At 70.9% G+C, this 112,211-nt stretch carries 110 protein-coding genes and 2 pseudogenes (2 of these 112 running past the window's edge); 79 read left to right on the plus strand and 33 right to left on the minus strand.

All coding sequences use genetic code 11. The features are described 5' to 3' along the window. On the minus strand, positions 1-768 hold the 5' end (the start) of the coding sequence (locus tag ACFY36_RS27960) for a stealth family protein (RefSeq protein WP_499748883.1). Its footprint begins 993 nt before the window's first position; 768 of the gene's 1,761 nt are visible here — the first part of the coding sequence; the start codon lies at positions 766-768; the stop codon falls past the left edge of the window. Between the two features lie 203 nt (positions 769-971). Between ACFY36_RS27960 and ACFY36_RS27965 the strand changes: the two genes are divergently transcribed. The 6 genes from ACFY36_RS27965 to ACFY36_RS27990 all read left to right on the plus strand — a co-directional run bounded on the left by ACFY36_RS27965 (position 972) and on the right by ACFY36_RS27990 (position 5,576). Next, a complete protein-coding gene (locus ACFY36_RS27965) occupies positions 972-1,202 on the plus strand; it encodes a hypothetical protein (protein WP_360242035.1) in 231 nt (76 codons plus the stop codon). Positions 1,203-1,267: 65 nt separating this feature from the next. After that, a complete protein-coding gene (ffh, locus tag ACFY36_RS27970; RefSeq protein WP_499748884.1) occupies positions 1,268-2,824 on the plus strand; it encodes a signal recognition particle protein in 1,557 nt (518 codons plus the stop codon). A gap of 29 nt (positions 2,825-2,853) precedes the next feature. Further along, entirely contained in the window at positions 2,854-3,201 is a 348-nt protein-coding gene (locus tag ACFY36_RS27975) for a Uma2 family endonuclease (RefSeq protein ID WP_499748885.1), read from the plus strand. Between the two features lie 45 nt (positions 3,202-3,246). Beyond that, complete coding sequence (locus ACFY36_RS27980; protein WP_499748886.1) at positions 3,247-3,414, plus strand: hypothetical protein; 168 nt, start codon at positions 3,247-3,249, stop codon at positions 3,412-3,414. Positions 3,415-3,864: 450 nt separating this feature from the next. Further along, entirely contained in the window at positions 3,865-4,467 is a 603-nt protein-coding gene (locus tag ACFY36_RS27985; protein ID WP_499748887.1) for a Uma2 family endonuclease, read from the plus strand. 32 nt (positions 4,468-4,499) lie between these two features. After that, a complete protein-coding gene (locus tag ACFY36_RS27990; RefSeq protein WP_499748888.1) occupies positions 4,500-5,576 on the plus strand; it encodes an amidohydrolase family protein in 1,077 nt (358 codons plus the stop codon). Here the strand turns inward: ACFY36_RS27990 and ACFY36_RS27995 are convergent. Both ACFY36_RS27995 and ACFY36_RS28000 read right to left on the minus strand, forming a co-directional pair. Continuing rightward, positions 5,566-6,903: an outer membrane protein assembly factor BamB family protein gene (locus ACFY36_RS27995; protein ID WP_499748889.1), complete on the minus strand. Its 1,338-nt coding sequence runs from the start codon at positions 6,901-6,903 to the stop codon at positions 5,566-5,568. The genes ACFY36_RS27990 and ACFY36_RS27995 overlap by 11 nt on opposite strands. Beyond that, complete coding sequence (locus ACFY36_RS28000; protein WP_499748890.1) at positions 6,893-7,399, minus strand: SigE family RNA polymerase sigma factor; 507 nt, start codon at positions 7,397-7,399, stop codon at positions 6,893-6,895. Before ACFY36_RS28000 ends, ACFY36_RS27995 begins: the two co-directional genes overlap by 11 nt. A gap of 75 nt (positions 7,400-7,474) precedes the next feature. Between ACFY36_RS28000 and proS the strand changes: the two genes are divergently transcribed. From proS to ACFY36_RS28065, 13 genes and pseudogenes are all read left to right on the plus strand, one after another. Beyond that, positions 7,475-8,881, plus strand: coding sequence for a proline--tRNA ligase (gene proS / locus ACFY36_RS28005; RefSeq protein WP_499748891.1), 1,407 nt, complete (start codon positions 7,475-7,477; stop codon positions 8,879-8,881). Further along, positions 8,881-9,537, plus strand: coding sequence for a ribonuclease FAU-1 family protein (locus tag ACFY36_RS28010; RefSeq protein WP_499748892.1), 657 nt, complete (start codon positions 8,881-8,883; stop codon positions 9,535-9,537). Before proS ends, ACFY36_RS28010 begins: the two co-directional genes overlap by 1 nt. A gap of 170 nt (positions 9,538-9,707) precedes the next feature. After that, the gene (gene rpsP, locus ACFY36_RS28015) at positions 9,708-10,223 is read left to right on the plus strand and encodes a 30S ribosomal protein S16 (RefSeq protein WP_499748893.1); all 516 of its coding nucleotides are present in this window, start codon (positions 9,708-9,710) and stop codon (positions 10,221-10,223) included. After that, the gene (locus tag ACFY36_RS28020; protein ID WP_014447131.1) at positions 10,201-10,458 is read left to right on the plus strand and encodes an RNA-binding protein; all 258 of its coding nucleotides are present in this window, start codon (positions 10,201-10,203) and stop codon (positions 10,456-10,458) included. Before rpsP ends, ACFY36_RS28020 begins: the two co-directional genes overlap by 23 nt. After that, complete coding sequence (rimM, locus tag ACFY36_RS28025) at positions 10,458-11,024, plus strand: ribosome maturation factor RimM (protein ID WP_499748894.1); 567 nt, start codon at positions 10,458-10,460, stop codon at positions 11,022-11,024. The genes ACFY36_RS28020 and rimM overlap by 1 nt, the downstream gene beginning before the upstream one ends. After that, positions 11,024-11,782 (plus strand): tRNA (guanosine(37)-N1)-methyltransferase TrmD, encoded by a 759-nt coding sequence (gene trmD, locus ACFY36_RS28030; protein WP_499748895.1) that lies wholly within the window; start codon positions 11,024-11,026, stop codon positions 11,780-11,782. The genes rimM and trmD overlap by 1 nt, the downstream gene beginning before the upstream one ends. A 123-nt stretch (positions 11,783-11,905) precedes the next feature. Continuing rightward, the gene (gene rplS / locus ACFY36_RS28035) at positions 11,906-12,262 is read left to right on the plus strand and encodes a 50S ribosomal protein L19 (protein WP_499748896.1); all 357 of its coding nucleotides are present in this window, start codon (positions 11,906-11,908) and stop codon (positions 12,260-12,262) included. A gap of 95 nt (positions 12,263-12,357) precedes the next feature. Continuing rightward, positions 12,358-13,245: a signal peptidase I gene (lepB, locus tag ACFY36_RS28040; protein WP_499748897.1), complete on the plus strand. Its 888-nt coding sequence runs from the start codon at positions 12,358-12,360 to the stop codon at positions 13,243-13,245. Further along, complete coding sequence (lepB, locus tag ACFY36_RS28045) at positions 13,242-13,883, plus strand: S26 family signal peptidase (RefSeq protein WP_498691794.1); 642 nt, start codon at positions 13,242-13,244, stop codon at positions 13,881-13,883. The genes lepB (ACFY36_RS28040) and lepB (ACFY36_RS28045) overlap by 4 nt, the downstream gene beginning before the upstream one ends. A gap of 44 nt (positions 13,884-13,927) precedes the next feature. Beyond that, on the plus strand, positions 13,928-14,371 hold the full coding sequence (locus ACFY36_RS28050) for an NUDIX hydrolase (RefSeq protein WP_499748898.1): 444 nt from the start codon (positions 13,928-13,930) through the stop codon (positions 14,369-14,371). After that, positions 14,371-15,186: a ribonuclease HII gene (locus ACFY36_RS28055; protein WP_499748899.1), complete on the plus strand. Its 816-nt coding sequence runs from the start codon at positions 14,371-14,373 to the stop codon at positions 15,184-15,186. The genes ACFY36_RS28050 and ACFY36_RS28055 overlap by 1 nt, the downstream gene beginning before the upstream one ends. Next, complete coding sequence (locus ACFY36_RS28060; RefSeq protein ID WP_097318465.1) at positions 15,183-15,506, plus strand: DUF2469 domain-containing protein; 324 nt, start codon at positions 15,183-15,185, stop codon at positions 15,504-15,506. Before ACFY36_RS28055 ends, ACFY36_RS28060 begins: the two co-directional genes overlap by 4 nt. A 65-nt stretch (positions 15,507-15,571) precedes the next feature. Beyond that, positions 15,572-15,985, plus strand: a pseudogene (locus tag ACFY36_RS28065) (murein hydrolase activator EnvC family protein); the annotation flags it as partial. Here ACFY36_RS28065 and ACFY36_RS28070 read toward each other — a convergent pair. Next, positions 15,962-17,149 carry an aminotransferase class V-fold PLP-dependent enzyme gene (locus ACFY36_RS28070; protein WP_499748900.1) on the minus strand — a complete coding sequence of 396 codons (1,188 nt, stop codon included), beginning with the start codon at positions 17,147-17,149 and terminating at the stop codon, positions 15,962-15,964. The pseudogene ACFY36_RS28065 and the gene ACFY36_RS28070 sit on opposite strands and share 24 nt — an antisense overlap. Before the next feature lie 17 nt (positions 17,150-17,166). After that, a complete protein-coding gene (locus ACFY36_RS28075; protein WP_499748901.1) occupies positions 17,167-18,096 on the minus strand; it encodes a tyrosine recombinase XerC in 930 nt (309 codons plus the stop codon). A 67-nt stretch (positions 18,097-18,163) separates the two neighbouring features. On the opposite strand from ACFY36_RS28075, the gene ACFY36_RS28080 reads away from it, so the two are divergent. Next, the gene (locus tag ACFY36_RS28080; protein ID WP_499748902.1) at positions 18,164-18,652 is read left to right on the plus strand and encodes a DUF6636 domain-containing protein; all 489 of its coding nucleotides are present in this window, start codon (positions 18,164-18,166) and stop codon (positions 18,650-18,652) included. A 38-nt stretch (positions 18,653-18,690) separates the two neighbouring features. Next, entirely contained in the window at positions 18,691-19,128 is a 438-nt protein-coding gene (locus ACFY36_RS28085; RefSeq protein ID WP_499748903.1) for a pyridoxamine 5'-phosphate oxidase family protein, read from the plus strand. A 255-nt stretch (positions 19,129-19,383) separates the two neighbouring features. Here ACFY36_RS28085 and ACFY36_RS28090 read toward each other — a convergent pair whose 3' ends face one another. Then, positions 19,384-19,788, minus strand: a complete 405-nt coding sequence (locus ACFY36_RS28090) for a winged helix-turn-helix domain-containing protein (RefSeq protein WP_499748904.1) — start codon at positions 19,786-19,788, stop codon at positions 19,384-19,386. A gap of 2,278 nt (positions 19,789-22,066) precedes the next feature. Here ACFY36_RS28090 and ACFY36_RS28095 point away from each other — a divergent pair. After that, positions 22,067-22,252, plus strand: a complete 186-nt coding sequence (locus ACFY36_RS28095) for a DNA-binding protein (RefSeq protein WP_097318473.1) — start codon at positions 22,067-22,069, stop codon at positions 22,250-22,252. 72 nt (positions 22,253-22,324) lie between these two features. Here the strand turns inward: ACFY36_RS28095 and dprA are convergent, their stop codons facing one another. Genes dprA through ACFY36_RS28110 form a run of 3 tightly spaced genes read right to left on the minus strand, consistent with a single transcriptional unit; the run spans position 22,325 to position 25,405 of the window. After that, positions 22,325-23,542: a DNA-processing protein DprA gene (dprA, locus tag ACFY36_RS28100; protein ID WP_499748905.1), complete on the minus strand. Its 1,218-nt coding sequence runs from the start codon at positions 23,540-23,542 to the stop codon at positions 22,325-22,327. Next, positions 23,535-25,046 carry a YifB family Mg chelatase-like AAA ATPase gene (locus ACFY36_RS28105; protein WP_499748906.1) on the minus strand — a complete coding sequence of 504 codons (1,512 nt, stop codon included), beginning with the start codon at positions 25,044-25,046 and terminating at the stop codon, positions 23,535-23,537. Before ACFY36_RS28105 ends, dprA begins: the two co-directional genes overlap by 8 nt. Beyond that, complete coding sequence (locus ACFY36_RS28110; RefSeq protein ID WP_499748907.1) at positions 25,046-25,405, minus strand: YraN family protein; 360 nt, start codon at positions 25,403-25,405, stop codon at positions 25,046-25,048. The genes ACFY36_RS28105 and ACFY36_RS28110 overlap by 1 nt, the downstream gene beginning before the upstream one ends. Positions 25,406-25,550: 145 nt before the next feature. Between ACFY36_RS28110 and ACFY36_RS28115 the strand changes: the two genes are divergently transcribed. The 8 genes from ACFY36_RS28115 to ACFY36_RS28150 all read left to right on the plus strand — a co-directional run bounded on the left by ACFY36_RS28115 (position 25,551) and on the right by ACFY36_RS28150 (position 32,984). Further along, complete coding sequence (locus ACFY36_RS28115; protein ID WP_499748908.1) at positions 25,551-26,165, plus strand: hypothetical protein; 615 nt, start codon at positions 25,551-25,553, stop codon at positions 26,163-26,165. Between the two features lie 209 nt (positions 26,166-26,374). After that, positions 26,375-27,292 carry a 30S ribosomal protein S2 gene (gene rpsB / locus ACFY36_RS28120; RefSeq protein ID WP_499748909.1) on the plus strand — a complete coding sequence of 306 codons (918 nt, stop codon included), beginning with the start codon at positions 26,375-26,377 and terminating at the stop codon, positions 27,290-27,292. 35 nt (positions 27,293-27,327) lie between these two features. Further along, positions 27,328-28,158, plus strand: a complete 831-nt coding sequence (tsf, locus tag ACFY36_RS28125; RefSeq protein WP_499748910.1) for a translation elongation factor Ts — start codon at positions 27,328-27,330, stop codon at positions 28,156-28,158. A gap of 104 nt (positions 28,159-28,262) precedes the next feature. Continuing rightward, positions 28,263-28,979 (plus strand): UMP kinase, encoded by a 717-nt coding sequence (gene pyrH, locus ACFY36_RS28130; RefSeq protein WP_097318489.1) that lies wholly within the window; start codon positions 28,263-28,265, stop codon positions 28,977-28,979. Positions 28,980-29,032: 53 nt separating this feature from the next. Next, positions 29,033-29,590: a ribosome recycling factor gene (frr, locus tag ACFY36_RS28135; RefSeq protein ID WP_499748911.1), complete on the plus strand. Its 558-nt coding sequence runs from the start codon at positions 29,033-29,035 to the stop codon at positions 29,588-29,590. After that, the gene (locus tag ACFY36_RS28140) at positions 29,590-30,561 is read left to right on the plus strand and encodes a phosphatidate cytidylyltransferase (protein WP_499748912.1); all 972 of its coding nucleotides are present in this window, start codon (positions 29,590-29,592) and stop codon (positions 30,559-30,561) included. Before frr ends, ACFY36_RS28140 begins: the two co-directional genes overlap by 1 nt. A 31-nt stretch (positions 30,562-30,592) precedes the next feature. Then, entirely contained in the window at positions 30,593-31,768 is a 1,176-nt protein-coding gene (gene rlmN, locus ACFY36_RS28145) for a dual-specificity RNA methyltransferase RlmN (RefSeq protein WP_499748913.1), read from the plus strand. Positions 31,769-31,805: 37 nt separating this feature from the next. Further along, the gene (locus tag ACFY36_RS28150; protein WP_499748914.1) at positions 31,806-32,984 is read left to right on the plus strand and encodes a DivIVA domain-containing protein; all 1,179 of its coding nucleotides are present in this window, start codon (positions 31,806-31,808) and stop codon (positions 32,982-32,984) included. 46 nt (positions 32,985-33,030) lie between these two features. Here ACFY36_RS28150 and ACFY36_RS28155 read toward each other — a convergent pair whose 3' ends face one another. Beyond that, positions 33,031-33,267 (minus strand): DUF2631 domain-containing protein, encoded by a 237-nt coding sequence (locus ACFY36_RS28155; protein ID WP_245922800.1) that lies wholly within the window; start codon positions 33,265-33,267, stop codon positions 33,031-33,033. 126 nt (positions 33,268-33,393) lie between these two features. Here ACFY36_RS28155 and ACFY36_RS28160 point away from each other — a divergent pair, with 126 nt between their 5' ends. Next, complete coding sequence (locus tag ACFY36_RS28160) at positions 33,394-34,947, plus strand: Rieske 2Fe-2S domain-containing protein (protein ID WP_499748915.1); 1,554 nt, start codon at positions 33,394-33,396, stop codon at positions 34,945-34,947. 162 nt (positions 34,948-35,109) lie between these two features. Here ACFY36_RS28160 and ACFY36_RS28165 read toward each other — a convergent pair whose 3' ends face one another. After that, positions 35,110-36,702: a phytoene desaturase family protein gene (locus tag ACFY36_RS28165; RefSeq protein WP_499748916.1), complete on the minus strand. Its 1,593-nt coding sequence runs from the start codon at positions 36,700-36,702 to the stop codon at positions 35,110-35,112. 41 nt (positions 36,703-36,743) lie between these two features. Then, the gene (locus ACFY36_RS28170) at positions 36,744-37,556 is read right to left on the minus strand and encodes a YhjD/YihY/BrkB family envelope integrity protein (RefSeq protein WP_499748917.1); all 813 of its coding nucleotides are present in this window, start codon (positions 37,554-37,556) and stop codon (positions 36,744-36,746) included. Positions 37,557-37,624: 68 nt separating this feature from the next. On the opposite strand from ACFY36_RS28170, the gene dxr reads away from it, so the two are divergent. The 3 genes from dxr to ispG are packed head-to-tail and all read left to right on the plus strand — an operon-like array spanning position 37,625 to position 41,293. Further along, entirely contained in the window at positions 37,625-38,833 is a 1,209-nt protein-coding gene (gene dxr / locus ACFY36_RS28175; RefSeq protein WP_499748918.1) for a 1-deoxy-D-xylulose-5-phosphate reductoisomerase, read from the plus strand. Further along, positions 38,833-40,113 carry a M50 family metallopeptidase gene (locus tag ACFY36_RS28180; protein WP_499748919.1) on the plus strand — a complete coding sequence of 427 codons (1,281 nt, stop codon included), beginning with the start codon at positions 38,833-38,835 and terminating at the stop codon, positions 40,111-40,113. Before dxr ends, ACFY36_RS28180 begins: the two co-directional genes overlap by 1 nt. Positions 40,114-40,120: 7 nt before the next feature. Beyond that, on the plus strand, positions 40,121-41,293 hold the full coding sequence (gene ispG / locus ACFY36_RS28185; protein WP_498654879.1) for a flavodoxin/ferredoxin-dependent (E)-4-hydroxy-3-methylbut-2-enyl-diphosphate synthase: 1,173 nt from the start codon (positions 40,121-40,123) through the stop codon (positions 41,291-41,293). A gap of 226 nt (positions 41,294-41,519) precedes the next feature. Here the strand turns inward: ispG and ACFY36_RS28190 are convergent, their stop codons facing one another. Then, positions 41,520-42,110 carry a PadR family transcriptional regulator gene (locus tag ACFY36_RS28190; RefSeq protein WP_498654878.1) on the minus strand — a complete coding sequence of 197 codons (591 nt, stop codon included), beginning with the start codon at positions 42,108-42,110 and terminating at the stop codon, positions 41,520-41,522. A 124-nt stretch (positions 42,111-42,234) separates the two neighbouring features. Here ACFY36_RS28190 and ACFY36_RS28195 point away from each other — a divergent pair, with 124 nt between their 5' ends. Beyond that, positions 42,235-43,074: a GNAT family N-acetyltransferase gene (locus ACFY36_RS28195; protein ID WP_499748920.1), complete on the plus strand. Its 840-nt coding sequence runs from the start codon at positions 42,235-42,237 to the stop codon at positions 43,072-43,074. Here ACFY36_RS28195 and ACFY36_RS28200 read toward each other — a convergent pair. Next, positions 43,071-44,039, minus strand: coding sequence for an LLM class F420-dependent oxidoreductase (locus ACFY36_RS28200; RefSeq protein ID WP_499749316.1), 969 nt, complete (start codon positions 44,037-44,039; stop codon positions 43,071-43,073). The genes ACFY36_RS28195 and ACFY36_RS28200 overlap by 4 nt on opposite strands. A gap of 128 nt (positions 44,040-44,167) precedes the next feature. Between ACFY36_RS28200 and ACFY36_RS28205 the strand changes: the two genes are divergently transcribed. Genes ACFY36_RS28205 through ACFY36_RS28215 form a run of 3 tightly spaced genes read left to right on the plus strand, consistent with a single transcriptional unit; the run spans position 44,168 to position 47,522 of the window. Further along, the gene (locus tag ACFY36_RS28205; RefSeq protein WP_499748921.1) at positions 44,168-44,755 is read left to right on the plus strand and encodes an ABC transporter ATP-binding protein; all 588 of its coding nucleotides are present in this window, start codon (positions 44,168-44,170) and stop codon (positions 44,753-44,755) included. Continuing rightward, on the plus strand, positions 44,752-46,896 hold the full coding sequence (locus tag ACFY36_RS28210; RefSeq protein ID WP_499748922.1) for a YhgE/Pip family protein: 2,145 nt from the start codon (positions 44,752-44,754) through the stop codon (positions 46,894-46,896). The genes ACFY36_RS28205 and ACFY36_RS28210 overlap by 4 nt, the downstream gene beginning before the upstream one ends. 38 nt (positions 46,897-46,934) lie before the next feature. Further along, a complete protein-coding gene (locus ACFY36_RS28215) occupies positions 46,935-47,522 on the plus strand; it encodes a TetR/AcrR family transcriptional regulator (protein ID WP_499748923.1) in 588 nt (195 codons plus the stop codon). Here ACFY36_RS28215 and ACFY36_RS28220 read toward each other — a convergent pair. The 3 genes from ACFY36_RS28220 to ACFY36_RS28230 form a co-directional block, all read right to left on the minus strand. Then, complete coding sequence (locus ACFY36_RS28220) at positions 47,519-48,580, minus strand: ABC transporter permease (protein WP_499748924.1); 1,062 nt, start codon at positions 48,578-48,580, stop codon at positions 47,519-47,521. The two genes, ACFY36_RS28215 and ACFY36_RS28220, sit on opposite strands and share 4 nt — an antisense overlap. After that, the gene (locus tag ACFY36_RS28225; RefSeq protein WP_499748925.1) at positions 48,577-49,470 is read right to left on the minus strand and encodes an ABC transporter ATP-binding protein; all 894 of its coding nucleotides are present in this window, start codon (positions 49,468-49,470) and stop codon (positions 48,577-48,579) included. Before ACFY36_RS28225 ends, ACFY36_RS28220 begins: the two co-directional genes overlap by 4 nt. Positions 49,471-49,747: 277 nt before the next feature. Continuing rightward, a complete protein-coding gene (locus tag ACFY36_RS28230; RefSeq protein WP_499748926.1) occupies positions 49,748-50,122 on the minus strand; it encodes a MerR family transcriptional regulator in 375 nt (124 codons plus the stop codon). A 670-nt stretch (positions 50,123-50,792) separates the two neighbouring features. Between ACFY36_RS28230 and ACFY36_RS28235 the strand changes: the two genes are divergently transcribed. From ACFY36_RS28235 to ACFY36_RS28265, 7 genes are all read left to right on the plus strand, one after another. Next, positions 50,793-52,316: an amino acid permease gene (locus ACFY36_RS28235; protein WP_499748927.1), complete on the plus strand. Its 1,524-nt coding sequence runs from the start codon at positions 50,793-50,795 to the stop codon at positions 52,314-52,316. Between the two features lie 49 nt (positions 52,317-52,365). Further along, positions 52,366-53,712: a glutamine synthetase family protein gene (locus ACFY36_RS28240; protein ID WP_499748928.1), complete on the plus strand. Its 1,347-nt coding sequence runs from the start codon at positions 52,366-52,368 to the stop codon at positions 53,710-53,712. Positions 53,713-53,855: 143 nt separating this feature from the next. Continuing rightward, positions 53,856-55,217, plus strand: a complete 1,362-nt coding sequence (locus ACFY36_RS28245; RefSeq protein ID WP_499748929.1) for an aldehyde dehydrogenase family protein — start codon at positions 53,856-53,858, stop codon at positions 55,215-55,217. Next, the gene (locus ACFY36_RS28250; protein WP_499748930.1) at positions 55,218-55,982 is read left to right on the plus strand and encodes a 3-oxoacyl-ACP reductase; all 765 of its coding nucleotides are present in this window, start codon (positions 55,218-55,220) and stop codon (positions 55,980-55,982) included. It abuts the gene before it with no gap. Between the two features lie 209 nt (positions 55,983-56,191). Continuing rightward, positions 56,192-56,875, plus strand: coding sequence for a gamma-glutamyl-gamma-aminobutyrate hydrolase family protein (locus ACFY36_RS28255; RefSeq protein ID WP_499748931.1), 684 nt, complete (start codon positions 56,192-56,194; stop codon positions 56,873-56,875). 21 nt (positions 56,876-56,896) lie between these two features. Further along, complete coding sequence (locus tag ACFY36_RS28260; RefSeq protein WP_499748932.1) at positions 56,897-57,643, plus strand: gamma-glutamyl-gamma-aminobutyrate hydrolase family protein; 747 nt, start codon at positions 56,897-56,899, stop codon at positions 57,641-57,643. Positions 57,644-57,772: 129 nt separating this feature from the next. Continuing rightward, positions 57,773-61,297: a SpoIIE family protein phosphatase gene (locus ACFY36_RS28265; RefSeq protein ID WP_499749317.1), complete on the plus strand. Its 3,525-nt coding sequence runs from the start codon at positions 57,773-57,775 to the stop codon at positions 61,295-61,297. Here the strand turns inward: ACFY36_RS28265 and ACFY36_RS28270 are convergent. Continuing rightward, entirely contained in the window at positions 61,284-61,598 is a 315-nt protein-coding gene (locus tag ACFY36_RS28270; RefSeq protein ID WP_499748933.1) for an STAS domain-containing protein, read from the minus strand. The two genes, ACFY36_RS28265 and ACFY36_RS28270, sit on opposite strands and share 14 nt — an antisense overlap. Before the next feature lie 121 nt (positions 61,599-61,719). Here ACFY36_RS28270 and map point away from each other — a divergent pair, with 121 nt between their 5' ends. Then, on the plus strand, positions 61,720-62,577 hold the full coding sequence (gene map, locus ACFY36_RS28275) for a type I methionyl aminopeptidase (protein WP_499748934.1): 858 nt from the start codon (positions 61,720-61,722) through the stop codon (positions 62,575-62,577). Here map and ACFY36_RS28280 read toward each other — a convergent pair. From ACFY36_RS28280 to ACFY36_RS28290, 3 genes are all read right to left on the minus strand, one after another. Then, entirely contained in the window at positions 62,574-63,281 is a 708-nt protein-coding gene (locus ACFY36_RS28280) for a nucleotidyltransferase domain-containing protein (RefSeq protein WP_499748935.1), read from the minus strand. The genes map and ACFY36_RS28280 overlap by 4 nt on opposite strands. 62 nt (positions 63,282-63,343) lie before the next feature. Further along, positions 63,344-63,778, minus strand: a complete 435-nt coding sequence (locus ACFY36_RS28285) for a ferritin-like domain-containing protein (protein ID WP_499748936.1) — start codon at positions 63,776-63,778, stop codon at positions 63,344-63,346. Beyond that, positions 63,775-64,269: a hypothetical protein gene (locus tag ACFY36_RS28290; protein WP_499748937.1), complete on the minus strand. Its 495-nt coding sequence runs from the start codon at positions 64,267-64,269 to the stop codon at positions 63,775-63,777. Before ACFY36_RS28290 ends, ACFY36_RS28285 begins: the two co-directional genes overlap by 4 nt. A gap of 152 nt (positions 64,270-64,421) precedes the next feature. On the opposite strand from ACFY36_RS28290, the gene rimP reads away from it, so the two are divergent. The 19 genes from rimP (at position 64,422) to ACFY36_RS28385 (ending at position 83,949) form a co-directional block, all read left to right on the plus strand. After that, positions 64,422-65,024 carry a ribosome maturation factor RimP gene (rimP, locus tag ACFY36_RS28295; RefSeq protein ID WP_499748938.1) on the plus strand — a complete coding sequence of 201 codons (603 nt, stop codon included), beginning with the start codon at positions 64,422-64,424 and terminating at the stop codon, positions 65,022-65,024. Continuing rightward, positions 65,021-66,037, plus strand: a complete 1,017-nt coding sequence (gene nusA / locus ACFY36_RS28300) for a transcription termination factor NusA (protein WP_499748939.1) — start codon at positions 65,021-65,023, stop codon at positions 66,035-66,037. The genes rimP and nusA overlap by 4 nt, the downstream gene beginning before the upstream one ends. A 40-nt stretch (positions 66,038-66,077) precedes the next feature. After that, entirely contained in the window at positions 66,078-66,386 is a 309-nt protein-coding gene (locus ACFY36_RS28305) for a YlxR family protein (protein WP_499748940.1), read from the plus strand. Positions 66,387-66,505: 119 nt separating this feature from the next. Further along, positions 66,506-69,601, plus strand: coding sequence for a translation initiation factor IF-2 (infB, locus tag ACFY36_RS28310; protein WP_499748941.1), 3,096 nt, complete (start codon positions 66,506-66,508; stop codon positions 69,599-69,601). Positions 69,602-69,752: 151 nt separating this feature from the next. Beyond that, a complete protein-coding gene (locus ACFY36_RS28315) occupies positions 69,753-70,775 on the plus strand; it encodes a TRM11 family SAM-dependent methyltransferase (protein WP_499748942.1) in 1,023 nt (340 codons plus the stop codon). Between the two features lie 34 nt (positions 70,776-70,809). After that, positions 70,810-71,103, plus strand: a complete 294-nt coding sequence (locus tag ACFY36_RS28320; RefSeq protein ID WP_499748943.1) for a DUF503 domain-containing protein — start codon at positions 70,810-70,812, stop codon at positions 71,101-71,103. An 83-nt stretch (positions 71,104-71,186) separates the two neighbouring features. Next, positions 71,187-71,648 (plus strand): 30S ribosome-binding factor RbfA, encoded by a 462-nt coding sequence (rbfA, locus tag ACFY36_RS28325; RefSeq protein ID WP_499748944.1) that lies wholly within the window; start codon positions 71,187-71,189, stop codon positions 71,646-71,648. Continuing rightward, positions 71,645-72,787, plus strand: coding sequence for a DHH family phosphoesterase (locus ACFY36_RS28330; RefSeq protein WP_499748945.1), 1,143 nt, complete (start codon positions 71,645-71,647; stop codon positions 72,785-72,787). Before rbfA ends, ACFY36_RS28330 begins: the two co-directional genes overlap by 4 nt. A 438-nt stretch (positions 72,788-73,225) precedes the next feature. Then, positions 73,226-74,572, plus strand: a complete 1,347-nt coding sequence (locus ACFY36_RS28335) for an MATE family efflux transporter (protein WP_499748946.1) — start codon at positions 73,226-73,228, stop codon at positions 74,570-74,572. 35 nt (positions 74,573-74,607) lie between these two features. Next, positions 74,608-74,730 carry a hypothetical protein gene (locus tag ACFY36_RS28340; RefSeq protein ID WP_499748947.1) on the plus strand — a complete coding sequence of 41 codons (123 nt, stop codon included), beginning with the start codon at positions 74,608-74,610 and terminating at the stop codon, positions 74,728-74,730. Between the two features lie 46 nt (positions 74,731-74,776). Continuing rightward, positions 74,777-75,661, plus strand: a complete 885-nt coding sequence (truB, locus tag ACFY36_RS28345) for a tRNA pseudouridine(55) synthase TruB (RefSeq protein ID WP_499748948.1) — start codon at positions 74,777-74,779, stop codon at positions 75,659-75,661. Between the two features lie 93 nt (positions 75,662-75,754). Then, on the plus strand, positions 75,755-76,681 hold the full coding sequence (locus tag ACFY36_RS28350) for a bifunctional riboflavin kinase/FAD synthetase (RefSeq protein WP_499748949.1): 927 nt from the start codon (positions 75,755-75,757) through the stop codon (positions 76,679-76,681). Positions 76,682-76,809: 128 nt separating this feature from the next. After that, positions 76,810-77,079, plus strand: a complete 270-nt coding sequence (rpsO, locus tag ACFY36_RS28355) for a 30S ribosomal protein S15 (protein ID WP_499748950.1) — start codon at positions 76,810-76,812, stop codon at positions 77,077-77,079. A gap of 213 nt (positions 77,080-77,292) precedes the next feature. Further along, a complete protein-coding gene (locus ACFY36_RS28360) occupies positions 77,293-79,617 on the plus strand; it encodes a polyribonucleotide nucleotidyltransferase (protein ID WP_499748951.1) in 2,325 nt (774 codons plus the stop codon). A 6-nt stretch (positions 79,618-79,623) separates the two neighbouring features. Beyond that, positions 79,624-80,958 carry a M16 family metallopeptidase gene (locus ACFY36_RS28365; protein WP_499748952.1) on the plus strand — a complete coding sequence of 445 codons (1,335 nt, stop codon included), beginning with the start codon at positions 79,624-79,626 and terminating at the stop codon, positions 80,956-80,958. Between the two features lie 83 nt (positions 80,959-81,041). Further along, positions 81,042-81,914: a phosphatase PAP2 family protein gene (locus ACFY36_RS28370; protein ID WP_499749318.1), complete on the plus strand. Its 873-nt coding sequence runs from the start codon at positions 81,042-81,044 to the stop codon at positions 81,912-81,914. Beyond that, the gene (dapB, locus tag ACFY36_RS28375; protein ID WP_499748953.1) at positions 81,911-82,654 is read left to right on the plus strand and encodes a 4-hydroxy-tetrahydrodipicolinate reductase; all 744 of its coding nucleotides are present in this window, start codon (positions 81,911-81,913) and stop codon (positions 82,652-82,654) included. The genes ACFY36_RS28370 and dapB overlap by 4 nt, the downstream gene beginning before the upstream one ends. 3 nt (positions 82,655-82,657) lie before the next feature. Further along, positions 82,658-83,098 carry a hypothetical protein gene (locus tag ACFY36_RS28380; protein WP_499748954.1) on the plus strand — a complete coding sequence of 147 codons (441 nt, stop codon included), beginning with the start codon at positions 82,658-82,660 and terminating at the stop codon, positions 83,096-83,098. Then, entirely contained in the window at positions 83,095-83,949 is an 855-nt protein-coding gene (locus ACFY36_RS28385; RefSeq protein ID WP_499748955.1) for an MFS transporter permease, read from the plus strand. The genes ACFY36_RS28380 and ACFY36_RS28385 overlap by 4 nt, the downstream gene beginning before the upstream one ends. On the opposite strand, the gene ACFY36_RS28390 is transcribed toward ACFY36_RS28385, so the two are convergent. The 3 genes from ACFY36_RS28390 to ACFY36_RS28400 all read right to left on the minus strand — a co-directional run bounded on the left by ACFY36_RS28390 (position 83,946) and on the right by ACFY36_RS28400 (position 85,808). Continuing rightward, on the minus strand, positions 83,946-84,704 hold the full coding sequence (locus tag ACFY36_RS28390) for an LPXTG cell wall anchor domain-containing protein (RefSeq protein WP_499748956.1): 759 nt from the start codon (positions 84,702-84,704) through the stop codon (positions 83,946-83,948). The two genes, ACFY36_RS28385 and ACFY36_RS28390, sit on opposite strands and share 4 nt — an antisense overlap. Before the next feature lie 146 nt (positions 84,705-84,850). After that, positions 84,851-85,240, minus strand: coding sequence for a thiol-disulfide oxidoreductase DCC family protein (locus ACFY36_RS28395; RefSeq protein WP_499748957.1), 390 nt, complete (start codon positions 85,238-85,240; stop codon positions 84,851-84,853). Between the two features lie 4 nt (positions 85,241-85,244). Further along, complete coding sequence (locus ACFY36_RS28400; protein WP_499748958.1) at positions 85,245-85,808, minus strand: GNAT family N-acetyltransferase; 564 nt, start codon at positions 85,806-85,808, stop codon at positions 85,245-85,247. Positions 85,809-85,864: 56 nt separating this feature from the next. Between ACFY36_RS28400 and ACFY36_RS28405 the strand changes: the two genes are divergently transcribed. From ACFY36_RS28405 to ACFY36_RS28425, 5 genes are all read left to right on the plus strand, one after another. Next, on the plus strand, positions 85,865-87,085 hold the full coding sequence (locus tag ACFY36_RS28405) for a winged helix-turn-helix domain-containing protein (protein WP_499748959.1): 1,221 nt from the start codon (positions 85,865-85,867) through the stop codon (positions 87,083-87,085). Positions 87,086-87,090: 5 nt separating this feature from the next. Further along, positions 87,091-87,615 (plus strand): DUF2752 domain-containing protein, encoded by a 525-nt coding sequence (locus ACFY36_RS28410; protein ID WP_499748960.1) that lies wholly within the window; start codon positions 87,091-87,093, stop codon positions 87,613-87,615. A 26-nt stretch (positions 87,616-87,641) separates the two neighbouring features. Continuing rightward, positions 87,642-88,535 (plus strand): 4-hydroxy-tetrahydrodipicolinate synthase, encoded by an 894-nt coding sequence (gene dapA, locus ACFY36_RS28415; RefSeq protein ID WP_499748961.1) that lies wholly within the window; start codon positions 87,642-87,644, stop codon positions 88,533-88,535. 33 nt (positions 88,536-88,568) lie between these two features. Continuing rightward, the gene (locus ACFY36_RS28420) at positions 88,569-90,257 is read left to right on the plus strand and encodes a ribonuclease J (RefSeq protein WP_499748962.1); all 1,689 of its coding nucleotides are present in this window, start codon (positions 88,569-88,571) and stop codon (positions 90,255-90,257) included. An 89-nt stretch (positions 90,258-90,346) separates the two neighbouring features. Next, a complete protein-coding gene (locus tag ACFY36_RS28425; protein WP_499748963.1) occupies positions 90,347-91,864 on the plus strand; it encodes a S1 family peptidase in 1,518 nt (505 codons plus the stop codon). Between the two features lie 84 nt (positions 91,865-91,948). Here ACFY36_RS28425 and ACFY36_RS28430 read toward each other — a convergent pair whose 3' ends face one another. After that, on the minus strand, positions 91,949-92,344 hold the full coding sequence (locus ACFY36_RS28430) for a YbjN domain-containing protein (protein WP_097318779.1): 396 nt from the start codon (positions 92,342-92,344) through the stop codon (positions 91,949-91,951). 88 nt (positions 92,345-92,432) lie between these two features. On the opposite strand from ACFY36_RS28430, the gene ACFY36_RS28435 reads away from it, so the two are divergent. Continuing rightward, the gene (locus ACFY36_RS28435; RefSeq protein ID WP_499748964.1) at positions 92,433-94,976 is read left to right on the plus strand and encodes an FtsK/SpoIIIE family DNA translocase; all 2,544 of its coding nucleotides are present in this window, start codon (positions 92,433-92,435) and stop codon (positions 94,974-94,976) included. A 272-nt stretch (positions 94,977-95,248) separates the two neighbouring features. On the opposite strand, the pseudogene ACFY36_RS28440 reads toward ACFY36_RS28435, so the two are convergent. Continuing rightward, a pseudogene (locus tag ACFY36_RS28440) lies at positions 95,249-96,130 on the minus strand (glycosyltransferase 87 family protein); the annotation flags it as partial. A 99-nt stretch (positions 96,131-96,229) separates the two neighbouring features. Here ACFY36_RS28440 and rimO point away from each other — a divergent pair. From rimO to pspM, 6 genes are all read left to right on the plus strand, one after another. Continuing rightward, the gene (gene rimO, locus ACFY36_RS28445) at positions 96,230-97,699 is read left to right on the plus strand and encodes a 30S ribosomal protein S12 methylthiotransferase RimO (RefSeq protein WP_499748965.1); all 1,470 of its coding nucleotides are present in this window, start codon (positions 96,230-96,232) and stop codon (positions 97,697-97,699) included. Then, positions 97,696-98,286: a CDP-diacylglycerol--glycerol-3-phosphate 3-phosphatidyltransferase gene (pgsA, locus tag ACFY36_RS28450; protein WP_499748966.1), complete on the plus strand. Its 591-nt coding sequence runs from the start codon at positions 97,696-97,698 to the stop codon at positions 98,284-98,286. The genes rimO and pgsA overlap by 4 nt, the downstream gene beginning before the upstream one ends. A gap of 9 nt (positions 98,287-98,295) precedes the next feature. After that, entirely contained in the window at positions 98,296-98,790 is a 495-nt protein-coding gene (locus ACFY36_RS28455) for a CinA family protein (RefSeq protein ID WP_499748967.1), read from the plus strand. Positions 98,791-98,948: 158 nt separating this feature from the next. Next, a complete protein-coding gene (locus ACFY36_RS28460) occupies positions 98,949-99,344 on the plus strand; it encodes a helix-turn-helix domain-containing protein (protein WP_499748968.1) in 396 nt (131 codons plus the stop codon). A 272-nt stretch (positions 99,345-99,616) separates the two neighbouring features. Further along, positions 99,617-100,477 (plus strand): PspA/IM30 family protein, encoded by an 861-nt coding sequence (locus tag ACFY36_RS28465; RefSeq protein WP_499748969.1) that lies wholly within the window; start codon positions 99,617-99,619, stop codon positions 100,475-100,477. 20 nt (positions 100,478-100,497) lie between these two features. Next, positions 100,498-101,277 carry a phage shock envelope stress response protein PspM gene (gene pspM / locus ACFY36_RS28470; protein ID WP_499748970.1) on the plus strand — a complete coding sequence of 260 codons (780 nt, stop codon included), beginning with the start codon at positions 100,498-100,500 and terminating at the stop codon, positions 101,275-101,277. Here the strand turns inward: pspM and ACFY36_RS28475 are convergent. Both ACFY36_RS28475 and ACFY36_RS28480 read right to left on the minus strand, forming a co-directional pair. Beyond that, on the minus strand, positions 101,234-102,028 hold the full coding sequence (locus ACFY36_RS28475) for a DNA-formamidopyrimidine glycosylase family protein (RefSeq protein WP_499748971.1): 795 nt from the start codon (positions 102,026-102,028) through the stop codon (positions 101,234-101,236). The two genes, pspM and ACFY36_RS28475, sit on opposite strands and share 44 nt — an antisense overlap. A 28-nt stretch (positions 102,029-102,056) precedes the next feature. After that, positions 102,057-105,197 carry an AfsR/SARP family transcriptional regulator gene (locus ACFY36_RS28480; RefSeq protein ID WP_499748972.1) on the minus strand — a complete coding sequence of 1,047 codons (3,141 nt, stop codon included), beginning with the start codon at positions 105,195-105,197 and terminating at the stop codon, positions 102,057-102,059. Positions 105,198-105,262: 65 nt separating this feature from the next. Between ACFY36_RS28480 and ACFY36_RS28485 the strand changes: the two genes are divergently transcribed. After that, on the plus strand, positions 105,263-105,916 hold the full coding sequence (locus ACFY36_RS28485) for a hemerythrin domain-containing protein (protein ID WP_499748973.1): 654 nt from the start codon (positions 105,263-105,265) through the stop codon (positions 105,914-105,916). Here the strand turns inward: ACFY36_RS28485 and ACFY36_RS28490 are convergent. Beyond that, the gene (locus ACFY36_RS28490; protein WP_499748974.1) at positions 105,907-106,701 is read right to left on the minus strand and encodes an SAM hydrolase/SAM-dependent halogenase family protein; all 795 of its coding nucleotides are present in this window, start codon (positions 106,699-106,701) and stop codon (positions 105,907-105,909) included. The genes ACFY36_RS28485 and ACFY36_RS28490 overlap by 10 nt on opposite strands. Positions 106,702-106,759: 58 nt before the next feature. Here ACFY36_RS28490 and ACFY36_RS28495 point away from each other — a divergent pair, with 58 nt between their 5' ends. Next, positions 106,760-107,686 carry an LLM class F420-dependent oxidoreductase gene (locus tag ACFY36_RS28495; RefSeq protein WP_499748975.1) on the plus strand — a complete coding sequence of 309 codons (927 nt, stop codon included), beginning with the start codon at positions 106,760-106,762 and terminating at the stop codon, positions 107,684-107,686. Between the two features lie 120 nt (positions 107,687-107,806). Here the strand turns inward: ACFY36_RS28495 and ACFY36_RS28500 are convergent, their stop codons facing one another. The 4 genes from ACFY36_RS28500 to ACFY36_RS28515 form a co-directional block, all read right to left on the minus strand. Continuing rightward, entirely contained in the window at positions 107,807-109,006 is a 1,200-nt protein-coding gene (locus ACFY36_RS28500) for a hypothetical protein (RefSeq protein WP_499748976.1), read from the minus strand. A gap of 88 nt (positions 109,007-109,094) precedes the next feature. Next, a complete protein-coding gene (locus ACFY36_RS28505; RefSeq protein WP_499748977.1) occupies positions 109,095-110,327 on the minus strand; it encodes a hypothetical protein in 1,233 nt (410 codons plus the stop codon). 208 nt (positions 110,328-110,535) lie between these two features. Further along, entirely contained in the window at positions 110,536-111,801 is a 1,266-nt protein-coding gene (locus ACFY36_RS28510; protein WP_499748978.1) for an LPXTG cell wall anchor domain-containing protein, read from the minus strand. Positions 111,802-111,911: 110 nt separating this feature from the next. Then, positions 111,912-112,211, minus strand: partial view of a hypothetical protein gene (locus tag ACFY36_RS28515; RefSeq protein ID WP_499748979.1) — the 3' end only. 744 nt of this gene lie beyond the right edge of the window; 300 of the gene's 1,044 nt are visible here — the last part of the coding sequence; its start codon lies beyond the right edge, outside the window — the gene reads right to left on this strand; its stop codon occupies positions 111,912-111,914.

Raw genomic sequence — 112,211 nt, forward strand, 5'->3', positions numbered from 1 at the left:
GAACCAGGCCGGGTCCTCGCCGTCGACCCAGGTGTAGACGGCGTCGATCGGGAAGGCCACCCGGTCCGGGTCGACCAGGGTGAAGACCTCGCGGGTGCGGTAGCGCGGCAGCGGGCCGGGCACGCCGAACGAGCCGAAGACCGGCTCGGGGGCGAGGGCGACCGGCTCGCCGGCCGGGATCGCGTCGGCCACCGGGTTGGGGCGGGGGCCGGTCAGGCGGTCGCCGGCGGCCCGCCACAGCTCGATCTCGCAGGCGTACTCGGTGCCGAAGACCAGATGGCCGCCGGGGTCGGTGACCGGCCAGCAGACCCGCAGCAGCCGGGTGGTGGCGCGGCGGCCGACGACCTCCAGGCGGCCCACCTCGGCCGAGGTGAGGGCCTCGAGCGCGGCCAGGACCCGGGACCGGTCGGTCTCGGGCACGGCCACGGCCGTACGGGTCAGCGAGTCGGTGGGGACGCGGAACCAGTCGATGCCGGCGGTGGACAGCGACGCGACGACGCGGTCGAGGTTCTCACGCCGTACGGAAGCCGGATCTGACCAGGGGGAACGACGAGCCTCCAGGCGCGCCGCGGCCGTGCGGACCCGCAGAGCCGGCGTATCGGCCGGAGTGGGCAGGAGCCGGCGCCGGGGTCCCAGCGGAACCACCCGCCGCGCCGCCCGGAGCCGGCGGTCGGCCGGCAGGCGGGGCAGCAGCCGGAGCTCCACCTGGCGCATCACGCGCCGCCGGACAGGCCAGGGCGCCAGCCCGAGGATCCGCCGCAGGGGCACGCCGTCGTCCTTCCGCCGGGGTCAGTCGCTTGCTGTGACCCTCAACTGGCGCCTGCGCCGTAAGTGACGCCCTATATCACCGGTATACGCGATTTGCCGGTGTGACGTGGCCGATCTTCAGGGGCCGACCCCTAAGGGATACGGCTGATGCGGTGGGTTGCCTGTCTGCGTCATGGTGGATTCACAACCTGGGGAGGCTGAAGATGGGCAAGGCCATCGCATTTCTCGTGGCATTGATCGCCGGCGTCGTCGTGGTCGGCTGGGTGGCGGCCAACCTGATCGGGCCGGTGCTGTTCTACCTGATCGTGGGCGCTCTGGTGATCGGCGGCGGCGCGCTGCTCTACGCCAAGGCCAAGAAGTCGATCTCTCAGGACGGGCGTACGCAGCGGCGGATCGAGGCCGCCGCGAAGACGTACCGGATGCGCAACAAGTGAGGCTCGGCGCGGGCGGTTAGGCTTGCGGTGCACCACCCACCTTCTGACCAACGGGAAGTCGCACCGTGTTTGACACTTTGAGTGACCGCCTTTCTGGGATCTTCACCAAGCTCCGCGGCAAGGGCAAGCTCACCGATGCCGACATCGACGCCACCGCGCGCGAGATCCGTCTCGCGCTGCTGGAGGCGGACGTCGCGCTGCCCGTGGTCAAGGCCTTCATCTTCAACGTGAAGGAGAGGGCGCGCGGGTCCGAGGTCTCGCAGGCCCTCAACCCGGCCCAGCAGATCATCAAGATCGTCCACGAGGAGCTCATCAACATCCTCGGCGGCGAGGGGCGGCGGCTCCAGTTCGCCAAGCAGCCGCCCACGGTGATCATGCTGGCCGGCCTTCAGGGCTCCGGTAAGACGACGCTGGCCGGCAAGCTGTCCCGCTGGCTGAAGAACCAGGGGCACCAGCCGCTGCTGGTCGCGGCCGACCTCCAGCGCCCCAACGCGGTCAACCAGCTCCAGGTGCTCGGCGGCCGGGCCGGCGTCGAGGTCTACGCCCCGCAGCCCGGCAACGGCGTCGGCGACCCGGTCCAGGTCGCGAAGGACTCGATCGAGCACGCCAAGCGGTCGGCCAAGGACATCGTCATCGTCGACACCGCCGGCCGTCTCGGCATCGACGCCGAGATGATGAAGCAGGCGGCCGACATCCGGGCCGCGGTCGACCCCGACGAGGTCATCTTCGTCATCGACGCCATGGTCGGCCAGGACGCGGTGCAGACCGCCGAGGCGTTCCGCGACGGCGTCGGCATCACCGGCGTGGTCCTCTCCAAGCTCGACGGCGACGCCCGCGGTGGCGCGGCGCTGTCGGTCCGGCACGTCACGGGCGAGCCGATCCTGTTCGCGTCGACCGGTGAGAAGCTCGAGGACTTCGACCTCTTCCACCCCGACCGGATGGCCAGCCGCATCCTCGGCATGGGCGACGTGCTCACCCTCATCGAGCAGGCCGAGCAGGCCTTCGACGAGGACCAGAAGGAGAAGATGACCGGCAAGCTCCTTGCCGGCGAGACCTTCACCCTCGAGGACTTCCTCGACCAGCTCATCGCGGTGCGCCGGATGGGCCCGATCGCCAACATCCTGGGCATGATGCCCGGCATGGGCCAGATGAAGGCCCAGCTCGACGAGCTCGACGACAGCCACTTCGACAAGGTCACGGCGATCATCCGCTCGATGACCCCCGGCGAGCGCCAGAACCCGAAGATCCTCAACGGCTCCCGCCGCGCCCGCATCGCGAACGGCTCGGGCGTGACGGTCATGGACGTCAACCAGCTGCTCAACCGCTTCACCGACGCCCAGAAGATGATGAAGCAGATGAGCGGCATGATGGGCCTGCCCGGCGGCCGTCGCAAGGCCACGAAGAGCCCCAAGAACAAGCGCAAGGGCACCAAGGGCGGCAACCGCCCGCGTGCCGGCGCCGGCGGCCTGCCCGCGGGTTTCCCGGGCGGCATGCCCCAGCTCCCGCCGGGCCTCGACCCGAACGCCCTGGGCGGCGCGGGCGGCCCCGGCGGCGGCTTCAAGCTGCCCAACCTCGACTTCAACAAGCTGATGAAGCAGCAGAAAGACGACGACAACCGCTGATCATGCCTAGTCGGGCATAAGGTAGTCGCATGACTGCCCCCGAGCTCGACTGGACCGTCGACGACCTGGCGAGCCTTCCGGACGATCTGCGCTGCGAGCTGATCGACGGGAGGCTCGTTCTGCCTTCGCCGACGACTCTCCATCAGATGGTGCTCACCGAAGTCCTGCTGGCCGTCCGGGTCGGCCGGCCCTGGACGCATCTGCCGGTGTACAGCGTCGATGTCGCCGTGGACCGCCGCAATCAACCCTGCCCGGACATCGTGGTCGTCCACGCCCGGGCGGCCTTGCGCTCGCCCGTGCCCGCCGGCGACGTCCCGCTCGTCGGCGAGATCCTCGCCGCCGACACCATTGACCTGGACCGCCGCGCCAAATTCTAGATCTATCAGCGGGCAGGCATCCCCACCTGCTGGATCATCGACCCGATGCTCGACCGCATCACCTTGACGCAGTTCCAGCTCGGCGACGACGGTGCCTACCGCGAGAACCTGCGATCCGACGGGCTGATCGCCCTGGACGGGCTGTGGGGCATCGCTCTGGATCTTCCGGCGTTGACTGCCGAGCGCGATCGCCTGGTCGCTGCGGCGTCCTGATCGGAAGCCGCGACCGGGGACGCTGGGCCCGTGTCAATGGCGATGGCGTGGGCAAGTTGCCCCGGCCTGCTTCGGCGAGGGGATCTGACCGTCGGCGACCTTGCCGTGAATCGTTGACCCGCTGGCCGAGCGGGTCACCTTCACTCAGTTCGTGCTGAGCGCTCCGGGGGCGTATGACCGGGTGCTCGAGACGAGTGCTCTGGTGACCGTTCATCAGCCTTGGGAGATCACGCTGGACCTGCCGGCTTGGGCGCGGCGCCGGGACCGCATCAGAAGTAACAACCGGCCCCGCAGGCGAAGGCCCGTTGGGGTGAAACTGAGCGCGCTGTGTTTGACGTGCCCGCGGCCGCAGTGTGCCTACGATGGCTGATGTGAGCAAGGCCAAGTTGGCATGGAGCAACTAGTCTGGGGCCTAGTATGGTGAGTGGCGATTCCATCGAGGAGGAATCGATGACCGCTTCCCTTCAGCTTGCCGACCCATACCTTCTTGAGCGGCGAGATCTGACCGTCGACGACCTGGTGGACCTTCCCGAGGATCTCCACTACGAGTTGATCGACGGAAGGCTCGTCTTGACCCCCAACGCGCTTCCTATCCATCAGATCATCGCCAATCGAACAGCCAACGCGATTGAGGTCGGCTGTCCTGAGTTCGGCGAGTTCGTGGTAAATCAGGAACAGGCCGTCCTCATCAACTCGAGGAATGAGTTGCAGCCTGACGCTGTAGTCATTCGTGCGGAGGGCGCGAGCCGGTCGCCAGTGCGGGCGGCTGACGTCCCACTCGTAGTGGAGATCATCTCCAAGTCCTCGGTGACCTATGACCGCAGGCAGAAAATGAAGAGCTATGCCTTCGCCGGGATTCCGTCATATTGGATCATCGATCCGCTGGCTGATCGGGTGACCTTCACGCAGTACCTCCTCGGCGCCGACGGGAACTATCACCAGCAGATTCAGACCGACGAGCTGATCACCGTGCATCAGCCTTGGCAGATCACACTGGATCTGCCGGCGTGGACGCGGAAGCGGGATTGGCTGGAAGAGATCGCCCGCCCCTGACAGGTGAATGGCCATCGGGTAGGACTGTCTCCATGGCGCTGCATGTGCGAGGAACCGTCCTGCCCCAAGGGGACGTGAAGGATCTCTGGCTGGTGGGGGATCGGGTCACGTTCGAGCCGGTCAAGGACGCGGAGACCATCAGTGACGGCGGGTTCGTGGTGCCGGGGCTGGTGGATGCGCACTGTCATCTTGGGATCGCTCCGGGGGCCAAGCCGATCGAGAGCCTTGACCAAGCGAGGGAGCTGGCGGGGCGGGATCGCGATGCCGGGGTGCTCGCGTTGCGTGATGCGGGGTCGCCGTTTCCCTATCCCGAGCTGGATGACGAAGCCGGGATTCCGCGACTGTCCCGGGCCGGGCGTCATGTGGCGCCGCCGAAGCGCTATCTGCGCGGTCTCGCCGTCGAGGTCGAGGCGGAGGGGGTCGCCGAGGCCGTGACGGAGCAGGCCAAGGCCGGGAACGGCTGGGTGAAGCTGGTCGGGGACTGGATTCACCGGGAGGCCGGAGACCTGGCGCCCTCGTGGGATGAGGCGACCATGACGGCGGCCGTCGAGGCCGCGCACGCGGCGGGGGTCCGGGCCGCGGTGCACACGTTCTCCGAGGAGGGCGTGGCCATGATGGTGCGAGCGGGAGTCGACTCCGTCGAGCACGGGACGGGGCTGTCGCTCGATCTGATCGACGAGATGGCGCGGCGGAGGACCGCCTTTGTGCCGACGATGATCAACATCAGGACGTTCGGGAAGATCGCGGAGCAGGCTCGGGGGAAGTTCGACGGGTACGCCGATCACATGATCCGGCTGCAGGACCGGTTCCCGTCGGTGGTGCGGGCGGCCTACGAGGCGGGCGTTCCGATCTACGTCGGCACCGACGCCGGTGGGGGCATTCAGCACGGGCTGGCCGCCGAGGAGATGCTGGCCCTCGAGGAGGCCGGGCTGCCGGCCGCCGAGATCCTGGCCAATGCCTCCTGGCGGGCCCGGGAGTGGCTCGGCTTCCCCGGGCTCGTCGAGGGCGGCCTCGCCGACCTGGTGGTCTACGAGGCCGACCCCCGGCGGGATCTGCGTGTGGTGCGGGCGCCCAGCCGGATCGTGCTGCGCGGTCAGGTCATCCGGTAAGGCTCCAGAGCCGCAGGCTGTCCTCGGTCGGGCAGGCCAGGCGGCCGGCGCTGGTCACGCACGGGCCGATCCGGCGCGGGATGTCGCCGAGGCGGGTCGGCTGCCGGTCGCCGACGCGGAAAGTCGTGACCGTGCCCGCCGCCAGCGCCGGCATCATGACCAACGTTTCCGCGTCGAGCCACCACACGCTCGCGTCGGGCGTGCGGAACACCGGCGACCCGGTCTCCGACAGCAGCGCCGTCGTCGTGCCCGGGCCTCCCACGAGCACGTTCGTGCCGTTCGCCGAGATCGCGGAGGCGGAGTCCGGGGCCGGCACCTCCCAGAGGCGCTTGTGGCTGGGCACGTCGAACGCGGACACCGTCCCCCGGTCGCCGGGGCCGCCCTCGAGGACACAGAGGCGGTTCGTGCCGCAGGCGTCCATGCCGACGAGCTTCTCCGGCCCGCCGCTCGTGACCACCGACGACTGCCCCGTGGTCAGGTCGGTGGCCACGACGCGGTAGGCCGCGGTGTCGCAGCATGGGACGTTGTCGTGCAGGAGCCGGTCGCCGGCGAGCACGAACTGGGTGCCCGGCGGCCGGGCCGGTGTGATGGTGCGGCGCAGCGTGCCGGCGGCGGCGTCGCGGACCAGGAGCTTGCCGGCCTTCGTCACCTGGACCAGCCGGTCGCCGTAGGCGAGGAGGCGCTCCGTGGGATTCGCGGCGTCCGACCAGGCGGGCTGCCCCGTCCGGATGTCGCTCGCCGTGACCTGCCCGTTCGAGGCCCAACGGCGGACCATGACCTTCTCGTACGGGAGGAGGTCGTCACCGTCGTCGACGCGGAACCGCTGGATCGTGCCGCCGTTCGCCGGGTCGAAGAAGACGACGGCCCGGTCCACCCGGACCATCACGGCACCCTGAAGGGCGCGCATGTCGGTCACGACGCCGATGTCCTGGTCGGCGACCGTCCAGAGCACCGCCCCCGTGTGCAGGTCGGCCGCGTTCAGGTAGAGCTCGCCGCCGGGTGTCACCCAGGCCGAGTAGAGCTTCCCGTCCCGGGCCGCCTGCACGACCGACGTGGCCGGGCCGCCGGTGTTCACCGGCGAGCCGACCTCGGTCAGGGCCCGGCTCGACGGCGTCGGCGAGACCGTCCGGTCGGCGTCGCGATGCGGCCGGGAGATCACCACGCCCACGCCCACCGCGACCAGGCAGACGGCCAGGGCCGCCGAGAACGCCGCCTGGCGGTGGGTGCGCTGCCGGCCGCGATGACGGGCCTGTTCCGCGCCGGCCAGCGGGATGACGTCGGCCTCGCGGCCGAGTCGAGCGAGCAGGTCGTCGAGGTCAGCGGGCATCGTGGCTCTCCTCCTTCTGCGAGATCGGGCCGATCGCGGCGGCCAGGCCGGCCCGGCCGCGGGACAGCCAGGACTTGACCGTGCCGGTGGAGGCGCCGGTCTCGGCGGCGATGTCGGCCACCGAGCGGTCGAGCAGGTAGTACAGGGCGAGCGCCCGGCGATGGACCGCCGGGAGCGTCTGCATGGCCTTCACGAGCAGGACGGTGTCCTCGGAGGGCGGCGGCGCGGACGGTGGCGCCGGTGCGGTGGTGAGCCTGTTCCGGCGTACCCCCAAATGTCTCCACCGATCCGCCGCCAGGCGGCTGACCACCAGGCGTAACCAGGCCTCGGGGTTTTCATAGCCGGCTAACCGCCGCCACCGTTGCCAGGCGCGCGCGTACGCCTCCTGCACCAGGTCCTGGGCCTCCGCGGCGTCGCCGGAGAGGCCGTACGCGTACCGGGCCAGCCTCCGCGAGGTGTCCCGGTAGAAGTCGTCGAAATCGTCCGTGGCCGTCATCCCCACCGCCCCTTCACCTAGGACACGGGATGCCTGTCGGAGTGGTTGCGTGGCCCCTGACTAGAATGTCGCCTCGTGGCTCGAGTGCTCACTCCGCGTGCGGAGGACTTTCCTCGCTGGTACCAGGATCTGATCGCCAAAGCGAAACTGGCGGACAACGGCCCGGTGCGCGGCACCATGGTCATCCGTCCGGTCGGCTATGCGATCTGGGAGCGGATGCAGGCGGACATGGACGCCCGCATCAAGGAGGCCGGCGTCCAGAACGCGTACTTCCCGCTCTTCATCCCGGAGAGTTATCTGCGCCGCGAGGCCGACCACGTGGAGGGCTTCTCCCCGGAGCTCGCCGTGGTCACCCACGCCGGCGGCAAGGAGCTGGCCGAGCCACTGGTGGTCCGCCCGACGAGCGAGACCGTGATCGGCGAGTTCATGGCCAAGTGGGTCGACTCGTACCGTGACCTGCCCCTGCTGCTCAACCAGTGGGCCAACGTGGTCCGCTGGGAGCTGCGCCCGCGCACCTTCCTGCGCACGACCGAGTTCCTCTGGCAGGAGGGCCACACCGCCCACGCCGGCGAGGCCGACGCCCGCGAACACGCCCGTGACGTGCACCGCAACGTCTACGAGGCGTTCATGACGGACTTCCTCGCCATCCCGGTCGTGCCCGGTCGCAAGACCCGCAAGGAGCGCTTCGCCGGCGCCACCAACACCATGACCGTCGAGGCCATGATGGGCGACACCAAGGCGCTCCAGATGGGCACGTCGCACGAGCTCGGGCAGAACTTCGCCAAGGCGTTCGACATCTCCTACTCGTCGGCCGCGGGCGGCGTCGAGCACGCCTGGACCACCTCGTGGGGCACGTCCACCCGCATGCTCGGCGGTCTGATCATGGTGCACGGCGACGACAACGGCCTGCGGCTTCCGCCGCTCATGGCGCCGGTCCAGGTCCAGGTCATGGTGGTCAAGGCCGGTGACGGCGTGGCCGAGGCCGCGACTCAGCTCGTCAAGGACCTCAAGACCGCCGGTGTACGGGTGAAGCTCGACGACCGCTCCGACGTGCCCTTCGGCCGCCGCGCGGTCGATGCCGAGCTCCAGGGCATCCCGATCCGTATCGAGGTCGGCCCGCGCGACCTGGCCACCGGCAACGTCACGATCGCCCGGCGGGTCGACGGCTCGAAGACGCCGACCGCGATCGGCGACGTCGTGGGCGCGGTGACCAGCGCGCTCAAGGCCGACCAGCAGCGGCTCTACGACGAGGCGCTGGCGTTCCGCGCGGCCAACACGGTCGAAGTCAAGACGCTCGGCGACGCCATCGAGGCGGCGCAGACCGGCTGGGCCCGGGTGCCGTGGTCGGCGGTCGGCGAGGACGGCGAGGCCGAGGCCAACGGCAAGGCCGTGACCGTGCGCTGCCTGGTCCGCGGGGACGGCTCGATGCCCGACTCGGGCGACGAGGACGGCCTGGTCGCGATCCTGGCCCGCTCCTACTGATGGCGTTCGCTCCGGGACGGCTGATCCTGCACCGCGACACGCACCGCGGCCGGATCGGCTTCGTCCATCCGGCGCGGGTGGTCTCCGACGACGACCGCGGGCTGCTCGTCTGGGTGGCCGAGGCGTCGGTGATCGCCGTGGAGACGGCTCTGGACGGCCGGCTGCCGCGCGACTTCGCCTCGTTCACCGATTGGATCGCGGCGCCGCGTGAAACCCGGCTCGCCCAGTGGCGCGGGCCGGGTGTGCTGCGGTTCTTCCCCCGGGGCGCCGCGCATTCGGTCTGGTTTTTCCGGGACGAGTCCGACAATTTCGCGGCTTACTACGTCAACCTCGAAGAGGGCGCCGTCCGCTGGGACGACGGTGACGTGGCCGGCATCGACGTCACCGACCAGGATCTCGACATCGTGGTCTCGTCCGACCTCGAGTGGGAGTGGAAGGACGAGGACGAGTTCACCGAGCGCCTGGAGAGCCCCGAGCTCTACTGGGTGCCCGACCCCGGCGCCGTCTGGGCCGAGGGCCACCGCGTGATCAAGCAGATCGAGGCGGCCGAGTTCCCGTTCGACGGCACGTGGACCGAGTTCCAGCCGGATCCGTCCTGGGAGGCGCCGGTCGCGCTGCCCGAGGGCTGGGACCGGCCGGTCGTGGCGCGCGTTTGACGCCCGGTTGGGAGTAACGGCCGGTCATCTGGCAGAATGGTTCCTTGGTCGGTACGCCGGAGCGCCCTCTAACCCTCCGGTGAAGCCAGTCCAGCGAGACATCGGTCCCCGCAACCCCACGTGGGCGGCCGTCGGCTCAAAAACTCACGCGTTCAGGAGCGAAGACAACCGTGGCCGTAAAGATCCGGCTTCTGCGGATGGGCAAGATCCGCAACCCGCAGTACCGCATCGTCGTCGCCGACTCGCGCACCAAGCGCGACGGCCGTGCCATCGAGTACGTGGGCATCTACCAGCCGAAGGAACACCCCTCGGTGATCCAGGTCAAGTCCGAGCGGGTGCAGTACTGGCTCTCGGTCGGCGCGCAGCCGAGCGAGGCCGTGCAGCGCATCCTGGAGAAGACCGGCGACTGGCAGCAGTTCAAGGGTCTGCCGGCCCCGCCGCCGCTGCTGGTGGCCGAGCCGAAGCAGAGCCGCACCGAGGCGTACGAGGCTGAGGCCAAGGCCGCCGCCGGTGTTGCCGACGCGCCCGCCAAGACCCCCAAGAAGGCCGACAAGGTCGCCGCCGCTCCGGAGGCCGCCGAGGCCAAGCCGGCGCAGACCAAGGCCGCCAAGCCCGACGAGCCCAACCGTGAGGCCGTCGCCGAGACCGCAGAGGACCCGGCCGGTGCCGGCGCCGACGCGAGCTGACGGGGCGCTCCGGCCGGCGCTGGAGCACCTCGTCAAGGGCATCGTCGACAACCCGGACGACGTCCGGGTCCGGCTGGTCGACTCGCGCCGCGGCAAGCGGCTCGAGGTTCGCGTGCACCCCGAGGACCTGGGTACGGTCATCGGGCGTGGCGGGCGTACGGCCAAGGCCCTGCGGCAGGTCATCGGGTCGATCGGTGGACGCGGCATCCGCGTGGACATCGTCGACGCGTACTGATGCTTCTAGTAGTCGGCCAGATCGGTAAGCCGCACGGCATCCGGGGCGAGGTCTCGGTCGTCGTGCGCACCGATGAACCGGAAGAACGTTTCGTCCCCGGGTCGGTGTTCGTCACGGAGGTCCCCAAGGACCGCCGTGTCAGCACCGGCCCGGCGGCCGTTCCCGCCGGTGTGCCCTATCAGGTGCCCAAACAGCTCGTGCTGGAGCAGATCCGCTGGCATCAGGGCCGCGGCATCGCCCAGTTCGAGAACGTCTACGACCGCAACATCGCCGAGGCGCTGCGCGGCGTGTGGCTCCAGGTCGACAGCTCCGAGTTGACGCCCTCGGACGACCCGGACGAGTTCCACGACCACCAGCTGGTAGGGCTGCGGGTCGAGTCTCTTTCCGGCGAGCTGCACGGCACGGTCGAGCGGATCGAGCACGCTCCCTCGTCCGACCTCATCGTGCTGAAGAAGACCGGTGGGGGTACGGCGCTGATCCCGTTCGTGAGCGCGATCGTGCCCACTGTCGATCTCGACGGCGGGCGTGTCGTCGTCGATCTGCCCGAGGGTCTGCTCGATCTGTGATGCGCGTCGACATCATCTCGATCTTCCCGGACTACTTCGCCCCGCTCGACCTGTCGCTGGTCGGCAAGGCGCGGTCGACCGGGCTGCTGTCCGTGGACGTGCACGATCTGCGTAAATGGACCAGCGATGTTCATCGGACGGTGGACGACACCCCGTACGGCGGCGGGCCCGGCATGGTCATGCGGCCCGAGCCGTGGGGGCAGGCCCTCGACGCGATGGCGCCGGGGACGCTCGTGGTGCCGTCGCCGGTCGGAAAGCCGTTCACGCAGGCGGACGCGTACGCGCTGGCCTCTCTTGATCATTTGATCTTCGCCTGCGGGCGCTACGAGGGCATCGATCAGCGGGTGATCGACGACGCCGCTGCGCGGATGCCGGTGCTCGAGGTCTCCCTCGGTGACTACGTGCTGTTCGGTGGCGAGGTCGCGGTCATCGTGATCATGGAGGCCATCACCCGGCTGCTGCCCGGAGTGTTGGGTAACGCGTCGTCGCTGGACGAGGAGTCGCACTCCGCCGGCCTGCTCGAGGCGCCCGTGTACACCAAGCCGGCGTCGTGGCGTGACCGGGAAGTTCCGGAAATTTTGCGATCTGGGGACCATGGGCGAATTGCCCGGTGGCGTCGTTCCCAGAGCCTGTTGCGGACCGCTGCCCGGCGGCCGGACATGATGGCGTCCTACCCGCCGGATTTGTTGGACAAGTCGGATAAGACGGCTTTGGCTGAGGGCGGATTTCAGATCACGCCTCCCCCTGTGGCAAAGTAGTGAGGTTGCCGATTTCACTCCGCGCCGTGGGGTGGGATCGAGGGCCCTCTGGAGTGGTGGAGGGTCAGGATCACCCGCCGCGCACCGAACTCCCGGTGCGCCTTTGAGTACGAGGATGCAGCGATGAACACGCTGGACGCTCTCGACGCCCAGTCGCAGCGCACCGACCTTCCCAACTTCCGGGCCGGCGACACCCTCAAGGTGTACGCGCGAGTCGTCGAAGGTAACCGTTCCCGCGTCCAGATCTTCCAGGGCGTCGTGATCGCCCGGCAGGGCGCCGGTCTCCGGGAGACCTTCAAGGTCCGGAAGATCAGCTTCGGCGTCGGTGTCGAGCGGACCTACCCGATCAACAGCCCGGCGATCGACAAGATCGAGGTCGTGAGCCGCGGTGACGTCCGCCGCGCCAAGCTCTACTACCTGCGCGAGCTCCGCGGCAAGAAGGCCAAGATCAAGGAGCTTCGGGAGAAGCAGACCGTCTGATCTTGATCGATCCTGTGCTACCGCCCGTAAGTTTCCCTAGGGAGATACTCGGGCGGTAGTGCTGTATCCGGGGCGTTTTCGGTCGGCGGCGGGAGATGCGAAGCGTGGAACCGATGGAGGGCTACCGGCCGTCCGAGCGACGGCGGCGGTCCATGATCCGGCGCAAGGAGATGCCGCTCTGGCAGGAGCTGCCGCTCCTGCTGGTCGTGGCCTTCTGCCTCGCCGTCCTGATCCGCACCTTCCTGGTGCAGGCGTTCTACATCCCCAGCGGGTCGATGCAGAGCACCCTGGAGATCAAGGACAGGGTCCTGGTCAACAAGGTCGTCTACGACATGCGCGACCCGGTCCGCGGCGAGATCGTGGTCTTCCGCGGCACCGACAACTGGGCGCCCGAGGTGACCGAAGAGGTCAGCAACTCGTTCGTGGCCAAGCTGGGCCGCACGGTGGGCGACCTGGTCGGGGTGAGCCGGCCCGGGGAGCGCGACTTCATCAAGCGGGTGATCGGGCTGCCCGGCGACAAGGTGGCCTGCTGCGACGCCAAGGGCCGGATCACGGTCAACGGCGTCGGGATCGACGAGTCGTACATCGCCGACGGCTTCAACTCCGACATCAACCAGCCGCCCAACCCGAACCAGTGCACCAGCCGGCGCTTCACCGAGGTCACCGTCCCGGCGGGTGAGATGTTCGTCATGGGCGACCATCGCGAGGTGTCGCAGGACGCCCGATGCCAGGGGCCGGTGCCGATCGACAACGTGATCGGCCGGGCATTCGTCATCGTCTGGCCGAGCAGCCGGTTCACCAGCCTCTCGGTGCCCGACGTGTGGAAGACGTACGCCGAGATCCATCCCACCGCGGCCGGCCTTCCGGAGCGGGAGCACAGCCCTTCGACGGAACTTTTCGCACTTCCTTTTCTCTTAAGTGGGGCGTTATCCGCGCGTTCCGGACTGCCGTTCTCGATTCGGCGTCGTAGGCTCCCATCGTGATTGACGAGCAGACGGAGCCGAAGCGCAAAAGTTCCTTTTGGCGCGAACTTCCGATCCTCCTGGGTGTGGCGATCCTCGTCGCCGTGCTGGTCCGCGCCTTCGTGCTGCAGACGTTCTACATTCCGTCGCCCTCGATGGAGCACACGCTCAACGTGCTCGACCGGGTGCTCGTCAACAAGCTCGTCTACGACTTCCGTGACCCCAAGCGCGGCGAGATCATCGTCTTCGAGGCGCCCAAGGAGTGGCAGTCCGGCGCCGAGGGCGAAGACTTCATCAAGCGCATCATCGGCACCCCGGGCGACCACGTGCAGTACACGGGCACCGGCAAGCTGATCGTCAACGGCGTGCCGCTCGACGAGCCGTACATCTACAAGGACTCCGACGGCACCCCCGACCCGCCGGCGAGCACGAACTTCGACATCGTCGTGCCCGAGGGACGGCTGTGGGTGATGGGCGACCACCGGGCCGCCTCGGGCGACTCCCTGGAGCACTACCAGGACAGCGACCACAACATCACCGAGGCCACGATCACCGAGGACTCGGTGGTCGGCCGCGCCTTCACGGTCTTCTGGCCGGTCGGCCGGGCGACCTGGCTCTCGGTGCCGGACGGCTTCGACGCCATCCCCGATGCGAAGTAACACCCGGTCGGAAGATCCACGCCGGGCGCAATAGGCTTGTTCGCGTGACCGTCATCAACCGACGCGCCGGTCGGGTGCTCCTCGTCGATCAGGCCGGGCGCACCCTGCTGCTGCACGGCGGCGACCCGGCCCGTCCAGGCCATCGCTGGTGGTTCACCCCCGGCGGAGGCCTGGTCGACGGCGAGACGGTCGTCGAGGCCGCCGCCCGCGAGCTCTTCGAGGAGACGGGCCTTCAGGTCAAGGCCGACGATCTTGGTGAGCCTCTCTGGCACCAGGTGACCGAGTTCAGCTACGACGGCCGCGACTACCAGCAGGAGCAGGATTTCTTCCTGCTGCGGGTCACCGAGATCCAGATCGACATGGCCGGCATGGACGCCGACGAGCAGGAGACCATCACCGAGCACCGCTGGTGGTCGGCCGAGGAGATCGAGGCCAGCTCCGAGCTGATCTTCCCGGTCGAGCTGCCCGAGTTGCTGCGGGCTCTCTGATGCTGTCTCCTCCCCGCACGGTGGTGCGCCGCGAGGGCGGTCTGTACGCCCTGGAGCGCGCCCTCCAGCGCCGCGGCTTCACCAACGTGGCCGGCGCCGACGAGGCCGGCCGGGGCGCCTGTGCGGGCCCGCTGGTGGCCGCCGCCGCCATCCTGCCCGAGGGCAAGCGCGGCGAGATCGACGAGCTGGCCGACTCCAAGCTGCTGACGCCGGCCGCCCGCGAGCGCGTGTACGCCGAAGTGGTGGCCCGGGCCCTGGCCTGGTCGGTGGTGATCATCCCGCCCACCGAGGTCGACGCCCGCGGGCTGCATGTCTGCAACCTGGCGGCGATGCGCCGCGCGCTGGCGTCGCTGGCCACGCCGCCGGAATACGTGCTGACCGACGGCTTCCCGGTCGACGGGCTGGGCGTGCCCGGCCTGGCCGTGTGGAAAGGCGACCGGGTGGCGGCGTGCGTGGCCGCGGCCAGCGTGCTGGCCAAGGTCACCCGGGACAGGCTGATGGTCGAACTGCACGACCAGTTCCCGGCGTACGGGTTCGCCGTGCACAAGGGCTACATCACCGACGAGCACACGGCCGCCCTGCGCGAGCACGGGCCCTGCGCCGAGCACCGTTTCTCGTACGTGAACGTGGCCGCGGCCTCCGGTCGCGGGAACAGGCCGCCGCGGGCCCGTCGTCCCGGCCCGGCTGAGGCCCCGCCGGTACTGTTTGACGCATCCGGCGTCGTTGGGGGTACCGTCGGCGTGGCGTCGGGCGACCAGCCTCAGCCGTCGCCGTGTGTGGGGGAAGATGAGGCCATGGAGGGCGAAAAGCGATGAGCGCAGAGGATCTCGAGAAGTACGAGACCGAGATGGAGCTGCAGCTCTACCGGGAGTACCGCGATATCGTCCGCCAGTTCTCCTACGTGGTGGAGACCGAGCGCCGTTTCTACCTGGCCAACCAGGTCGATCTGCACGTGCGTAACTCGGACGGCGAGGTCTATTTCGAGGTCGAGATGCACGACGCCTGGGTCTGGGACATGTACAGGCCCGCCCGCTTCGTGAAGAACGTCCGCGTGATGACCTTCAAGGACGTCAACGTGGAGGAGCTGGAGAAGCCGGACATCTCGCTGCCGGACGACGCGGGCTTCGGCAACTAGGGGTTATCCACAGCCCTTTCCCCGGGCGATGAGGAAGCGGCAGGGTGTCGGCCATGCCCTTCCTCGGTCTCCTTCTCGCCGTCCTGTCCTTCGGCTGGCCCGTCTCGCCACCCACAGTGGTGCGCCGGTTCGATCCGCCCCCACAGCCATGGCTGGCCGGGCACCGCGGGGTCGATCTGTCGGGCTCGCCGGGCACACCCGTCTCGTCGGCCGGTCCCGGAACGGTGGTCTTCGCCGGTGAGCTGGCCGGGCGTGGCGTCATCAGCGTCGCCCACGCCGGTGGTCTGCGGACCACATACGAGCCGGTGAGCGCCACGGTGGCCCGGGGCGACGTGGTGGCCGGCGGGGCCGTGATCGGCTTTCTCGAGGCCGGCCATCCGGGCCTGCACTGGGGTCTTCGGCGCGGTGAGCTCTACCTCGATCCGCTGGCGCTGCTAGGCCTGGGCCGGGTGCGACTACTGCCGCTTCAGCCCGTGTAGCAACTGCGGCAGCCGCTCGGCCAGCCGGTCGTACTCCTCGGCCCGGTTGTAGACCTGCGCGCTCAGCCGGAGCAGGCCACGCCCGCCCCAGGCGTTCACCTGGGTCTCCGCGGCCAGCTTCTCGGCGATCAGGGTGCGCAGCGCGTACGCCTCGGGCGCGGTGGTGGCCAGACCCGACGGCAGCGGCACGACGCGCATGGCGACCTCCGGATGGCCAGGGTGGGGGAGATCGGTCACGCCCAAGGCCTCACCCAGGACCTTTTGGCCGTACGCCGCCAGGGCTGCATTGTGGCGTCGTACAGCCTCCCAGCCGAGCGTGCGGAGCGTGAACAGGCCGGACGGCGCGGCCAGCCAGGGCGTGTAGTCGATGGTGCCCTGATATTCGACGGCCAGCGGGTAGCCCTCGTCCTGCTCCCACGAGACGACCAAGGGCTCCATCCGGCGCCGCCACTGCGGGGCGACCGAGAGCAGGGCCGTGCCGCGCGGGGCGAAGGCCCACTTGTGCAGGTTGCCGACCCAGAAGTCGGCGCCGATCGCGGCCACCTCGACCGGCAGGTGCCCCGGCACGTGCGCGGCGTCGACCAGCACCGGGATGTCGTGCTCGTGCGCGGCGGCGACGATCTCCCGCACCGGAAGGCAGGCGGCGGTGGCCGACGCGATCTGGTCGACGATGAGCAGCTTGGTCTTGCCCGGCCGCAGCGCGGCCCGGATGCGGGAGACGACCTCGGCGCTGCTCGCGCCCAGCGGCAGGGCGACGGTCCGGGCGGTGGCGCCGGCCCGGCGGCACTGCCGGCGCGCGGCGAAGAAGACAGAGCCGTAGCCGTGGTCGGTGAGCAGCACCTCGTCGGCCGACTCGAGCCGCACCGAGTTCAGGACGAGGGAGACGCCGGTGGTGGTGTTGGCGACGAGGGCGCTGCCGTCCGGGTCGGCGCCGAGAAAAGAGGCGAGATGCCGTCGGGTATGGACGACCCGGTCCATCAGCCCCTCGCCGGCGTAGAAGGCCATCGGGTTGGCGTCGACCTCGTCGCGCAGGCGCTGCTGGGCGCGCTGCACCCCGATCGGGACGGCGCCGAAGGAGCCGTGGTTGAGATAGGACACGCCCGGATCGAGCGAGAACAGAAGACGGGCGCCGGGGAGGGCTGCGGGCGGTTCTCCGGCGCTCACACTCCGATCGTACGGGGTCACGCCCGGGGGTGCGCCTGTTTGAAGGCGGCCCGGAGCCGTTCGGTCGACACGTGCGTGTAGATCTGGGTGCTGGACAGCGAGGAGTGCCCGAGCAGTTCCTGCACGGCGCGCAGATCGGCCCCGCCGTCGAGCAGGTGCGTGGCCGCCGAGTGCCGCAGATCGTGCGGGCTGGTGTGCGGCAGCCCCGCCTCCCGGGCCGCCGCGTCGACGATCCGCCGCACGACGGTCGGCTGGAGCCGTCCGCCCTTGACCCCGAGGAAAAGGGCGTCGTCGGCGGCTTTCCCGGTCAGATGGGGGCGGCCGTGCCGCAGATAGTCGTCGAGGGCGCGCTGAGCCGGCACGCCATAAGGGACGGCGCGTTCCTTGGCGCCCTTGCCGAAGACCCGCACGAGCCGCCGCGACTCGTCGAGGTCGGCGCGGTCGAGGCCGCAGAGCTCGCTGACCCGTACGCCGGTCGCGTAAAGCAGTTCCAGCACCGCCCGGTCCCGCAGGGCGACGGCGTCCGGCCCCTCGGCCGCACTTTGTTCCACCAGGGCGGCGGCCTGCTCGGCGCGCAGAACGGTCGGCAGGGCACGGTGGGCCCGCGGGCTGGTGAGGTGGACCCCCGGGTCGGATCCGGTCCGCCCGGTGCGCAACGCCCACGCGGTGAAGACCCGCGCCGCGGTCGCCCGCCTGGCCTGGGACGACCGGGCCGCGCCGTCCCGCATCCGGGCCGCCAGCCACGACCGCAGCACACCGAGGTCGAGATCGCCGAGCGAGGTCACGTCGTGGCGGACCGCGTGGTTCAGCAGCGAGACCACGTCACCCAGGTAGGCCCGTACGGTGTGGGCCGACCGGTTGTCGACCCGCGCCAGATGATGCCCGAAGTCGTCGACGGCCTGCCGCATCGCCTCCGGTAGCCGCTCGTGCATGTCCCGCGTATCCATCGTGTCGACCGTCATCGTTCGACCCGGCCTTCGTCAAGCGGCCACGCTGGCTACACTGCCGATCACCATGGCACGCTATCGCCACTTCCCGGCCCTGGCCCTGCTGGCCGCCCTCTCCGGTTGCTCGCTTCTCGACGGCACACCCACACCCGCGAGCTCGTCACCGTCGCCGCTGCCGTCGGCCGTCGCCGGCCTGGGCAGCCCGGTGAAGGAGGTCACCGAGGCGACGTTCCAGTCCCCGTCGAGGAACATCGTGTGCGCGCTGACCACGAACGAGGTCCGCTGCGACATCTTCGACAAGAACTGGTCACCGCCACCGCAGCCCGAAGACTGCCGCCAGGCCTGGGGCAACGGCATGTACCTGGAGTCCGGAAAGGCCGGCTTCACCTGCGCGGGCGACACATTGGCCGGCACGGCCGCCCGAACGCTGGACTACGGGGAGGCCCTGCGCGCCGGCTCGATCCGTTGCGACAGCACGGCCCAGGCACTGACCTGCGAGGACACAAAGTCGAATCACGGCTTCGGCCTGGCCCGGGCCGACTACGACCTGTTCTGACAAGAGAACTGTCGTACCCCCGGCCTAGGGTCCACCCCATGGCCACCTGGGCAGAAATCGAGAAGGACGCACCCGCCTTCGCGCAGCGCGTGAGGGCCCTGTTCGACGCCGGAACAAACAAGACCATCGCCACCTTGCGCCGCGACGGCGCCCCGCGCATCAGCGCCATCGAGGCCGTGTTCGAGTCGGGCGAGCTGACGTTCGGCTCGATGCCCGGCGCGGTGAAGTTGATGGACCTGCGCCGAGACCCGCGCATGGCCATGCACGCCCCCACGCTGGAGCCACCTTCGGGCGCCCCGGAGACCGGCCTCGGCGACGCCAAGCTGGCCGGCCTGGCGGTAGAGACGACATCGGCCGGCGCGTTCCGCCTGGACATCCATGAGGTGGTCCTGACATACGTGGGCACCCCCGCCGACCACCTGGTCATCGAAACTTGGCACACAGGCCGAGGCCACCAGCGCCGAGTTCGTCGCTGAGGTGCGTCACACCTGGCCGGGTCGTTTCCGCGGCGGCCTGTCAGGCGAGGCCGCGCCGGCGGGCGCGGCCGAGGCGGCGACCGAAGCCGCGCCGGTCAGGGCCAGGAAAAGACCGCCGCGAGAAGCCCCGGGCCTGCCCGCTGGCGATTCCCCCGTGGCGGCGTAACAGGCCGGCGTTCTTGGCGGCGGCGCGTCGGGCCACCGTGGTGCCATGCCGGAGCGGCTATGTCGCCGTGCTCGTGCGGCCGGCGACGATCAGGGGCGGGTGAGCTGGACGCGGTCGGCCGGGTGAACGGTCTCGGTGCCGTCGGCGGCGGTGACCACCAGGACCGGGACGCCCTCGCCCAGCCGGTATTTGCGCCGTTCGGCGTCGGTGGGCATGCGTGCGCCGGCCCGCTCACCCCGGGCCAGGGTGATCAGCTCGGTCGGTTCCGGCACGCGGACGAACGTGCCGCGAGGCCGATCGACGGTGACAAGTCCTTCCGTCCGCAGCTGACCGATAGCTTGGCGAACGGTGGTGCGGCTGATCCCGTACTCCTGCGCCAGCCGCAACTCACTGGGCAGCGGTTCGCCGGGCCCGAGCGCCCCCGACTCGATCTGATCGCGAAGCAAATCAGCCAACTGGCGAAACACCGCGCGGTCCGCTGAAGGATCGATCATGTTCACAGTTTACGTGATCACGTCGCTCCGTCATATTGTACGTACGACCAGGCGTTAGTACGATGAACGGGCCGCGCTTGAGAAGGCCGAGCTTGATCGCGCGGCGGGGCGGGCGACAGTCCACCGAGCGCATCAGTGCCGTCGGCCCGGCCGTCGCCCGTTCAATCACACCTTCCAACGTGGCCGTCCACCCAGGTGCTCAACTTCCACCGAGGCCCTTGGCCAACGCCGCACCCCAGCCCCGCCGACCGCCGATCGACAAGCAGCGCCAGTTCACTCGTGATCGCTGCCAGGCCGCACCGCGCACACCGCCGAGCCAGATCCCCCCAATGCCACATGCGCCGATCAAGTCGACAGGCCGAGCCACGTCGCTGCGGCCCGCCGGTGCCGCGCTGGTAAGGCCCGCGCTGCGCCGCGCTGGTAAGGCCCGCGCCGCGCCGCGCTGATCAGGGTCGCGCCGCGCCGCGCTGGTCAGGGTCGCGCCGCGTCGGGCCAACTGTGCCGGGTTGTGCCGTGCAGTTCAGTGCCGATCCACGCCGAACCACGCCACGCCACGCCGTCTCGGGCCGTGCAGCGTCGCGCCGCGCCGGGCCGACCCGCGCCGCGCCGGGCCGCGCCGGGCCGCGCCGCGCCGGGCCGCGCCGGGCCGCGCCGCGCCGGGCCGCGCCGCGCCGGGCCGCGCCGGGCCGCGCCGCACCGGACCGGACCGCGCCGGGCTGACCCGTGCAGCACCGCGCCGCATAGCCCCGGGCCGTCCAGCGTCGCGCCGCGCCGCGCCGGGCCTATCCGTGCGTCCCGCGCCGGGCCGACCCGTGCTTCCCGCACCGCGCCGGGCCGACCCGCACCGCGCCGGGCCGACCCGCACCGCGCCGGGCCGACCCGCACCGCGCCGGGCCGACCCGCGCCGTGCCGGGCCGCGCCGCACCGGACCGGACCGCGCCGGGCTGACCCGTGCAGCACCGCGCCGCATAGCCCCGGGCCGTCCAGCGTCGCGCCGCGCCGCGCCGGGCCTATCCGTGCGTCCCGCGCCGGGCCGACCCGTGCTTCCCGCGCCGGGCCGACCCGCGTCGCGCCGACCCGCGTCGCGCCGGGCCGACCCGCGTCGCGCCGGGCCGCGCCGGGCCGCGCCGGGCCGTGCCGGGTCGATCCGTGCAGCGCCGCGTCGTGGCGGGTCGATCCGTGCAGCGTCGCGTCGTGGCGGGTCGATCCGTGCAGCGTCGCGTCGTGGCGGGTCGATCTGTTCTGCGTCGCGTCGTGCTGAGGTGGTTCTTGCCGAATCGCGTTGTGCTGGTGTGCTCGGCCGGCTTTCGGTGGGTGTTGCGCGAGGGTGGTGGCTGTTGTTGGGCTGCGCTTCTGTCTGGGCCTTGGGGGTTTGGCTCGGACCACCGGCCGCGTGCCGGGAGGCGCGGGACGATGGTCCGAGCTCTGTGGCGGTGGGCGGGTCGCCTACGCCCACCGCCGTTCCTCTGGCGGGTGCCGGTCGGGATCAGGGCCCGGCGCCCGCCGTCGGGGTGGCCTCCCGGCGCCGCCAGACGTCGGGAAGCACTGTGGGTCTTTATCTGGCGCCGGCCGTGTTGCGTGGCCGTCTGCTCTCCCGTGGTTGACGGCGGGAGAGCGGCGCTAGGTGGCGGGTCAGGGGGACCGGCCGCCGTCAGGCCGGCTGGAGTGACGGCGGCCGCCCCCGTTGGGTGTGTGGATCAGGGAGGGAATGGAGGGTTGCCGCCCGGCGGGTAGGGGGCCTCCGCGAAGGGAGGGCTGAGCCCGCCGGGCGGCATGTGTGGCAGGGATACCGGGGTTCGGCCTGATGACCTCCTCTGCTGTGTCGGATCGGTGTCGGGTGGGGACGGGAAAAGCTCAGGGCGGATCTGGGGATGACTGCGGGCCGCGAAGGGATGGGCCGAGTACCGCCGGTGGGTGGAAGAGGGGAAGAGGCTGGGGCCGGGCGGAGAGGCGAAAGCTCGTGGATGGAGCGGATCGCGGTGTGGCAGGCATGGGAAAGCCCGCTGCTGGAACGGGTCGCGAAGGGGGAAGGGCAAGGGTGGCGCGGGGACCAGGCTGTCGACGCATGGAGCGGGTAAACCGCAGGTGCATCGGCGCCAGAGGGTGCGCCACGCACGCCGATGTGTGGGTGACACGGGCACCGGTGGGTGGCTCTGGCGTCGCCTAGTCATGATGACAGCTTAGATGACCCATGACTAGATGTCTCCTATCAACTTTATGACTGACTAATAGTCTCGCGCCTACGGTCGATCATGTGGCAGCGAAACCGATCAGGCTCATGGGGGCGCACGAGATCCGCATCCGTCTGGGTGGGGTCAGCCGGCAGCGTGCGTACCAGATCACCAGCCGCGCCGACTTCCCCAAGCCGGTCGCCGATCTTGCTCAGGGCAAGGTGTGGATGACCGACGACGTGGAGGCGTGGATGAAGGTACATCGCCGGGACCTGGACGACTCCGAAGACTGACCCCGTCCGGCGCGGGCCCCGGTCCGCGCCGCCGGTGATTCCGGGCGACCGGGCCGTGAGGCTCGTCGCCCCTCAACCATGCCAATCGGGCGGTGCCTCGTCCTCCGGGCAGGGCCTGGGTGAGGCCCGCGCCCGTGTCAGGGCGACGCCCGCGGCTCCGCGGCGCTCGACCAGACCGGCCACCTCCAGAAGGGACAGTCGGCGCAGTACGGTCCGCAGGTCCACTCCGGCCTTGGCCGCCAGTTCCTCGGGTGAGGCCGTACCCCGTCTCGGAACCGCCTCCAGCACCAGCGCCGACTCCTCGTCCAGCGCGTCGCGCGGGTGCGCGGGGCCGCGCGGCGGATCGGCCAGATATTCGCCGATCCGGCCCACCGCCTCCAGGACGTGACCGGCGCCGGTCACCAGGATCGCCTCCGGGCGTTCGCGCAGCAGCTCGTGGCAGCCCACCGAGACCGCCGACGTCACCGGTCCGGGCACCACCATCGCCGTCCGGTTCAGGGCCAGCACCCGGCTCAGCGTCTGCGCCGCCCCGCTGCGGGCCGCCGCCTCCACCATCACCGTGCCGACCGTCGCGGCCGCGATCACCCGGTTGCGGATCAGGAAGCGGTGCCGCAACGGCTCGGCGCCCGGCGGCCACTCGCTGATCAGCAGGCCGGTCTCCGCGATGCGCTCGAACATCGCCGAGTTCCCGGCCGGGTACGGGCGGTCGACCCCGCACGCCAGCACCGCGACCGTCCGGCCGTCGGCCGCCATCGCCGCCCGGTGCGCCGCCGCGTCGATGCCGAACGCGCCGCCCGACACCACCGTCCAGCCCTTCTCGGCCAGGCCGAACGCGATCTCGCCGCTGACATGCGTGCCGTACCCCGTCGCCGCTCGCGCACCGACCACCGCCACCGACCTCTCGAGCGTCTCGCCCAACGGCCACGCTCCGCGCACCCAGAGGCACAACGGCGGGCGTACGTCCTCCAAGATCCGGCCTTTGCCCTCCAACGACAGCGTGGCCAGCGAGTCGACCCGCCGCGGCCACTCCTCGTCGGACGGCACCACGATCCGCGCGCCGAGCTGCCGCGCCCGCCCGACCGTCAGCTCCCGGAGCCGCCTGGGTTCGAGGTCGGCCTCATGCTGTCGTACGGCCGCCTGGATCGCCTTGCTTTCCACTACGCCGCGCACCAGCCGGTCGAGGGCCTCGGGCGCGCCGTGTTCCTCCACAAGCGACCACACGATCCGGCTGCCCGGCTCGGCCAGCCAGGTCAGCGCCACCCGGGCCGCCCGTTCCCGGTCGTCAGCCATGACTCTCGCCCATCCGGAGCTGGATCGCCTCGGTGACCTCGTCGCGGGTGGGCCGGTTCCGCCCGTCCAGGTCGGCGATCGTCCAGGCCAGCCGCAGCACCCGGTCGAAGCCGCGGGCCGACAGCATGCCCCGGTCGAGCGCCCTCTGAAGCTCCGTGGTGTCGGAGGCCGGCAACCGCCAGGGCGCCCGCCGCAGCTGCGACCCCGGCACCTCGCCGTTGACCCGGTCCCAGCGGGCCGTGGCGGCCGCCCGCGCCTTGGCCACCCGTTCCGCCGCCACGGCCGACGCCGCCGCCGGCGTGCTCGCCGTCAGCAACTGAGCGGCCGTCAACGGCTGCAGGGTCAGCCGGATGTCGATCCGGTCGAGCAGCGGCCCCGACAGCCGGGACAGGTAGCGCCGGCGCACCAGGGGCGTGCAGGTGCAGTGCTGGTCGCCGGCCGGGCTGGCGCAGGGGCACGGGTTGGCCGCCGTCACCAGCTGCACGCGGGCCGGATATTGGATCGTCCCCTTGGCCCGCCCCAGCACCACCTGGCCGGTCTCCAGCGGCTGGCGCAGGGCCTGCAACGTCGAGTTGAGGATCTCCGGGGCCTCGTCGAGGAAGAGGACGCCGCGGTGGGCCAGCGACAGTGCTCCCGGCCGGGGGATGCCGCTGCCGCCTCCGATCAAGGCGGCCGTGCTGGCGGTGTGGTGAGGGGACTGGAACGGTGGCCGGCGGATCAGTCCCGCGTCCGGTGGGAGCCGCCCGGCGATCGAGTGCAGCGCCGTGACCTCGAGCGCCGCCTCGTCGTGGAGTTCGGGCAGGAGGGAGGGGAGACGCTCGGCCAGCATCGTCTTGCCGGCGCCCGGCGGCCCGAACAGCGACAGATGGTGCCCGCCGGCGGCCGCGACCTCCAGCCCGTAGCGTCCCAGCTCCTGCCCGGCGATGTCGGAGAGGTCGGGGCCGGCCGGGGGAGTGGACGGCGCGGGTGGTGGCGGTTCGAGCAACTCGCCACCGTCGCGGACGAAGGCGACCAGGCGGCGCAGGCTGTCGACGGCGCGCACGGTCACCCCGGGCACGACGGCCGCCTCACGCGCGTTGCCGATCGGCACGACGACGCTGTCTATGCCGGCGGCGGCCGCCGTGACCACCATGGGCAGCACCCCGCGGACCGGGCGCACGGCGCCGTCCAGGCCCAGCTCACCGAGGACCACGACGCCCTGCAGCGGGGCCAGCGGCAACTCGCCCGCGCTGGCCAGCAGGGCGGTGGCGATGGCCAGGTCGAAGGCGCTGCCGTGTTTGGGCACGGCGGCCGGGAGCAGATTGACCGTGATCCGGCGGTTCGGCCACTGCCGCCCCGAGTTGACCACGGCCGCCCGCACCCGGTCGCGGGCCTCGTGCAGGGCCGTGTCGGGCAGCCCGGTCAGCACCACCGCCGGCAGGCCGGGGGAGAGGTCGGCCTCCACCTCCACGATGTGCCCGGACATGCCGACCAGGCCGGCGCAGAGCACGCGGGCGTAGCTCATCAGAACGCCCCGCGGGTGTGGTTGATCTGAGTGGCGCCCTTCTTCTGCGGCATCACCTCGACCACGTCGAAGCGGACGTCGCGCGGGTGCACACCGCTCTCGTCGAGCCAGCGCCGGGCGAGCTGCCGCAGTTTGCGGACCTTGCGCGGGGTGATGGCCTCGGCGGGCCGGCCGTAGCCGTCGCCGAGCCGGGTCTTGACCTCGCAGATGACCAGGTCGTCGCCGTCGCGCAGCACGAGATCGAGCTCGCCCTCGGCGCAGCGCCAGTTCTGGTCGAGGACCACCAGTCCCAGATCTCGGAGATGCTGGGCGGCGACCCGCTCGCCGTACGCGCCCACCGCCCGTCTTTGCGTCGTCATGGCGGACACCGTGCCCGGAACGAGAGCCGCGTGCCCCCGGCCCTGTGGACGGAGCGCGATTGTGGAAAACCGCAGAGTCACCGGATCGGTGTGTTATGGGCCCACGTGTGGCATCGGCGACCGTGGTCACCTAAGTTGCGACATCGTGGAAGGACACCGCTACGCCGACGAGTCCGAGCCGAGCTGGTACTCGGGCGGTCAGTACTCCCGGGGCACCGGCCCCGACGTCTCCGGTTCCCATCAGATCGGCAACCCGTACGACTCGGGCATCCATGAGCGGCCGAGCGGCGCGTTCCGCCTGCCCGAACAGCGGCCGGAGACGACCGGCAGTCATGCCCGGCCGGCCGAGACGGACGTGCGGGTCCCGGTCCGGGGGCCGGAATATCCGACCATCAAGCCACCGGCGACGGCCGAGGAGAAGGTGGCCGAGCCCACCACCCTGGTGCCGCCGGTCACGCCGCGCGCCCCCGTCTATCAGTCCAAGCGCTCCACGACGTCCTTCCTCGTCGCGATCGTCATGATCGTCCTGTTGATTCCGGTGGTACGCCTTCTGTTCGACGCGACTTTCACCGGTGACCCGGCGGCCGGCGCGATCGTGCCCGCGGTTCTGCTCACTCTGGGCTTCACGCTGACCGGCATCGGACTGTTCGCGGTGGCCAAGGGCGGTTCGATCACCCGCGAGGCGTGGGTGCGCCCGCCGGTGGCGTACCTCCCGGTGGGGTTGATCCTGCTCGTGGCGGCCGGACTGGCGACGGCGTAGGAGGCCGCCAGAAGCTTGGCGTATGCTGGTTGCCGGCGACCGCCTAGCGCGGCCGACCTCGCGTGCCCTCCGCCGGGTCCCTCCGACTCCGGCGGCGACGGCCCTCCCTGGTCTCGATCATCTCGGGTCCGACTGTGGCCGGCGACCGGGCGCCAGGGCGCTCACCGCCGGTGAGCGCGCCAACCAGGGACGACAGGGAGCAACCCACCATGGCCGTCGTGACCATGCGCCAGCTGCTGGAGAGCGGTGTCCACTTCGGGCACCAGACCCGCCGCTGGAACCCGAAGATGAAGCGCTTCATCTTCACCGAGCGCAACGGTATCTACATCATCGACCTGCGCCAGACCCTCGACTACATCGAGAAGGCCTACGCGTACGTGCGTGACACCGTCGCCGAGGGTGGCCACATCCTCTTCGTCGGCACCAAGAAGCAGGCCCAGGAGGCCATCGCCGAGCAGGCGACCCGGGTGGGCCAGCCGTACGTGAACCACCGCTGGCTGGGCGGCATGCTCACCAACTTCCAGACGGTGTACAAGCGCCTTCAGCGCATGAAGGAGCTCGAGGCCCTGGGTGACCTGAGCGGCACCGCCGCCGGGTACACCAAGAAGGAGACCCTGCAGCTCTTCCGCGAGAAGACCAAGCTCACCAAGACCCTCGGTGGTCTGCGTGACATGACCAAGACGCCGTCGGCGATCTGGGTCGTGGACACCAAGAAGGAGCACATCGCCGTCGACGAGGCCCGCAAGCTGGGCATCCCGGTCATCGCGGTGCTGGACACCAACTGTGACCCGGACGAGGTCGACTTCCCGATCCCGGGCAACGACGACGCGATCCGCTCGGCCGAGCTGCTGACCAAGGTCATCGCCGCCGCCGTGGCCGACGGTCTCATCGCCCGCTCCGGCCGTGGCCGTGGTGGCGCCGACGAGAAGCCCGAGCCGGGCACCGTCGCCGCCGGCGAGCCGCTGCCCGAGTGGGAGCGCGACCTGTACGAGGGCGCGGAGAAGAAGGCCGCCGAGGCTCCGGCCGCGGAGGCCCCGGCTGCCGAGGCTCCCGCCGCGGAGGCTGCGGACGCCGAGAAGGCCGAGAAGGCCGAGCCCGTGCCGGCCGCTGCCACCCCCGCCGAGTAAGTCAGCCAAACCCGAACTGACATCGAGAGAGAGTCATGGCTAACTACAGCGCCGCGGACGTGAAGAAGCTCCGCGATCTGACCGCTGCCGGCATGATGGACTGCAAGAAGGCCCTCGACGAGGCGGACGGCGACTTCGACAAGGCTGTCGAGTTCCTGCGCATCAAGGGTGCCAAGGACGTCGGCAAGCGCGCCGGCCGCACCGCGGCCAACGGCATCGTGTCGCACTTCGAGAACGCGCTTCTCGAGCTCAACTGCGAGACCGACTTCGTCGCCAAGACCCCCGACTTCGTCGCGCTGGGCCAGCGTCTGGTCGAGTTCGGCGCGAAGAACAAGGTCGCCGACGCCGCCGCTCTCTCGGCCGCGGTGCTCGAGGACGGCAAGTCGGTCGCCGACACCATCCAGGACTACGCGGCGAAGATCGGCGAGAAGATCGTCCTGAACCGCTTCGTGGTCGTCGACGGCACCGTCGCGGTCTACCTGCACCGCAAGGCGCAGGACCTGCCGCCGCAGGTCGGCGTCCTGGTGGCGTACTCGGGCAAGAACGACGAGGCGGCCGACGCGGACGCCCGCGGCATCGGCATGCAGATCGCCGCCATGCGCCCGCGCTTCCTCACCCGTGAGGACGTGCCGGCCGAGGTCGTCGACTCGGAGCGCCGCATCGCCGAGGAGACCGCCAAGGAGGAGGGCAAGCCCGAGAAGGCTCTGCCCAAGATCGTCGAGGGCCGGGTGAACTCCTTCTTCAAGGACTTCGTCCTGCTCGAGCAGTCGTCGGTCGTCGACAACAAGAAGACGGTCAAGCAGATCGCGGACGAGGCCGGGCTGAACATCACCCGTTTCGTCCGGTTCGAGGTCGGCCAGGAGTAATCCGGCCGCCGAGCTAGAGGCTAGGGAGGCCGGGAACGCGGTACCGCGTCCGGCCTCCTCCTCGCATAAGGTCTCAGCTGAGTACTAACGGAAGGCGGGTCCCGATGGTGACCGACAAGCCCAAGCGCGTCGTGCTGAAGCTCTCCGGCGAGGTGTTCGGCGGTGGCGCGGTCGGCGTCGACCCCGACGTCGTGCAGGGCATCGCCGGCCAGATCGCCACCGTCATCCGCCGGGGCATCCAGGTCGCCGTCGTGGTCGGCGGCGGCAACTTCTTCCGCGGCGCCGAGCTCCAGAAGCGCGGCATGGACCGCAACCGGGCCGACTACATGGGCATGCTCGGCACCGTGATGAACGCGCTCGCCCTGCAGGACTTCCTCGAGAAGGAAGGCATCGAGACGCGGGTGCAGACCGCGATCACGATGGCCCAGGTCGCCGAGCCGTACATCCCTTTGCGCGCCATCCGCCACCTCGAGAAGGGCCGCGCGGTCATCTTCGGCGCCGGCGCCGGCATGCCGTACTTCTCCACCGACACCGTCACCGCCCAGCGCGCCCTCGAGATCCACGCGGACATCGTGCTGATGAGCAAGAACGGTGTCGACGGCGTCTACACGGCCGATCCGCGTATCGACCCCACCGCGCAGAAGCTCGACAGCGCCACCTACCAGGAGATCCTCCAGCGCGGGCTGCGGGTCGCCGACCAGGCCGCCTTCAGCCTCTGCGAGGAGAACAAGCTGCCGATGCTCGTCTTCGGCGCCGAGGGCGACGACACCATCGTGCGTGCCGTGAGTGGCGACAAGATCGGCACTCTGATCACCGCCTGAGCTCCCTGACATCCCCGCACCACCGAGAAGAAGCTAGGAGGCGAGAAGAGCCGGTGATCGACGAGACCCTCTTCGAGGCCGAGGAAAAGATGGAGAGCGCGGTCGAGCACGCCAAGGAGGAGTTCGCCGCCATTCGCACGGGGCGGGCCACTCCGGCCATGTTCTCCAAGATCCTGGTGGACTACTACGGCGCGCCCACGCCGGTGACGCAGATGGCCTCGGTCGGCGTCCCGGAGCCGCGCATGGTGATCGTGAAGCCCTACGACACGTCCCAGCTCGGGCCGATCGAGCGGGCGATCCGTGACTCGGACCTCGGTGTTAACCCCAACAACGAGGGCACCCAGCTGCGCATCCACCTGCCGCAGATGACCGAGGAGCGCCGCCGCGAGATGATCAAGGTCGCGCGGTCCAAGGCGGAGGAGGGCCGGGTGGCCATCCGTAACGTGCGCCGCAAGGCCAAGGAGCAGATCGACCGCCTGGTCAAGGACGGCGAAACCGGTGAGGACGAGGGCCGCCGGGCCGAGAAGGAGCTCGAAGACGTGACCCACCGTTACGTCGCCGTCGTGGACGAGCTCGTCAAGCACAAGGAATCCGAGTTGCTCGAGGTCTGATGTCTTACCTCGATCCGCGTGCCGGGCGCACCTCCGGCGACGACACGGCCTGGCACGCGGCCGAGGACGCCCCGACCAGCCAGATGCCGGTGGTCGAGCCCTCCAAGAAGGGCCCGGGCAAGCGCCGTGCCGGTAAGGGAGGCGAGCCCACGACCAGTCGTGCCGGGCGCAACCTGCCGGCCGCCATCGGCGTCGGCGTCGGCCTCGTCGTCGTGGTCCTGGCCTCCCTGATCTTCTGGGAGCCCGCTTTCTTCGCTGTGATCGTCGTCGCGTCCGGCGTCGGCGTCTGGGAGATGACCCGGGCCCTGCGCTCGGGCGGCGCCAACGCGCCGGCCGTCCCGCTGATCGGCGGCTCGGTCCTGATGACCGGCCTGGCCTGGTACAGCGGCACCGACGCTCTGCTGATCGGCCTGGTCGTCACCGTGCTGGCCGCGATGGTCTGGCGGCTGGCCGACGGCGCCGAAGCGTTCCGCCGCGATCTGACGGCGAGCGTGCTGGTCGCGGTCTACGTGCCGTTCCTGCTCAGCTTCGGCATCCTGCTGTTCCTCCCCGACCACGACAAGGGCCAGTGGCGGGTGCTCTGCACGCTGCTGGCGGTCGTGCTCTCCGACACCGGCGGCTACGCGACCGGTGTCTTCTTCGGCAAGCACAAGATGGCCCCGTCGATCAGCCCCGGCAAGACGTGGGAGGGCTTCGCCGGCTCGGTCTGCGCCTCGGCGATCGGCAGCGCGCTGCTGCTCTACTTCCTGCTCGACATCCAGGTCTACTGGGGCCTTCTCTTCGGCGCCCTGATCTCGGTGGTCGCCGTCGTCGGCGACCTGGCCGAGTCGATGCTCAAGCGCGACCTGGGCGTCAAGGACATGAGCAACCTGCTGCCCGGACACGGCGGCCTGATGGACCGGCTCGATTCGATCCTGTTCGCCGTGCCCACCGCGTACCTCCTCTTCGCCCTGATCGCGTGGGCCCAGTGAACTTCCCCGAGCGTGCGAGACTTGTTCTGCCATGACGATTCTTCCGGTCATCCCGACCAGCCCCGACAAGCCCGATGCGGTCACCACCCGTCGCCGCCCCGCCATGCCCCCGCGCCACCTCGCCGACATGGACCTCGCCGCCCGTCAGGCCGCGGTGACCGCCCTCGGCGAGCCCGCGTTCCGCGCGAAGCAGCTCTCCACCCACTACTTCGGCCGGCTCGTGCGCGACATCGACGAGATGACCGACCTGCCGGCCAAGACGCGCGCCCGGCTGACCGGCGACCTGCTGCCCACACTGCTGACCCCGGTCCGCGAGCTGGCCTGCGACGACGGCGCCACGCGGAAGGCGCTGTGGCGGCTGCACGACGGCGCGCTGGTCGAGAGCGTGCTCATGGGCTACCCCGACCGGGTGACCGCCTGTGTCTCCAGCCAGGCGGGCTGCGGCATGGCCTGCCCGTTCTGCGCGACCGGCCAGCAGGGACTGACCCGCAACCTGTCGGTCGCCGAGATCGTCGACCAGGTCGTTTACCTGGCCGGTGTCGCCGCCTCGGGCGCGGTCACCGGTTCACCGCCGCGGCTGTCCCGCGTGGTGTTCATGGGCATGGGCGAGCCCCTGGCCAACTACCCCAGGGTCATCGAGGCGGTACGCCGGCTGACCACCCCGGCCCCGGAGGGCCTGGGACTTTCGCAACGGCACATAACCGTCTCCACCGTGGGACTAGTGCCCGCTATGCGCCGCCTGACGGCCGAAGACCTGAACGTGACTCTTGCGTTGTCCCTGCACGCCCCCGATGATGATCTGCGCGATGAGCTAGTACCCGTCAACCAGCGTTGGAAGGTGGCCGAGGTGCTCGATGCCGCGTTCGACTACGCGGCGCAGACGGGACGCCGGATCTCGATCGAGTACGCCCTGATCAGGGACGTCAACGATCAGCCATGGCGTGCCGACCTGCTCGGCAAGCTCTTGCACGGCAAGCTGGCGCATGTGAATCTCATCCCGCTCAACCCGACACCGGGCAGCAAGTGGGATGCGAGCCCGAAACCGGTCGAGCGCGAGTTCGTCCGCCGCCTTCGTGAGGCCGGTGTGTCGACGACGGTTCGCGACACCCGGGGCCGGGAGATCGACGGCGCGTGCGGCCAGCTGGCCGCGGGCGAGCTTACGGAGGCGAGCGCTGGGGGCGCCGCCGACGCGGAGGTGGCACAGTGACTGGGCTCAGGTCCCAGCGAGCGGAGTGGGAGACGTTGTGACGAGTCAGGGGCAGCGTTTCCGGCGGCGTGCGCTGCGCCGCGGCTACAAGGTCGATGAGGTCGACGCCTTCCTGGACCGGGTCGAGGCGACCCTGGCCGGCGAGCAGTCCGGTCCGCCCGTGGGCGCGCAGGAGGTGCACGACGTGGTCTTCCGCGTGCGCTTCGGCGGCTACGACGAGTGGCAGGTCGACCTCCACCTTGACCGCGTCGAGCGTCAGCTGGCCGAGCTCGAGGACCGCGGCGGCCGTGGCGCCCCCGCGCCCGACCCGATGCGTGACTCGCTCCGCGGCGGCCTCACCACGGGCAGCTTCGCGCGCCCACCGGCCGGGGCCAACACCGGCGGCGTGAACGCGGCCGCCGCCGGGCGGATGGCGCCGCCCACCGAGCGCCTGCCCGCCCCGCCGATCCGCGACGACCGCATGCCCGACCGCATGGCGCCGCCGGACCGGATGGCGCCGCCCGACCGTATGCCGCCTCCCGACCGCATGGCGCCGCCCGACCGCATGCAGCCGCAGCGTGGTCAGATGCCGCCCTCCGACCCGTACGGTGGCCGCTTCGACGAGCCGACCGGCTACGGCCAGCCGCCGCAGCCCCAGCTGCCGCAGCGCCCGGCCCAGCAGCCCCCGCCGCCCTCCTACGATCCGCGCGGTTACGACCAGGGCGGCTACGACCAGGGCTTCGACAACACCGGTGGTTTCGACAACACGGGCGGCTTCGACGGCTTCGAGGCGGGCCGGCACGGCAAGACCGACATGACGGCCGAGATCCGCATGCCGCGAGAGCAGGACCCGCGCGGCTACGGCGCCCCGCCGCCGATGGGTGGCCCGCCGATGGGCAACGCCCCGATGAGCGGCCCGCCGCAGGGCGGTGGTTACGGCGGCCCGCCGCAGCCGCAGCTCCCGCCGCCGATGGGCGAGCCGGGTGGCGAGCTCTACCGGGTCGACCAGCTGCGCCGCACGTTCCAGCCCCGCCGCTTCGGCAGCGGATACGACCCGATGCAGGTCGACCGGCTGTTCGAAGGCATCCTGCAGGCGATGACCGGGCGCGGGCCGATGCCCGTACCGGAAAACGATCTTGACATGTTGCAGTTCGGCCTGGTGCCGGGCGGCTATTTCGAGGCCGAGGTCGACGCCGCGCTGCGCGAGGTCAAGGACATCCTCACCAGACGCCGGTAAACGGAAAAGGGGCCCTGACGGGCCCCTTTTTTCGTGAAGCTGAGCTTTACTGCTCGCTCGGGCGCAGCCCCCGGCGGCGCAGCACCGCGTCGGCGATCACCGCGACGACCAGGCCGACCGCGAAGACGACGAGCCAGATGTTCTCGGTGTTGCCCTCGTGGTTGCCCCAGAAGAACATCAGGATGACGATCGCCGAGATGATCGCGCCCTTCTGTCCCCGCCTCCGGTTGCCCGGCTTGAGCTGATCGGGCGCGTAGACCTCTTCATGTTCTTCCGCAGACACGCCGGAGTCCTTCCTTGAAGGCGTTCTCACTACAGCTCAGTCTCGCACGGCGGCTCCGCGCGCGGCCCACCAACCCGGACCCGGTACCTTCGATGCGGTCGGGTTCTTGGATCGAGGGAGTAAACGGTGCGGATCACAGGCACTGGACACGCGAGCATGCGGATCGACACCGCCGCCGGCAGCATTCTGTGCGATCCATGGGTCAATCCCGCATTCTTCGCCTCATGGTTCCCATTCCCGGACAATTCTCAGCTCGACTGGGACACGCTGGGCGACGTCGACTATCTCTACGTGTCGCACCTGCACCGCGACCACTTCGACGCGAAGCACCTCAAGCGTTACATCAACAAGAAGGCGACCGTCCTGCTGCCGGAATATCCGACCAGCCAGCTCGAGGACGAGCTGCGGGAGCTGGGCTTCACCAGCTTCCTGCGGACGAAGTCGGACGAGGTGCACGAGCTCGACGGCGGCCTGAAGATCATGATCCAGGCGCTGATCAGCCCCACCGACGGCCCGATCGGCGACTCGTCGCTGTGGGTCGAGCACGACGGCATCCGGGTGCTCAACCAGAACGACGCGCGCCCGTCCGACCTGAGCCGCTTCGCCGAGCTCGGCCACGTGCACGCGCACATGCTGCAGTTCTCCGGCGCGATCTGGTACCCGATGGTCTACGAGCTGCCCGACGCCGCCAAGACCGCGTTCGGCAAGCAGAAGCGCGACCGTCAGTTCGACCGCACCTGGCGCTACATCGACGACCTGAAGGCCGACCACGTCTTCCCGATCGCCGGCCCGCCCTGCTTCCTCGACGACGATCTCTACCAGTTCAACGACATCTTCGGTGACGAGGGCAACATCTTCCCCGACCAGTCGGTCTTCATGACCGAGTACGCCAAGGTCGGCGGCACGAACGGCATCGTCCTGCTTCCCGGCTCGACGACCGAGTTGTCCGAGAAAGACGCCACGACCACGCACCCGGTCCCGGTCGACGAGTTCTTCGCCAACAAGAAGCAGCACCTCGAAGAGATGCGCGTGCGCAAGGCCCCGATCATCGAGGCCGAGAAGGCGTCCTGGAAGCACCCCGAGATCGACGTGCTGGGCGAGCTCAAGAAGCGCATCGAGCCCCTGCTCGAAGAGTCGATCTACATGGCGCAGGGCGTCGGCGGCCCGGTCCGCTTCGACTTCACCGACAGCTTCGGCCCGACCGGCGAGATCCTCGAGTCGATCGTGGTCGACTTCCCCGGCAAGCAGGTCCGCCCGTACGCCGGCGAGAAGGTCCGCTACCGCTTCAAGACCGGCCGTGCCCTGGTCGAGCACCTCATCCACATCGACGAGGGTGACTGGGTCAACTCGCTGTTCCTGAGCTGCCGCTTCTCCGCCGCCCGCATCGGCCAGTACAACGAGTTCGTCTACGCGTTCTTCAAGTGCCTCTCCGAGGAGCGCCTGCAGTACGCCGAGGGCTGGTACGACGAGCACGAGAAGGCCGTCGAGGCCGAGGACACCCAGTTCGGCGACTGGACCGTCCAGCGCCGCTGCCCGCACCTCAAGGCCGATCTGAGCCGCTTCGGCATGGTCGACGGCAACGTCCTCACCTGCCAGCTGCACGGCTGGAAATTCGATCTCCCCAGCGGGCGTTGCCTGACGAGCGTCGGCCACAAGATCCGAGCTTCGAAGAGCGAATAACCGATGTCGTAGCGGGGTGGGGCGTACGGTCCGCTGCTCCCGCCGAGGGCCGCGCCGGGGCGAGCAGGGCGCTGCGCGCCCAGAACGCTCACCCCGCCACGGCGACGTGCGTAAGTGGTTACGCCCAAAAGCCGCACCCCGCGCGGGGTGCGGCTTTTGTGATCAGGCGAGGTCTTTCAGGATGCGCTTGGCCACGTTGTGGCCGGCGGCGCCGATGACGCTGCCGGCCGGGTGGGTGCCGGCCGAGCCCGCGTACAGGCCGTCGAGGCCGGTGAAATAGGGCATGCGCTCGTTGAAGGCGACCGTGTTGTCCACGTGGTGGATGTGGCCGCCGGTGATGCCGAAATGCTCCTCGATGCCGGGCGGGGTCAGCGGCATCGTGTCGACGACCAGGTCGCGGGTGCCGGGCGCGTACCTCTCGGCGATGTCGAGCATCTTGTCGACGTACCCGGGAAGCTCCGCCTCCCAGGACGAACCGGCCGGCTGGTAGGGCACCGACTGCACGAACAGCGCCGACGAGTGGTGGCCCTCGGCGTCGCGCAGCGACGGGTCGACCGTCGTGTGCAGGTACCACTCGATGGTCGGCTCGTCGGGCAGCCGGCCCGCCTGGACGTCGGCCCACATGGCGCGCAGCGCGGCCATCGGCGAGTCGGTGCCCGGAACGCCGGCCAGGCCGGCCGAGCCGGGCAGCAGGTGGATGGTCGAGCCGAACGGCGACGGGGTGCCCGCCGGCAGGCAGGAGAACTGCGGCAAGCCGCGCAGAGCCAGGTTGATCTTCAGCGTGGTGCCGGTCTTGCGGACCGACGCCATGTGGTCGGTCAGCGCGACCGGCAAGGTTCCCGAAGGGACCAGGTCGATCAGGCGGTACGGGTCGCAGCTGCCCAACACGACCCGGGCCGCGATCGAGCGCCCGTCGGCCAGCACGACGCCGCTCGCGGCCCCGCCGTCGACGGTCACCGAGGCCACGGGCGCGTTCGTCAGGATCTGCGCCCCGGCCGCCCGCGCCGCGTCGGCGAACACGCGCGAGACGGTGCCCATGCCGCCCTCGGCGATCATCCAGGTGCCGTCCGAGCCGGGCAGCCGGCACATGTTGTGCACCAGGAAGTTGTGGCCGGTGCCGGGGTCGTCCGGGCCCGCGTTCAGGCCGGAGAGCCCGTCGGTCACCGCGTACATGCTCATCAGCAGTTCGCTCTTGAAGCCGAACCGGGCCAGATAGTCGGCGACCGAACCCCGTACGAGATCGACGAATGTGCTTTGCAGCTGGGGCCGGATGTGCCGGTCGGCGATCTCCTCGACCGTGCCCGGCTCCTCGAGCCAGGCCGGGGCCAGGTCGGCCCGGAGCGCGGCGATCTCGACGGCGAGCTGCTCGTCGGCCGCGACGTCGCGGCGCGAGAAGAAGCGCTCGAGCTGGGCCCGGGTGGCCGCCTGGTCACGCCCGAACAGCAGGTAGGGCGAGCCGGCCGGTCCGGGGGTGGGGAGGAAGTAGTGCGGGTCCCGGCGCAACATGGGGATGTCGACGTCGAGGGTGCGCAGCAGCTCCGGCGGCATCAGCCCGAGCAGGTAGGAACCGGTGGACTGACCCAAACCGGGTGCGGCCGCGAAGGGCCGCTCGGTGCGCGCGGCACCGCCGATCACGTTCGCCGCCTCGAGCACGGTGACGCTCAGGCCGGCGCGCGCCAGCAGGACCGCGGAGACGAGGCCGTTGTGGCCCGCTCCGATGATCACTACGTCGGAGCGCTGGGGGAGAGTGGTCATGGCTTGGGAGCGTAGCGCGCTGTTATATGAAGATCACTCAGCTAATCGGTGCGAAATCTGTTGGTCTGATACGCGCTGGCACTCCGTGTCGCCGCATATCCGGCGAGCACAATCACATGGAACAGGTACAGCCAGAGGCCCACGGCGATCGTCCCGCCGATCGCGTCGAACCCGCCGAAGGGCGCCCCGAGGTCGAGCGGCAGCGAACAGAACAGCACAAACCCGTGCAGAAATCCCGAGAGGTTGGCCGCCGTGAACGACCCCACGAGGATGGTCGACAGCCACCGCGGGCGCCCCGGCGCGACGTACCGGTAGACCCAGATGACGACCGGCGTGAGCAGCAACCAGCAGGCGAGGAACGACAGAACGACGCCCAGCACCGAGTACCAGCCGCCGCGCACCCACAGGCCGCTGGTCGAGGGCAGAGCCAGGAACATCGCCAGCAGCAGGGCCGGGGCCGCGGCCAGGATCGGCAGCCAGAGCAGGCGGCCCCGCCAGCCGACGAGCGGCTCGCTGCCGGGCTGGCGCAGCGAGACGAAGGCCCGCCGCAGCCCTTCGCCGTAGAAGGTCGCCGGCAGCAGGCTGGCGAGCGCGAACCACGGCGTCAGATGCAGCCCGGCGTCGATCAGGGCGGACAGGGCCCGCGGGGCGCCGATCTCGTCCGGCAGCGCGCTGATCGTGTGACCGGTGAGGCGGCGGACCCGGTCGGCCCCGGCGATCCAGCCGGTGACCCAAATTGCCAGCAAAGCAATCGGAACCACCGCGATTCCGGCGTAGAAAGTGACCGCTGCGGCGTGTAACGCCAGGTCACGGCCCTTCAGTGGCCGAAAGAGGGAGATCAACCACCGGGGCATGGCGATGGCATACCCAGTTATCCACAGGCCGACGCGAGCGATCTCCGGCGATCCGGGAAGATGGGCGCATGCGCGACCTCGTCCTGCTCGGCTCCACCGGATCCATCGGCACTCAGGCCATCGACATCGTGCGCCGCAACCCCGAGAGGTTCCGGGTGGTCGCCCTGGGCGCCGGCGGCGGCAACGTCGCGCTGCTCGCCGCCCAGGCGCTCGAGCTCGGCGTCGACGTGGTCGGCGTGGCCCGCTCGTCGGTCGTCCAGGATCTTCAGCTCGCCTTCTACGCCGAGGCGCAGCGGCGCGGCTGGGCCACCGGCGACTTCAAGCTGCCCAAGATCGTGGCCGGCCCCGACGCGATGACCGAGCTCGCCCGCTGGCCCTGCGACGTGGTGCTCAACGGCGTGGTCGGCAGCCTGGGCCTGGCCCCGACGCTGGCCGCCCTCGAGGCGGGCCGGGTGCTCGCCCTGGCCAACAAGGAGTCGCTGGTCGCCGGCGGCCCGCTGGTGCGCCGGGTGGCCAAGCCGGGCCAGATCGTGCCGGTCGACTCCGAGCACTCGGCGCTCGCCCAGTGCCTGCGCGGCGGCGCCCGCGACGAGGTGCGCCGGCTCGTCCTGACCGCCAGCGGGGGCGCGTTCCGCGACCGCCGGCGCGAGGAGCTGACGAACGTCACACCGGACGAGGCGCTGAAGCACCCGACGTGGGACATGGGCCCGGTCGTGACCATCAACTCCGCCACGATGGTCAACAAGGCGCTCGAGGTGATCGAGGCGCACGAGCTGTTCGCCGTGCCCTACGACGACATCGAGGTCATGGTCCATCCGCAGTCGGTGATCCACTCGATGGTCGAGTTCACCGACGGCTCGACGCTGACCCAGGCCAGCCCGCCCGACATGCGGCTGCCGATCGCGCTGGCCCTGGCCTGGCCCGATCGGGTGCCCGGCGCGGCCGCCGCCGTCGACTGGACCCAGGCCCACAACTGGGAGCTGCGCCCGCTCGACGAGGAGGCGTTCCCGGCCGTCCGGCTGGCCAAGCAGGCCGGCCGCGAGGGGCGCTGCCGCCCGGCCATCTACAACGCGGCCAACGAGGAGTGTGTGGCCGCTTTCGTCGCCGGTCGGCTACCTTTTCTGGGCATCGTCGACACACTCGCGGAGGTGCTCGCGTCGGCCCCGGATTTTGCCGAGCCGGGTACCGTCGAGGAAGTGCTCGCCGCCGAGTCCTGGGCGCGCGCCCGGGCGCATGACGTCATCGCCAGGCACGATACTGCGGCAAAAGGAGCTTGATGCTGTACTGGCTGGGTGTCGCCGCGTTCGCGCTGGCCATCCTGATCTCGGTGAGCCTCCACGAGGCCGGTCACATGATCACTGCCAAGCGCTTCGGCATGAAGGTGACCCGTTACTTCGTGGGTTTCGGCCCCACGGTCTTCTCGTTCCGGCGCGGTGAGACGGAGTACGGCCTCAAGGCGATCCCGCTCGGCGGCTTCTGCAAGATCGTCGGCATGACGCCGCAGGACGACGACGTCGCCCCCGAGGACCAGCCGCGCGCGATGTGGCGGTTCCCGGTCTGGAAGCGGACGATCGTGATGTCGGCCGGCTCGATCACCCACTTCCTGCTGGCGATCGTGGCCACCTGGATCGCCGCGTTCACCTTCGGCCTGCAGAACACGTCGTACCCGACGACCACGGCCCTCCAGCTCAAGGAGCGGCCGGTCATCGACGCCCCGGCCTGCGTCTGGGCCGGCACGGCCCCGGCCGGCGCCACGGCCGACAACTGCAAGCCCGGCGTGAACGGCGCCATCGCCGGACCGGCCTACGCGGCCGGCATCCGCGACGGCGACCTGATCACGAACGTGGGCGGCACGACGATCACCACGTACGGCGACCTGGTCAACAAGATCCGCTCGCTGCCGGCCGGCAAGGTCGCCTTCGAGTACTCCCGCGACGGCGTCCCCGGCAAGGCCGAGGTCAATCTGGTCAGCGCCGAGCGCGCCGCGATCACCGACGAGAGCGACGACGCCAAGACCACCACGGTGTCGATCGCCGCCATCGGCTGGGACGACCCGAGCATTCCCGGCATCATCAAATACAACGTGGCCTCGGCCGTGCCGGCGACCTTCGACTACAGCTGGTACCTGGTCGAGAACACGTTCGAGGCGATGAAGCGGATCCCCGACAAGATCCCGGCCCTGTGGCACTCGATCACCGGCGACGAGCGCGACCCGAACACCCCGATCAGCGTGGTCGGCGCCAGCCGGCTCGGCGGCGAGGCCCTGGCCAACGGCGTGCCGCAGCTGTTCCTCACGATCTTCATCTCGCTCAACGTGTTCATCGGCATCTTCAACCTGCTGCCGCTGCTCCCGCTCGACGGCGGGCACATCGCCATCGCCTGGTACGAGCGGGTGCGCTCCTGGCTCTACGCGCGTCTCAAGAAGCCCGACCCGGGCCGCGTCGACTACTACAAACTGATGCCTGTCACCTACGCAGTCATCTTGATCGGTGGTGCGTTCACCCTGCTGACCGTCACCGCCGACATCGTCAACCCGATCACGATCTTCAACAGGTGATGTGAAAGTGACCGCGATCAGTCTCGGAATGCCGGCTGTGCCCCCTCCGCCGCTGGCTCCCCGCCGGAAGAGCCGCCAGATCATGGTCGGCAACGTGCCGGTGGGTGGAGGTGCGCCGGTCAGCGTGCAGTCGATGACGACGACGCTCACGGCCGACGTCAACAAGACCCTTCAGCAGATCGCCGAGCTGACCGCCTCGGGCTGTCAGATCGTCCGGGTCGCCGTGCCGTCGCAGGACGACGTCGAGGCGCTGCCGGCGATCGCCAAGAAGTCCGGCATCCCGGTGATCGCCGACATCCACTTCCAGCCGAAATACGTCTTCGCGGCGATCGACGCCGGCTGCGCGGCGGTCCGGGTCAACCCGGGCAACATCCGCCAGTTCGACGACAAGGTGAAGGAGATCGCCCGGGCCGCCTCCGACGCCGGCATCCCGATCCGCATCGGCGTGAACGCGGGCTCGCTCGACAAGCGGCTGCTGGAGAAATACGGCAAGGCCACGGCCGAGGCGCTGGTCGAGTCGGCGCTGTGGGAGTGCTCGCTGTTCGAGGAGCACGGCTTCCGCGACATCAAGATCTCGGTCAAGCACAACGACCCGGTCGTCATGATCCGCGCCTACCGCCAGCTCGCCGAGCAGTGCGACTACCCGCTGCACCTGGGCGTCACCGAGGCCGGCCCGGCGTTCCAGGGCACGATCAAGAGCTCGGTCGCCTTCGGCGCGCTGCTGGCCGAGGGCATCGGCGACACCATCCGGGTGTCGCTGTCGGCCCCGCCGGTCGAGGAGATCAAGGTCGGACAGGCCATCCTCGAGTCGCTGGGCCTGCGCGAGCGCGGCCTCGAGATCGTCTCCTGCCCGAGCTGCGGCCGGGCCCAGGTCGACGTCTACACCCTGGCCGAGCAGGTGACGGCGGCCCTCGACGGCTTCCCGGTCCCGCTGCGCGTGGCCGTCATGGGCTGCGTCGTCAACGGACCCGGCGAGGCCCGCGAGGCCGACCTGGGTGTGGCCTCCGGCAACGGCAAGGGCCAGATCTTCGTCAAGGGCCAGGTCATCAAGACCGTCCCCGAGTCCATCATCGTCGAGACCCTGGTCGAGGAGGCTCTGCGCCTGGCCGACGAGATGGGCGCCGAGCTCCCCGAGGAGCTCCGCGACCTGGTTCCCGGCCCCCGGGTGACCGTGCACTGACCCGCACCCACCGCACGAACGTCAGGCCCCGCCGTTCCGGCGGGGCCTGACGTGTTCCGGGGTCCGGTGGCCGCGCGGACGAGATGCGCCGGAAGAGGTGCACCCAGTTCGTCGGCGTGGGCGGGACGGCGAGGAGAAACGGAAAGGGCGTACCCCCGTGGCGTACGCCCTCTCCGGTGTTCGGCTGGTGGCCAGAAATGCTGCTCGGCCCGGACGGCCGCACGGCCTACTCGCTGTCGGCGAGGATGGCGTACAGCTTGCGCTTGGTCTCGTTCAGCACCTCCAGCGCCTTCTGGCGCTGCTCGTCGGTGCCGGAGAAACCGACCTGCTTCAGGGCGCCCAGGATGCCGGCGGCGGCGTCGCGGAAGTCCTGCACCTGCGACATGGTGTCGTCGCCGATGCGGGCCCACGGCGGGTTCTCCGCGGCCGCCTCGGCCTCGGGACGACCGTCGGCGGTCAGGTGGTAGCTCTTGCGCCCGCCGTTCGCCTCGGCCTCGATGAGGCCCTCGTCCTCCAGCAGCTGCAGCGTCGGGTAGACCGAGCCGGGGCTCGGGCGCCAGATGCCGTTCGTGCGGGAGTCGAGCTCCTGGATCATCTCGTAGCCGTGCATCGGGCGCTCCAGGAGCAGCGCCAGGAGGGCGGGGCGGACATTCAGCCGCTGACCGCGACCGCCGCGGCGCGGGCCGCGACCGCCGGGGCCGCCGAACGGGCCGCCGGGGCCGAAGTCGGGACCGCCGCCGCCGAACGGGAATCCGCCCGGAAATCCGAAGCCACCGCGGTGGCGACGCCCTTGATGACCTTCGTGGGGGTACCTCATGACTGTCTCCGATCTGTTGTCGATAGTTAGACGATATATCGGCAACGCATCGGCGACAAGGGTTTCTTCAACGGAGGGGGTTGCGGCGGGTGTGGGCCGGGATGGATCTGGCAATGTGATACCTGTGCTGACGGTGCCGATTCGCCAGCTCGGTGAGTCCGAGCGCGCGGCGGTCGAGAAGATCCTCGACCGCGACCCCTACGCCGGCGCCCAGATCGCCGAGCGGGTGGCGGCGCACGGCCTGAACTGGTGGCGCTCCGACGGGCGGATCTTCGGGTACGGTCCCGGCCGCCGCGTCGAGTCCATCATCTGGTCGGGCGCCCATCTGGTGCCGCTCTGCGCCACCCCGCCGGCGACCGCCGCGTTCGCCGACATGCTGGGGGCCGAGCCGCGCATCTGTTCCTCCATCATCGGCCGGTCCGAGCAGGTCCTCGACCTGTGGGACCGGCTCGGCGGCCACTGGGGCAAGGCGCGCGACGTGCGCCCCAACCAGCCGCTGCTGGTGGCCGACCGCGATCCGGTGGTGCCGCCCGACCCCGACGTGCGCCTGGTCCGGCCGGGCGAGGTCGATCAGCTCTTCCCGGCCGCCGTGTCCATGTACACCGAGGAGGTCGGCGTCTCCCCGCTGCTCGACGACGGCGGCCGCGGCTACCGCCGCCGCATCGCCGAGCTGGTCAAGGGCAAGCGGGCGTACGCCCGTTTCGTCGGCGACCGGGTGATCTTCAAGGCCGAGCTGGCCATCGTCACCCGGCGCACCACCCAGGTGCAGGGCGTGTGGGTCGATCCGGAGTTCCGGGGCCGGGGCCTGGCCGCGCCGGCGATGGCCGCCGTCGTCCGCGACGCGTTGCGGCGGGTGGCGCCCTCGGTGAGCCTCTACGTGAACGACTACAACGCGCCGGCCCGCCGGGTCTACGAGCGCTGCGGTTTCGTCTCCGCGGGCAGTTTCGCGACAGTGCTCTTCTAAGAAGGCCGGCCCAGGCTGGTCAGGACTCCCCGGATGGTCGCGAAGTCGCCGGAGTTCAGGGCCGGAGTGGGCAACAGGGCCATCACCGGAACGGTGATGCCGGCTGCCGCGTAGGCCTCCACCCGCGCGCGGCACTCGGCCGGGGTGCCGTGCACGATCAGGTCGTCGACGACCTGATCCGGGATGGCGGCCAGGGCGCCCTTGCGGTCGCCGGCCGCCCACGCGTCCCACATCGGCCGCAGGATCTCGTCGCGGCCCAGCCAGCGGTGGAAGGCCGCGTACGCGGGAACCGTCAGGTAGGACGTGATCATGCGGCGGCCGACCGTGCGCGCGTAGGCGGCGTCGTCGGTCGGGCAGACGAAGATGCGGGCGGCCGCCTCGAAGCCGGCGCCGGCGCCCTTGACCTCGGCCAGCGCGGTCGCGACGTCGCCCGGCGAGAGCCAGTTGAGGATGACGCCGTCGGCCTCGGCCGCGGCCAGGCGCAGCATCCCGGGGCGCAGCGCGGCCAGCAGGATCTGGGGCGGGGTCGCGGGCGGGCGCTCCAGGCGGAACCGGCGCACCGAGAAGGTGTCGAACTCGCCGTCGACCACCTCGCCGGCCAGGGCGGCGCGCAGGAAGCGGAGCATGTCGCGGCTGCGGGCGTACGGCTCGGTGAAGTCGGCCGCGTTCCAGTCGCCGACCACCACGGGCGACGACGCCCCGATGCCGAGCTGGAAGCGGCCGGGCGCGGTCTCGGCCAGGGCGGCCGCGGTCATCGCGAGCAGGCCGGGCCCGCGGGTGAAGACCGGGGTGATGGCCGTGCCGAGGCTGAACCGGGGCGCCCAGGCGGCGGCGAGGGTCAGCGGGGTGAAGGCGTCGGAGCCGTTCACCTCGGAGCTCCACAGGTCGGTGAACCCGGCCTCCTCGAGGGCCGCGTAGACGGCGGCGTGATCGGCGAGCGGAACCCCGGCCAGCGGAACGGTCATGCCCCATCGCGTCGACATGACCACGATCCTGCCGTGGGCCCACCATGACGTCCATCACTTGTGACGGATTCCGGTGAAGGCTCGGGTATGTTTTTGAACTGACCAGTCAGTTTAAATGGAGGCCGGACATGTCGGTTGTCACCGCACGCGGGGCGGGGGTCCGCCACCGGCGCCGCTGGCTCTTCCAGGACCTGGACGTGAGCGTCGAGCCTGGTGAGCTGGTCGCGGTGGTCGGTCCTCCGGGCAGCGGGCGCACCACCGCGCTGCTCGCGCTGGCCGGGCGGTTCCGGCTCAGCGCCGGGTCGGTCGAGATCTCGGGCACCGCCTCGCTCGGCTACGTGCCCGAGGTCGAGGGGCCCGAACCTGTCTTCACCGTCACTGAGCACGTGCGGGAGCGGCTGGCGCTGCTCGGGCGGTCGCGGGCCGCCGCCGTCGATGTGCCGCTGCTCGGGCTGGAGCCGGAGCGGCAGGGGCGCGACCTCACCCCGTACGAGAAGCAGGTCCTGGGCTTGATCCTGGCCCGTCTCGAAGGGCCGGCGGTGATCGCGGTGGACGAGGTGGACGACGGGCTCGATCGGCGGGAACGGGAGAGCCTGTGGCAGCTGCTGGGCGAGATCGCCGGCGGCGGCACGGCCGTGATGGTCACCGCCCGCGAGATCGACCCGGCCCTGGTGACCACCGTGATCCACCTGGGCGGGAGCGAGGAGGAGCGATGAGGGGACTGTCCACACTGTCGCTGGCCGGTCTGGAGATCCGCCGCTTCCTGCGCGGGCGCCTCACCACCGCGGCCCTGGTCGTCATCGCGGTCATCCCGCTGCTCTACGGCGCGCTCTATCTCTACGCGTTCTGGGATCCGTACGGGCGCCTCAACCACATCCCGGCCGCGCTCGTCGTCGAGGACCGCGCCGCCACCGCCCAGGACGGCACCAAGCTGCACGCCGGGCAGGATCTGGCCAAGGAGCTCCAGGACCGGCAGGTCTTCGACTGGCACGTGACCGACGAGGCCGGCGCCGAGCAGGGCCTGGCCGACGGCAAGTATCAACTGCTGCTGCGCATCCCGGCCGACTTCTCGGCCGACCTGGCCACCCCGCCGAACGCCGGCGTCACTCCGAAGGCGGCCCAGCTCGTCGCGGTCAGCGACGACGCCAACAACTACCTCTCCGGCGTCTTCGCCCGCTCGGCCTTCCAGGAGGTCCAGGCGGCCGCCTCGGCCGGCGCGTCGGCCGGCTACTACGACAAGATGCTGATCGGCTTCACCGACCTCAAGACCCAGACGCAGAAGGCGGCCGACGGCGCCCACAAGCTCGACGACGGCGCGAAGTCGGCCCGCTCCGGCGCGGACCGCCTGGCCGGCGGCATCGACGACGCCGGGAGCGGCGCGCGGACGCTGAGCAACGGCCTCGGCACGGCCGGCCGCGGCGCCGACGACCTCGCCGACGGCCTGGCCCAGCTCAGCGCCGGCGCCGGCCAGCTCGCCACCGGCACCGCGCAGGCCGCGAGCGGCGGCCGTCAGCTCGCGTCCGCTGTGGACGCGGCCGCCGACAAGGCCGAGCCCCTGCTGCGCGAGAACGCCGAGCGTCTCCAGACCGCGGCGACCCTCGTGGCTCGCGGCGCCGACACCCTCGCGGCCAACATCACCACCATCGACACCGCCGCGAACCAGGCCGTCGACAACGCCAGGCAGCTTCAGCGCTACCTGAACACCCTGCCCGCCGGCACCGAGGGCTTGCCCGAGGCGAAGGCTCTCGCCGCCCAGCTGGTGACGGCGGCGCAGAAGGTCCGGAGCACGGTGGACAGCGCCGACCTCGACGCCCTGCGAGCCGACCTGAGGCAGACGGCCGCGACCGCCCGGCAGATCGCCGCGGCCGCGCCCCACCTGGCCGACGACGTGCGGAACGCCCGCGCGAAGGTCGACCAGCTGGCCAGCGGTCTCGACAGTCTCGCCACCGGCGCCAAGAAGCTGAGCGCCGGCACCGACCAGGCCGAGCAGGGCGCGATCGACCTGAGGAACGGCATCTACCGGCTGTCCGACGGCGCCCAGCAGCTCAGCGGCGGGCTCGCCACGCTCTCCTCCGGCGGGCACGAACTCGCCGGCGGTCTCGGCGATCTTCAGGCCGGGGCCGGGCAGCTCGCGGCCGGGCTGACCGACGGGGCCAAGAGCATTCCGGGGTACGGCGACGACACCACCGGCCGGGCCGGCGTGCTCGCCGACCCGGTCTCGCTCGACCGCACCGTCCGCAATCCGGCCGCCACCTACGGGGTGGGCTTCGCCCCGTACTTCCTGGCCCTGGCCCTGTGGGTCGGCGCGATGATCACGTTCTTCGTGCTGAAGCCGCTGAACCGGCGTTACCTGATGGCGAGGACGCCGACCCTGCGCGTGGTGTTCGCCGGCCTGCTGCCGGCCGTGGCCATCGGGCTCGTGCAGGCGACGATCCTGTTCGCCGTGGTGCACTTCGGGCTCGGCCTCGACCCGGTCCACCCGATGGCCACGTGGGGCCTGCTCCTGCTGGCCTCCGCCGTCTTCGCCGCGATCATCCAGATGCTGGGCGCGGTCTTCGGCGCGCCCGGCCGGATCCTGGCCCTCGCGCTGCTCATGCTCCAGCTCACCTCGTCCGGTGGCACCTACCCCGTACAGACCTCGCCCGGCTTCTTCCAGGCGATCCACCCCCTGCTGCCCATGACGTACGTGGTGGGTGCGGCCCGCCACGCGGTCGACGGCGGCCCGTGGGGCACCGTTGTCCAGGGCGTCCTGCTCCTGCTGGCGTACGGAATCGGCGCGGTTGCCCTGACCTGGCTGGCGGCGCGGCGCGGCCGGCGGATGACCGCCTCCGACCTCCATCCGGAGCTCGTGCTGTGATGGACCCGCACAGCGATGGCGGACAGGGGGCGACGGCGGTGGCGGACGGGCGGACCCGGCGCCGGGAGGACACCCGGCAACGTCTCTTCGAGGCGGCCGTCGAGCTCATCGCCGAGCAGGGCTTCTCGGCCACCACGGTCGACGACATCGCGCTGCGGGCCGGCGTGGCCAAGGGCACGGTCTACTACAACTTCAAAAGCAAGACCGACCTCTTCGAGGAGCTTCTGCGGTACGGCGTCGGACTGCTCACCGCGGAGTTCCAAGCCGCCGTGGAGGGCCTGCCGCCACGCGAGGCCGTGGCCGCCCTCGTTCGCAGCCAGCTGGAGTACATCCGGCGCTACCGCGCCTTCGCCCAGCTGCTGCTCTCCGAGATGTGGCGCACCAACCGCGAGTGGCAGCAGACCCTGATCCTGCTGCGCGAGCAGGCGATCGGGGTGATCGCCGAGACCCTGCGGGCCGGGGTCGGCTCCGGCGACCTGCCGGCCGACCTCGACGTGCGGGTCGCGTCGTCGGCCCTGTTCGGCGTCGGCCTCGTGGTGGCCGTCGACTGGCTCGTCTTCATGCCCGAGCGCCCGATCGAGGACGTACAGGAATCGCTCCTCGCCATTGTCCGCCGCGTCGGTTAGGCCGCCTTCGACTTCCAGGCCGTGGCCAGCGACGTACGGCCGTTCGTGCGCAGCAGCGAGCCCTCGTAGATGCGGGCGCCGACCGCCAGCAGGGCCACCGCCGTCGCGGCCAGGATCAGCAGCGAGACGACCGGCTCCCAGGCCGCCACGTCCGAGATGAACAGCCGGACCGGCATGGCGACCGGGGCGGAGAACGGGATGTACGACAGGACGCGCATCGCCGCGTCGTTGTCGATCAGGAACACGGTCGCGAGGAACGGGATCATCACCAGCATCTGCACCGGCGCCGAGGCGCCGTTGATGTCCTCCTGCCGGGCCGATAGCGCGCCCACGCCGGCCCACAGCGTGGCCAGCATGACGAAGCCGAAGACGAAGAACACCAGGAACCAGCCGACCGTCGGCTCCAGCAACGACAGCGCGGTCGCGTCGAGATCGGCGAAGCGCGCGCCGACCACGGCCACGATCGCGATCAGCGCCACCTGGCCGAACGCGAGCAGCGTGAGCGCGGCGACCTTGCCCGCGAGCAGGGCCCGGGTGGGCACGCTGGCGACCAGGATCTCCACGATCCGGGTCTGCTTCTCCTCGGTGACGCTCTGCGCGATCTGCACGCCGAACAGGAACGACGTGAAGAAGAAGACGAAGGCGATCGCGAACGGCACGGCGAACTGGAGGAACGGATCGACCTCACTGGGGTCGAGCAACTGCACGGGCGGCTCGGTGCTGAGCGCCCGCACCACCTCGCCCGGGCTGTCGTCCATGGCCAGCACGGTCGGCCCGGCCACGACGGCCGCGTCCACGTCACCGGAGCGCACCAGCTGCTCGGCCGCCGCGTCGTCGGCGACCTCGCGAACGTCGAGGCCGGACTGCCGCAGGACGGCCGCGGTCGCCTGATCGGCCACGGCCACCGACGACGGCCCGCTGTTGAGCACGGCCGGAAGAACGGTCGAGGCGACCGCGATGAGCAGGAAGAAGACGGTGCTGAACAGGAACGTACGATCGCGCAGCTTGACCCGGATCTCCCGGGCCGCCACCACGCGCACGGCCGCGAACGTGCTCATCGGATCACCTCTCGGAAGATCTCGGCCAGCGACGGGGTGACCGGCCCGAACGAGCGCACCGGCCCGCGGTCGAGCGCGGCCCGCAGCAGCTCCTGGTCGTCGGCGCCGTCGGCCAGGTCGATGACGGCGCGGTTGCCGTCGAGCTCGACCACGGTGACGCCGGGCCGCTCGCGAACCCACTCCACGGCGGCGTCGGTGTGCAGCTCGAAACGGGGCTGGGCATAGGCCGTCCGCAGCCGGGAGCGGTCACCGGCGGCACGGATCGTGCCGCCGGCGATGATGACGAGGTCGTCGCAGAGCCGCTCGACCAGCTCCAGCTGGTGACTGGAGAACAGCACCGGCACCCCGCTGGTGGCCCGCTCCCGCAGCACGTCGACGACCACGTCGACGGCGAGCGGGTCGAGACCGGAGAACGGCTCGTCGAGCACCAGCATCTCGGGATCGTGCACGAGAGCGGCCGCCACCTGCGCCCGCTGCTGGTTGCCGAGCGACAGCTTCTCCAGCTTCTCGCCGGCCCGCTCACCCAGCCCGAGCCGGTCGAGCAGCTTCGCGGTCCGCTCGACGGCCGAGGCCCGGCTCAGGCCGTGCAACTGTCCGAGATAGACGATCTGTTCGGCCACGGTCATCTTGGGGTAGAGGCCGCGTTCCTCCGGCATGTATCCGAACCGCTGCCGGACCTCCCGGCTGAGCTGTTCGCCCTGCCACCGCACCGCACCGCTGTCCGCGGCGAGCACGCCGAGAATTATCCGCATGGTGGTCGTCTTGCCGGCGCCGTTGGCACCGACGAAGCCCGTCATCCGACCGCCCGCCACCTGGAACGAAACGTCCGAGAGAACTGGCCGGCCGTCGAACGCGCGGCTGACGCCATCGACGTTGAGCACGCTGGTCATGCACCCAGGGTAGGTGGATCAAGCCAAGCGCGCTGGCCATGAAGATCCGCTACGTCCGCGCGCGCCGGCTCGTGAACGTCATCTCGCGCGGTCAAGCCCCGCGCGGGAGCAGCGGCGAACCGGGCCAGCCGGTCTCGTCCTCCTCGGCAACCACCCAGCGATCCGGCCGATGACGGGTCGTGAGTTTCGCCAGAGCGGCGCCGCAGGGAGGGGCCGGGATGGGCGCGGCCGCGGTGGGGTGGGTGGCCGAGGTTCAGACCGGCGGTGGGGAGGTGGGTCAGGGGGCTCGGTAGTACTGCGTTTTCGCGATGTCGGGGTGGGTCTGTGTGGGGATGTCGGCGTCGTCGTCGGGGGTGAGGGTGCCGCCCAGGTCGAGGATGTGGCGGTGGGCGGCGGCCAGGCGGTCCTCGAGCTTGACGATGCGGCAGGCGGCGGTCAGCGGCATGCCCTCGTCGAGGAGCTGGCGGACCCGGGTGGCCAGCTGGAGCTGGTGGCGGGAGTAGCGGCGGTGGTTGCCGAGGGAGCGCTGCGGCTCGATCAGGCCGGCGGCGCCGAGGCTGCGGAGGAAGGCCGGCGTCACGCCGATCATGTCGGCGGCGCGGCCCATCGTGTACGCCGGGAAGTCGGCGTCGTCGAAGGACGTGTTGTTCATCGTGCCTTCCGTGGCGAGGGGGGAGGCCTGAGGGGTGTTCAGGCGCAGTCCAGGGCCCCGGCGGGTAACCGGGGCCCTGGATTTTCAATTCTGGTGCCGACCGTCGTCGGCAAATGCGGTCGTCCGCTTGCGTGCCGCTAGCGGGCCACCTGAGTGATGGGCATCGGCTGCGATCACCTCTTGTCGGGTCGGGGACGTTGTGATGACGCGTTGCTGCGGTATCTCGTCCTCCTTCTCCAACGGAGTCAATTGTGTCGGCTGTGCGTGGCCGACACCACAGAGCCTATGCCCATCACCAGCGAATTTCTAGTACCGGGGCTACAGATTTTTTAGGACAAATCGTCAGACAAGTGGCAGCGGAGGGTAGTGCACGAAGTACTACGCGTGAGGGTGCGGCGGTGCGGGGCGGGCGCCGGGCACGGCGATGCCGTGTGAGAGAGAGGTGACCGCGCCCCGCGCCGCCGCGGGAAGGGAGCGCCGCAATGCGCTCCTCTGGTTCGCGACGTCTGCCGAGGACTCGCGAATGCCTGAACTGTCCTGAGTGTGCGGGAGTGCCGAGGGCGCGGGCAACGCAATTAACGCTGATCATTGACGCGCGTAACAGTCCGGCGAGATCATCACGGCACGCCGTGGCCCAGGTCACAGCAACCCTTCGGTAAGGGAGCCGCACATGAGCGTCAACCCGACACCCACCACCGACGAAGAACGCCTCGCCCAACTCGGCTACCAGCAGGAGCTGCACCGCCGACTGTCCGGCTTCTCGAACTTCGCGGTCTCTTTCTCGATCATCTCGATCCTGGCCGGCGCCATCACGTCGTACGGCATCGCCATGAACGCCGGCGGCCCGATCGCCATCACCCTCGGCTGGCTGTTCGTCGGCATCATGGTGACCTTCGTGGCCCTGGCCATGGCCGAGGTCTGCTCGGCCTATCCGACGGCCGGCGCCCTCTACTGGTGGGCGGCCGCGCTGGCCAAGCGGAACAAGGCCGCGTGGGCCTGGTTCGTCGGCTGGTTCAACTTCCTCGGCGAGGTCGCCGTCACCGCCGCCATCGACTTCGGCGCGGCCATCACCACCTCGGCCTTCCTCAGCCTGGCCTTCGACTGGGAGGTCACCACGGGGCGTACGTTCCTGGTCTTCCTGGTCATCATCATCGTGCACGGCCTGCTGAACACGTTCGGCGTGAACCTCGTGCGGGTCCTCTCCGACGTCAGCGCGTGGTGGCACCTGGTCGGCGTCGCGGTCATCGTGATCGTGCTGGCCGTCGTGCCGGACAACCACAAGCCGATCTCCGAGGTCTTCACCGAGGTGCACAACTCCACCGGCTTCACCTTCGCCGGGGCCGGGGTGTACGCGGTGCTGCTCGGCCTGCTGATGGCCCAGTACACGTACACCGGCTACGACGCCTCGGCCCACGTGGCCGAGGAGACGCACGACGCCGCCCGGGCCGCGCCGCGCGGCATCGTGATGTCGGTGGTGGTCTCGGTGATCGCCGGCTTCGTGCTGCTGTTCGCGATCACCTGGTCCATCCAGGACTACGAGGGCGCCCTCGGCACCGACCTCGGCCTGCCGCCGGCGCAGATCTTCATCGACGCCGTGGGCCACGACACGGGCACGTTCCTGCTGTTCATCTGCGTGGTGGCGCAGTGGTTCTGCGGCATGGCGTCGGTCACCGCCAATTCCCGCATGTCGTACGCCTTCGCGCGTGACGGCGCGCTGCCCGGCTCCCGGCTGTGGAAGAAGGTCAACCCCCGCACCGGAACGCCGACCAACTCGATCTGGCTCTGCGTGACCTGCTCCACGCTGCTGGTTTTGCCGTCGTTGTGGAACACCACGGCCTATCTGGCGGCCACCTCGATCGCGGTCATCGGCCTCTACATCGCGTACGTCATGCCGGTCTTCCTGCGCCGGATGAACCCCGACTTCCAGCGGGGACCGTGGCACCTCGGCAAGTGGAGCCCGCTCGTCGGCTGGCTCGCGATCGTCTGGGTCGTGATCATCTGCGTGCTGTTCGTCCTGCCGACGGCCAGCCCGATCACGGCGTCCAACTTCAACTACACGATCGTCGCGGTGGTCGTGGTTCTCGGACTGGCCACGGTCTGGTGGTTCGCGAGCGCCCGCAAGTGGTTCACCGGCCCGCGACAGAACCTGATCGACAAAGCCGCACACGGCGAACAGACCATGCCCACGGAATGATCGAAAGGGCCGGGCGGCGACGCCCGGCCCTCCAAGGGAAGGAACCGGCATGGATCTCGAGGAACTGGACGTCTCGGTCGAAAACGGCAGCATCGACACCGTGCTGCTGGCCCTCACCGACATGCAGGGGCGGTTGCAGGGCAAACGCCTGCACGGCCGCTACTTCATGGACGAGGTCGCCACCGGCGGCAGCGAGGGCTGCAACTATCTGCTCGCGGTGGACGTCGACATGAACACCGTGGACGGGTACGAGATGTCGTCCTGGTCCAGCGGATACGGCGACTTCGTGATGCGGCCCGACTTCACCACCCTGCGGCGCGTGCCGTGGCAGCCGGGCACCGCCATGGTCCTCGCCGACCTCGAGACCACCGGCGGCGACCCGGTCTACGCGTCACCGCGGCAGATCCTCAAACGGCAGCTTGACCGCCTGGCCGGGCACGGCCTGACGGCGTACGCGGGAACCGAACTTGAATTCGTCCTTTATCGCGACAGCTATGAGCAGGCGTTCGAGAAGGGCTATCGCGACCTCGTACCGGCGAACCAGTACAACGTGGACTACTCGCTGCTCGGGACGGCCCGGGTGGAGCCGCTGCTGCGGCGCATCCGCAACGAGATGTACGGCGCCGGAATGCTGCCCGAGAGCGCCAAAGGTGAGTGCAACTTCGGCCAGCACGAGATCGCGTTCCGCTACGCCGACGCGCTGACCTGCGCCGACAACCACGTGATCTACAAGAACGGCGCCAAGGAGATCGCCGCCCAGGAGGGCATGGCGCTGAGCTTCATGGCCAAGCCGAACGCCCGCGAGGGCAACTCGTGCCACATCCACTTCTCGCTGCGCGGCCAGGACGGCAAGTCGGCCATGCTCGGCGACGGTCCCGCGCACCTCAGCGAGACCGGGCAGCGGGTGCTGGCCGGTCTGCTGGCCACGATGCGCGAGTTCAGCCTGCTGTTCGCGCCGAACATCAACTCCTACAAGCGTTACCAGCCCGGCTCGTTCGCGCCGACCGCGCTGCGCTGGGGCGTCGACAACCGGACGTGCGCCCTGCGGATCGCCGGCCACGGCCAGGGCATGCGGGTGGAGAACCGGGTGCCGGGCGGCGACGTCAACCCCTACCTGGCCGTCGCGGCGCTGGTGGCGGGCGCCCTGCACGGCATCGAGAACGAGCTCGAGCTGGAGCCGGAGACGCCGGGGAACGCGTACGAGGACGCGGCGGCCGAACGGGTGCCGACGACGCTGCGCGAAGCCGGGCAGCTGTGGCTGGGCAGCGAGGTGGCGAGGTCCGCGTTCGGCGACGAGGTGGTCGGTCATTACGCGAACATGGCCCGGGTCGAGCTGGCCGCCTTCGACGCCGCCGTGACCGACTGGGAGCTGCGGCGCGGCTTCGAGCGGATGTAACCCACCCCAACCCACCCCACCCCACCAGGGGGCGGGCCCAGACTCTACGGCACCGCGGGCGCCCGAAGCCGGGTTATCCACAGCCTTTCGGGTTGTCCACAGGGCCGCGCCATCCCCACTCCGACCTGTGCGAGGATCCGCCTGTGACGACAACTGACGTGATCAATCCTGCGACGGGCGCGGTCTTCACGACCGTCCCCTCGCTGGATCTGGCCGCCACCGACGCGGCGATCGATCGCGCGCAGAGAGCCTTCCCGGCCTGGCGGGCGGTCGCGCCCGGCGACCGGGCCCGGCTGCTGCGCCGCTTCGCCGCGGTGGTCGACCAGCACCTCGGCGAGCTGGCCGAGCTGGAGGTGCGCAACGCCGGCCACACCATCGGCAACGCCCGCTGGGAGGCGGGCAACGTGCGCGACGTGCTCGACTACTACGCCGGGGCGCCCGAGCGGCTCAGCGGCCGTCAGATCCCGGTCGCCGGTGGGCTCGACGTGACGTTCCACGAGCCGCTCGGCGTGGTCGGGATCATCGTGCCGTGGAATTTCCCGATGCCGATCGCCGGCTGGGGTTTCGCCCCGGCGCTGGCGGCCGGCAACACGGTCGTGCTCAAGCCGGCCGAGCTGACCCCGCTGACCGCGATCCGCCTCGGTGAGCTGGCGCTCGAGGCCGGCCTGCCCGAGGACGTGTTCCAGATCGTTCCGGGCAAGGGCTCGGTCGTGGGGCAGCGGTTCGTCACCCATCCGGCCGTACGGAAGGTCTGCTTCACCGGCTCGACCGAGGTCGGCAAGTCGATCATGGCGGGCGCGGCCGACCAGGTGAAACGGGTGACCCTGGAGCTGGGTGGCAAGAGCGCCAACATCGTCTTCGCCGACGCCGACCTGGAGAAGGCGGCGGCGTCGGCCCCGGCGTCCGTCTTCGACAACGCTGGTCAGGACTGCTGCGCCCGGTCACGCCTGCTGGTGCAGGAGTCGGTCTACGACAAGTTCCTGTCGTTGCTGGAGCCCGCGGTCAAGGCGTTCCGGGTCGAGGAGCCGTCGAAGGACACGGCCGAGATGGGACCGCTGATCTCGGCCGGTCATCGGGACAGCGTCAAGGCGTACGTGGAAGGCTCCGATGTCGCCTTCGCCGGGCAGGCGCCGGGCGGGGACGGGTGGTGGTTCCCGCCGACCGTCCTGCTGGCCCGGTCGAGCGGCGACCGGCACTGGCGCGAGGAGGTCTTCGGGCCGGTGCTCTCGGTGCTGCCGTTCAAGGACGAGGCCGACGCGGTCCGGCTGGCCAACGACACCGAGTACGGGCTGTCCGGCTCGCTCTGGACCCGCGACCTGGGCCGGGCGCTGCGCGTCTCGCGGGCCGTGGAGACCGGCGCGCTGAGCGTCAACAGCCATTCGTCGGTGCGCTACTGGACGCCGTTCGGCGGCATGAAGCAGTCCGGCCTGGGGCGCGAGCTCGGCCCGGACGCGCTGCTCAGCTTCACCGATGTGAAGAACGTGTTCCTTGCGATGGGAGAGTAAGTGGAGCGTTTGCGGGACCGGGTCGCCGTGATCACCGGCGCCGGCAGCGGTATCGGGCTGGCCACCGCCCGGCGGTTCGCCGCCGAGGGCGCCAAGGTCGTCGCCGTCGACATCTCGGAGGAGGCCGGCAAGGCCGTGGCCGAGGAGACCGGCGGCGAGTTCGTGGCCTGCGACGTGAGCGACGAGGAGTCGGTCCAGCGGCTCTTCGACGGCGTCGCCGAGCGGCACGGACGGGTCGACATCGCCTTCAACAACGCCGGCATCTCGCCGCCGGACGACGACTCGATCCTGGTCACCGGCCTGGACGCGTGGGAGCGCGTACTGAAGGTCAACACCACGTCGGTCTTCTTCTGCTGCAAATACGCGATTCCGCACATGCAGCGGCAGGGCAAGGGCTCGATCATCAACACGGCGTCGTTCGTGGCGCTGCTCGGCGCGGCGACCTCGCAGATCGCGTACACGGCGAGCAAGGGCGGCGTGCTGGCGATGACCCGCGAGCTGGGTGTGCAGTTCGCCCGCGAGGGCATCCGGATCAACGCGCTCTGCCCGGGGCCGGTCGCCACCCCGCTGCTGATGGAGCTGTTCGCCAAGGACCCGGAGCGGGCGGCCCGGCGGCTCGTGCACGTGCCGATGGGCCGGTTCGCCGAGCCCGAGGAGATCGCGGCGGCGGTCGCGTTCCTGGCCAGCGACGACGCCTCGTTCATGACCGCCTCGCAGTTCGTGGTCGACGGTGGAATCACCGGCGCCTATGTAACTCCGCTGTGAACGTTTGAAGGATCGTTTACAGGGGCACGTCCCTTTTACGCCCGAGAGGGGTGAAGGGGTCGAATCCCCGCCCTTACAGGTCGATCCCTGCGTGGGTGGGACAGAGGGACCCGTGGTGGGGTGTCATCTCGTGACGAGGTGACACCCCACACCCCCCATTACGCCAAATTGGCGATGGAACAGATACATGATCTGGTTACGGTGGTGCGATGCGCCCGATCATCGGCATCACGACCTATGTGGAGAACGCCACGTGGGGCGTCTGGCAGGACCTGCCGACCACGCTGATCCCGCACGACTACGTCGCCGCGGTCACGCTGGCCGGTGGCCGTCCTGTCCTGATCCCCCAGGAGGACGACACCGACGTGCTGCGCGCGCTGGACGGCCTCGTGCTCGCCGGCGGTCCCGATCTCGGGCCCCGGATGTACGGCCAGGACCCCGGCCCGCACACCGTCGTACGCCCTGAGAGGGACACCGCGGAATTGCGGCTGGTCCGCGCGGCGTTGGAGAAAGACATGCCGGTCCTCGGCATCTGCCGGGGAATGCAACTGCTGACGGTCGCCGCCGGAGGCACTCTGCACCAGCATCTGCCCGACGTGCTCGGGCACGAGAAACATCGGCCCGCGCCGGGTGTGTACGGCGAGCACGACGCGCGATTCGAGCCCGGCAGCCGCATCGAGGCGCTGATGGGCGACGACCTGGCCATCCGCTGCTTCCACCACCAGGGCGTGGCCGACCCGGGCACGCTCACCGTCACCGGCCGCGCCGAGGACGGGCTGCCGGAAGCCGTGGAGGACCCGGGCCGCCGGTTTGTCCTCGGCGTGCAGTGGCACCCGGAAGTGGTACGTGACCGGCGCTTGTTCGGCGCGCTGGTCACCGCGACACAGAACTGAGACACAGGAGGAATTCACCGCATGCGCAGGCCCCTGATCGGCATGACCGCGTACGCCCAGCAGGTGCAGTACGGCAGCAACGACCTCATGGCGGGCATGCTCCCCATGACGTACGTGCGAGCCGTGCACGCCGTCGGCGGGCGGGCCGTGCTGATCACCCCGGACGAGCCCGGAACCGACGTCGTCGAGTCGCTGGACGGCATCGTCTTCAGCGGTGGCGGCGACATCGACCCGGCGTACTGGGGAGCCGAGCGTCATCCGGAGACCGAGGTCGACAAGGAGCGCGACGACGCCGAGCTGGTGCTGATGAAGGCCGCGCTCGAGGCCGACCTGCCGGTGCTCGGCGTGTGCCGCGGCATGCAGGTGATGGCCGTGGCCGCCGGCGGCACGCTGCACCAGCACCTGCCCGACGTGATCGGCAGCGACCGGCACCGCGGCGCGCCCGGCACCGATCCGCTGGCCGCCGGCGCCGCCGCCTACGGGCGGCACGAGGTCACGGTGAAGCCGGGCTCGCGGGCGGCGGAACTGCTGGGCGAGCAACTGACGGTGAACTCGTTCCACCACCAGGCCATCGACGATCCGGGGTCGTTCGTGGCCACCGGCTGGTGCCCCGAGGACCAGGTCATCGAGATCATCGAGGACCCCGCCCTGACGTACGCCATCGGCGTGCAGTGGCACCCGGAGCGCACCAACGATCTCCGCGTCTTCACGCGTCTGGTCGAGGCGGCGGCCCGGCGGGTGAAGGGCGGCAAGGTACTCGCCGTGTGACACCGGTGGCCCGGTGTTACCGTGCCTATCCGTACGGTTGGTGAAGCGTGCGGGGAGGTCCCCTTGGGCGGAGGTCCGGACGGCGAGATCCCCGGCCAGCTGCGCACGGCGTTCGAGCGCGGCGGTGAGATGGGCCGCCGCATGCTCGAGTTCGACTGGGCCGGGAGTCCGCTGGGCCATCCCTCCGGATGGCCGCCCGAGCTGCGGATGGCCGTCGCCACGATGCTCGCCTCGCGGGCGCAGATAGCCGTTCTCTGGGGTCCCGAGTACTGCGCGCTCTACAACGACGCCTACATCTCGGTCCTGGGCGGCAAGCACCCCGGGTTCCTCGGGCGGCCCTGCCACGAGATGTGGTCGGAGATCTGGCCGGAGCTCCGGGAGCTCTTCGCCGGTGTGGTCGCGAACGACGAGGCTTTCTTCAGCGCCGACTTCCTGTTCCTGCTGGAGCGGCACGGCTTCCTGGAGGAGGCCTACTTCGACCTTTCGTACGACCCGATCCGGACGGCGCCGGGCCGTGTCGACGGATTGTTCTGCATCGTCAGCGACACCACCGGCCGGGTCCTGAACACGCGCCGGGTGCGCACGCTCAGCGCGCTCGGCTCTCGCCTCGCCGACGCGCCGGACCAGGAGGCGCTGGCCGAGGAGGCCGTGGCGGTCTTCGCCGGGAACACGGCCGACGTGCCGTTCGCGGCGGTCTTTCTCGACGGCGCCGACGAGGACGGACGGAAGGATCGGCACCCGGTCGTCCGGCAGGTGATCGAGGGCGGCAAGCCGGCCAAGGCGCCGCTGGCCGAGATCGCGCCACCTCCGGAGGGCACCGCGGGCGAGGCGCTGGTGCTGCCGCTCGTGGTCGGCACGGCCACGGTCGGCGCGCTGGTGGTCGGGCTGAGCCGCTTCCTCTCGCTGGGCGGGACCTACCGCGACTTCCTCGAACTGGCCGCGGCGCAGATCTCGCGGGCCGTGGGCAACCTTCAGGCGTACGAACAGGAGCGCTCCCGCGCCGCCGAGCTGGCCGCCCTCGACCAGGCCAAGACCAACTTCTTCTCGAACGTCAGCCACGAGTTCCGTACACCCCTGACCTTGATCCTCGGACCGCTCGAGGATCTGCTCGGCGACCCGGCGCTGCCTCCGGCCCAGCGCGAGCGGCTGCTGCCGATGCAGCGCAACGGCCTGCGCCTGCTCAAGCTGGTGAACACGGTGCTCGACTTCTCGCGGCTGGAGTCCGGCCGTCTGCGGGCGGCCTACCGGCCCACCGACCTGGCCGACTACACGGCCCGGCTGGCCAGCACCTTCCGTTCCGCGGCCGAGCGGGCCGGCCTGGAGCTGGCCGTCGAGACGCCGCCACTCGCGGCTCCGGTCTACGTGGACCGCGAGATGTGGGAGAAGATCGTCCTCAACCTGCTCTCCAACGCGGTCAAGTTCACCCCCACCGGCCGGGTCGAGGTGCGGGTCGGCTCGGACGCGGGCTACGCCGTGCTGTCCGTGAAGGACACCGGCGTCGGCATTCCCGCCGATCAGCAGCCGCTGCTGTTCGACCGCTTCCACCGGGTCACCGGCGCCTGGTCCCGCAGTCACGAGGGCACCGGCATCGGCCTGGCCCTCGTCCGGGAGCTGGCCGAGATGCACGGCGGCTCGGCCGCCGCCACCAGCCGGCCGGGGCTGGGCAGTGTCTTCACCGTACGGATCCCGTTCGGCACCGGGCATCTGCCGGCCGACCGGATCGTCCTGCACGGCGAGCCGATCGCGCCCGAGATCGACTTCCGCCCGTACGCCGAGGAGGCCGAGCACTGGTGGACCGGCGACGAGCCGGTCATGCTGCCGCTGCCGGCGCCACCGGGCGACCGCCGCCCGGGCCGGATCCTGCTCGTCGACGACAACGCCGACCTGCGCGACCACGTGGCCCGGCTGCTGCGCCCCCATTGGGACGTGGCCACCGCGGTGGACGGGCGGGCCGCGCTCGAACTGGTCCGCCGCAGCCGCTTCGACCTGGTGCTGACCGACGTGATGATGCCGCGGCTGGACGGCTTCGGGCTGATCGCCGCGCTGCGCGAGGACGAGCGCACCCGCGACGTGCCGATCGTCGTGCTCTCGGCCCGGGCCGGCGAGGAGGCGTCGGTCGAGGGCCTGTCCGCCGGCGCCGACGACTATCTGGTCAAGCCGTTCTCGGCCCGCGACCTGACCGCCCGGGTCCGGGCCAACCTCGACCTGGGCCAGGCCCGCCGCCGGATCATCAGCCGGCTGCGCGGGCTGGTGGACACGGCGGCCGCGGTCAACACCGTGCGCACCACGGCCGAGGTGCTCGACGTGGCGGCCCGGCACGTGCGGGCGATGACCTCGGCCGGCCGGGTCGTGGTGTCGGCGCCCGGCGCACGGGCCGAGGTGGACGGTGGCGCCGATCCGGCGGCCGAACCCGACGCCGTGCTGCCGCTGCCCGACACGTCCGGGGCGACCGTGGGCGAGCTGCGGGTCTGGTCGTCGCCCGGCGGCCCGCTCGAGCCGGCGGTGCTGGCCCAGCTGGCCCGGCTGATCGGGCTGCGGCTGGAGAACGCGCGCCTCTACGAGACCGAGCACCGGATCGCCAGCACGCTCCAGCACAGCCTGCTGCCGCAGTCGCTGCCGCGGATGCCGGGCGCGATCGTGGCCAGCCGTTATCTGCCCGGCAGCCACGAGGCCGAGGTCGGCGGCGACTGGTACGACGTCATCGTGGCCCCCGGCGACCAGCTCTTCCTGGTGATCGGCGACGTGGTCGGCAAGGGCGTGCAGGCCGCGGCGGTCATGGGCCAGCTGCGGAACGCGCTGCGGGCGTACATCCTGGAGGGTTTCGACTGCGGTGAGGCCCTGACCCGGCTCAACCGGCTCGTGGACAACCTGGGCCGCCGTCAGTTCGCGACCGTCGTCTGCGTTCGGTACGACCCGGTGACCCGCGGCCTGCACTACTCGTCGGCCGGGCATCCGTCGCCGGTGGTCGTCCATCCGGGCCGGCTCGGCACGTTCCTCTACTCCTCGGCGCTCGGTCCGCCGATCGGCGCCCTGACCGACGCGGACTATCCGACGCTGGCGGCCGGGGCGCCACCCGGCAGCCGGCTGCTGCTCTACACCGACGGGCTGGTCGAGGACCGGAAGGTGGGCATCGACAGCGGTCTGGCCGAGCTGACCGCCGACGCCGCCAAGCCGGCCGAGCACGTCGAGGACCTGCTCGACGAGCTGCTGGCCAAGGCCGCCCGGCGGCGCCGGCGCGACGACATCGCGCTGCTGGCGCTGGAGGTGACCGAGCCGCGCGAGTTCGTGCTGCGGCTGCCGGCCGAGCCGGGCCGGCTCAGCGTGCTGCGCCGGCGGCTGGAGGACTTCCTGACCGCGGGCGACGTGCCCGAGGACGACATCTTCGACCTGACCGTGGCGGTCTCCGAGGCGGCGGCCAACGCGATCGAGCATCCGGTCGAGCCGGCCGAGCCGGTGATCACTGTGGAGGCCTCGCTCACCGACGACGCGGTCGTGGTCGTCGTGCGTGACACGGGCACCTGGCGTGACACCAGTTCGGAGAGCTACCGCGGCCGCGGCCTGGCGCTGATCGGCGCGCTGTCCGAGCTGTCGGTGAGCCGCTCCGCGCAGGGCACGTCGGTGACCCTGCGACGGCCGCTGTCTAGTCCTCGCTGAGCCAGGGCTGAGTCGACAGGCCCGAGATCTCCAGCACCCGGCGCACCTGGGCCGAGGGGTGCACGACCAGGTCGCCGCCGTAGCGGTCGGCGAGCTGGAGCAGGGCGTGGATGGCGGCGGAGTCGAAGAAGGTGACCTCGCGCAGATCGATGGTGGCCGCAGCGGCTCCGTCCACTGTCGCGGCACGCAACATCGTGTCGGCGGTGGACATGTCCACCTCGCCGGTCACCGTCACGGTCACCCTGTTCCCGGTCACCACGCCGGTCGCGGTGAAGTTCGGGTCTGCCCCCTCTTGATCCACGAACACACGATTACACAGCGCCGGAAACGCGGCAAGAACCGGTTGATTAAGGTCAACAGACCTGTTACCGGGCTGTGCCCGCCCGCACGGGTGACCCGCATCGCGGCGATAGGCTGGGGCTATGACCGTTCGTGCCCCATTGATGCCGGGAAGGCAGTCGCCCTGGCGGGTGGTCCCGGCACAGATCGCCCGACCTGAGTACGTCGGAAAGAAGCGCCCGAAAGAGTGGCGTGGATCCCACGTGCAGACCGCCGAGACCATCGAGAAGATGCGGATCGCCGGGCGTCTGGCGGCGCGGGCCACCCAGCTCGCCGGCGAGCACTGCAAGCCGGGCGTGACCACCGACGAGATCGACCGGGTGGTCCACGAGTTCCTGTGCGACCACGGGGCGTACCCGTCGACCCTGGGTTACAAGGGTTTTCCGAAATCGTGCTGCACCTCGCTGAACGAGGTGATCTGCCACGGCATCCCCGACTCGACGGTGCTCGAGGACGGCGACATCGTCAACGTCGACGTGACGGCCTTTCTCGACGGCGTGCACGGCGACACCGACGCCACGTTCTGCGTGGGCGAGGTGAGCGACGAGGCCCGGCTGCTGGTCGAGCGCACCCACGAGGCGATGATGCGCGGCATCCGGGCGGTGGCGCCGGGCCGGCCGATCAACGCGATCGGGCGGGTCATCGAGGCGTACGCCCGGCGGTTCGGCTACGGCGTGGTCCGGGACTTCACCGGTCACGGCATCGGTGAGACGTTCCATTCCGGGCTCTACATCCCGCATTACGACAATCCGCGCCTCGACACGGTGATGGAGGTCGGGATGACCTTCACCATCGAGCCGATGATCACGCTCGGCACCCACGAGTACGAGATCTGGAAGGACGGCTGGACGGTCGTCACCAAGGACCGCAAGTGGACCGCCCAGTTCGAGCACACGCTGGTGGTCACCGAGGAGGGCTCGGAGATCCTGACGCTCCCCTAGGTGAACAGCTCACTCAGGTTGCCGTCGACCGGGCGGCCACGTGCCGTCAGGTCCTCGGCCTGCGACTTCAGGACCGAGGCCAGTTCCTGTACGTCGGCGCCGGCCAGGCCGGTGCGCCGCACGGCGTCGGCCTTGTTGCGGAAATAGGTGCGGCTCAGCAGGCCGGCGACCAGCGCCGCGTGCAGCCGGCAATCGGCGATCATCACGAGCGCGGCGTCCGTCTCGTACCACTCGGCCAGGCGCACGGCGCGGCTGTGCGCGGCCGCCGCCACCTCCCAGTCGTGCCGGGCCAGGCCGCTGATCTCCGGCGGCCGGGCCGCGGCCAGCCGGGCCAGGTGGGCGTCGCGCTGAGCGCCGAACAGGCCGCGCGGGTCGTGCAGCGGGCGGGTGCCGACCAGCCGGTCGGCGTCGAGCGGCCAGCGCGGGGTGAGCTCGCGGGCCTGGCGCAGGCCCTCGTCGGCCGTGGTCACCCGCAGGTCGACCAGGATGCCGTCGACCCGGCGCAGGACCGGCCGGGGCCCGGCGCCCGGGCGATAGGTGATCACCTGCACATTGACGTCGCTGCCGTCGTGGTCGTCCCCGTGCGCGAGTGATCCGTACACCCCGATGGCCTGAACCTCGGCCGTCCACCGCGCCCCGATCACGTCGCGCAGGCGCGTGGCCAGCCGTCCCCGGGGCGACGTGAGATCGATCTCCTCCAGCACCCCGTCATTCTGTGGGATGAATGTGTACGCGAAAGGTCTACGCCGCGTAGCGGTTAAACGGACTATTCGGGGCGTCCCGGCCAGGCCATCGTGGCCGGCGCGACCTCGGCCAGCCGGCGCCACCGGGTCGCCCGCACGGCGGCCTCGGTCATCGCGGCCAGCGCGGTGGCCCGCTCGGCGCCCTCGGTCACCGGCAGCACCGGCCGCCAGCCCTGCGCCACCCCGTCCTCGACCTGGATGGCCAGCTTGAGGGCGGTCGCGCGGTCGGTGACCTCGTACGGCAGCTGGTAGCCGGCCGGCGAGGGCGCCGCACTCGCCTTGAGCTGCGACAACCGGCCCACCAGATAGTCGCGTTTCTGCCGGTGGGCCTGCTCGGCCGCCCGCGCCTCGGTCACATCGCCGTCGCTGTCGAGGTGGACGCCGATCACCCCGTACGCGTAGATGGCGGCCTCCTCGGCCGCCAGTGCCGCCCCGAGCTGCTCGTTCACCCTCTTCATCGCAGAGCCTCGGCGTGCGTGGCCCGGCAGGCGGCGATCGAGCCGACCAGGCCGGCCCGGTCGGGGGCGGCCACCTTGCACGCCGCCACCGCCGTCTTCTGGGCGGCCTGCTCGGCCTGGCGCAGGGCGGCCACCGTGGTCGCCGGCCCGGCGCTCGCGCTCGGCGCCGGCCCTCCGCTCGCGAGCGGCTCGCCGATCAGCCGGGACATCTCGGCCGCGTGCGTGCGGTGGTCGGCGGCCAGCGGCTCGAGGCGGGTGCGCAGGCCGGGCTGGCCGACGATCGCCTGGTCGTACGCCGCGGCGAGCGCGACCGCCTCGGCCAGCAGGGGCTCGAGCGGATCGGGCGCCTTCGGCGGCTCGGGCTCGTCGTCGTCACCGAGGAGCCCGCACCCGCTCAGGGCGGCGGCGCCGAGGCCCGCGACCGTGCCGAGGACCCGGCGGCGGCTGTGTCCGATCTCCCATTTCTCCCGCACGGCGCCAGTCAACACCATGCGGTACAGCCGGTGACCTGCGGATGGCGCGGAATCGGTGCGGCGCCGAACCGTCGATGCCACCGGCGCGTTACGCTCTGCGTCAGCCGCGGGGCACATCGCCCGGCGGCATAGAGTCGTTTCTCAGTTTTTTGACGAAAGGTCGAGGCCCGATGACGCAGCGTGGTCGCGCCGGTGCCCGGCCTGGTGGCCGTAAGAAGCCGGAGGAGCGGGTTCCCGCTCCGCCCCGTGTCGATCTCGTCGCGGCCAGGGCGCGGGTCCGCGCCGTGATCGAGCCGGTGGTCGCCGGGGCCGGGTACGACCTGGAGGACGTCAGCGTCGCCCGCGCCGGTCGCCGGCACGTGGTCCGCGTCCTGGTCGACACCGACGGCGGCATCGGCCTGGACGACGTGGCCGTCGTCTCCCGCGCGATCTCCGAGGCGCTCGACGCCGCCGAGGAGCGCGGTGACGAGGTCCTCGCGGGGGAGTACCAACTGGAGGTCGGCTCGCCGGGCGTGGACCGGCCGCTGACCGAGCCGCGCCACTGGCGGCGTAACCGGGGCCGTCTGGTCGCCGTGAACGGCATGACCGGACGGGTGACCGACGCCGGCGACGAGGGCATCGTGCTCGACGTCGACGGCACACCGCACGAGCTGAGCTATTCCGAACTCGGCGCCGGAAAGGTGCAGATCGAGTTCAAGCGGCTCGACGAGGCCGACTTCGGCGACGAGGACGACGACGACATCGACACCGACGATAGGGAGGGCGAGGAGTGAACATCGACCTCGCGGCGCTGCGCGCCCTGGAGCGCGAGCGGGAGATCCCGTTCGAGACGATTCTGGCGGCCATCGAGACCGCCCTGCTCACCGCGTACCGGCACACGGAGGGCGCGCAGAGCCACGCCCGCGTGGAGATCGACCGCAAGTCCGGCGTCGCCTCGGTGCTGGCGCAGGAGCTGGACGCCGACGGCACGGTGGTGCGTGAGTGGGACGACACCCCGCACGACTTCGGCCGCATCGCCGCGATGACGGCCAAGCAGGTCATCCTCCAGCGGCTGCGCGAGGCCACCGACGAGCAGCACTTCGGTGAGTACGCGGGACGCGACGGCGACCTGGTCACCGGCATCGTGCAGGCGGACGCCGCGCGGGCCGAGAAGGGCATCGTCATCGTCGACCTCGGCAAGATCGAGGCGGTGCTGCCGCAGTCCGAGCAGGTGCCCGGCGAGCCGTACGAGCACGGGTCCCGCATCCGCGCGATCGTGGTGCACGTGGCCAAGGGCTTCCGCGGCCCCCAGGTGACGCTCTCCCGGTCGCACCCGGCGCTGGTCAAGAAGCTCTTCGCGCTCGAGGTGCCGGAGATCGCCGACGGCACCGTCGAGATCGCCGCGATCGCCCGTGAGTCAGGTCACCGTACGAAGATCGCGGTGCATTCGACGGTTCCGGGCGTGAACGCCAAGGGCGCGTGCATCGGTCCCATGGGCCAGCGGGTCCGGGCCGTCATGAGCGAGCTGCACGGCGAGAAGATCGACATCATCGACTACTCGGACGACCCGGCCCAGTTCGTGGGCAACGCGCTCTCACCAGCCAAGGCCCTGCGGGTCGAGGTGGTCGACGCGGCCAGCCGGACGGCCCGGGTCACCGTGCCCGATTTCCAGCTCTCGCTGGCGATCGGCCGGGAGGGTCAGAACGCCCGGCTCGCGGCCCGGCTCACCGGCTGGCGCATCGACATCCGGCCGGACAACGAGCCGGCCGGGGCCTCCGACCGCGATGCGGCCGAGGCGGGAAGCTGACCGGATACGCGTTCCGGACGTCTGAGGAGTAGACTTTCACGTGGCCGGTCCGACACGAACCTGTGTTGGCTGTCGCAAGCATGCGCCGGCCTTCGAGTTGATTCGGTTCGTCGCGGCCGGCACCGGGGAAGATCTCCGGCTCCAGCCCGATCCGGACCGCCGACTGCCGGGCCGGGGAGCGCATCTGCATCCCGATCCGGCTTGCTTCGCGCTGGCGGAGCGGCGTCGTGCCTTCGGGCGCGCGCTGCGTCTCACCGGTGTTGCTGACACCGGATTGCTGGCCGAGCACATCCGTACGGCCTTGCCGTGCGGAACGACAGATGACACGGCCGCTGTGGCCGCGTCATGACCCAGCAAGGTAGGACGACCCAGATGAGCACACGATGAAGTCCCTGAAATGAACAGGCTTCTAGTGCACGAGTGAGGTCGTTGCGGGTGCGCTCGCACGACCTCGAAGTGAGGAGTGCAGTGCCAGGAAAGGCCCGCGTACACGAGCTCGCCAAAGAGCTCGGGGTCGACAGCAAGACCGTTCTCGCCAAGCTCAAGGAGATGGGCGAGTTCGTCAAGTCCGCATCCAGCACGGTCGAGGCCCCCGTGGCCCGGCGGCTGCGTGGCGCCCTCGAGGCAGGTTCCGCTCCGGCGGCTCCGTCCCCGTCCGCGCCCGCCGCCAGCAGTGCTGCGCCCAGCGCGCCGTCCGCGGCTCGCCCGGCTCCGCCCGCCGCGCGTCCCCAGCCGCCGCGTAAGCCCGGCCCCGCCGCCGGTGGCGCTCCCAGCGCCGCCCCGACGTCGCCGGCCCCGTCGCCCGGCTCTTTCGCGCGTCCCAAGCCGTCGGTTCCCGGACGTCCGGGCCCGACACCCGGCCCGGTCGCCAAGCCGGCCAGCGCCCACGACATCGAGGTCGCGGCGGCCGAGGCCCGTGCCTCGGCGCTCAAGGCCGAGCAGGAGGCCGCGGTCAAGGCCGCTCAGGCCGCCCGCACCCGTGACGCCGAGCGCCGGGCGCAGCAGCCCCCGGCCGACAGCGGCGCGCCTCGTGGCCCGGGCGGTCCGCGCCCCGGCCCCGGTTCGGTTCCGCCGCGCCCGGGTTCGCCCGCGGCTCGTCCTGCCCCGCAGGGCGGTGCTCCGTCCGGCCCTCGCCCCGGCCCCGCCGGTGGCAACACCCCGCGTCCGCCGTCGCGCGGCCCGGGTAACAACCCGTTCGGCGTCTCGGGTGGCAACGCCGCCCGTCCCTCGCCGGCCTCCATGCCCCGGCCCAACCAGCCGGGCATGCCCCCGCGGCCCAGTCCCGCGTCGATGCCCCCGCGGCCCAGCCCCGCGTCCATGCCCGCGCAGCGTCCGGCCGGCCCCGGCCGTCCGGGTGGCGGCGCCGGTGGCCGTGGCGGTCCCGGTGGCGGTGGCGGCGGTCGTGGCGGCCCCGGTGGCGGTGGCGGCTTCCGTCCCGGTGGCGGCGGCGGCGCTGGTGGCGGCTTCCGCCCCGGTGGCGGCGGCGGCGCTGGTGGCGGCGGTTACCGCGGCGGCCCCGGTGGCGGCGGCGGTGGCGGTGGCTACCGCGGTGGTCCCGGTGGTGGCGGCGGCGCTCCGGCCGGTGCCGGTGCTCCGGGCCGTCCCGGTGGCGGCGGTCGCGGTCGTGGCGGCGGTGCCGCGGGTGCCTTCGGGCGTCCGGGTGGCCGGCCGACCCGCGGTCGCAAGTCGAAGAAGCAGCGGCGTCAAGAGTTCGACAACCTGTCCGCCCCGCAGATGAGCTCCGGCGCTCCGCGGGGTCAGGGTCAGGAGATCCGGCTCTCCCGCGGCGCGTCGCTCTCCGACTTCGCCGACAAGATCAACGCGAACCCCGGCTCGCTGGTCCAGGAGATGTTCAACCTGGGCGAGATGGTGACGGCGACGCAGTCGTGCTCCGACGACACGTTGCTGCTGCTCGGCGAGCACCTGGGCTTCACGGTGAGCATCGTCAGCCCCGAGGACGAGGACCGTGAGCTGCTCGCGCAGTTCAACATCGACCTCGACGCCGAGGTGGCGGAGGACCGTCTGGTCACCCGTCCGCCGGTCGTGACCGTCATGGGTCACGTCGACCACGGTAAGACGAAGCTGCTCGACGCGATCCGCAAGACCAACGTGGTCGCCGGCGAGGCGGGTGGCATCACCCAGCACATCGGCGCCTACCAGGTGCACTACGAGCACAACGGCGAGGACCGGGCGATCACCTTCCTCGACACCCCGGGTCACGAGGCGTTCACCGCCATGCGTGCCCGTGGTGCCCAGGTGACCGACATCGTCATCCTGGTCGTGGCGGCCGACGACGGCGTGATGCCGCAGACGGTCGAGGCGCTGAACCACGCCAAGGCGGCCGAGGTGCCGATCGTGGTGGCGGTCAACAAGGTCGACAAGCCGGACGCCAACCCGGACAAGGTGCGTCAGCAGCTGACCGACTACGGCCTGCTCGCTGAGGAGTACGGCGGCGACACGATGTTCGTCAACGTCGCGGCCAAGCCCGGCATCGGCATCGACGAGCTGCTCGAGGCGGTCCTGCTGACCGCCGACGCGTCGCTGGAGCTGACCGCTCCGATCGACGGGCCGGCGCAGGGTGCCGTGGTCGAGTCGCACCTCGACAAGGGCCGTGGTGCGGTCTCCACCGTGCTTGTCCAGAAGGGCACGCTGCGGGCCGGCGACTCGATCGTGGCGGGTGGCGCGCACGGCCGCGTCCGCGCCATGCTCGACGAGAACGGCAAGGCGGTGACCGAGGCCTTCCCGGCTCGTCCGGTGCTGGTCCTGGGTCTCACCTCGGTGCCGGGAGCGGGCGACACGTTCCTCGCCGGCGAGGACGACCGCACGGTCCGGCAGATCGCCGAGCAGCGGCAGGCCCGCCGCCGCGCGGCCAGCTTCGCCAACTCGCGCACCAAGGCGACTCTCGAGACGCTCATGGAGCAGCTCAAGGAGGGCGAGAAGACCTCGCTCACCCTGGTCATCAAGGGCGACTCGTCCGGTTCGGTCGAGGCCCTCGAGGACGCGCTGTTCAAGCTCGAGATCCCGGACGAGATCCAGCTCAAGGTCATCCACCGCGGCGTCGGTGCGATCACCGAGAGCGACGTGAACCTGGCGAGCGCCTCCTCGGAAGCGACCGCCACGATCATCGGCTTCAACGTCCGGGCCTCGAACAAGGTCAAGGAGATGGCCGACCGGGCGAACGTGGAGATCCGCTACTACAGCGTGATCTACCAGGCCATCGAGGAGATCGAGGCCGCGCTCAAGGGCCTGCTCAAGCCGGAGTACGAGGAGGTCGAGCTGGGCACCGCGGAGATCCGCGAGGTCTTCCGCTCGTCCAAGATCGGTCTCATCGCCGGCTGTCTGGTCCGCAGCGGTCTCATCCGCCGCAACGCCAAGGCCCGCATCCTGCGGGACGGCAGCGTGGTGGCCGACAACGTCACGATCAGCTCGCTGCGCCGCTTCAAGGACGACGCCACCGAGGTCCGCGAGGGCTTCGAGTGTGGTGTGACCATGAGCGGCTTCGGCACCCCGCAGGTCGGCGACGTGATCGAGACCTTCGAAATGCGCGAAAAGCCGCGGGCGTAGCGAAAGTGTGATGGGAGCCCCCTGTCCGCGGAAAGCGCGGACAGGGGGCATTTCGCTACCTATGCCTGCGATGGGGGCCGAGCCCCCAAACCCCCACGGTGCGGTGCCTGCGCCTGCTGCGTCCGTCGCGCCGCCTGCCAAGATGGTCCCCATGTCCCGGTACGCCCTGCTCCTTGCTCCCTCCGCCAATCGTGTGTACGCCGATCAGGCCTCCCGTCTCGCGCTGGCCGAGCTGGCCGCCTTCGGTAACGTGCTTTCTTCCGAAATTTCGGACATCGGGGTCACGCTTCTCGGTGGCGTGGAGTATCTGACCTTCTCCGGCGCTCTGGCCGATCGGGACATTTCGTACCTGTCCAACCTGTCGTCGGCGTATGCGCTGTTCGAGCAGGTGGACGAGCTGCTGCGGCCGATCATGATGACGCCGCTGGCGCGGTACGACAGCGACCTGATCACCATTCCGAAATACGCGGGCAAGACCAACGAGCAGTTCACCAAGCTGGTGCTCAACCTGACGCTGCTCGCCTCGGCGTCGGCCGCGAAAATGCTCGACGGGCACCTCACCGTGCTCGACCCGCTGTGCGGCCGGGGGACGACCCTCAACCAGGCGCTGATGTACGGCTACGACGCGGTCGGGGTGGAGATCGACGGCAAGGACGTCGAGGCGTACAAACTCTTCCTCCAGACCTGGCTCAAGCGCAAGCGTCTCAAGCACACCGCCGAGCTCGTGCCCGTGCGGCGCCAGGGCAAGCGGGCCGCGCGGCGGCTCGAGGTGACGATGGCGGCCAGCAAGGACGACCACAAGGCGGGCGCGGTGCAGAAGATCACCGTTCTGCAGGCCGACACCACCCAGCTCGAGGGCCTGCTGCGGTCCGGGGTGGCCGACGTGCTGGTGGCCGACCTGCCGTACGGCGTGGCCCACGGCAGCTACGACGACGAGGGCGGCATCTCCCGGCGGCCGCTCGACCTGCTGGAGCGCGCGGTGCCGCAGTGGCTGCCCCTGCTGCGCCCGGGCGGCGCCGTCGGCCTGTCCTGGAACACCAAGGTCGCGCGGCGCGAGCTGGCCGAGGACATCCTGCTGGCCCACGGGCTGGAGCTCGTCGAGCAGCTGCCCCTGGAGCACCGCGTCGACCAGGGCATCGAGCGCGACGTTCTCATCGCCCGGAAAACCGGCTGAGAACTGTCGTACCCCGGCGGTAACCTTCCCGCTGATGTATACGGAAACCGCAGTGTTCGACCTGCTCCTGCCCGGCGACTCCCGGTCGCTCAAGCAGAAGCGTTCCTACGTACGCCCGATCCTCGCGATGCTGAAGAAATACGAGGTCAGCGCAGCCGAGGTGGGCATGCACGACCTGCACGGCCGCGCCCAGGTCGGCGTGGCCGTGGTCGCCGCCGAGCCGGCACAGGCCCGCGCCGTCATCGACACCTGTGAGAACCAGATGGCCGGCCGCCCCGAGATCGAGTTGCTCTCGGTCAAGCGCCGCCTCTACGGGCAGGACGACTAGTTCGGCCCATGGGCGGGCTGGGTAGGCTTCAGCAGTTGGGCGGGGTAGTCGGACCCGCGGGATCACAGTCGGAGGTGGGCGATATGTCGGACCCGGCCAAGACGCGCCGTCATGCGGAGCGCGTACGGGAGCTGGTGGCATCGCTGGTACGAGAGATCAAAGATCCCCGGCTCGGCATGGTGACCATCACGGACGCGCGGATCACCGGCGATCTGCGCGAGGCGACCGTCTACTACACGGTGCTCGGCGACCCGACCGAGCAGGCGGCCACCAAGGCCGCGCTGGAGAGCGCCAAGGGCATGCTGCGCAGCCGCGTCGGTCACGCCCTGGGGCTGCGGCACTCGCCGAGCCTGGCGTTCGTGCTGGACAACGTGCAGGACCAGGCCAAGGAGATCGACCACCTGCTGGCCGAGGCGCGCCTGCGTGACCAGGAGGTGCAGCGGCTCGCCGCCGGCAAGCAGTACGCGGGCGATCCCGACCCCTACAAGGCCGAGGACGACGAGGACGAGGACGAGCGGGTGGGCGCCCGCGAGGACCAGGGGTGAGAACGGTCTCCAGCATCCCCGGGGGCATGGCCCCCGGGGGCGTTCCCCGGCCGGCCGACGGTCCGCGGTCCGCCTGGTCCTTCGGGGCCGCCGCGCTCTCCGGTGGTGAGACCGGTGTCCCGGCCGTGATCGGGGGAGTGGCCGACCTCGAGTGGACGGCCGCGATCGACGCGGTCCGGGCGCTCGGGCCCGACGACGAGGTCCAGCTCATCTGCCACGTCAACCCGGACGGTGACGCGCTCGGCAGCATGCTCGGCTTCGGCCTGGGGCTGCGCCGGCTCGGCGTGACCCGGCTGCGGGCCACGTTCCCGGGCCGGTTCGAGGTGCCCGTGCCGTACCGTGATCTGCCCGGCAGCGACCTGCTGGTGGCCGAGGACGAGGCGTACGAAAGCCCGGCCTTGATCATGGTCTTCGACGTGGCGGCCGAGTCGCGCCTCGGTGACCTGGTGCGCCTGCTGCCCAGCGCGCCGGCCGTGATCGTGCTTGACCACCACGCGTCGAACACCGGCTTCGGCGGCGTCAACCTGGTGGCCCCACGGGCCGCCGCGACCTCCGTGGTGGCCGAGGGGCTGTTGAGCCGGCTCGGTGTGCCGCTCGACGCCGAGATCGCCGAGTGCCTCTACGTGGCGCTGGCCACCGACACGGGCTCGTTCAAGTTCGATCTGACCACGCCCGAGGTGCATGAGCTGGCGGCCCGGCTGATCGCCACCGGCATCAGCCCGGCCGAGATCTCGCGGCGGATCTTCGACACCCGCCCCTTCGGGGCGATGAAACTCTCCGGCGAGGTGCTGGGCCGGGCCCGTCTCGACGTCACGGCGGCGGGTGGGCGCGGTCTGGTCTGGACGTACGCCACCACGGCCGACCTCGAGAGGTACGACCAGAAGCCGTACGTCCTGGAGTCGCTCATCGACCCGGTCCGCAGCGTCGCCGAGGCGGATGTGGCGGTGCTGGTGAAGGAGATGACGGCCGGGGAGTGGGCGGTGTCGCTGCGCTCCAAGGGCGCGGTCGACGTGAGCGCGGTGGCGGTGGCGCTCGGCGGTGGCGGCCACCGGCTGGCGGCCGGTTTCACCGGTTTCGGCTCGCCGGAGGAGATCGTCCAGCAGGTCAAGGATCTCCTGGACGTCAATCTCACCCAGTAGTAACGGTCGGCCTCAGGCCGGTGTCGCCTCGGCGACACCGGCTTTTTTCGTGTCCCGCTTCGTGGGAAGCAGCCGGTGCCCGAGCGAACTGAACGATAGTTTGGGTCCTGAACGGTGATTAGGTTTTGCGCGGTCGTGACCACTGCCCGCCGCGAGACCTCGAGCCACCCGGGCCCACCCGCCCGGGCAGCGTCGCCCTCGCCAGACGTCCGGCGATCCCGGACCGGCCCCGCGACGCTCCGCTCGACCAAACCTCAGGCGCCCCGCGCCTTCACCCACCGTGGAAGGACCACGATCATGGCCGCTAAGCCGAAGCCCTCCGCCACCGACGAAGCCCGCGAGGCCGCGCGCCGCGCCCTGCAGACGTCGATGGACACCCGCCAGTAAGCATCCATCTGGATTGCGCTCCTTACGGCCGGGCGGGCATCATGAGTAACCATGAGCCCGTCTGCCCGGCCTTCTGAAACGCCCGCGTCCGCGCGGCGGATCGCGGCGCTCGCCCTTCCGGCGCTCGTCGTGCTGGCCGCGGAGCCGCTCTACGTGCTGGTCGACACGGCTGTCGTCGGTCACCTCGGTGCGGTGCCGCTGGCCGCGGTCGCCGTCAGCGGGACCGTCATGTCGGTCGCGGTCTGGTTCGGCACGCTCATGGCGTACGGGACCACCGGCCGTGCCGCCCGCCGCTTCGGGGCCGGTGACCGGGCCGCCGCGGTCGCCGAGGGTGTGCAGGCGTCCTGGCTCGCGCTCGGCATGGGCGTCGTGCTCGTGCTGCTGGCCCAGATCGGCGCCGGGCCGCTGGTGCGCGCGCTGGCCGGCGACCCCGCCACCGCCGAAGCGGCCGCCCACTGGCTGCGTATCGCCTCGTTCGGCATCCCCGGCCTGCTGCTCGCGGCCGCGGGCAACGGCTGGATGCGCGGCGTCCAGGACACCCGGCGGCCGCTGTTCTACGTGCTCGGCGCGAACGTCCTCTCGGCCATCCTCTGCCCGCTGCTCGTCTATCCGGCCGGCTGGGGCCTCAACGGCTCCGCCGTGGCCAACGTGGTCGCGCAGAGCGTCTCCGGCGGCCTCTTCCTGGCCGCACTCGTCCGGGAGACCCGCGCCCTGCGGCCGGTGCCCCAGATCATCGTGCGGCAGGTCGTCCTCGGCCGCGACCTGCTGATCCGCGGCGCCTCGTTCCAGGCCTGCTTCCTGTCGGCCACCGCCGTGGCCAGCCGTTTCGGGGTGGCCGCGGTCGGCGCCCACCAGATCGCCCTCCAGCTGTGGTTCTTCAGCGCGCTGGCCCTGGACGCGGTCGCCATCGCGGCCCAGTCGCTGGTCGGCGCGACCCTGGGCGCCGGCGACGCGAAGGCGGCCCAGGAGGTGGCCCGGCGGGTGACCATCGCGGGCGCCCTGGCCGGCGTGGTCTTCGCGGCCCTGGCCGCGGCCGGGGCGGGGGCGATCCCCGGTTGGTTCACGCCGGACCGGGCGGTGCACGAGCAGGCGGCGGTGGTCTGGCCATGGTTCATCGGTCTGATGCCGTTCGCCGGCATCGTCTACGCCCTGGACGGGGTACTGATCGGCGCCGGCGACGTGCGTTTCCTGCGCGACATCACCCTGGTCGCGACGTTGCTCGGCTTCCTGCCCGCGATCTGGATCGCTTACTGGCTCGACCTGGGCCTGGGTGGCGTGTGGGCCGGCCTGGCCTTGCTGATCGCGATCCGCTTCGCCGGCACGGTGTGGCGCTGGCGCTCCGCCCGCTGGGCCATCGTCGGCGCCGAACTGAAAGCCCCGAACACCAAGGTCGCCTGAGAAACGCCGCCGCACCGCGAGATCGGCGTCACGACTTGACGCGCGGAGGTGCCCTGGCGCTGCCGTTGGCGATGCCCAGGTTTCGCAGCGCGCCCGTGCTCGTCCTGTCCGCGATCGTGCCGCTCCTGGGCGCCGCGTTGATTCTGTTCACCCCGTGAGCGGGCTGAGGGCTGGGCGGGAGCGGGCTGACCCTAAGGTGGTCGGGTGAGTGCGGACGGACTGATCGTGGTGGACAAGCCGGCGGGGATGACCTCGCATGATGTCGTGAGCCGGATCCGGCGGCTGGCCAAGACCCGGCGGGTCGGGCACGGCGGGACGCTCGATCCGATGGCGACCGGTGTGCTGATCATCGGGGTCAACAAGGCCACGCGGCTTCTGACGTACGTCATCGGGTCCTCCAAGAGCTATGCCGCCACCATCCGGCTCGGGCAGTCGACGATCACCGACGACGCCGAAGGGGACGTCACCGCCACCACGCCGGCCGGTCATGTCGCCGATGACGCGATCCGTGACGGGCTTGCCCAGCAGCGCGGTGAGATCGACCAGGTGCCCAGCGCCGTGAGCGCCATCAAGATCAACGGGGAGCGGGCCTACAAGCGGGTCCGTGAGGGCGAGGAGGTCGAGATCCCGGCGCGGCGGGTCACGATCTCGAAGCTCGACGTGCTCGACATCCGGCGTGACGGGGACTTCGTCGACGTTGACGTCGATGTCACCTGCTCCTCCGGCACCTACATCCGCTCGATCGCGCGCGATCTCGGGGCGGGGCTCGGCGTGGGCGGTCATCTCACGGCCCTTCGCCGTACGGCCGTGGGTGGCATGACGCTCGACGAGGCGCTCACCCTCGACCAGCTGGCCGAGCGCGAACCCGGGGAGGTCGTCACGCTGCCGATGTCCGAGGCCGCGCGGCAGGCCTTCCCTCAGCGGGAGGCGACCGCGGACGAGGCACGTGTGCTCAGTCACGGTGGCCCTTTGGCCCCGGTCGGCATCGAGGGGCCGTACGCCGTCTTCTCTCCGCAGGGTGACGTGCTGGCCATCGTCTCCGAGCGTGAGGGCCGGGCCCGGGCCGAAATCGTGCTGGCGCCTGCCTGACGCGTCACGCCTGATACGCCCGGCCCGGGGCGGGGTGTCGAGCCCGATACGCTGAGAACCGCTAACGAGCGAACACCGAAGGGGTACGCGGACATGCAGCGGTGGCGGGGCTTCGAATCGGTGCCGGGAGGCTGGGGCCGGTCGGTCGTCACGATCGGCGTCTTCGACGGTGTGCACCGCGGCCATCAGATGATCATCGGGCACGCCGTGAAGCGGGCCCATGAGCTGGGGCTCCAGTCGGTGGTGGTGACCTTCGATCCGCATCCGGCCGAGGTGGTGCGGCCCGGTTCCCATCCGGCCGTGCTGACCGAGCCGGCGCGCAAGGCCGAGCTGATCGAGCAGCTGGGCGCCGACGCGCTCTGCGTGGTGCCCTTCACCAAGGCGTTCTCGCAGCTCTCGCCCGAGGCCTTCGTGCACGACGTGCTCGTCGAGTCGCTGCACGCGGCGGCCGTGGTGGTCGGCGACAACTTCCGCTTCGGTCACAAGGCGGCCGGCGACGCGGCCCTGCTCGAGCGGCTCGGCACGTCGTTCGGGTTCACGGTCGAGGACGCCCCGCTGGTCTCCGAGGACGGGCTGGTCTTCTCCTCGACGTACATCCGCAGTTGTGTCGACGCCGGTGACGTGCGGGCGGCGGCCGACGCACTCGGGCGGCCCCATCAGGTCGGCGGGGTCGTGGTCCGTGGTGACCAGCGCGGGCGGGAGCTCGGCTTCCCGACCGCCAACCTGATGACCCATCGCTACGCGGCCATTCCGGCCGATGGTGTGTACGCCGGTTACTTCCTCCGCGCGGACGGCAAGCCGTTGCCGACCAGCATCTCGGTCGGCACCAATCCCACTTTCGAGGGCCGGGAGCGCCGGGTCGAGGCGTACGTGCTGGACTTCGACGGTGATCTCTACGGCGAGCGGGTCAGCCTCGACTTCGTGGCTCACCTGCGCGGACAGGTGACTTATACGACCATCGACGCGTTGGTCAGCCAGATCCGCGAGGACGTGGAACAGACCCGAGTGTTGCTTCGGTGACTGCCTGGTAGGGTTGACTCGCGGCTGGCTTATCCAGCCAGCAGTTAAGTGTGTCCAGATTCCGCGTTCCTGCCCGACGCCGCGGGTGCGGATTCCGAGATTGTCGGCAACACAGAAGTTCGGAGAACATGGCGCTCGATCAAGAGACCAAGACCAAGATCATCGACGAGTACAAGTCGAAGGACAGCGACACCGGATCCCCCGAGGTTCAGGTCGCGATGCTGACGAAGCGGATCGCCGACCTGACCGAGCACCTCAAGGTGCACAAGCACGACCACCACAGCCGTCGTGGTCTGCTGCTTCTGGTCGGCCGTCGCCGCCGTCTGCTCAACTACGTTCAGAAGAAGGACATCGCGCGCTACCGGACGCTCATCGAGCGTCTCGGCCTGCGCCGCTGATCTGACGGGGGAGTGGCCACCAGGCCGCTCCCCCGAGCTTCACCCGCACCACAGCACCAACCCACGGACCCGCGCGGTACGCAGGCAAAGCCACCGGTCCTCGGTAGTGGTTCCCAGGCGTTCATTCCTGGGCACTTCGATCGAAGACCGGCAGCCTGAAACCAACCGCGCTGTGTAGACCGCCGGGTCCTCGACGAAGGAGTACCGCACCACATGACAGAGCAGAACGCTCTCGGCACCGAATCTCGCACCGCCGTCATCGACAACGGGTCGTTCGGCACCCGCGAGGTGACTTTCTCCACCGGCCGGCTCGCCAAGCAGGCCGCCGGCTCGGTCATCGTCCAGCTGGGCGACACCACCGTCCTGTCCGCGACCACGGCCAGCAAGCAGCCGAAGGAGCACTTCGACTTCTTCCCGCTGACCGTCGACGTCGAGGAGCGGATGTACGCCGCGGGCCGCATCCCCGGCTCGTTCTTCCGCCGTGAGGGCCGCCCCAGCGAGGACGCGATCCTCACCTGCCGCCTCATCGACCGGCCGCTGCGCCCCTCGTTCACCAAGGGCCTGCGCAACGAGGTCCAGGTCGTCGAGACCGTGCTGGCCCTCGACCCGTCCCACCCGTACGACGTGGTCGCCATGAACGGCGCCTCGCTGTCGACCAAGCTGTCCGGCCTGCCCTTCAGCGGCCCGATCGGCTCGACCCGGGTCGCGCACATCGACGGCCAGTGGGTCGCCTTCCCGACCATCGAGGAGCTCGAGCGGGCCACCTTCGACATGGTGGTCGCCGGCCGGGTCGTCGGTGACGGCGATGTCGCGATCATGATGGTCGAGGCCGAGGCCACGCCGAACGCGGTCAAGCTGATCGCCGGTGGCGCCACCGCCCCGACCGAGGAGGTCGTGGCGAGCGGTCTCGAGGCCGCCAAGCCCGCCATCCGCGAGCTGTGCCGCGCGCAGAGCGAGCTGGCCGAGATCGCCTCGAAGCCGGCCGTCGAGTTCCCGGTCTTCCTGGACTACCAGGACGACGTCTACACCGCCGTGACCGAGGCCGTTCGCGAGGAGACCGCCGAGGCCCTCAAGATCGCGGCCAAGCAGGAGCGCGAAGAGGCCCTCGACCTGATCAAGGCCAAGGCGCACGAGCTTCTCGACGAGCGCTTCGAGGGCCGCGAGAAGGAGATCAGCGCGGCCTTCCGCTCGGTCACCAAGTCCGAGGTGCGCCAGCGCGTGCTGCGTGAGCAGGTCCGCATCGACGGCCGTGGCCCGCGCGACATCCGTCCGCTGTCGGCCCAGATCGGCGTGCTGCCCCGCGTGCACGGCTCGGCCCTGTTCGAGCGTGGCGAGACCCAGATCCTGGGCGTGACCACGCTGAACATGCTGCGCATGGAGCAGGCGCTGGACACCCTGGCGCCGGAGAAGTCCAAGCGCTACATGCACAACTACAACTTCCCGCCCTACTCGACCGGTGAGACCGGCCGGGTGGGCTCGCCGAAGCGCCGCGAGATCGGCCACGGCGCGCTGGCCGAGCGGGCGCTCGTGCCCGTGCTGCCGTCGCGCGAGGAGTTCCCGTACGCGATCCGCCAGGTCTCCGAGGCTCTCGGGTCCAACGGCTCGACCTCGATGGGCTCGGTCTGCGCCTCGACGCTGTCGCTGCTCAGCGCCGGTGTGCCGCTGAAGGCGCCGGTCGCCGGCATCGCGATGGGCCTGATCTCGGACGAGGTCGACGGCAAGACGCAATACGTCGCGCTGACCGACATCCTGGGCGCCGAGGACGCGTTCGGCGACATGGACTTCAAGGTCGCCGGCACCAGCGAGTTCGTCACCGCCCTGCAGCTGGACACCAAGCTCGACGGCATCCCGTCGGACGTGCTGGCCGGCGCTCTCCAGCAGGCCCACGAGGCCCGCGCGACGATCCTCGGCGTGATGGAGCAGGCGATCAACGCTCCGGCCGAGATGTCGGAGTACGCGCCTCGGGTCACCTCGGTGAAGATCCCGGTCGACAAGATCGGCATGGTCATCGGCCCCAAGGGCCAGACGATCAACGCGATCCAGGACGAGACCGGCGCCGACATCTCGATCGAGGACGACGGCACGATCTACGTCGGCGCGACCAACGGCCCGTCGGCCGACGCCGCGGTCGAGCGGATCAACGCGATCGCGAACCCGACGCTGCCCAAGGTCGGCGACAAGTTCCTCGGCACCGTGGTGAAGACGGCCGCGTTCGGCGCCTTCATCTCGCTGCTGCCCGGCCGCGACGGCCTGCTGCACATCTCCAAGGTGGGCGACGGCAAGCGGGTCGAGAAGGTCGAGGACTTCCTCAACGTCGGCGACAAGGTCGAGGTGTCCATCGCGGACATCGACGCCCGCGGCAAGATCTACCTCGACAAGGTCCGCCCCGAGGGCGAGGAGGCCCCCGCGGCCGCTCCCGCCGCCTCGGGTGAGGGCGACGGCGGGCGCCCGCCGCGCGAGCCCCGCGGCGAGGGTGGCGGCGAGCCCCGCCGGCGCCGTCGCTCCGGCGGCGACCGTGGTGGCGAGCGTCGCGAGTAATCACCAGTGACAACGAGCAACAACCGCGGGCCGGCCGGAAGGCCGGCCCGCGTTACTACCAAGACCCTGCAGGACGGTGTGAAGCGGACCGTCCTGCCCAGTGGTCTGCGCATCGTCACCGAAGCCATCCCCACGACTCGGAGCGCCTCACTCGGCGTCTGGGTGGGCATCGGCTCGCGTGACGAGACGCCGGGCATGTCCGGCGCCTCCCACTTCCTCGAGCACCTGCTCTTCAAGGGCACCCACAAGCGCACGGCGCTGCAGATCTCGGCCGAGATCGAGGCCGTCGGCGGCGAGACCAACGCCTTCACCACGAAGGAGTACACGTGCTACTACGCACGGGTGCTCGACGCCGACCTGGCGCTCGCGGTGGACGTGATGTGCGACGCCGTGGCCGACTCGATCATCGCGCCGGCCGACGTCGAGACCGAGCGCGGCGTGATCCTCGAAGAGATCGCCATGCACGAGGACGAGCCCGGTGACGAGGTGCACGACGTCTTCACCGAGGCGATCTTCGGCGACCACCCGCTGGGCCGGCTGATCTCGGGGACCGAGGAATCGGTCACCCCGATGACCCGGAACCAGATCAACAGCTTCTACAAGCGGCGCTACACCCCGCCCAACATCGTGATCGCGGCCGCGGGCAACCTCGACCACGCCACGGTCGTCCGGCTGGTCCGCAAGGCCCTGGCCGGCACGGCGCTGGACACCGGATCGGCCGAGCCGGCCGGACCGCGCCTCGGGTCGAAGCGCGTGCCCACCCAGCGCCCCCACACGGTCGTCCGCAACCGCGACACCGAGCAGGCGCACGTGGTGCTCGGCGGTGTCGGCATCGGCCGCCGCGACGAGCGCCGCTTCGCCCTGGGCGTGCTCAACAACGTCCTCGGCGGTGGCATGTCCAGCCGCCTCTTCCAGGAGATCCGCGAGAAGCGGGGCCTGGCCTACTCGGTCTACTCGTACGCCAGCCAGTACGCCGACGCCGGCCTGTTCGGCGTCTACGCCGGCTGCGCGCCCGGCAAGATCGAGGAGGTCCTCGACCTCACCCGGGCCGAGCTCGAACGGGTGTCGGCCAAGGGCGTCGACGCCGAGGAGATCGCCCGCGGCAAGGGCATGGTCAAGGGCGCCTTCGTGCTCGGCCTGGAGGACACCGGCTCGCGGATGAGCCGGCTGGCCAAGTCGGAGCTGCTCTACGGCGACCTGATGTCGGTCGACGAGCTGCTCGGACGGGTCGACGCGGTCACCGCCGACGAGGTCAACGCGATCGCCGCCGACCTGTTGGCCCAGCCGATGTCGCTGGCCGTCGTGGGGCCGTTCGACGAAGCCGCTTTCCCGGCTCGCTAACCTTGGGCCCCGTGACAACGCTGGAGAAGCCGCCGCCCTCGCCCGAGATCACTCCGGAGCAGCGCCGCCGCCGGGTCATCGGCATGTTGATCTGGGCGGCGGCCTTCGCCGTGTTCGTGGCGCTGGTGGGCGTGCCGACCAGCGACGTGCTCATCGCGTTCGGCTGGCTCTGGCTGGGCACCATCGCCTGGCGCAACTATCTGCCGTGGCGCGAGCATCTGCTGTTCCTGCGCGACTGGCTGCCGGTGGTGCTGCTGCTGGTGTTCTACAACGTCTCACGCGGCTCGGCCGACAAGCTCTTCGATCCGCATGTGTACCCCATGATCGACGCGGACAAGGCGCTGTTCGGCGGCCACATCCCCACCGTCTGGCTCCAGGAGCACCTCTACACGAAGCACGTGCCGTGGTGGGAGGTGGTGACCAGCCTGGTCTACATCTCGCACTTCCTGGCCGTGCCCACGGTCGCGGTCGTGCTGTGGGTACGCAGCCGCAGGCTCTCGTACCGGTTCATGCGCCGGTGGATCTTCCTCAGCATGGCCGGCCTGATCACGTACTTCCTCTATCCGGCGGCGCCGCCCTGGTGGGCCTCCGAATATCACTACATCCCCGAGCACGTCATGCGCTTCTCGCTCCGCGGTCTGGAGGTGCTCGGGCTGCACGGCGCCGGCAACACCCTCAACGCGCTGCAGGTCGAGCAGTCCAACCCGGTCGCGGCCATGCCCTCCCTGCACACCGCGTACGCGATGATGGCGGTCGCGTTCTTCCTGCCGATGGTCCGCAAGCGCTGGTGGCCGCTGCTGTTCGCCTATCCGCTGGCGATGACCTTCACGCTGGTCTACACCGGCGAGCACTACGTGATCGACGTGCTGGTCGGCTGGCTCTACGTGGCCCTGACGTTCGCGGCCGTGGGCCTGCTGGAACGCTGGTGGAGCAACCGGGCTAAGTTGTCGCAGTGACTGAACCGATCCGTGTGGGCGTGCTCGGCGCCAAGGGCCGCATGGGCTCCGAGGCCTGCAAGGCCGTGGAGGCGGCGGCCGATCTCGAGCTGGTGGCCGCGCTCGGCCGCGGCGACGACCTCGAGGCCGCCGCGAGCGCCCAGGTGCTGGTCGACCTCACCAATCCCGGCGCGGTGATGGACAACCTGCGCTGGGGCCTCGAGCGCGGCATCAGCTTCGTGGTCGGCACCAGCGGCTTCACCGGCCAGCGCCACGAGCAGATCCGGTCCTGGCTCGCCGCGCAGCCGTCGGCCGGCGTGCTGATCGCGCCCAACTTCGGCATCGGCGCGGTCCTGATGATGCAGTTCGCGGCCAAGGCGGCCCGTTACTTCGACTCGGCCGAGATCATCGAGCAGCACCATCCGCGCAAGCTGGACGCGCCGAGCGGCACGGCCACGCACACCGCGCGCCTCATCGCCGGCGCCCGCGCCGAGGCCGGGCTGGGCCCGATGCCGGACGCGACCAAGGAGGAGGTCCCGGGAGCCCGGGGAGCCGACCTCGACGGGGTACGGGTCCACGCGGTCCGCGCGGCCGGGCTCGTGGCCCACCAGGAGGTGCTGTTCGGCAGCCTGGGCGAGACCCTGACCATCCGGCACGATTCGCTCGACCGGGTGTCCTTCATGCCCGGGGTTCTTCTGGGCGTACGGAAGATCCTCTCGCGTCCCGGCCTGACGATCGGGCTCGACAGCTTCCTGGACTGAGTGATGGCTGACGAGTTGACCGTGCGTGGCCGCCGCCTGCGGGTCGTCGCCACCCTGGTCGTCGGCGCGCTGCTGCTGGCCGGCACCTTCTGGGGCGTCGACGACGACTTCCCGTTCGGCCCGTTCCGCATGTATTCCACGGCGCCCGACCCCAACGGGGACGCCAAGGACACCCGGGTCGAGGGCGTCGACACGGCCGGGCGCACGGTCGCGATCACCGAGGGCAACAGCGGCATCCGCCGGGCCGAGATCGAGGGGCAGCAGCAGGCGTACGAGTCGGATCCGTCCCGCCTGAGCCGGATCGCCGACGCCTACGCGTCGCACACGCCGGGCGCGGCCCCGCTGCGCACCGTCAAGATCGTGATTCGCTGGCACGGCATCGAGCACGCCCGCCCGACCGGCGACTACCGCGACGAGGTCGTCGCCGAATGGACGCGGCCATGAGGTGGCTCTTCTCGCCGGTGCCCCTGGGCCGGGTGGCCGCGTTCCGTACGCTGGTCCATGCCTTCGTGATTCTGGATCTGACGGTCTTCACGCCGTGGGTCCGCTCGCACGCCAACACTCCCGGCGACCTCTACCAGCCGCTGCTGGTCGGCCGTCTTCTCCACCTGCCGACGCCGGGACCCCTGCTCGTGTGGGGGGTGTTCTGGCTGCTGCTCGTGCTGTCGCTGGCCGCCGCCACCGGCCGGGCCCCGCGCGCCCTCGGCTGGGCGGTGTTCGCCCTCTACTTCGAGTGGATGATCATCGCGATGAGCTACGGCAAGGTCGATCACGACCGGGTCGGCCTGCTTGTCGCCCTGGCCGTCCTGCCGACCGTCGGCCGCGCTCGCCACGGTCAAACGGAGATGTCGGAGAAGGCCGGATGGGCGCTGCGGGTCACCCAGATCGCGGTGATCTGCACGTACTTCCTGGCCGCCATGGCCAAGCTCCGCTTCGGCGGCATCGACTGGCTGACCAGCGCGGTGCTCGCCCAGGCGATCATCCGCCGGGGCACCTGGCTGGCCGACCACATCGCGGTGGTGCCGGGCCTGCTGATCGCGGCCCAGTTCGGGATCATCCTGTTCGAGCTGCTCAGCCCGCTGATCTGGGTGATACCGCAGAAGTGGCGGAACTGGGGCGTCGCCTTCTTCTACTCGTTCCACGTGATGACGTTCTCGATGATCACCATCTCGTTCGCGCCGCACCTGGCCGCGATGGCGAGCTTCCTGCCGCTGGAGAAGGTCCGCCCGATCGAGTGGGTGCGCCGCCGCTCCCGGCCCGGCGCGGTGCCGAACCGGGAGCCGCGAGCCGGTTAGGCCACGAAGCGGGAGCGGCGCCGGCGTCCGATCACGAAGCCGGCCGCGCCGAGGAGCAGGAGCGCGCCGCCGATGACGGCCACCAGCCCGGTCGCGGTGCCGGTCACGGGCAGGCCGCCGCCCTCGCCGCCGGTGTCCTCCGAGCCGGCGGCGGGGGCGCTCGAGCTGGTGGTGGAGGTGGGAGCCGGTGCGACGGTCGCCGTGACGCTGGCCGTGGCGCTGGGCGTGACGCTGGCCGTGGCGCTGGGCTTGACGGTCGCCGTCGGCGTGGGCTGAGAAGCGCAGTCGAGCGCCCGCGCGGCGTACAGGCCCTCGTTCAGGTAAGCCAGGTAGACGTCGACGGAGTCGCTGTCGAGCGTCTTGTTGGCGGCCGCTTTCACGTTGGCCCCCGCGTCCTCCGGCATCGTCCGGCCGATCGAGATCCGCAGATCATGCGACCAGGCCGCCTTCCAGTCGTTCTTGAGGAAGGCCCGCAGCTCCTCCGGGGTGCCGCCCATTTTCTTCTGCAGGGCTGGCGGCAGGACCGGCAGCGACTCGGTCGCGTCCAGGATCCGGTAGGCCAGCAGCCGCACCTCGCTGTCGGTGGCGGTGTCCAGATCGATGGTGAAGAGCTGGCGGACGTCCTTGAAGACCTTGCGCTCGACCGTCTGGCAATCAGCGCCGAGCACGGGCGGCTCGGCCTGAGCCATCGCCGGCGCCGCCGGAATCAGAAGGGCCAGCGCCATGAGAACGCCGGCCGCCATCTTTCCTCGCACGTGTTTCGTTCCTCCCCGTTTCGAATCGAAGCAGGGAGATGCTACAGAAGCCCAAGTTGCAGGACAGCCCGGCAGCCGCGGCAGAGAGGGTGACCACCCACCCAGCGCGGCCCGTCGAAGCGGTCGCCTCTCCAGGATGCGTACTTCTAAGGTTTCAGAAGGTCACGCTGAGCCTGCGGCAGAGAGCAGGCCGCCGTCCCGCCGGGCAGAAGGTGACGATGTTCGGCGACCCAGCGATAGGCGGGCCAGGCGGCCAGGCGGACCGGGCCGATCTGGAGGGCGCCGCCCGCGACCTGCCACAGACGGCCGGCGTCGCGGAGCATCAGGGCGATCGCGTCCGGTCCCGAGGCGCGCTCGCCGCCGGCGCCGACCCACTGGACCGCTTCCTCGCACTCCTCGGTGGTGAGGCCGAGCGCGCCGAGGTCGGCGAACTGCCACGGGATCACCCGGGCGTGTGTCGGGATGCGGCGCTCGATGAACTCGGCGCAGGTCGTGCAGAAGGAGCAGTCGCCGTCATAGACGAAGGTCGCGGTCACCTCCCTATTCTTCCGCGACCGCGACGTGCAGCCTCACCTGGGGGACGAGCATGTCGTCCACGTCGAGGGCCCGGCCGGCGCCGTCGGGCTCCCAACCGGCCGAGGACAGGAACTTCCGCATGGCCTCGTCCTGCTCGTACGCCCAGGCCACCGCGCGCTCGAAGCCGTCGTCACGCCAGTGGGTGACGGCGGCGCTGAGCAGGCGGCTGCCATGGCCCCGGCGGCCCCAGCGCGGCTCGACCAGCAGGTCGGTGACGGCGGCCGTCGCCTCGCCCAGCGGCGGCTCCTCCGGGGCGAGCGCCTGCTCGTCGGCCGGCCCGGCGGCGGCGAAGCCGACCACCTGGGTCGCGGTGTCGCTCTGCTCGACCGCGATGAGCACCCGGTGCCTCGCCGAGGGCGGCGCGGTGATCGCCTCGGTCCAGCCCCGGGTCAGATAGTCGAGGTCCAGATTGGCCAGCACGTGCGCCGGGAACATGCGCCGGTAGGCCGAGCGCCACGTGGTGAGCTGGACCCGGGCGATCTCGGGGGCGTCTTCGGGGCGAGCGGGACGGACGAAGCCGATTGCCATGCCGGGCAGCCTACCGAGGCGGATTTTTGTCACACCCCTCGTCTACCGTTCGGCTCGTGGCACTTCCCGAGAGTCTCTCCGTGGCCCAGGCCCGGCGCGTCGCGCTGGCGGCGCAGGGCTTCACCGACCCCAAGCCGGGCGGCGCCACCGACATGCGCCATCTGCGGCGCGTGCTGCGCCGGGTCCACCTGATCCAGATGGATTCGGTGAACGTCCTCCAGCGGGCGCATTTCATGCCTTTGTACAGTCGCCTGGGTCCCTATCCGGTCGAGTTGCTCGAGCGGGCCGCCTACCGCAAGCCCCGCGAGCTGTTCGAGTTCTGGGGCCACGAGGCGTCGCTGATCACCACCGACCTCCAGCCGCTGTTCCGCTGGCGCATGGACCGCGCCGCCGACTACGCGTGGGGCGGCATGGTCCGCATCGCCCGCGAGCAGCCCGAGCTGATCGAGCGGGTGCTGGCCGTCGTCCGCGACCGCGGCCCGATCACCGCGGCCCAGATCGAGCACGACGAGCCGAAACGGACCGACCACTGGGGATGGAACTGGTCGTCGGTCAAGCAGGCGCTGGAGTGGCTCTTCTTCACCGGCCAGGTGACGGCGTCGGAGCGGACGACCTCGTTCGCCCGGCGATACGACCTGCCCGAGCGGGTCCTGCCGTTCTCGGTGCTCAACGCGCCGACCCCGCATCCGCAGGACGCCTTCCGGGCGCTCGTCGAGCTCTCCGCGCGGGCCGTCGGTGTCGGGGCCGAGGCCGAGCTGCGCGACTATTTCCGGCTTCCGGTCGACGGCTTCAAGCGGGCCGTGGCCGAGCTGATCGAGGACAAGGTGCTGCTGCCGGTGCGGGTGAGAGGCTGGAAGGCGCCGGCCTATCTCCATCACGAGGCCAAGCTGCCGCGGCGGGTCACGGCCTCCACGCTGATCAGCCCGTTCGATCCGCTGGTGTGGGAGCGCAACCGCACCGAGCGGCTGTTCGGCATGAACTACCGCATCGAGATCTACGTGCCGGCCGCGCAGCGGCTCTACGGCTACTACGTGCTGCCGTTCCTGCTCGGCGACGAGCTGGCGGCCCGGGTCGACCTCAAGGCCGACCGCAAGTCGGGTGAGCTGCTCGTGCCGGCGGCCTGGCTCGAGCCCGGCGCCGACCAGGAGGAGACCGCGGTGGCGCTGGCCACCGAGCTGCACCGGCTGGCCGGCTGGCTGGGTCTCTCGCGCATCGCGGTGCCCGAGCGGGGCGACTTCGCGGGCCCGCTGGCCGCTGCCCTCAAAGGTGTAGCGTGACGGCCATGAAGGCGCTGGAGGAACAGCCGGTGCAGGGCCCGCCGGTGCCGCCGGAGTGGCTCGACTATTACGCCCAGCCCCAGCAGGACAGGGTCACCCGGTTCGTCCAGCGGGTGTGGACCAGGTCACCTGTCTGGGCCGCGCCCTTCGCCCTTCTGGCCTGCATGGGCGGTGCGGTCGGTTACACCTTGGCCACCCATCCCGCCGAGGCCGGCGCCGGCGATCCGCCGACCTGCCTGCTGAAATACACGACCGGCTTCGTCTGCCCGGGCTGCGGCGGCACCCGCGCGGCGTGGTACCTGCTGCACGGCGACCTCCCGGCCGCCGCCCGCCACCACGCGATCTTCACCTTCGCCGTGCCCTTCCTGCTCTACATGTACGTGGCGTGGGCCGGGAAAAGGCTGTTCAACTGGAAGCTTCCGCAGCTCACCCTGAGCCCGGCGGTGCTGATCACATTTGTCGCGGTGTGGGCCGTCTGGAGCGTGCTGCGCAACCTGCCCTGGGCCCCGTTCACCGCGCTCTACGTCTGAGCGGGGAGTCCGATAGGTTGGTGGGTATGACGCACGACCCGCGACCCTTCGGACGGCTCCTGACCGCGATGGTCACCCCGTTCGCCCCGGACGGCTCCCTCGACGTCGAGGGCGCGGCGAAACTGGCCACCTACCTCGTCGACGAGCAGCGCAACGAGGCGCTCGTCGTCAGCGGCACCACGGGCGAGTCCCCGACGACGACCGACGCCGAGAAGGAGACCCTTCTGCGCGCCGTCGTCGACGCGGTCGGCGACCGGGCCCGGATCGTCGCCGGTGTGGGCACCAACAACACGGCCCACACGATCGAGCTGGCGCACGCGGCCGAAAAGGCCGGCGCCCACGGCCTGCTGGTCGTGACGCCGTATTACAACAAGCCGCCGCAGGCCGGCGTCGCCCACCACTTCCTGACCGTGGCCGACGCGGTCGGCCTGCCGGTGATGGTCTACGACATCCCGCACCGCGCCGGCACGGCGATCGCCACCGAGACGATGTGCCGCATCGCCGAGCACGAGCGGATCGTGGCGGTCAAGGACGCCAAGGGCGATCTGACCGCTTCCTCCTGGGTGCTGAGCCGCACCGATCTGGCGTACTACTCGGGTGACGACGCCGCCACGCTGCCGCTGCTCTCGATCGGCGGGGTCGGCCTGGTCGGCACGTCCACCCATTTCACCGGCGTTCTCGCCAAAGACATGATCGAGGCGTTCGAGCGCGGCGACAACGCCGCCGCCCTCGCCCTGCACCGCCGGGCGATGCCGCTGTTCACCGGCATCTTCCGGGCGCCGGGGACCATGCTGGTCAAGGCGGGTCTCAACGCGTCGGGCCGCCCGGCCGGCCCGGTCCGCTCACCGCTGGTCGAGGCGACCGGCGAAGAGCTGGCCCAGCTGCGTACGGATGCCGCCGCGGCCGGCATCGGCCTGTAGAAGAGCCCGTAGAAGAGAGATAGATACAAGCGAATGAGTCAAGCGCACGAGGAGCTGGACACGCCCCCACCGCTGCCGGAAGGCGCCCTGCGCGTCATCCCGCTCGGCGGTCTCGGCGCGATCGGCCGCAACATGACGGTCCTGGAGTTCGACGGCAAGCTGCTGGTCATCGACTGCGGTGTGCTCTTCCCCGACGTGGAGCAGCCGGGCGTCGACCTGATCCTGCCCGACTTCACGCCGATCCTGGACCGGCTCGACGACATCCAGGCGATCGTGCTCACCCACGGCCACGAGGACCACATCGGGGCGGTGCCCTACCTGTTGGCCCACAAGGCGGACATCCCGCTGGTCGGCTCCGAGTTCACGCTCGCGCTGGTCGAGGCCAAGCTGGCCGAGCGGCGCCTCGACCCGTACACGCTGACCGTCCGTGAGGGCGGCACCGAGCGTCTCGGGCCGTTCGACTGCGAGTTCTTCGCGGTCAACCACTCCATTCCCGACGCGCTGGCCGTGGCCGTGCGCACCCCGGCCGGCCTGATCCTGCACACCGGCGACTTCAAGATGGACCAGGTGCCGCTCGACGGCCGCATCACCGACCTGGCCGGCTTCGCGCGGCTCGGTGCCGAGGGCGTCGACCTGCTGCTCTCCGACTCGACGAACGCCGAGGTGCCCGGTTTCGTGGCCCCCGAGCGTGACATCGGCCCGGTGCTCAGCGCCATCTTCGGCAAGGCCAAGGGCCGCATCATCGTGGCCAGCTTCGCCTCCCACGTGCACCGGGTCCAGCAGGTCATGGACGCCGCCTGGGAATACGACCGCAAGGTGGCCCTGATCGGCCGCTCGATGGTGCGCAACATGGGCATCGCCCGCGACCTGGGCCTGCTCAACATCCCGGACGGCCTGCTGGTCAGCCTCGACGAGGCGACACACCTGCCCGGCGACGAGATCGTCTTCATGTCGACCGGGTCGCAGGGCGAGCCGATGAGCGCCCTGGGCCGCATGTCGACCGGCGATCACCGGCACATCACCATCGCCCCCGGCGACACCGTGGTGCTGGCCAGCTCGCTGGTGCCGGGCAACGAGACCTCGGTCTACCGGGTGATCAACCAGCTGTCCCGGGCCGGCGCCACGGTCGTGCACAAGGAGACGGCCAAGGTGCACGTCTCCGGTCACGCTCCGGCCGGCGAGCTGCGCTACCTGCTGAACGTGGTCCGCCCCAGCAACCTGATGCCGGTGCACGGCGAGTGGCGTCACCTGCGGGCCCACGCCCAGCTCGGGGTCGAGACCGGCGTGGCCCCCGACCGGGTGGTGCTCTGCGAGGACGGCGACGTGGTCGACCTCGTCGAGGGCCACGCCCGTCACGTGGGCCGGGTCAAGAACCGTTACGTGTACGTGGACGGCCTCGCGGTCGGCGACGTCAGCGAGTCGCTGCTCACCGAGCGGCGGATCCTCGGCGACGGCGGCTTCATCTCGGCCACCGTGGTGATCGACTCGGTCACCGGCAAGGTGGTGGGCGAGCCCAGCATCTCCGCCAAGGGCTTCTCGGAGGACCCGGACGCCTTCAATCCGGTCATCCCGCTGCTGACCGCGGCCCTGCACCGCTCGGCCGAGGACGGCATCACCGACACCCACCAGTTGCAGCAGGTCGTGCGGCGCACGGTCGGCCGGTGGGTGAACGACGCGTACCGCCGCCGTCCGATGATCGTGCCAACGGTCGTGGAAGTCTGAGGCGGTTTTAAACCTTTCGCTGCGCTCGTCCGTACCTTCAGTCACCGGTGCCGCCCCCACGGCACCGCTGGCGAGGGGAGTTCCTCAAGATGCAGCGCAGACGGATCGCCGTGGCGGCGGCGGTCGTGGTGGCAGCCGGGGCAGCGGTGGCCTTCACCCTGCCTTCCATGGCCGGCACCACGCCGTCCAGCGACAAACCGGCGGCCAAGGGCGGCGACGGCACGGCCCGGCTTCTCGCGGCCATGCAGCGCGACCTTGGCGTGAGCGGTGATCAGGCGACGGCACGCCTGCAGCGGTCGCAGTGGGCGAGCGGGGTGACCGCGCGACTGTCCGCGGCGACCGGCTCGGCCTTCGGTGGCGCCTGGCTGGCCACCGACGGCACCACCCTCAAGGTGGCGGTGACCGACGAGAAGGCCGAGGGTGCGGTCCGCGAGGCCGGCGCCGAGCCGGTGCTGGTCGAGCGCAGCGAGCAGACCCTGGTCACGGCCAAGGAGAAGCTCGACAACGCCGACGCCAGCGCGAAAGGCCTGACCGGCTGGTACGTGGACGTGGCGACGAACAAGCTCGTCGTGGTGGCCAAGCCGGGTGCCCAGACGGCCGCCAAGAAGCTGGCCAAGGCGGCCGGCGTCACGTCCGGCACCTACCGGGTGATCACCAGTTCGGCCCAGCCGAAGCCGCTGTTCGACGTGCGCGGCGCCGACCCGTACTTCATCGCCGTCGACGGTGGCACGGCCCGCTGCTCGATCGGTTTCTCGGTCGAGGGCGGCTTCGTGACGGCCGGCCACTGCGGTGAGGTGGGCGCGACCACGACCGGCTTCAACCAGCAGGCTCAGGGCACCGTACGGGCATCGACCTTCCCGGGCGACGCCGACATGGGCTTCGTCGAGGTCAACGGCGACTGGACGCCGCGCGCGGTGGTCAACGACTTCGAGGGCAACGAGCTCCCGGTGGCCGGCAACGCCGAGGCGCCGGTCGGCGCGGCGGTCTGCCGCTCCGGCTCGACCACCGGCACGCGCTGCGGCACGATCCTGGCCAAGAACCAGACCGTGGTCTACCCGGAGGGCGCGGTCACCGGCCTGACCCGCACGAACGTCTGCGCCGAGGGCGGCGACTCCGGCGGGCCGTGGCTCTCCGGCGACCAGGCCCAGGGCGTTACCTCGGGCGGCTCCGGCGACTGCACGGTCGGCGGCGAGACCTTCTTCCAGCCGGTGAACGAGATCCTCGCGGCCGACGACCTGACCCTGGTGACCTCCGGCGGTGGCGCCGGCGCCACCGAGGCCCCGCCGGCCGAGGCCGCGGGCGCCTGCGAGGAGCAGGCCGTCCAGCGCAGCGGCACGCTGCGGCAGCGCACCGCTCAGGCCCAGCCCGACGGCGGGGCGTTCCGCTCCAACGCCGGACAGCAGACGGCGTGCCTGAGCGCGGCCGACGGCACCGACTTCGACCTGGTGCTGCAGCGCCTGACCAACCGGGGCTTCCGCACGGTCGCCACGGCCACCGGCGACGACGTCAAGTCGCTGTCCTTCAACGGGCGCTCCGGCACCTATCGCTACGTGGTCGTGGCCTCCGCGGGCGCCGGCGACTACACGCTGGGCTTCAGCACCCCGTGACGCGCGCCGCCACCCACCCTGCCGGGTTGGCGGACCGCGCCTGATGCCGGAGGAGCCGTTTGGCTCCTCCGGCTCTTTTATGTCTCAGTCGCTGGTCTCGCGGAGGGCGCCCACGGCGTCGGCGAGCTGGCAGCCCGTGGCTATGCCGCAGATCACGACCTGGTCGAGCTGCTCCGGGGTGACCCCGCGCTCCCAGTCGGCGATGACCTCGCCGACCACGTTCACAGTGCCGTCGTCCGAGATGTGCACGTAGGCCTTGGGCCACAGCTGGTCGTGGTTCCAGGCGTTGCAGAACTCGTAGAGGCGTACCACGTCCTCCATGCCGAAGATGTGCCTGACCATGGCCCTGATCTGGAGCATCTCCTGCTGTTCGCCGATGCGGAAGAAGTAGATCAGGTTGCCCTGGAAGTTGCCGCCGATGTCGCCGTCGGCGTCGGTGAAGTAGGTGAAGCCGCGCTCGTCGAGGGCGGCGGTGATCATTTCCTGGGTGAGCGGCTGCACCTGTTGATCTTAGTGCGTCCCGGTGCGCCTCCGGGATTCATGAGCGTCTCGGCGTTACGGTGTGACCATGGCGGGCCGCTCCTCTCCGGCGAGCCGGGGTCGCGCCGCGTCCACGTCGCGCGGCGCCGCGACCAGTCGTGCCCGTCAACCGGCCGCGCGGCAGCCGGCCAAGCAACCCGCCCGCAAGTCGACCCGGCCCGCGGCGGCGCGCACCCGCACGGCCGCCCGCGCCCGCCCCACGCTGGGTGCGGCCATCGCCACCGGCCTCGGCCGGGGCCTGGGCGCCCTGTGGATGGGCGCCGCCCACGGTGTCGGCTGGGCCGCCCGGGGCGTCGGCCGGCAGGCCGCCACGGCCAAGGAGATCGATCCCGAGCACCGCCGCGACGGCGCCGGCCTGCTCATGCTCGGCCTGGCGATCCTGATCAGCGTCGCCGTCTGGGCCAACGGGGCCGGCCCGGTCGGCAAGTGGCTGGCCGACTCCGTGCACCTGTTCTTCGGCGGCCTGGCCGTGCTGCTGCCGTTGCTGCTGCTCTACGGCGCGGTGCGGCTGATGCGCAAGCCGGCCGACCCCGAGCACCGGGGCCGTTCGCTGGTCGGCTGGAGCGCGATCATCATCGCCACCGCCGCCCTGCTGCACATCTCCGAGCACCCGGGCGACGACGTCGGCATCTCCCGCGCCGGTGGCCTGCTCGGCTACGGCTTCGGGGCGCTGCTCGAGCGGGCGGTGACGGCCTGGGTCGCCGTGCCGCTGCTGGTCCTGCTCTTCGTCTTCGGCCTTCTGGTGATCACGGCGACGCCGATCAACAAGATCCCCGAGCGGATCATGCTGCTCGTCGACATCCTCACCGGGCGATCGACCGAGCGCGACCCCCTGCCCGTGCCCGATTTGTCCGATCCGGAGGAAGTCGAGGGCGAAGAGGAGGAGGCGCCGAAGAAGCGCCGTCCCTCTCGCCGGAGGCAGGGCTCTCTGGCGGACATCGGCCTGGCCGACGAGGAACCGGCCGTCGAAGAGGACGACTTCCTCCTGCACGACACGATCGTGGTGCCCAAGGTGCCGGCCAGCCGGAAGAAGCCGGAGCCGCCGGAGCACACCCCCGACCCGCCGACCCGGGCCGAGCAGCTCGAGATCACCTCGGTCGAGGGCGACTACCGGCTGCCGCCGCCGTCGCTGCTGGGCAAGGGGGCGCCGGCGAAATCCCGCAGCCGGGCCAACGACGAGATCATGGCCGCTCTCACCGGGGTCTTCGAGCAGTTCAACGTCGACGCCGTGGTCACCGGCTTCACCCGCGGCCCGACGGTCACGCGCTACGAGGTCGAGGTCGGCCCGGGCGTCAAGGTCGAGCGGATCACCCAGCTGTCGCGCAACATCGCGTACGCGGTGAAGTCGCCCGACGTGCGCATCCTGAGCCCCATCCCGGGCAAGAGCGCGGTCGGCGTCGAGATCCCGAACACCGACCCGGAGAACGTGTCGCTGGGCGACGTGCTCCGCTCGCGGGCCGCCACCGGCGACCACCACCCGATGCTGGTCGCCCTGGGCAAGGACATCGAGGGCGGCTTCGTGGTGGCCAACCTGGCCAAGATGCCGCACATCCTGATCGCCGGCGCGACCGGCGCCGGCAAGAGCTCCTGCCTCAACTCGCTGCTGGTGTCGCTGCTGACCCGCTCGACCCCGGACGAGGTGCGGCTGCTGCTGGTCGACCCCAAGCGGGTGGAGATGACGGCGTACGAGGGAATCCCGCACCTCGTCACGCCGATCATCACGAACCCGAAGAAGGCGGCCGACGCCCTCGAGTGGGTCGTGCGCGAGATGGACATGCGCTACGACGATCTGGCCGCCAACGGGGTGCGCCACATCGACGACTTCAACCGCAAGGTCCGCAGCGGCGAGATCACGGCGCCGCCGGGCAGCGAGCGCGTGATGAAGCCGTACCCCTATCTGCTCGTGATCATCGACGAGCTGGCCGACCTGATGATGGTCGCGCCGCGCGACGTGGAGGACTCGGTCGTCCGCATCACCCAGCTGGCCCGCGCCGCCGGCATCCACCTGGTGCTGGCCACCCAGCGCCCGTCGGTCGACGTGGTGACCGGCCTGATCAAGGCGAACGTGCCGTCCCGGCTCGCCTTCGCGACGTCGTCGCTGGCCGACAGCCGGGTCATCCTCGACCAGCCGGGCGCCGAGAAGCTGCTCGGCCGCGGTGACGGCCTCTTCCTGCCGATGGGCGCCTCGAAGCCGGTGCGCATCCAGGGCGCGTGGGTCGACGAGAAAGAGATCCACGACGTCGTCAAGTTCTGCAAGGACCAGCGCGAGCCGGAGTTCCGCGAGGACGTCACCGAGGCCCCGGTCAGCAAGAAGAAGCAGATCGACGAGGAGATCGGCGACGACCTGGAGCTGCTGATCCAGGCCATCGAGCTGGTCGTGACCAGCCAGTTCGGCTCGACGTCGATGCTTCAGCGCAAGCTGCGGGTCGGCTTCGCCAAGGCCGGTCGCCTCATGGACCTCATGGAGACCCGCGGCATCGTGGGCCCGTCCGAGGGCAGCAAGGCCCGCGACGTCCTGATCAAGCCGGACGAGCTCGAGGAAAACCTGGCTTCCCTCCGTTTGGACGACTGAACCACCGGTTCCGGGATGAAGGCCTCGCTCAGCAGGCGGTAGCCGACGATGATCAGCGCGGCCAGCATCAGGGCGGCCGGGATCACGTCCGGGAGCATCAGAGAATTACGGCCGAACAGGTACGGCTCGTACGACAGCAGCGAGCTCGCCTGGACCAGCAGCGGCACGTACCACAGGCGCGGACGGTAGACGGCCAGCACCAGCGTCATCACGTCGGCCAGGTAGAAGTAGCGCTCGTGCATGCCCGGCAGCGCGAACGGGACCAGGATCGCGAAGAGCGCGGCCGCCGTGATCACCCGCTCCGGCGTCATCCTGGCCGCCTTGGCGACCAGAACGTAGATCACCCCGACGACCAGGGCCGCACAGAACAGATAACCCAGCATCCGTACGGTGTCCTCGCGCGTCGTGGCCGGGATGAAGGCGAAGACGTTGGGGGCGCGCAGGCTCAGCTCGGGCACGTTGCGGGCCTGCCGGCTCATGTCGTAGATCGTGAGCAGTTCGAGCGGGTTCCGGCCGAACGCGATGGCCGGAAGGTCGAGCACCAGGAAGGCGGCGGGTGCGGCCAGGAGCGTACGCCAGGGAATGCGCCCGGCCATCGCGAGCAGCAGGACCAGCGGCAGGATGAAGACGCCCTGCGGCTTGATCGCGACCGCCACCCCGCAGAGGGCGACACCCCACCAGGGCTTGTCGCGCAGCAGGAAGTAGACGCCGGCCAGGGCGGCGCCGGCCCACGCGGCGTCCATCTGGCCGTAGAACGACGAGTTGATGGCGACGGTCGGCAGCAGCACCATGACCAGCGCCGCCGCGACCGCCCGGCGGCGGCCCGGCCACCGCAGGGCGACCGTCTTGTAGGTGAAGAAGGCCAGGATGACGTCGAAGACGATCCACAGCGCCTTGACCTTGAAGATCAGCGGTCCGGGCAGGTAGTACGCGAACGCCAGCAGATAGACGAACGGCGCGTTGTAGTTGCCGATCTCGGTGCCGATGCCACGCCAGCCGCCGGCCCGGCCGAGCTGGTTGTGCCACTGGCGGAAGATGTTCATGTCGTTCGTCATCTCGGGCAGCGAGACCCAGCGGATCAGGATGGCGAGGACGACAAGGGCCGCGAGGAGCAGTGCTTCGGCCTGTGGCGTGGGCTTTTCGGCTTTAGGCATGGTGCTCGGGGGTACGGTCGCTGGGTGAACGGAAGGTGAACTGCAGGTGAACGAAAGTGTGGCCGACCGGAGTTCCCGGCCGCCCGGTAACCTTGTCGGGTGTCGGTAACTCCTTCCCCCTCCCGCCGTGTCGCCCTTCTCACCCTCGGCTGTGCCCGTAACGAGGTCGACTCGGAAGAGCTGGCCGCGCGCCTCGACGCCGGCGGCTGGGAGATCAGCACGGACGCCGACGGCGCCGACGTGGTGCTCGTCAACACGTGCGGCTTCGTCGAGAAAGCCAAGCAGGACTCGATCGAGACGCTGCTCGCCGCCGCGGACACCGGGGCCAAGGTGGTCGCCGCCGGCTGCATGGCCGAGCGGTACGGGCGCGAGCTGGCCGAGAGCCTGCCCGAGGCCCAGGCCGTGCTCGGCTTCGACGACTACACCGACATCGCGGCCCGCCTCGACGGCGTGCTGGCCGGTGAGCGCTTCGACGCGCACACCCCGCGCGACCGCCGCGAGCTGCTGCCCATCACGCCGGTGCAGCGCCAGACGGCCAAGGTCGTGGTCCCCGGTCACGCCACGGTCGACGAGCACACCCCGGCCCACCTGCGCACGGTGCTGCGCCGCCGGCTCGACAGCGGCCCGGTGGCCAGCCTCAAGCTGGCCAGCGGCTGCGACCGCCGGTGCTCGTTCTGCGCCATCCCGGCCTTCCGCGGGGCCTTCGTCTCCCGCGACCCGCAGGAACTGCTGGCCGAGGCCGAGTGGCTGGCCCGGTCCGGCGTGCGTGAGCTGGTGCTGGTGAGTGAGAACAGCACGTCGTACGGGAAAGACCTGGGTGACCCCCGCGCCCTCGAGAAGCTCCTGCCGCAGCTGGCCGCCGTCGACGGCATCGTCCGGGTCCGCGCGAGCTATCTCCAGCCGGCCGAGACCCGCCCCGGCCTGGTCGAGGTGATCGCCACCACGCCCGGCGTCGCGCCGTACTTCGACCTGTCGTTCCAGCACTCGAGCGAGCCCGTTCTGCGCCGCATGCGCCGTTTCGGCTCCACCGAGAAGTTCCTCGACCTGCTCGCCTCGGCCCGCAAGCTGGCCCCCGAGGCCGGCGCGCGCAGCAACTTCATCGTCGGTTTCCCCGGCGAGACCAAGAAGGACGTCGACGAGCTGGTCCGCTTCCTCACCGAGGCGCGGCTCGACGCGATCGGCGTCTTCGACTACAGCGACGAGGACGGCACCGAGGCGGCCGGCTTCGACGACGCGATCAAGGTCAAGGAAGACACCATCAAGCGGCGGTACGACCGTCTGCTCACCCTGGCCGACGAGCTGTGCAACCAGCGGGCCGAGGAGCGCCTGGGATCGACCGTCGAGGTGCTGGTCGACGCGATCGTCGATGGAGAGATCGAGGGTCGTGCCGAGCACCAGGCGCCCGAGGTCGACGGCTCCACCACGCTGGTGGCCGGCGACGAAGGGGTCGACCTGGCCGCGCTCAAGCCGGGCGATTTCGTGCGCGCCCGGGTGACCGGCACCGAGGGCGTCGACCTCGTGGCCGTGCCGGTCGAGATGATCTCCGCGGCGCCGGTGTCACAGCGGTGACCGACGAGCCGGTTCCGGCTGCCGCGCCGCGGGTGGTGTCGCTCTACAACCCGGCGAACATCCTCACGGTCGTCCGGATCGTGCTCGTTCCGGTCTTCGTGGCCATCGTCGTCGCCTCCGACCTGACCGGCACCGGTCAGCGGATCGCCGCCTGCCTGGTCTTCTGCGTGGCCTCGGCGACCGATTTCGTGGACGGCTGGATCGCCCGGCGCTGGTCGCTGGTCACCTCGTTCGGCAAGATCGCCGATCCGATCGCGGACAAGGCGCTGACCGGCACGGCGCTGGTCCTGCTCTCCGTCTACGACCGGCTCCCGTGGTGGGTCACGCTGCTCATCCTCGTCCGCGAGTGGGGCATCACGGCGCTGCGGTTCTGGGTCATCCGGTACGGCATCATCCCGGCCAGCCGCGGCGGCAAGCTCAAGACGGTGCTGCAGATCGCCGCCATCGCCTGGTACCTGTGGCCGGTGCCCGAGCCGTTCGACGTCGTGGGCGTCTGGCTGATGGGCGCGGCGCTGGTGGTGACGGTGATGACCGGTGGGGACTATGTGGTCGCCGCTCTGCGCCTGCGCCGCGATGCCCGCTCCTAGACTCCAATCATGGACACTCCCGACGTAGCGGCCGCGGCCGCCGTGCACCGGCTGGTCGACCGGCGCGAGACCCTCGCCACGGCCGAGTCGCTGACCGGGGGCCTGGTGGCCTCGACGATCGTGGAGATCCCGGGGGTGAGCTCGGTCTACCGGGGCGGCCTGGTGGTCTACGCCACCGACCTCAAGCACGCGCTGGCCGGTGTCTCCGAGGATCTGCTGGACGAGCGTGGCCCGGTCGACCCCGACGTGGCCGTGCGGCTGGCCCGCGGCGCCCGCGAGCGCTGCTCGGCCGACTGGGGTCTGGCGACGACCGGGGTGGCCGGCCCCGAGCCGCAGGACGGCAAGCCGGTCGGGCTCGTCTACGTGGCCTGCGCCGGCCCGTGGGGTGAGAGCGTCCGCGAGCTGAAACTCGACGGAAACCGGGCCGCCATCCGGACCGAAAGTGTGACGAGCGCACTACAACTGCTCGCAGACTGTCTGCGTGAGGCCCCGGCACGGTCCTGAGCTGGGGAATGTTTCATCGATCTCGGAAGTTGCACGAATGTCCCGCTGCGGGGCTGTCCCGGAATTCGGCGGGGCGGTATGTCGGCCTGGCCGGCAGCGGGTACGGTTGCGGGAAGCCTCCGGCGTGTGCCGGCGGCCCCGCCGCAGGAGGAGGTGCCATGGTCCTGCTACGCCGGGTTATCGGCGACGCACTGAGGGCGCGCCGGCAGGGGCAGCACCGCACGCTGCGCGAGGTGTCCACCGCCGCGAATGTCAGTCTCGGATATCTCTCCGAGATCGAGCGCGGTCAGAAGGAAGCCTCCAGCGAGCTGCTCGCCGCCATCTGCGACGCGCTGGGCGCGCGTCTCTCCGAGCTCCTGAGCGAGGTCAGCGGCACGCTGTCGCTCGCCGAGGGCATGGAGGGTGTGCTGGTGCCGGTCGACGAGGACAAGCAGAAGTCGCACAAGGTCGCGACGGACGGCGAGGTCTCGGTCAAGGTGCGTCACGAGACGCCGCTCAAGGCGACTCTGCGGACGACGAGAAATCCCCAGCGCGACGTCGTGTACGCCGCCTGATCAACTCACAAATAAAACTGAGCCGGACTGCCCGAGCGGGTGGTCCGGCTCTTCCTGTTTCTGGGTCCCCCTCCGGGATCGACCCTGACCCGCCGGTGCGCGTAGCCTCGAAGCGTGGGGGAGACCCTGAGATCCCCCCGAGGTCACGTGACGCCGGTGGCGTCGAGCTGTCACGATGGCATTCAACGCCATCGCGACAGCTCCTCGATCTGCGTCGGTGGCGGACCCGACTGAGCGACACCGTTTGAGCGACATTGAGGGGATACCGCGAGATGGCGAATCCGTTCGTCAAGGGCTGGCGTTACATGATGGCGCTCTTCGGCGCGAAGATCGACGAATACGCCGATCCGAAGGTCCAGATCCAGCAGGCCATCGAGGACGCGCAGCGCCAACACCAGGCCCTTGTTCAGCAGGCCGCGGCGGTGATCGGCAACCAGCGCCAGCTGGAGATGAAGCTGTCCCGCCAGATGGGTGAGGTCGAGAAGCTTCAGGGCATGGCGCGGCAGGCGCTGGTTCTGGCCGACCGTGCCCGGGCCGGCGGCGACGAGGCCGAGGCCCAGAAATACGAGTCCACCGCGCAGACGCTCGCCACCCAGCTGGTCTCGGGCGAGCAGTCGATGGAGGACCTGAAGACCCTGCACGACCAGGCGCTGTCGGCGGCCGGTCAGGCGCGCAAGGCGGTCGAGAACAACGCGATGGTGCTCCAGCAGCGCATCGGCGAGCGTTCCCGGCTGCTCAGCCAGCTCGAGCAGGCCAAGATGCAGGAGACCGTGGCCAAGTCGCTCGAGTCGATGTCGTCGCTGGCCGCGCCCGGCAACACGCCGTCGCTCGACGAGGTCCGCGACAAGATCGAGCGCCGGTACGCGGACGCCATGGGCCGCGCCGAGCTGGCGTCGAACTCGGTCGAGGGCCGCATGCTCGAGGTGCAGAAGAGCAGCCTCGACATGGCCGGCTCGTCCCGGCTCGAGCAGATCCGGGCCAGCATGGCGGGCGACAAGCTCGCCGGCGCGGGTTCGCAGCCGGCGGTCGAGCAGGCCGCTCAGCCGGCGTCCGACCCGGCCAGCGTCGCCCGTCTCGACGAGATCCGGGCCAGCATGAACCAGAAGCGCGGGGACACGACCGCCGCCGGTTAAGGCAGCAGGGGAGGACGACGGTGGACGAGCGGAGCAAGTACTTCCGCCGGCTCAAGCGACTTCGTAACTCGGCGCGCCGCTGGAGCGTGCTCGGTGGCGGCCTCGCCGCGGCCACCGCCGTCCTCACCCCTTATTCCGGCATCGGTGTCGCCGACGCCATCTGGGCCGGCGCGGCCGGCGGGTCGGTCGCCCTGGCCTGGTGGCGGTGGAGCGACCACCGTGAGCTGGCCGCCACGCCGGCGCCGCCCCCGCCCGACCCGGCGCTGTCCGGTCAGCGGTTCGCGGCCGCGATCGAGCGTTTCCCGGCCGGCCGCACGGTCCTGCACGAGGTCCGCCGGCAGAAGAACCGCTATGCGCTGCGCGGCTCGGCGATCACCCAGGCCTGGGACAGGCTCGACCGCGCGTCGTCCACACTCTCCGGTCTGTCCGGCCGGCTCACCGGACCCGGCGAGGGCGCCGTGCTCGAGGCCGCGGTCTCCGAGCAGTGGCTGCGCGACCTGGGCCAGCGGGTGGCCAGCGTCGAACGGGCGCTGCCGCTGAGCCCGGCCGCCCAGCGGGCGAGCCTCGAGGAGTCCCACGCGTCGCTGGCCCAGCAGTTCACCGAGGGCGTCGACGCGTACGAGCGGATGGTCGCGGCCGCCGCGGCCTACGTCGCCGAGGACGGCCACCCGGTCACCGAGGGGTCCCACCCGGCGTTCACGTCGCTGATCGACGCCACCGACCGCCTCCGCGGCCTGGCCGAGGGCCTGTCCGAGCTCAAGCGCCCGACTTCTTTTGGCAGCGCGGGCACCAGTAAGTGATCCGCTCGCCCTTCTCGTCCTTCTGAATGGCGGCGCCGCACCGCCGGCACGGCTGAGCCCGCCGCCCGTAGACGAAACTGGTCTCGCCGCGCCGCAGCGAGCCGGTGGTGGTCTGCGTCCAGCGCCCCCGGTTCGAGGCGACCAGCTTCTGGGCCAGCGCCACGGTCCCGCCCAGGTCGTCGACCTCGGAGACGGGCGTCCACGGCCACAGCCGCCGCAGGAAGAGCGTCTCGGCCTTGTAGAGGTTCCCGACACCGGCCAGGTTCCGCTGGTCGAGCAGCGCCTCGGCGATGGTCGTCCCCGGGTGGGCGGCGATGCGGCGTACCGCCTCGGCCTCGTCCCAGTCGGCGCCCAGCAGGTCGGGCCCGAGGTGGCCGAGCTGCCGTTCCTCGTCGGCCGTGGGCCACAGAGCGACCTCGTGCAGGTGATATCCCACGGCGACGGCGCGGGCGGTCTTCAGAACCACGCGGATCAGGTGCGCCGGGCGTCCGGTCCAGCGTTCCCCCGGCTTGTACGCACGCCAGGCGCCGTCCATGCGCAGGTGCGAGTGCAGGGTGAGCGGCCGGTCGCCGTCACGGGTCAGGCGGAGCAGAAGGTGCTTGCCGCGGCTGGCCGACTCGGCCACGGTCCAGCCGCTCAGATCGGTGGTGGCGAGCTGGGGCACGCGGAAGTCGGAGCCGGTCAGCACCTCGCCGGCGATCGCGCGCTCGATGACCCGCGCGGTGTTCCAGACGGTGTCGCCTTCGGGCATGCCTCAATCCTGCCCCGCTCGCGATCGTTCATGCCCTTTTGCCGGCCGCCCGCGGATTTGCCGTCCGCCCGCGGACGGCGCGTCCCGGCCGCAGCATCGCGATCATCTCGGCCTCGTCCAGCGGCGCGATGCCGCTCGTGTCGGCGCCGGCCAGCTCCCGGGCGAGCACGGCCGACCCGGCCGGGTCGGCCGCGCCCGGGAAGATCCCGCGCCGGGCCGCGTGGCGCTCGACGCTCACGGCCAGCAGCACGCCCTCCTCCCGCCGCCCGGCCGCGAGCAGCGCCTGAGCCCCGCTGAAGAGGCAGGCCAGCACGTTGCCGACGTCGTCCTCGGCCACGAAGAGGTCCACCGCCCGGCCCAGCGCGCCCAGCGCCTCCTCCGGATCGGCCGGCAGCGACGGCAGCAGCAGGGCGCGGCCCAGCAGCATCTCGCTCATCGCGGTGGTCCAGCGCTGGCCGATGGCGGTCGCCCGGCGGATGGCCTCGGCGAGGGTCCGGCGGCCCTCCTCGTCCCGTCCGGCGGCGGCCTGGGCCCAGCCGAGCGTCATGGTGCCCGCCGCGACCAGCCGTTCCTGGCCGATGCGCCGGCCCACGACCATGGCCCGGCGGCCCTGCTCGGCGGCCTCGTCGTAGCGCCCGAGCGCCGTGAGCAGCAAAGACTCGTAGTAGTGCAGCTGACCCCGTACCGCCCAGCCCTCCTGATCGGGCGACGGCCCCAGGGCGCCGATCGCCTGGCCCAGCGCGTCGATCGCCGTGGCCTCCTCGCCGGTCATGAAGATCAGCGTGGCCAGCGACGCCCAGGCCCGGGCCCGGTCGTTCGGCGGCGCGTCCGGCGCTCCGTCGAGGGCCGCCCGCAGCAGCCGCCCGCCCTCGGCCACCAGCCCGCCCCGGAACCAGAACCACTCCAGCAGCCCGGCCGTCCGCAGCGCGGCGTGCGGGGCGACGGCCAGATCGTGCACGATGCCCGCGCGCAGGTTGGCCAGCTCACGGTTGAGCAGCCGGATGGCGTGCGCCGAATGCTCGCCCCGCAGCTCCGGCGCCACCCGCTCGGCGAAGGCACGGACCCACGCGGCGTGCGCTTCCCGGCTCGCCGCCGGGTTCGGGTCACGACTTCGGCAGTACGCCCGGAGAATCTCCAGAAGCCGGTAGCGGGCCGGCGTGACAGTCGTGTCGGCCACGACCACCGAACGGGTGACCAGGGCCGAGAGGGCGTCCAGATCGTCCTCGACGGCCGACAGCGGAAAGCCACCCTCGAACGGCCACAGCCGCAACAGCACCGCCCGGTCGTGCTCGGAGAGCAGGTCGACGCTCCAGGCCACGGCGGCCTCCAGCGTCACGTGCGGGGCGAGGGCCCCGCGCGGCACCGGCCCGAGCGCCGGAAAACGATCCCGCAGCATGTCGAGCAGCTCACCGAGCCCGAGCACACGGGCCCGGGCCGCCGCGAGCTCCAGCGCCAGGGGAATCCCGTCCAGCGCCGCCGCGAGCCCGGCCAGCGTCACACCGTCGTCCGGCCCGGGCCGCCACCCGGGCCGCACGGCCGTGATGCGATCGGCGAGAAGCGCGACCGCGTCGGCCTCCGGAAGAGGCGCGACGGGCAGCAGCCGCTCCCCGTCCACGCCCAGGGGCTCCCGGCTGGTGGCGAGCACGCGCAGCCCCGGACAGCGGCCCAGCAGCTCGACCACGAGATCGGCCGCGGCCGCCACGACATGCTCGCAGTTGTCGAGAACCAGCAGCCCGGCTTGCTCCCCGAGCGCACGAGCCACAGCGTCGACGACCGTCCGCCGGGCACCCGTTCCCCGCGCGTCCGCGGCGGTGCCTGCTTCTGTCCGCGCACCCGCGGCGTCGATCGTCGTTCCGTGGGCGTCCGCGGCAGTACCTGCTTCTGTCCGCGCACCCGCGGCGTCGATCGTCGTTCCGTGGGCGTCCGCGGCGGTGCCTGCTTCTCCCCGGCCGTTCGCAGGGTCGGTCGCTGTCGTCCGGGCGCTCAAGGCGTCGACGGTTGCTCCGCGAACGCCGAGGGCGGCCGCCACGACGGACGGGACCAGGGCGGGGTCGGTGACGTCGGCGAGGCGGGCGAACCACGGGTTGCTCCCGGCGGCGAACTCGATCGCCAGGCGCGTCTTGCCGGCGCCGCCCGGCCCGACCAGCGTCACCAGGCGGCCGTCCTGGGAGGCCAGCGCGGTCAGCTCTTCTTGTCGGCCGATGAAATGGGAGAGCGGCCGCATGATCCTGCCCTGACCGCCCGGCGGCAGGCCGGGTGGCCAGCCGGGACTGCGGGACGGCAGGCCAGGATTGCCGGGCGGTGTGCCGGCTGGCGAGCCGCGACCGGCGGGTGGCTGGCTGGGGCCGGCGGGCGGTGGGTGGCCGGAACTGTCGGGAAGCGGGTGGCCGGAACTGTCGGGAAGCGGGTGGCCGGGACTGTCGGGAGGCGGGGCCGGACGAGCCGGGAGAAGCAGGCCGGGGTCCTGGGCCAGCAAGCGGCGCTCCAGACTTTGCAGAGCCGGGCCCGGATCGATGCCCAGCTCGTCGGCCAAACGAGCGCGGACGCGGCGCAGGGCGGCCAGCGCGTCGGCCTGGCGTCCGCTTCGGTACAGGGCGAGGATCAGCAACTCCCAGCGGCGTTCCCGGTACGGCTCGGCGCGGACCGCCGCCTCCAGCTCGCCGGCCGCGGTGGGCGCGTCGCCGGTGGCCAGGCGGGCGGCCAGACGCTCCTCCACGGCCACGGATCTCTGCTCGTCGAGGCGCGTCCGGGCGTACGTCTCAATGAGATCGGCGAACGCCTCGCCGCGCCACCTCGCCAGAGCCGAGTCGAAGGCGCGCAGCGCCTCGGCCGGCCGGTCCTCCCGCAGCAGCGAAAGGGCCCGCGACACCTCGGCCGCGAAGCGGGCCGCGTCCGTGTCGTCCACCGCCAGCCGGTAACCGTCGCCCGAGCGCTGCAGAGCGTTGCCCAGCGCCCGCCGCAATCTCGACACGTACGCCTGCAACGACGCGACCGGGCTCGGCGGCGGCTCGTCGCCCCAGACCGCCTCGGTCAGCGCGCCCGCCGACATCGGGCGGCCCTCCGCCGCGACCAGGGCGGTGACCAGGCGGCGCGGCAGCCGGCCGCCCAGATCGGCCCGCGAACCGTCCACCTCGACCTCGGTGGATCCGAGCACATGGGCGATCAGCACGCGGCGATCGTAGGGTGCAAACCGCTTGCAAGCAGTCTGCAAGGCGACCTTGGGACCGTACGGTCATGACTGTTACCAAGACCGACACCTGGGACATGATCGTGGTCCACCGCGTCTTCCGGCGCGAGTTCCGGCTGCTGCCCGGCCTCGTGCGCGCGGTGGCCCCGGGCGACACCGCGCGGGCCGAGGTCCTGGCCGAACATCTGGCCAGTGTGGCCCTCGGGCTGCACCACCATCACACCACCGAGGACGAGCTGGTGTGGCCGCTGCTGCTGACCCGGGCCGCCATGCATACCGACCTGATCAACCGGATGGAGGCGCAGCACGAGCGCCTGCACGAGCCGCTCGCCCGCATCGAGAAGATCCTGCCGAGCTGGCGGTCGTCGGCCGGGGTGGCCGACCGGGACGAGCTGGCCGACGTGATCGCGGAGGCGTCGGTGGCGCTGGACGAGCACCTCACCGACGAGGAGCGGGAGATCCTGCCGATCATCAAGGAGCATCTGACCCCGGCCGAGTGGGCCGCGGTGGGCGAACGCGGCCGTGAGGTGCTGCCGAAGGGCAAGATGGCGCTGATCTTCCTGGGCGCCCTGCTGGAGGAGGCCACCGCCGAGGAGGAGCGGCGCTTCATGGCCGAGCTTCCCCTGGCGGCCCGCCTGATGTGGAGGCTGGGCGGCCGGAGGACGTACGCGAAAGCCCGCGACCGCGTCCGTCAGGGCTGACGCGCGGCCAGCCGGACGATGTCGCCCGGCCGCACCGACAGCACGACCACGGCGCGCCCGTTGTTCACGGCGATCGCCACCCGGCCCGCCGAGTCTTCGAAGACCAGCAGATCGCCCTGGCCGACGTCGGCGAACGTGGCGCCCCGGCGCGCGGTGACCGTGCCGTTGACGACCAGGTCGGCGCTGAGGCCGCGCAGCGTCTCGCCGTCCGCCGCCAACTGCACGTTGCCGAAACGGTCGACCGTCATCACCTCGGCCTCGAGCCAGCCGTCGCCGACGGTCACGACCGGGGCGGGCAGCCGGATCAGGCTGCCCGGGTCGACCGCCGCGCCGGCGTCGGCGAGGGACGCGCCGGCGGCGATCCGGGCCGCGGCCGGGGAGAAGAGATCACGGCCGTGGAAGGTGCGGGACACGTCGCCGAGGAACCAGTCCTTGTTGGTCAGCTCGTACGCCGACTCGACGCCCCCGAGGGCCTCGGCCGCCCAGATCAGCAGGCCGTTGTCGGGTCCGACCAGGGCGCCGTTCGGCGTGCCGATGGCGACGCCGCGCCGGGCCGTGCCGACGCCGGGGTCGACCACGGCGAGGTGCACGCTCGGCGGCAGATGGGGCGCGGTCTGCGCGAGCACGGCGGCTCCGCGGGCCACGTCGGCCGGCGGCACATGGTGAGTCACGTCGATGACGCGCACGTCGGGGGCGATGCGCGCGATCGATCCGTGACACGCCGCGACGAAGCCGTCGAACGTCCCGTAGTCGGTGGTGAAGCTGATCCATCCATACCCGGCCATGGTGGGAAACGTTACTGCCCCGGCACGGATCGTTGGTGGATCTGGCAGGGTTGGATTCATGCGTCTCGTGATCTTCACCGAGCCCCAGCAGGGGGCAAGCTACGACGATCTTCGGAAGGTCGCGCAAACCGCCGAGGCGAGCGGCTTCGACGGCTTCTTCCGCTCCGATCACTTCCTCACCATGGGCGGCGACGGCCTGCCCGGCCCGACCGACGCCTGGCTGACGCTGGCCGCACTGGCGGTGCAGACGTCCACCATCCGCCTCGGCACGCTGGTCACGTCGGCGACGTTCCGGCTGCCGGGCCCGCTGGCCATCGCGGTGGCGCAGGCCGACGCGATGAGCGGCGGCCGCATCGAGTTCGGGCTGGGCGGCGGCTGGTTCGAGGCCGAGCACAAGGCGTACGGGATCCCGTTCCCGCCCGTGGGTGAGCGTTTCGACCGTCTCGAGGAGCAGCTCGAGATCATCACCGGCCTGTGGGCGACGCCGGCCGGCCAGACGTTCGACTTCGACGGCAAGCACTACCAGATCTCGGACTCGCCGGGCCTGCCGAAGCCGGTGCAGTCGCCGCGCCCGCCGGTCATTATCGGCGGCCACGGCAAGAAGCGCACGCCCGCGCTGGCGGCCCGCTTCGCCGACGAGTTCAACGTCCCGTTCTCCAAGATCGAGGACATTCCCCCGGTGTACGAGCGTGTCCGTGCGGCAAGCGCGGAGATCGGCCGGGCGACTCCGCCGGTCTTCTCGGCCGCCGCCGTGCTCTGCGTGGGCCGCGACGACGCCGAGGTCAGCCGCCGCGCCGCCGCGATCGGCCGCGAGGTGTCGGAGATGCGCGAGAACGGCGGCATCGTCGGCACACCGGACGAGGTCGTCGAGACCATCAAGCGCTACGAGGCCGCGGGCGCTTCCCGCCTGTTCCTCCAGGCGCTCGACCTGAGCGACCTCGACCACGTCGAGCTGGTCGCCTCCGCGGTGGCCCCGCAGCTCTGACCGTTCCAGCCGGCCCCGGGCCAGGGGCGGCCGTGGGGACCTTCGAGGCCGGCTTCGCACGCGGGGCGGCTGTGGGACCTTCCAGGGCCGGCCTCGTACACGGGGCCGGCCTTCGGCCGCTTATCCGGCGATGGGCGTCCGGCGACGGCCGAGGCGCAGGAAGGCGGCGCCGAGGGCGACCAGCAGCCCGCCCGTGAGAGCGATCCCGGCGACGGGCGCCCCGGTGATCGGGAGGCCACCCTCGCCGCCACCCGTCCCACCTCCGGTGCCGGGCTCGGGCTCGGGCTCGTTGTAGCCCCCACCGCCGGCCGCGGGCGGCTTGGCCTTCGTCGTCGTGGCCGGGGTGGCGAAGTAGGCCTTGGCCTCCCGGTCCGCCGCGCGCGTGACCGGGGGAGCGACAACCCGGTAGTCCCGGGTACCGGGCGATTTCACGCTGAACCGGAACGCGCCGTCGGCGCCGGCCCGCGTCGAGGCCACCGTCCGCCAGGCCACCCTGTCGTTCGGGCGTTCCTGCAGGCGGAGCAGCCGCCCGGCGTCCTCGTGCTCCTCGGCCCCGCACACACCCGGATCGCAGACCCGGGTCAGGTGGACCGCCTTACCGGTCACGGTCACCTTGCCGCCGATGGTGGCCTTCTTCGGGATCGTGGCCGTGACGCGGGTGCCGTCGACCGGCGCCGACTCGCCGTTGAACGTCCACTCGTTCGGCGTGGTGCGCACGCCCACCCGGAGCGGTTTCGGCCGGTCGGGCACCACGAACGACGTCACGGCGACGGGCGCCGGGGTCAGCGCCTCGACGTCGTTGACGGTCGAGGACGCGACGAACGGCGTGAACCGCACCGGCGTCGCGGCCGGCACGTCGAGCGGATCGCCGGGCGTCGTGTCCGCCGCCTCGCCCGGCCGCCAGCTGAACGCGACAGTGCCGTTCTCGCGGGGCACGACCGTCTCGATGACCGGCTGCGGCGGCCCGTTCGTGTCGAAGACCGGCGACAACCCGCGCTCGCTGACGACCTGGTCGTTCTCGTCGACCACTGACACGGCGACCTGGAGGTCGAAGTTGTAGATCGCGCCGAAGCCCGGCAACGGACTGCGATTGGGCTGACCCGCCTCCACGGTCAGCGGGGCCACCCCGGAGGGCGACCCGTCCGGGTTCACCAGTTCGACCCGGTTGCGGACATCCCCGGTCTCGTCCCAGGTGACCACCACGGCGTCATGGGCGTCCGATGCCCAGGCCACGGTGACCTTCGTGGGAGCGGCTTCCACCGGCGCCAGCAGCGCGGACGGCCCGGCCAGAGCGAGCGCGGCAACCAAGTTCGCCAACATGGCCGAAGGCTAGTGGTTCACGTCACATTTTGCTGTCCCGTTCCACGAAAGGCCGGCCCCAATTTTTTCGGGGCCGGCCTTCAGCGGGCTATCCGATGAGGGACGCGCGCCCGTGGCGACGGCGGCCGAGACGCAGCAGGGCCGCGCCGAGGACGACGAGCAGGCCGCCCAGGAGAGTGATTCCGGCGATCGGAGCGCCGGTGATCGGCAGGCCGCCGCCGCCACCGCCGGTCCCGCCCGCGTCGCCGCCGGTCCCGGTCCCGGTTCCGGGCTCGGGCTCGGTGCCGCCGCCGGTCGCGGGCGGGGTCGCCTTGGTGGTCGTCGCCGGGGTGGCGAAGTAGGCCTTGGCGTCCCGGTTCGCCGCGCGCTCGACCGCGGGCGCGACCACCCGGTAGTCACGGGTGCCGGGCGATTTCACGCTGACCGTGAACTTGCCGTCGGCCCGGGCCCGGGTGGTGGCCACCGTCTGCCAGGCCGCGCTCGCGTTCGCGCGCGCCTGGAGGCGGAGCAGCCGCCCGGCGTCGTCATTCTCGATCGACCAGCACGGGCCGGGATCGCAGGCCCGCGTCAGGTAGACCACCTTGCCCGTCACCGTCAGCTTGGCGCCGGTCGTGACCTTCTTCGGGATCGTGGCCGTGACCTTGGTGCCGTTCACCGGCGCCGAGACGCCGTTGAACGTCCACTCGTTCGGCGCCGTGCGCACGCCGACGTTGTACGGCTTGTCCCGCTGGGGCACCACGAACGACGTCACGGCGACCGGCGCCGGGACCAACTGCTCGTAGTCGTTGAAGTTCGAGTACGACGCGAGCGGAACGAACCGCGCCGGGCTCTCGGCCGGCACGTCGAGCGGATCGCTCGGCGTCGTGTCCACCAGATCGCCCGACCGCCAGCTGAACGCGACCGTGCCGTCCTCGCGGGGCACGACCGTCTCGATGACCGGCTGCGGCGGCCCGTTCGTGTCGAAGACCGGCGACAGCCCGGGATCGCTGACGACCTCGTCGTCCGCGTCCACCACCGACACCGCGACCCGAAGATCACTGTTGTAGACGCCGCCGAAGCCCGGCAGCGCGCTCTGATTGGGCTGACCGGCCTCGATGGTCAGCCACGCCACCCCTGAAGGTGACCCGTCCGGATTGACAAGCTCGACCCGGTTGCGGACGTCCCCCGTCTCGTCCCAGGTGACCACGACGGCGTCATGAGCACTCGACGCCCACGCCACGGTCACATTCGTCGGAGCGGGTTCCGCCGGCGCTTTGAGCGCCGTGGGCAGTCCGACGACCGGCCCGGCCAGCGCTAGTGCGGCAACGAAGTTCCCCAACATGGCCGCAGACCTTAGTGGCCCCGCTCACAGCCCGCCGCCCTGTTCCGCGGAGAGCACAAACGCCCGTCTCGACCCCGGCCGGCCAGGGCGAGGAGCGCGCCGTCCGCCTCCACCACCTCGACCCGGTTGCGAACGGCCCCTGCCATTCGCCTTCGCGACGGCCCCCGCCGCGAAGGCGAACGGCGGGGGCCGTTCGGTGATACGTCGTCTACTCGGCGGTGAAGGTCGTGCGGCGCCTTAGGCGCCCGGAGACGAAGAACGCCGCGCCGAGGATGAGGAGCAGGCCGCCGGCCACGGAGATCCAGACAACGGGCGTGCCGGTGATGGGAAGGCTGCCGCCACCGCCGGTGCCGCCGGTGCCGGGCTGTTCGCCGGGTTCCTCGGTGGGCTCTCCGCCGGGCTGGCCACCGGTGCCGGAACCCGGGCCGGTCACCGTGGTCGCCGCGGTGGCGAACGGGGCCTGTGCGAGTTTGTCACTGTTGCCGACGATCACGGGCGCGACCACGCGGTAATCGCGCGTGCCGGGGAAGTCCACGCTGAAGGTGAACTTGCCGTCTTTGCCGGCCTTTGCCGTCGTCACGAGCTGCCAGGTCGCATCGGCGCCGGTGCGGGATTCCAGGCGCAGCGACCTGCCCTCGTCGCCCCGCTTGCCGACCCAGCAGCGCAATCCGCTGTCGCAGAAAAGTTGTGCCGCGGTCGCCGTGCCGGTGACGGTCAGCTTGCCGCCCGCCGTGACGGTCTTGGGCACGGTCGCGGCGACGTGCGAGTCAGCCGCTTTGGCGTAACTCGAGTTCGGTGGCCAGTAGGCCTGTGTATCGGGGAACGACCATTCGTTGATGGCGTGCACCCCGACGCTGTAGATCGACGTGATCGGCCCGGCATACACATAAGAAGTCGCCGTGCCGGCCTCGGCCACGCTCCGCGGATCGCCGCCGTCCAGCACGAGCGGGTCGAATCGCGGCGGGGTCTCGGCGGGCACATCAAGCGGATCGCCCGGAGTGGTGTCCGCCGCGGTCCTGCCCGGCGTCCAGCTGAGTTCGATCTTGCCGTCCGCGCCTGGCGTCACAGCCGTGATGACCGGCGTCGGCGGCCCGTCCGTGTCGAACACCGGCGAGTAGGCGGTCTCGCTGATGACCGCGCCGGACGCGTCGACCGCCGACACCGCGAAGGCATAGGCTTTCCCCTCGGCGAGGCCGTTGAAGGGGTCCCGCACCTCGACCACAAGCCGGTTGGGCTGACCGGCCTCGACGATTTTCTTGGTGCCGAGAGTGTTCGGGGCGCCCGCCGGGGTCACGGCGACCTGGTTACGGACGTCCCCGGCCTCCTCCCAGGTGACGGCGAACTCGGTGTGTGCGGGCGAGGTCCACGCCAGAGTGACGTTCGACGGAGTGGGCTCGGCCGGCGCCTTCAGCGTTACCGGCGCGCCGACGACTGGCGTGGCCAACGCGACTGCCGCGATCAGGTTTCCTAGCACGGCAGCAGACGATAACGATCGACGGTCGGTGTCGCTGCCCCGCCGCACAAATCGCCCGAAGTGCGGCCGCCCCGCACGATGTGCGGGGCAGCGATGGATGGTTTCCCCGGCTACGCGCCGGGCCGAACCCTGCTGGCGGCCGTGGTGAAGGGCGCCTGGGCGAGCTTGTCGCCGTTGCCGACGACCACCGGGGCGGTCACGCGGTATTCCCCGATGCCGGGGAAGGTCGTGCTCACCGTGTACTTGCCGTCGGCGCCGGCCTTGGTGGTCGCCACGGTCCGCCACGCCGCCCCCGCGCCGGTGCGGTACTCGAGACTCAGCGACCGTCCGCTGTCGTCGTACTCATAGGTCTGGCACCGCAGTCCGCTGTCGCAGAAGGACCGGATCATGATCGCCTTGCCGGTCACTGT

It is taken from the genome of Actinoplanes sp. NPDC000266, assembly GCF_042899005.1.
Taxonomy (GTDB): domain Bacteria; phylum Actinomycetota; class Actinomycetes; order Mycobacteriales; family Micromonosporaceae; genus Actinoplanes.

Coding starts and splice junctions, on each gene's coding strand:
- ACFY36_RS28285 (WP_499748936.1), bottom strand. CDS start 63,778: ATGAAGAGGGTGAACGAGCAGCTCGGGGCGGCACTGGCGGCCGAGGAG.
- ACFY36_RS28260 (WP_499748932.1), top strand. CDS start 56,897: ATGCGCAGGCCCCTGATCGGCATGACCGCGTACGCCCAGCAGGTGCAG.
- ACFY36_RS28010 (WP_499748892.1), top strand. CDS start 8,881: ATGGCGTTCGCTCCGGGACGGCTGATCCTGCACCGCGACACGCACCGC.
- dapA (WP_499748961.1), top strand. CDS start 87,642: ATGACGCACGACCCGCGACCCTTCGGACGGCTCCTGACCGCGATGGTC.
- ACFY36_RS28335 (WP_499748946.1), top strand. CDS start 73,226: ATGAGCCCGTCTGCCCGGCCTTCTGAAACGCCCGCGTCCGCGCGGCGG.
- ACFY36_RS28205 (WP_499748921.1), top strand. CDS start 44,168: ATGTCGGTTGTCACCGCACGCGGGGCGGGGGTCCGCCACCGGCGCCGC.
- rbfA (WP_499748944.1), top strand. CDS start 71,187: ATGTCGGACCCGGCCAAGACGCGCCGTCATGCGGAGCGCGTACGGGAG.
- ACFY36_RS28420 (WP_499748962.1), top strand. CDS start 88,569: ATGAGTCAAGCGCACGAGGAGCTGGACACGCCCCCACCGCTGCCGGAA.
- ACFY36_RS28490 (WP_499748974.1), bottom strand. CDS start 106,701: ATGGCCGGGTATGGATGGATCAGCTTCACCACCGACTACGGGACGTTC.
- ACFY36_RS28190 (WP_498654878.1), bottom strand. CDS start 42,110: ATGAGGTACCCCCACGAAGGTCATCAAGGGCGTCGCCACCGCGGTGGC.
- ACFY36_RS28140 (WP_499748912.1), top strand. CDS start 29,590: ATGTCTTACCTCGATCCGCGTGCCGGGCGCACCTCCGGCGACGACACG.
- ACFY36_RS28235 (WP_499748927.1), top strand. CDS start 50,793: ATGAGCGTCAACCCGACACCCACCACCGACGAAGAACGCCTCGCCCAA.
- ACFY36_RS28370 (WP_499749318.1), top strand. CDS start 81,042: ATGTTGATCTGGGCGGCGGCCTTCGCCGTGTTCGTGGCGCTGGTGGGC.
- ACFY36_RS28200 (WP_499749316.1), bottom strand. CDS start 44,039: ATGACCGTTCCGCTGGCCGGGGTTCCGCTCGCCGATCACGCCGCCGTC.
- pyrH (WP_097318489.1), top strand. CDS start 28,263: ATGGTGACCGACAAGCCCAAGCGCGTCGTGCTGAAGCTCTCCGGCGAG.
- ACFY36_RS28000 (WP_499748890.1), bottom strand. CDS start 7,399: ATGACGGCCACGGACGATTTCGACGACTTCTACCGGGACACCTCGCGG.
- lepB (WP_499748897.1), top strand. CDS start 12,358: ATGCGAAGCGTGGAACCGATGGAGGGCTACCGGCCGTCCGAGCGACGG.
- dprA (WP_499748905.1), bottom strand. CDS start 23,542: ATGGCTGACGACCGGGAACGGGCGGCCCGGGTGGCGCTGACCTGGCTG.
- ACFY36_RS28180 (WP_499748919.1), top strand. CDS start 38,833: ATGCTGTACTGGCTGGGTGTCGCCGCGTTCGCGCTGGCCATCCTGATC.
- tsf (WP_499748910.1), top strand. CDS start 27,328: ATGGCTAACTACAGCGCCGCGGACGTGAAGAAGCTCCGCGATCTGACC.
- rlmN (WP_499748913.1), top strand. CDS start 30,593: ATGACGATTCTTCCGGTCATCCCGACCAGCCCCGACAAGCCCGATGCG.
- ACFY36_RS28435 (WP_499748964.1), top strand. CDS start 92,433: ATGGCGGGCCGCTCCTCTCCGGCGAGCCGGGGTCGCGCCGCGTCCACG.
- ACFY36_RS28500 (WP_499748976.1), bottom strand. CDS start 109,006: ATGTTGGCGAACTTGGTTGCCGCGCTCGCTCTGGCCGGGCCGTCCGCG.
- ACFY36_RS28060 (WP_097318465.1), top strand. CDS start 15,183: ATGAGCGCAGAGGATCTCGAGAAGTACGAGACCGAGATGGAGCTGCAG.
- trmD (WP_499748895.1), top strand. CDS start 11,024: ATGCGCGTCGACATCATCTCGATCTTCCCGGACTACTTCGCCCCGCTC.
- rimP (WP_499748938.1), top strand. CDS start 64,422: ATGACGCAGCGTGGTCGCGCCGGTGCCCGGCCTGGTGGCCGTAAGAAG.
- map (WP_499748934.1), top strand. CDS start 61,720: ATGACCGTTCGTGCCCCATTGATGCCGGGAAGGCAGTCGCCCTGGCGG.
- ACFY36_RS27965 (WP_360242035.1), top strand. CDS start 972: ATGGGCAAGGCCATCGCATTTCTCGTGGCATTGATCGCCGGCGTCGTC.
- rpsO (WP_499748950.1), top strand. CDS start 76,810: ATGGCGCTCGATCAAGAGACCAAGACCAAGATCATCGACGAGTACAAG.
- ACFY36_RS28495 (WP_499748975.1), top strand. CDS start 106,760: ATGCGTCTCGTGATCTTCACCGAGCCCCAGCAGGGGGCAAGCTACGAC.
- ACFY36_RS28290 (WP_499748937.1), bottom strand. CDS start 64,269: ATGGTGTTGACTGGCGCCGTGCGGGAGAAATGGGAGATCGGACACAGC.
- dxr (WP_499748918.1), top strand. CDS start 37,625: ATGCGCGACCTCGTCCTGCTCGGCTCCACCGGATCCATCGGCACTCAG.
- ACFY36_RS27985 (WP_499748887.1), top strand. CDS start 3,865: ATGACCGCTTCCCTTCAGCTTGCCGACCCATACCTTCTTGAGCGGCGA.
- ACFY36_RS28410 (WP_499748960.1), top strand. CDS start 87,091: ATGAAGGCGCTGGAGGAACAGCCGGTGCAGGGCCCGCCGGTGCCGCCG.
- ACFY36_RS28230 (WP_499748926.1), bottom strand. CDS start 50,122: ATGAACAACACGTCCTTCGACGACGCCGACTTCCCGGCGTACACGATG.
- ACFY36_RS28485 (WP_499748973.1), top strand. CDS start 105,263: ATGACTGTTACCAAGACCGACACCTGGGACATGATCGTGGTCCACCGC.
- ACFY36_RS28255 (WP_499748931.1), top strand. CDS start 56,192: ATGCGCCCGATCATCGGCATCACGACCTATGTGGAGAACGCCACGTGG.
- ACFY36_RS28165 (WP_499748916.1), bottom strand. CDS start 36,702: ATGACCACTCTCCCCCAGCGCTCCGACGTAGTGATCATCGGAGCGGGC.
- ACFY36_RS28225 (WP_499748925.1), bottom strand. CDS start 49,470: ATGACCAGCGTGCTCAACGTCGATGGCGTCAGCCGCGCGTTCGACGGC.
- ACFY36_RS28315 (WP_499748942.1), top strand. CDS start 69,753: ATGTCCCGGTACGCCCTGCTCCTTGCTCCCTCCGCCAATCGTGTGTAC.
- ACFY36_RS28075 (WP_499748901.1), bottom strand. CDS start 18,096: ATGGATACGCGGGACATGCACGAGCGGCTACCGGAGGCGATGCGGCAG.
- ACFY36_RS28220 (WP_499748924.1), bottom strand. CDS start 48,580: ATGAGCACGTTCGCGGCCGTGCGCGTGGTGGCGGCCCGGGAGATCCGG.
- ACFY36_RS27995 (WP_499748889.1), bottom strand. CDS start 6,903: ATGCCCGCTGACCTCGACGACCTGCTCGCTCGACTCGGCCGCGAGGCC.
- ACFY36_RS28380 (WP_499748954.1), top strand. CDS start 82,658: ATGGCTGACGAGTTGACCGTGCGTGGCCGCCGCCTGCGGGTCGTCGCC.
- ACFY36_RS28110 (WP_499748907.1), bottom strand. CDS start 25,405: ATGACGACGCAAAGACGGGCGGTGGGCGCGTACGGCGAGCGGGTCGCC.
- ACFY36_RS28505 (WP_499748977.1), bottom strand. CDS start 110,327: ATGTTGGGGAACTTCGTTGCCGCACTAGCGCTGGCCGGGCCGGTCGTC.
- ACFY36_RS28055 (WP_499748899.1), top strand. CDS start 14,371: ATGCTGTCTCCTCCCCGCACGGTGGTGCGCCGCGAGGGCGGTCTGTAC.
- ACFY36_RS28465 (WP_499748969.1), top strand. CDS start 99,617: ATGGCGAATCCGTTCGTCAAGGGCTGGCGTTACATGATGGCGCTCTTC.
- ACFY36_RS28265 (WP_499749317.1), top strand. CDS start 57,773: ATGGGCCGCCGCATGCTCGAGTTCGACTGGGCCGGGAGTCCGCTGGGC.
- ACFY36_RS27990 (WP_499748888.1), top strand. CDS start 4,500: ATGGCGCTGCATGTGCGAGGAACCGTCCTGCCCCAAGGGGACGTGAAG.
- rpsB (WP_499748909.1), top strand. CDS start 26,375: ATGGCCGTCGTGACCATGCGCCAGCTGCTGGAGAGCGGTGTCCACTTC.
- rimM (WP_499748894.1), top strand. CDS start 10,458: ATGCTTCTAGTAGTCGGCCAGATCGGTAAGCCGCACGGCATCCGGGGC.
- rplS (WP_499748896.1), top strand. CDS start 11,906: ATGAACACGCTGGACGCTCTCGACGCCCAGTCGCAGCGCACCGACCTT.
- ACFY36_RS28475 (WP_499748971.1), bottom strand. CDS start 102,028: ATGCCCGAAGGCGACACCGTCTGGAACACCGCGCGGGTCATCGAGCGC.
- ACFY36_RS27980 (WP_499748886.1), top strand. CDS start 3,247: ATGCTCGACCGCATCACCTTGACGCAGTTCCAGCTCGGCGACGACGGT.
- ACFY36_RS28170 (WP_499748917.1), bottom strand. CDS start 37,556: ATGCCCCGGTGGTTGATCTCCCTCTTTCGGCCACTGAAGGGCCGTGAC.
- ACFY36_RS28210 (WP_499748922.1), top strand. CDS start 44,752: ATGAGGGGACTGTCCACACTGTCGCTGGCCGGTCTGGAGATCCGCCGC.
- ACFY36_RS28430 (WP_097318779.1), bottom strand. CDS start 92,344: ATGATCACCGCCGCCCTCGACGAGCGCGGCTTCACCTACTTCACCGAC.
- ACFY36_RS28455 (WP_499748967.1), top strand. CDS start 98,296: ATGGACACTCCCGACGTAGCGGCCGCGGCCGCCGTGCACCGGCTGGTC.
- ACFY36_RS28360 (WP_499748951.1), top strand. CDS start 77,293: ATGACAGAGCAGAACGCTCTCGGCACCGAATCTCGCACCGCCGTCATC.
- ACFY36_RS28240 (WP_499748928.1), top strand. CDS start 52,366: ATGGATCTCGAGGAACTGGACGTCTCGGTCGAAAACGGCAGCATCGAC.
- ACFY36_RS28425 (WP_499748963.1), top strand. CDS start 90,347: ATGCAGCGCAGACGGATCGCCGTGGCGGCGGCGGTCGTGGTGGCAGCC.
- ACFY36_RS28385 (WP_499748955.1), top strand. CDS start 83,095: ATGAGGTGGCTCTTCTCGCCGGTGCCCCTGGGCCGGGTGGCCGCGTTC.
- ACFY36_RS28095 (WP_097318473.1), top strand. CDS start 22,067: ATGGGGGCGCACGAGATCCGCATCCGTCTGGGTGGGGTCAGCCGGCAG.
- ACFY36_RS27975 (WP_499748885.1), top strand. CDS start 2,854: ATGACTGCCCCCGAGCTCGACTGGACCGTCGACGACCTGGCGAGCCTT.
- ACFY36_RS28090 (WP_499748904.1), bottom strand. CDS start 19,788: ATGATCGATCCTTCAGCGGACCGCGCGGTGTTTCGCCAGTTGGCTGAT.
- ACFY36_RS28085 (WP_499748903.1), top strand. CDS start 18,691: ATGGCCACCTGGGCAGAAATCGAGAAGGACGCACCCGCCTTCGCGCAG.
- ACFY36_RS28400 (WP_499748958.1), bottom strand. CDS start 85,808: ATGGCAATCGGCTTCGTCCGTCCCGCTCGCCCCGAAGACGCCCCCGAG.
- ACFY36_RS28105 (WP_499748906.1), bottom strand. CDS start 25,046: ATGAGCTACGCCCGCGTGCTCTGCGCCGGCCTGGTCGGCATGTCCGGG.
- ACFY36_RS28350 (WP_499748949.1), top strand. CDS start 75,755: ATGCAGCGGTGGCGGGGCTTCGAATCGGTGCCGGGAGGCTGGGGCCGG.
- ACFY36_RS28460 (WP_499748968.1), top strand. CDS start 98,949: ATGGTCCTGCTACGCCGGGTTATCGGCGACGCACTGAGGGCGCGCCGG.
- ACFY36_RS28320 (WP_499748943.1), top strand. CDS start 70,810: ATGTATACGGAAACCGCAGTGTTCGACCTGCTCCTGCCCGGCGACTCC.
- ACFY36_RS28080 (WP_499748902.1), top strand. CDS start 18,164: ATGGCACGCTATCGCCACTTCCCGGCCCTGGCCCTGCTGGCCGCCCTC.